At 36.0% G+C, this 115,343-nt stretch carries 93 protein-coding genes (2 of these 93 running past the window's edge); 55 read left to right on the forward strand and 38 right to left on the reverse strand.

The annotated features are described in order from the left end of the window. Nucleotides 1–1,094: the 5' portion of a DNA topoisomerase IV subunit B gene (locus AC3RVF_RS06155; RefSeq protein ID WP_489692996.1), read on the reverse strand. Its footprint begins 757 nt before the window's first position; 1,094 of the gene's 1,851 nt are visible here — the first part of the coding sequence; the start codon lies at nucleotides 1,092–1,094; its stop codon lies beyond the left edge, outside the window. A 281-nt stretch (nucleotides 1,095–1,375) separates the two neighbouring features. On the opposite strand from AC3RVF_RS06155, the gene AC3RVF_RS06160 reads away from it, so the two are divergent. From AC3RVF_RS06160 to AC3RVF_RS06170, 3 genes are all read left to right on the forward strand, one after another. Then, nucleotides 1,376–2,287, forward strand: a complete 912-nt coding sequence (locus AC3RVF_RS06160) for a DnaJ C-terminal domain-containing protein (RefSeq protein ID WP_489692997.1) — start codon at nucleotides 1,376–1,378, stop codon at nucleotides 2,285–2,287. Then, nucleotides 2,287–2,577 carry a chaperone modulator CbpM gene (locus tag AC3RVF_RS06165; protein ID WP_489689814.1) on the forward strand — a complete coding sequence of 97 codons (291 nt, stop codon included), beginning with the start codon at nucleotides 2,287–2,289 and terminating at the stop codon, nucleotides 2,575–2,577. The genes AC3RVF_RS06160 and AC3RVF_RS06165 overlap by 1 nt, the downstream gene beginning before the upstream one ends. An 87-nt stretch (nucleotides 2,578–2,664) precedes the next feature. Continuing rightward, nucleotides 2,665–3,672, forward strand: coding sequence for a phosphatase PAP2 family protein (locus tag AC3RVF_RS06170; protein ID WP_489692998.1), 1,008 nt, complete (start codon nucleotides 2,665–2,667; stop codon nucleotides 3,670–3,672). Between the two features lie 83 nt (nucleotides 3,673–3,755). On the opposite strand, the gene ychF is transcribed toward AC3RVF_RS06170, so the two are convergent. Continuing rightward, entirely contained in the window at nucleotides 3,756–4,850 is a 1,095-nt protein-coding gene (gene ychF / locus AC3RVF_RS06175) for a redox-regulated ATPase YchF (protein ID WP_489692999.1), read from the reverse strand. Between the two features lie 202 nt (nucleotides 4,851–5,052). Here ychF and AC3RVF_RS06180 point away from each other — a divergent pair, with 202 nt between their 5' ends. Next, nucleotides 5,053–5,526: a hypothetical protein gene (locus tag AC3RVF_RS06180; protein WP_489689811.1), complete on the forward strand. Its 474-nt coding sequence runs from the start codon at nucleotides 5,053–5,055 to the stop codon at nucleotides 5,524–5,526. A 239-nt stretch (nucleotides 5,527–5,765) separates the two neighbouring features. Continuing rightward, nucleotides 5,766–8,486 carry a TonB-dependent receptor gene (locus AC3RVF_RS06185; protein ID WP_489693000.1) on the forward strand — a complete coding sequence of 907 codons (2,721 nt, stop codon included), beginning with the start codon at nucleotides 5,766–5,768 and terminating at the stop codon, nucleotides 8,484–8,486. 92 nt (nucleotides 8,487–8,578) lie between these two features. Here AC3RVF_RS06185 and AC3RVF_RS06190 read toward each other — a convergent pair whose 3' ends face one another. Then, the gene (locus tag AC3RVF_RS06190; RefSeq protein ID WP_489689809.1) at nucleotides 8,579–8,929 is read right to left on the reverse strand and encodes a 4Fe-4S binding protein; all 351 of its coding nucleotides are present in this window, start codon (nucleotides 8,927–8,929) and stop codon (nucleotides 8,579–8,581) included. Nucleotides 8,930–8,992: 63 nt separating this feature from the next. On the opposite strand from AC3RVF_RS06190, the gene AC3RVF_RS06195 reads away from it, so the two are divergent. From AC3RVF_RS06195 to AC3RVF_RS06230, 8 genes are all read left to right on the forward strand, one after another. Then, on the forward strand, nucleotides 8,993–10,063 hold the full coding sequence (locus AC3RVF_RS06195; protein WP_489693001.1) for an acyl-CoA reductase: 1,071 nt from the start codon (nucleotides 8,993–8,995) through the stop codon (nucleotides 10,061–10,063). A 232-nt stretch (nucleotides 10,064–10,295) separates the two neighbouring features. Continuing rightward, nucleotides 10,296–11,363 (forward strand): 3-phosphoserine/phosphohydroxythreonine transaminase, encoded by a 1,068-nt coding sequence (gene serC, locus AC3RVF_RS06200; RefSeq protein ID WP_489693002.1) that lies wholly within the window; start codon nucleotides 10,296–10,298, stop codon nucleotides 11,361–11,363. Nucleotides 11,364–11,417: 54 nt separating this feature from the next. Beyond that, nucleotides 11,418–12,374, forward strand: a complete 957-nt coding sequence (locus AC3RVF_RS06205; RefSeq protein ID WP_489693003.1) for a D-2-hydroxyacid dehydrogenase — start codon at nucleotides 11,418–11,420, stop codon at nucleotides 12,372–12,374. 44 nt (nucleotides 12,375–12,418) lie between these two features. Then, nucleotides 12,419–13,054 carry a DUF937 domain-containing protein gene (locus AC3RVF_RS06210; protein WP_489693004.1) on the forward strand — a complete coding sequence of 212 codons (636 nt, stop codon included), beginning with the start codon at nucleotides 12,419–12,421 and terminating at the stop codon, nucleotides 13,052–13,054. A gap of 172 nt (nucleotides 13,055–13,226) precedes the next feature. Beyond that, complete coding sequence (locus tag AC3RVF_RS06215; RefSeq protein ID WP_489689804.1) at nucleotides 13,227–13,649, forward strand: DUF6146 family protein; 423 nt, start codon at nucleotides 13,227–13,229, stop codon at nucleotides 13,647–13,649. After that, the gene (locus tag AC3RVF_RS06220) at nucleotides 13,646–13,948 is read left to right on the forward strand and encodes a DUF6787 family protein (RefSeq protein ID WP_489693005.1); all 303 of its coding nucleotides are present in this window, start codon (nucleotides 13,646–13,648) and stop codon (nucleotides 13,946–13,948) included. Before AC3RVF_RS06215 ends, AC3RVF_RS06220 begins: the two co-directional genes overlap by 4 nt. Then, a complete protein-coding gene (locus tag AC3RVF_RS06225) occupies nucleotides 13,945–14,274 on the forward strand; it encodes a hypothetical protein (protein ID WP_489689802.1) in 330 nt (109 codons plus the stop codon). The genes AC3RVF_RS06220 and AC3RVF_RS06225 overlap by 4 nt, the downstream gene beginning before the upstream one ends. 48 nt (nucleotides 14,275–14,322) lie before the next feature. Beyond that, a complete protein-coding gene (locus AC3RVF_RS06230; protein WP_489693006.1) occupies nucleotides 14,323–16,536 on the forward strand; it encodes a TonB-dependent receptor in 2,214 nt (737 codons plus the stop codon). A gap of 25 nt (nucleotides 16,537–16,561) precedes the next feature. Here AC3RVF_RS06230 and AC3RVF_RS06235 read toward each other — a convergent pair whose 3' ends face one another. Further along, a complete protein-coding gene (locus AC3RVF_RS06235) occupies nucleotides 16,562–16,864 on the reverse strand; it encodes a hypothetical protein (RefSeq protein ID WP_489689800.1) in 303 nt (100 codons plus the stop codon). A 50-nt stretch (nucleotides 16,865–16,914) separates the two neighbouring features. Continuing rightward, a complete protein-coding gene (gene folE / locus AC3RVF_RS06240; RefSeq protein WP_489693007.1) occupies nucleotides 16,915–17,514 on the reverse strand; it encodes a GTP cyclohydrolase I FolE in 600 nt (199 codons plus the stop codon). Nucleotides 17,515–17,636: 122 nt separating this feature from the next. Between folE and AC3RVF_RS06245 the strand changes: the two genes are divergently transcribed. From AC3RVF_RS06245 to AC3RVF_RS06285, 9 genes are all read left to right on the forward strand, one after another. Then, a complete protein-coding gene (locus AC3RVF_RS06245) occupies nucleotides 17,637–18,299 on the forward strand; it encodes an ABC transporter ATP-binding protein (protein WP_489689798.1) in 663 nt (220 codons plus the stop codon). A 40-nt stretch (nucleotides 18,300–18,339) separates the two neighbouring features. Next, a complete protein-coding gene (locus AC3RVF_RS06250; protein ID WP_489689797.1) occupies nucleotides 18,340–19,104 on the forward strand; it encodes a TIGR02757 family protein in 765 nt (254 codons plus the stop codon). Between the two features lie 134 nt (nucleotides 19,105–19,238). Then, entirely contained in the window at nucleotides 19,239–20,444 is a 1,206-nt protein-coding gene (locus AC3RVF_RS06255; RefSeq protein WP_489689796.1) for a sensor histidine kinase, read from the forward strand. A gap of 93 nt (nucleotides 20,445–20,537) precedes the next feature. Further along, nucleotides 20,538–21,734: a sensor histidine kinase gene (locus AC3RVF_RS06260; RefSeq protein WP_489689795.1), complete on the forward strand. Its 1,197-nt coding sequence runs from the start codon at nucleotides 20,538–20,540 to the stop codon at nucleotides 21,732–21,734. Between the two features lie 45 nt (nucleotides 21,735–21,779). Next, entirely contained in the window at nucleotides 21,780–23,717 is a 1,938-nt protein-coding gene (locus AC3RVF_RS06265) for a BatA domain-containing protein (RefSeq protein ID WP_489689794.1), read from the forward strand. Continuing rightward, nucleotides 23,714–24,970, forward strand: a complete 1,257-nt coding sequence (locus AC3RVF_RS06270) for a dihydroorotase (protein ID WP_489689793.1) — start codon at nucleotides 23,714–23,716, stop codon at nucleotides 24,968–24,970. Before AC3RVF_RS06265 ends, AC3RVF_RS06270 begins: the two co-directional genes overlap by 4 nt. Then, the gene (locus tag AC3RVF_RS06275; RefSeq protein WP_489689792.1) at nucleotides 24,970–25,290 is read left to right on the forward strand and encodes a hypothetical protein; all 321 of its coding nucleotides are present in this window, start codon (nucleotides 24,970–24,972) and stop codon (nucleotides 25,288–25,290) included. The genes AC3RVF_RS06270 and AC3RVF_RS06275 overlap by 1 nt, the downstream gene beginning before the upstream one ends. A gap of 49 nt (nucleotides 25,291–25,339) precedes the next feature. After that, nucleotides 25,340–25,663, forward strand: coding sequence for a DUF4870 domain-containing protein (locus tag AC3RVF_RS06280; RefSeq protein WP_489689791.1), 324 nt, complete (start codon nucleotides 25,340–25,342; stop codon nucleotides 25,661–25,663). Nucleotides 25,664–25,739: 76 nt separating this feature from the next. Next, nucleotides 25,740–26,396 (forward strand): alpha/beta hydrolase, encoded by a 657-nt coding sequence (locus AC3RVF_RS06285; protein ID WP_489689790.1) that lies wholly within the window; start codon nucleotides 25,740–25,742, stop codon nucleotides 26,394–26,396. 15 nt (nucleotides 26,397–26,411) lie between these two features. On the opposite strand, the gene AC3RVF_RS06290 is transcribed toward AC3RVF_RS06285, so the two are convergent. Then, nucleotides 26,412–26,906 (reverse strand): hypothetical protein, encoded by a 495-nt coding sequence (locus AC3RVF_RS06290; RefSeq protein ID WP_489689789.1) that lies wholly within the window; start codon nucleotides 26,904–26,906, stop codon nucleotides 26,412–26,414. A gap of 2 nt (nucleotides 26,907–26,908) precedes the next feature. Then, entirely contained in the window at nucleotides 26,909–27,685 is a 777-nt protein-coding gene (locus AC3RVF_RS06295; protein ID WP_489689788.1) for an MBL fold metallo-hydrolase, read from the reverse strand. Between the two features lie 168 nt (nucleotides 27,686–27,853). Here AC3RVF_RS06295 and AC3RVF_RS06300 point away from each other — a divergent pair, with 168 nt between their 5' ends. Then, the gene (locus AC3RVF_RS06300) at nucleotides 27,854–29,308 is read left to right on the forward strand and encodes a nucleotidyl transferase family protein (protein WP_489689787.1); all 1,455 of its coding nucleotides are present in this window, start codon (nucleotides 27,854–27,856) and stop codon (nucleotides 29,306–29,308) included. Here AC3RVF_RS06300 and bcp read toward each other — a convergent pair. After that, nucleotides 29,305–29,757 (reverse strand): thioredoxin-dependent thiol peroxidase, encoded by a 453-nt coding sequence (gene bcp / locus AC3RVF_RS06305; RefSeq protein WP_489689786.1) that lies wholly within the window; start codon nucleotides 29,755–29,757, stop codon nucleotides 29,305–29,307. The genes AC3RVF_RS06300 and bcp overlap by 4 nt on opposite strands. Before the next feature lie 30 nt (nucleotides 29,758–29,787). Between bcp and AC3RVF_RS06310 the strand changes: the two genes are divergently transcribed. Further along, nucleotides 29,788–30,444 carry an endonuclease III domain-containing protein gene (locus AC3RVF_RS06310; RefSeq protein ID WP_489689785.1) on the forward strand — a complete coding sequence of 219 codons (657 nt, stop codon included), beginning with the start codon at nucleotides 29,788–29,790 and terminating at the stop codon, nucleotides 30,442–30,444. A 99-nt stretch (nucleotides 30,445–30,543) separates the two neighbouring features. On the opposite strand, the gene AC3RVF_RS06315 is transcribed toward AC3RVF_RS06310, so the two are convergent. Continuing rightward, on the reverse strand, nucleotides 30,544–30,696 hold the full coding sequence (locus AC3RVF_RS06315) for a hypothetical protein (protein WP_181566797.1): 153 nt from the start codon (nucleotides 30,694–30,696) through the stop codon (nucleotides 30,544–30,546). 57 nt (nucleotides 30,697–30,753) lie between these two features. Further along, complete coding sequence (locus AC3RVF_RS06320) at nucleotides 30,754–31,338, reverse strand: RNA polymerase sigma factor (protein ID WP_489689784.1); 585 nt, start codon at nucleotides 31,336–31,338, stop codon at nucleotides 30,754–30,756. Nucleotides 31,339–31,595: 257 nt separating this feature from the next. Here AC3RVF_RS06320 and uvrA point away from each other — a divergent pair, with 257 nt between their 5' ends. Together uvrA and AC3RVF_RS06330 are read left to right on the forward strand one after the other, a co-directional pair. Beyond that, a complete protein-coding gene (gene uvrA, locus AC3RVF_RS06325) occupies nucleotides 31,596–34,373 on the forward strand; it encodes an excinuclease ABC subunit UvrA (RefSeq protein WP_489689783.1) in 2,778 nt (925 codons plus the stop codon). A gap of 279 nt (nucleotides 34,374–34,652) precedes the next feature. Continuing rightward, complete coding sequence (locus AC3RVF_RS06330; protein WP_489693008.1) at nucleotides 34,653–35,936, forward strand: hypothetical protein; 1,284 nt, start codon at nucleotides 34,653–34,655, stop codon at nucleotides 35,934–35,936. Nucleotides 35,937–36,010: 74 nt separating this feature from the next. Here the strand turns inward: AC3RVF_RS06330 and AC3RVF_RS06335 are convergent, their stop codons facing one another. The 3 genes from AC3RVF_RS06335 to AC3RVF_RS06345 form a co-directional block, all read right to left on the reverse strand. After that, entirely contained in the window at nucleotides 36,011–37,291 is a 1,281-nt protein-coding gene (locus AC3RVF_RS06335) for a glycosyltransferase family 4 protein (protein WP_489689781.1), read from the reverse strand. A gap of 128 nt (nucleotides 37,292–37,419) precedes the next feature. Then, a complete protein-coding gene (locus tag AC3RVF_RS06340) occupies nucleotides 37,420–39,861 on the reverse strand; it encodes a YfhO family protein (RefSeq protein ID WP_489693009.1) in 2,442 nt (813 codons plus the stop codon). 153 nt (nucleotides 39,862–40,014) lie between these two features. Further along, nucleotides 40,015–40,278, reverse strand: coding sequence for a DUF4834 family protein (locus AC3RVF_RS06345; RefSeq protein ID WP_489689779.1), 264 nt, complete (start codon nucleotides 40,276–40,278; stop codon nucleotides 40,015–40,017). Between the two features lie 107 nt (nucleotides 40,279–40,385). Between AC3RVF_RS06345 and AC3RVF_RS06350 the strand changes: the two genes are divergently transcribed. Next, entirely contained in the window at nucleotides 40,386–41,366 is a 981-nt protein-coding gene (locus tag AC3RVF_RS06350) for a transporter (protein ID WP_489693010.1), read from the forward strand. Between the two features lie 8 nt (nucleotides 41,367–41,374). Beyond that, on the forward strand, nucleotides 41,375–42,493 hold the full coding sequence (locus AC3RVF_RS06355; protein WP_489693011.1) for a GTP cyclohydrolase: 1,119 nt from the start codon (nucleotides 41,375–41,377) through the stop codon (nucleotides 42,491–42,493). Between the two features lie 66 nt (nucleotides 42,494–42,559). On the opposite strand, the gene capB is transcribed toward AC3RVF_RS06355, so the two are convergent. From capB to AC3RVF_RS06370, 3 genes are all read right to left on the reverse strand, one after another. Further along, nucleotides 42,560–43,819, reverse strand: coding sequence for a cysteate-C-fatty acyltransferase (gene capB / locus AC3RVF_RS06360; RefSeq protein ID WP_489689776.1), 1,260 nt, complete (start codon nucleotides 43,817–43,819; stop codon nucleotides 42,560–42,562). A gap of 155 nt (nucleotides 43,820–43,974) precedes the next feature. Beyond that, entirely contained in the window at nucleotides 43,975–45,012 is a 1,038-nt protein-coding gene (gene capA, locus AC3RVF_RS06365) for a cysteate synthase (RefSeq protein WP_489689775.1), read from the reverse strand. Between the two features lie 78 nt (nucleotides 45,013–45,090). Further along, entirely contained in the window at nucleotides 45,091–47,226 is a 2,136-nt protein-coding gene (locus tag AC3RVF_RS06370) for a S9 family peptidase (RefSeq protein ID WP_489693012.1), read from the reverse strand. Nucleotides 47,227–47,375: 149 nt separating this feature from the next. Here AC3RVF_RS06370 and AC3RVF_RS06375 point away from each other — a divergent pair, with 149 nt between their 5' ends. Both AC3RVF_RS06375 and AC3RVF_RS06380 read left to right on the forward strand, forming a co-directional pair. Then, complete coding sequence (locus AC3RVF_RS06375; RefSeq protein ID WP_489689773.1) at nucleotides 47,376–47,699, forward strand: YbaB/EbfC family nucleoid-associated protein; 324 nt, start codon at nucleotides 47,376–47,378, stop codon at nucleotides 47,697–47,699. A gap of 100 nt (nucleotides 47,700–47,799) precedes the next feature. Then, the gene (locus AC3RVF_RS06380) at nucleotides 47,800–48,117 is read left to right on the forward strand and encodes a YegP family protein (RefSeq protein ID WP_489689772.1); all 318 of its coding nucleotides are present in this window, start codon (nucleotides 47,800–47,802) and stop codon (nucleotides 48,115–48,117) included. Nucleotides 48,118–48,231: 114 nt separating this feature from the next. Here the strand turns inward: AC3RVF_RS06380 and pncA are convergent, their stop codons facing one another. From pncA to AC3RVF_RS06400, 4 genes are read right to left on the reverse strand one after another with little or no spacing between them, the layout of a single operon-like run. Then, the gene (pncA, locus tag AC3RVF_RS06385) at nucleotides 48,232–48,837 is read right to left on the reverse strand and encodes a bifunctional nicotinamidase/pyrazinamidase (protein ID WP_489693013.1); all 606 of its coding nucleotides are present in this window, start codon (nucleotides 48,835–48,837) and stop codon (nucleotides 48,232–48,234) included. Nucleotides 48,838–48,840: 3 nt separating this feature from the next. After that, nucleotides 48,841–50,241 (reverse strand): nicotinate phosphoribosyltransferase, encoded by a 1,401-nt coding sequence (locus AC3RVF_RS06390; protein WP_489693014.1) that lies wholly within the window; start codon nucleotides 50,239–50,241, stop codon nucleotides 48,841–48,843. A gap of 10 nt (nucleotides 50,242–50,251) precedes the next feature. Then, on the reverse strand, nucleotides 50,252–51,277 hold the full coding sequence (locus AC3RVF_RS06395; RefSeq protein WP_489693015.1) for a threonine aldolase family protein: 1,026 nt from the start codon (nucleotides 51,275–51,277) through the stop codon (nucleotides 50,252–50,254). A 4-nt stretch (nucleotides 51,278–51,281) separates the two neighbouring features. Beyond that, the gene (locus tag AC3RVF_RS06400; RefSeq protein ID WP_489689768.1) at nucleotides 51,282–51,911 is read right to left on the reverse strand and encodes a hypothetical protein; all 630 of its coding nucleotides are present in this window, start codon (nucleotides 51,909–51,911) and stop codon (nucleotides 51,282–51,284) included. A gap of 190 nt (nucleotides 51,912–52,101) precedes the next feature. Here AC3RVF_RS06400 and prfB point away from each other — a divergent pair. Continuing rightward, nucleotides 52,102–53,209, forward strand: a protein-coding gene (prfB, locus tag AC3RVF_RS06405; protein ID WP_489689767.1) for a peptide chain release factor 2 whose coding sequence is annotated in 2 segments (ribosomal slippage) — nucleotides 52,102–52,164 and nucleotides 52,166–53,209 — 1,107 coding nt in all. Because the reading frame shifts where the segments join, the coding sequence is not laid out codon by codon here. Between the two features lie 78 nt (nucleotides 53,210–53,287). Further along, on the forward strand, nucleotides 53,288–54,484 hold the full coding sequence (locus AC3RVF_RS06410; protein WP_489693016.1) for a fibronectin type III domain-containing protein: 1,197 nt from the start codon (nucleotides 53,288–53,290) through the stop codon (nucleotides 54,482–54,484). Nucleotides 54,485–54,651: 167 nt separating this feature from the next. Here the strand turns inward: AC3RVF_RS06410 and AC3RVF_RS06415 are convergent, their stop codons facing one another. From AC3RVF_RS06415 to AC3RVF_RS06435, 5 genes are all read right to left on the reverse strand, one after another. Next, entirely contained in the window at nucleotides 54,652–54,849 is a 198-nt protein-coding gene (locus AC3RVF_RS06415; protein ID WP_489689765.1) for a DUF1328 domain-containing protein, read from the reverse strand. A gap of 100 nt (nucleotides 54,850–54,949) precedes the next feature. Continuing rightward, complete coding sequence (locus tag AC3RVF_RS06420) at nucleotides 54,950–56,683, reverse strand: hypothetical protein (protein ID WP_489693017.1); 1,734 nt, start codon at nucleotides 56,681–56,683, stop codon at nucleotides 54,950–54,952. Nucleotides 56,684–56,685: 2 nt separating this feature from the next. After that, nucleotides 56,686–57,894, reverse strand: a complete 1,209-nt coding sequence (locus AC3RVF_RS06425) for a DUF4249 domain-containing protein (RefSeq protein WP_489689763.1) — start codon at nucleotides 57,892–57,894, stop codon at nucleotides 56,686–56,688. Between the two features lie 5 nt (nucleotides 57,895–57,899). Next, nucleotides 57,900–60,662 (reverse strand): TonB-dependent receptor, encoded by a 2,763-nt coding sequence (locus AC3RVF_RS06430; protein WP_489689762.1) that lies wholly within the window; start codon nucleotides 60,660–60,662, stop codon nucleotides 57,900–57,902. Between the two features lie 19 nt (nucleotides 60,663–60,681). Further along, nucleotides 60,682–61,416 (reverse strand): hypothetical protein, encoded by a 735-nt coding sequence (locus AC3RVF_RS06435; RefSeq protein ID WP_489693018.1) that lies wholly within the window; start codon nucleotides 61,414–61,416, stop codon nucleotides 60,682–60,684. A gap of 149 nt (nucleotides 61,417–61,565) precedes the next feature. Between AC3RVF_RS06435 and AC3RVF_RS06440 the strand changes: the two genes are divergently transcribed. The 3 genes from AC3RVF_RS06440 (at nucleotide 61,566) to AC3RVF_RS06450 (ending at nucleotide 65,024) form a co-directional block, all read left to right on the forward strand. After that, the gene (locus AC3RVF_RS06440; RefSeq protein ID WP_489689760.1) at nucleotides 61,566–62,045 is read left to right on the forward strand and encodes a hypothetical protein; all 480 of its coding nucleotides are present in this window, start codon (nucleotides 61,566–61,568) and stop codon (nucleotides 62,043–62,045) included. 60 nt (nucleotides 62,046–62,105) lie between these two features. Continuing rightward, nucleotides 62,106–62,447, forward strand: coding sequence for an arsenate reductase (glutaredoxin) (gene arsC, locus AC3RVF_RS06445; RefSeq protein WP_489689759.1), 342 nt, complete (start codon nucleotides 62,106–62,108; stop codon nucleotides 62,445–62,447). Nucleotides 62,448–62,531: 84 nt separating this feature from the next. After that, complete coding sequence (locus tag AC3RVF_RS06450) at nucleotides 62,532–65,024, forward strand: TonB-dependent receptor (protein ID WP_489693019.1); 2,493 nt, start codon at nucleotides 62,532–62,534, stop codon at nucleotides 65,022–65,024. Between the two features lie 71 nt (nucleotides 65,025–65,095). On the opposite strand, the gene AC3RVF_RS06455 is transcribed toward AC3RVF_RS06450, so the two are convergent. Then, entirely contained in the window at nucleotides 65,096–65,266 is a 171-nt protein-coding gene (locus AC3RVF_RS06455; RefSeq protein ID WP_489689757.1) for a hypothetical protein, read from the reverse strand. Between the two features lie 227 nt (nucleotides 65,267–65,493). Between AC3RVF_RS06455 and fumC the strand changes: the two genes are divergently transcribed. Continuing rightward, nucleotides 65,494–66,879 (forward strand): class II fumarate hydratase, encoded by a 1,386-nt coding sequence (fumC, locus tag AC3RVF_RS06460; RefSeq protein WP_489689756.1) that lies wholly within the window; start codon nucleotides 65,494–65,496, stop codon nucleotides 66,877–66,879. Between the two features lie 90 nt (nucleotides 66,880–66,969). On the opposite strand, the gene AC3RVF_RS06465 is transcribed toward fumC, so the two are convergent. The 3 genes from AC3RVF_RS06465 to AC3RVF_RS06475 all read right to left on the reverse strand — a co-directional run bounded on the left by AC3RVF_RS06465 (nucleotide 66,970) and on the right by AC3RVF_RS06475 (nucleotide 70,912). After that, nucleotides 66,970–70,152 carry a cytochrome c biogenesis protein gene (locus AC3RVF_RS06465; protein ID WP_489689755.1) on the reverse strand — a complete coding sequence of 1,061 codons (3,183 nt, stop codon included), beginning with the start codon at nucleotides 70,150–70,152 and terminating at the stop codon, nucleotides 66,970–66,972. Nucleotides 70,153–70,226: 74 nt separating this feature from the next. Continuing rightward, nucleotides 70,227–70,622, reverse strand: a complete 396-nt coding sequence (locus AC3RVF_RS06470; protein WP_489689754.1) for a group III truncated hemoglobin — start codon at nucleotides 70,620–70,622, stop codon at nucleotides 70,227–70,229. 2 nt (nucleotides 70,623–70,624) lie between these two features. Then, complete coding sequence (locus AC3RVF_RS06475) at nucleotides 70,625–70,912, reverse strand: hypothetical protein (RefSeq protein ID WP_489689753.1); 288 nt, start codon at nucleotides 70,910–70,912, stop codon at nucleotides 70,625–70,627. An 82-nt stretch (nucleotides 70,913–70,994) separates the two neighbouring features. Here AC3RVF_RS06475 and AC3RVF_RS06480 point away from each other — a divergent pair, with 82 nt between their 5' ends. The 16 genes from AC3RVF_RS06480 to AC3RVF_RS06555 all read left to right on the forward strand — a co-directional run bounded on the left by AC3RVF_RS06480 (nucleotide 70,995) and on the right by AC3RVF_RS06555 (nucleotide 90,453). Then, entirely contained in the window at nucleotides 70,995–71,582 is a 588-nt protein-coding gene (locus AC3RVF_RS06480) for a Crp/Fnr family transcriptional regulator (protein WP_489689752.1), read from the forward strand. Nucleotides 71,583–71,701: 119 nt separating this feature from the next. After that, nucleotides 71,702–72,451 (forward strand): Rossmann-like and DUF2520 domain-containing protein, encoded by a 750-nt coding sequence (locus AC3RVF_RS06485; protein ID WP_489693020.1) that lies wholly within the window; start codon nucleotides 71,702–71,704, stop codon nucleotides 72,449–72,451. A gap of 10 nt (nucleotides 72,452–72,461) precedes the next feature. Next, the gene (locus tag AC3RVF_RS06490) at nucleotides 72,462–72,989 is read left to right on the forward strand and encodes a KdsC family phosphatase (protein WP_489689750.1); all 528 of its coding nucleotides are present in this window, start codon (nucleotides 72,462–72,464) and stop codon (nucleotides 72,987–72,989) included. A 66-nt stretch (nucleotides 72,990–73,055) separates the two neighbouring features. Next, nucleotides 73,056–73,970: a geranylgeranylglycerol-phosphate geranylgeranyltransferase gene (locus AC3RVF_RS06495; protein WP_489689749.1), complete on the forward strand. Its 915-nt coding sequence runs from the start codon at nucleotides 73,056–73,058 to the stop codon at nucleotides 73,968–73,970. A gap of 122 nt (nucleotides 73,971–74,092) precedes the next feature. Next, nucleotides 74,093–74,680, forward strand: coding sequence for a Maf-like protein (locus AC3RVF_RS06500; RefSeq protein ID WP_489689748.1), 588 nt, complete (start codon nucleotides 74,093–74,095; stop codon nucleotides 74,678–74,680). A gap of 32 nt (nucleotides 74,681–74,712) precedes the next feature. Next, nucleotides 74,713–75,648: a septum formation inhibitor Maf gene (locus AC3RVF_RS06505; protein WP_489693021.1), complete on the forward strand. Its 936-nt coding sequence runs from the start codon at nucleotides 74,713–74,715 to the stop codon at nucleotides 75,646–75,648. Nucleotides 75,649–75,650: 2 nt separating this feature from the next. Then, nucleotides 75,651–76,217, forward strand: coding sequence for a mechanosensitive ion channel domain-containing protein (locus tag AC3RVF_RS06510; RefSeq protein WP_489693022.1), 567 nt, complete (start codon nucleotides 75,651–75,653; stop codon nucleotides 76,215–76,217). Nucleotides 76,218–76,271: 54 nt separating this feature from the next. Then, nucleotides 76,272–78,764, forward strand: a complete 2,493-nt coding sequence (locus tag AC3RVF_RS06515; RefSeq protein ID WP_489693023.1) for a PIG-L family deacetylase — start codon at nucleotides 76,272–76,274, stop codon at nucleotides 78,762–78,764. Nucleotides 78,765–78,886: 122 nt separating this feature from the next. Then, a complete protein-coding gene (locus AC3RVF_RS06520) occupies nucleotides 78,887–80,593 on the forward strand; it encodes a sodium:solute symporter family protein (protein WP_489689744.1) in 1,707 nt (568 codons plus the stop codon). Nucleotides 80,594–80,854: 261 nt separating this feature from the next. Beyond that, nucleotides 80,855–82,366: a sodium/pantothenate symporter gene (locus AC3RVF_RS06525; protein ID WP_489693024.1), complete on the forward strand. Its 1,512-nt coding sequence runs from the start codon at nucleotides 80,855–80,857 to the stop codon at nucleotides 82,364–82,366. Beyond that, complete coding sequence (locus AC3RVF_RS06530) at nucleotides 82,341–83,843, forward strand: class I adenylate-forming enzyme family protein (protein ID WP_489689742.1); 1,503 nt, start codon at nucleotides 82,341–82,343, stop codon at nucleotides 83,841–83,843. Before AC3RVF_RS06525 ends, AC3RVF_RS06530 begins: the two co-directional genes overlap by 26 nt. Further along, nucleotides 83,843–84,787 carry an alpha/beta fold hydrolase gene (locus tag AC3RVF_RS06535; protein ID WP_489689741.1) on the forward strand — a complete coding sequence of 315 codons (945 nt, stop codon included), beginning with the start codon at nucleotides 83,843–83,845 and terminating at the stop codon, nucleotides 84,785–84,787. The genes AC3RVF_RS06530 and AC3RVF_RS06535 overlap by 1 nt, the downstream gene beginning before the upstream one ends. Before the next feature lie 44 nt (nucleotides 84,788–84,831). Continuing rightward, nucleotides 84,832–86,247, forward strand: a complete 1,416-nt coding sequence (locus AC3RVF_RS06540) for a hypothetical protein (RefSeq protein WP_489689740.1) — start codon at nucleotides 84,832–84,834, stop codon at nucleotides 86,245–86,247. Nucleotides 86,248–86,406: 159 nt separating this feature from the next. Then, a complete protein-coding gene (locus AC3RVF_RS06545; protein WP_489689739.1) occupies nucleotides 86,407–88,896 on the forward strand; it encodes a TonB-dependent receptor in 2,490 nt (829 codons plus the stop codon). An 11-nt stretch (nucleotides 88,897–88,907) separates the two neighbouring features. Next, nucleotides 88,908–89,690, forward strand: a complete 783-nt coding sequence (locus AC3RVF_RS06550; protein ID WP_489693025.1) for an alpha/beta fold hydrolase — start codon at nucleotides 88,908–88,910, stop codon at nucleotides 89,688–89,690. After that, nucleotides 89,683–90,453 carry a 3-hydroxybutyrate dehydrogenase gene (locus AC3RVF_RS06555; protein WP_489693026.1) on the forward strand — a complete coding sequence of 257 codons (771 nt, stop codon included), beginning with the start codon at nucleotides 89,683–89,685 and terminating at the stop codon, nucleotides 90,451–90,453. Before AC3RVF_RS06550 ends, AC3RVF_RS06555 begins: the two co-directional genes overlap by 8 nt. Nucleotides 90,454–90,602: 149 nt before the next feature. Here AC3RVF_RS06555 and AC3RVF_RS06560 read toward each other — a convergent pair whose 3' ends face one another. The 3 genes from AC3RVF_RS06560 to AC3RVF_RS06570 all read right to left on the reverse strand — a co-directional run bounded on the left by AC3RVF_RS06560 (nucleotide 90,603) and on the right by AC3RVF_RS06570 (nucleotide 95,589). Then, the gene (locus AC3RVF_RS06560; RefSeq protein WP_489689736.1) at nucleotides 90,603–91,229 is read right to left on the reverse strand and encodes a hypothetical protein; all 627 of its coding nucleotides are present in this window, start codon (nucleotides 91,227–91,229) and stop codon (nucleotides 90,603–90,605) included. A 320-nt stretch (nucleotides 91,230–91,549) separates the two neighbouring features. After that, nucleotides 91,550–94,039: a GEVED domain-containing protein gene (locus tag AC3RVF_RS06565; RefSeq protein WP_489689735.1), complete on the reverse strand. Its 2,490-nt coding sequence runs from the start codon at nucleotides 94,037–94,039 to the stop codon at nucleotides 91,550–91,552. Nucleotides 94,040–94,545: 506 nt separating this feature from the next. Further along, complete coding sequence (locus AC3RVF_RS06570) at nucleotides 94,546–95,589, reverse strand: WD40/YVTN/BNR-like repeat-containing protein (RefSeq protein ID WP_489689734.1); 1,044 nt, start codon at nucleotides 95,587–95,589, stop codon at nucleotides 94,546–94,548. Between the two features lie 161 nt (nucleotides 95,590–95,750). Here AC3RVF_RS06570 and AC3RVF_RS06575 point away from each other — a divergent pair, with 161 nt between their 5' ends. Beyond that, on the forward strand, nucleotides 95,751–96,962 hold the full coding sequence (locus AC3RVF_RS06575; RefSeq protein WP_489689733.1) for an RsmB/NOP family class I SAM-dependent RNA methyltransferase: 1,212 nt from the start codon (nucleotides 95,751–95,753) through the stop codon (nucleotides 96,960–96,962). Nucleotides 96,963–97,042: 80 nt separating this feature from the next. Here AC3RVF_RS06575 and AC3RVF_RS06580 read toward each other — a convergent pair whose 3' ends face one another. Beyond that, nucleotides 97,043–99,961, reverse strand: coding sequence for a GEVED domain-containing protein (locus AC3RVF_RS06580; RefSeq protein WP_489693027.1), 2,919 nt, complete (start codon nucleotides 99,959–99,961; stop codon nucleotides 97,043–97,045). Between the two features lie 175 nt (nucleotides 99,962–100,136). Between AC3RVF_RS06580 and purL the strand changes: the two genes are divergently transcribed. Further along, nucleotides 100,137–103,859 (forward strand): phosphoribosylformylglycinamidine synthase, encoded by a 3,723-nt coding sequence (gene purL / locus AC3RVF_RS06585; RefSeq protein ID WP_489693028.1) that lies wholly within the window; start codon nucleotides 100,137–100,139, stop codon nucleotides 103,857–103,859. A 99-nt stretch (nucleotides 103,860–103,958) separates the two neighbouring features. Here the strand turns inward: purL and AC3RVF_RS06590 are convergent, their stop codons facing one another. Together AC3RVF_RS06590 and AC3RVF_RS06595 are read right to left on the reverse strand one after the other, a co-directional pair. Beyond that, nucleotides 103,959–104,651 (reverse strand): hypothetical protein, encoded by a 693-nt coding sequence (locus AC3RVF_RS06590; protein WP_489693029.1) that lies wholly within the window; start codon nucleotides 104,649–104,651, stop codon nucleotides 103,959–103,961. Between the two features lie 160 nt (nucleotides 104,652–104,811). Next, nucleotides 104,812–105,525 carry a hypothetical protein gene (locus tag AC3RVF_RS06595; RefSeq protein ID WP_489693030.1) on the reverse strand — a complete coding sequence of 238 codons (714 nt, stop codon included), beginning with the start codon at nucleotides 105,523–105,525 and terminating at the stop codon, nucleotides 104,812–104,814. Nucleotides 105,526–105,943: 418 nt separating this feature from the next. Here AC3RVF_RS06595 and AC3RVF_RS06600 point away from each other — a divergent pair, with 418 nt between their 5' ends. Next, nucleotides 105,944–112,453, forward strand: a complete 6,510-nt coding sequence (locus tag AC3RVF_RS06600; protein ID WP_489693031.1) for an alpha-2-macroglobulin family protein — start codon at nucleotides 105,944–105,946, stop codon at nucleotides 112,451–112,453. A gap of 51 nt (nucleotides 112,454–112,504) precedes the next feature. On the opposite strand, the gene argH is transcribed toward AC3RVF_RS06600, so the two are convergent. The 3 genes in view from argH to argB are tightly spaced (at most 12 nt apart) and all read right to left on the reverse strand, a layout consistent with a single transcriptional unit that may run on beyond the window. After that, nucleotides 112,505–113,776: an argininosuccinate lyase gene (gene argH, locus AC3RVF_RS06605; RefSeq protein ID WP_489693032.1), complete on the reverse strand. Its 1,272-nt coding sequence runs from the start codon at nucleotides 113,774–113,776 to the stop codon at nucleotides 112,505–112,507. A 12-nt stretch (nucleotides 113,777–113,788) separates the two neighbouring features. Next, nucleotides 113,789–114,856, reverse strand: a complete 1,068-nt coding sequence (locus tag AC3RVF_RS06610; protein ID WP_489693033.1) for a M20 family metallo-hydrolase — start codon at nucleotides 114,854–114,856, stop codon at nucleotides 113,789–113,791. Then, nucleotides 114,856–115,343: the 3' portion of an acetylglutamate kinase gene (gene argB, locus AC3RVF_RS06615; protein ID WP_489693034.1), read on the reverse strand. Its footprint extends 289 nt past the window's final position; the window shows 488 of its 777 coding nt (coding positions 290–777); its start codon lies beyond the right edge, outside the window; its stop codon occupies nucleotides 114,856–114,858. The genes AC3RVF_RS06610 and argB overlap by 1 nt, the downstream gene beginning before the upstream one ends.

A 115,343-nucleotide genomic window follows, 5' to 3' on the forward strand; every position in this document is an offset into this window, starting at 1 on the left:
CGCTCACGTTCGGCTTGTACTATTTTACGCTGAATTCCATCAGCCGCCTCTGGGTTTTTATGAAGATAATTATCGAGCTGTGTTTTGAGGAAATCATTTATAAACGTACGAACCGTTGGCAGTCCGCCACCCATATCTGTTGAGCCAAGCTTCGTTTTTGTCTGACTTTCAAAAACGGGTTCTGTAACTTTAATGCTAACTGCTGAAACTATACTTTTTCGCACATCGCTGGCATCATAATTCTTGTTGTAAAATTCACGAATGGTTTTTACTAATGCTTCGCGAAAAGCAGCTAAATGCGTACCACCTTGGGTTGTATTCTGTCCGTTTACAAAACTGTGATATTCCTCGCTATATTGCGTTTTACTATGCGTTATCGCCACTTCGATATCTTCCCCGCGAAGGTGAATAATCGGGTAAGCCATATCTTCATCGCTAATAGTTTCCTGCAAAAGATCTTTCAATCCATTTTCAGAATAAAACTTTTCGCCATTAAAATCTATCGTCAGTCCCGGATTGAGATAGACGTAGTTTTTCAGCATTTTTCGCACATATTCTGTGCGGTATTTGAAGTTTTTAAAAATACTTTCGTCCGGAATAAAAACTACTTTTGTCCCTTTTCGCTTTGTCGATTCTTCAATTGCGAGGTCGTTTGTAAGTTCACCCAAAGAAAACTCTGCAACTTTCATTTGATTGTCGCGAATAGATTCTACTTGGAAAAAGGATGAAAGTGCATTTACCGCTTTGGTACCAACCCCATTCAAACCGACAGATTTCTTAAAAGCACGGCTGTCGTACTTCCCTCCCGTGTTCATTTTCGAAACTACGTCGATCACTTTACCGAGAGGAATTCCACGACCGTAATCGCGAACTTTCACTTCTTTATCTTTAATGCGCACTTCGATGGTTTTTCCAGCGCCCATTACAAATTCATCAATACAGTTATCTATAACTTCTTTTAGAAGAATATAGATACCGTCATCGGGCGAAGAGCCGTCTCCGAGCTTCCCGATATACATCCCTGGGCGCATCCGGATATGCTCTTTCCAGTCGAGCGAGCGTATGTTGTCTTCGGTATATTGTGTATCGGACATAAGATTGGGTGTAGGGTGGCTAATATAAATATACGCGAGCACTTGTGAAACCAATACTTGGGAAAGTAATTAACAATAAAATGAAAATGATTGTTAGTAAAATGTTTCCATAACTCCAAAGAGTGTAAGGTCCCCTCCAACCTTCTCAAAGTGTAGGAATTTAGGCAATAGTTCCCCTTTCGGGGTTAGGGAGACTGCTAAATTTTTGTGAATTAATGATCCTTCTCATAGAATTGCTCCAATTCTTTTTATAATTTCAACACTTAAACAAAAAACCTTAAATGGAATTTATAGACTACTACAAAGTTCTTGGGCTGGACAAAAGTGCGACAGCAGCCGATATTAAAAAAGCCTATCGCAAACTTGCCAGAAAACTACACCCAGATTTAAATCCGAATGATAAAACTGCACAAGAAAAATTTCAGAAGATAAACGAAGCGAACGAAGTTTTAAGTGATGCTGAAAAACGTAAAAAGTACGACCAATACGGTAAAGACTGGCAGCACGCCGATACTTTTAAAAAAAATAGACAGCAGCAAGGTTCGCAAGGCTTTGGCGGACAACGATCTTATTCAGGCGGAGGACAAGGTTTTGATGAAAGTCAGTTTTCAGACTTTTTTGAATCGATGTTTGGCGGCGGTGGCGGTTTTAGCGGAGGTGGTGGCAGAAGGCAAACTTCGCAATTTAAAGGTCAGGATATGAACGCTACCCTTCGTTTAAACTTAACCGATATTTTAGAAAGCCAAAAACAGACTATTAGTATTGGCGATAAAAAAATAAGACTTACAATCCCAGCTGGCGTTGAAGATGGGCAGACCATTAAAATAAAAGGCTACGGTGGCGAAGGATTGAATGGAGGCCCAAAAGGCGATTTATTAATTACTTTCGAAATTTTCAACAATACAGCTTTTAAAAGAATGGGCAGCGATATTTACAAAACTGAAAACATAAGTCTTTACAACGCATTATTGGGTGGAGAAATAACTGTTGAAACCTTAAACGGTGCGGTAAAATTAAAAGTGAAACCAGAAACCCAAAGCGACACTAAAGTTAAACTGAAAGGTAAAGGATTGCCAAAATATAAAAAGGAAGATCAACACGGCGATCTTTATATTACTTACAAAATTGAACTTCCGAAAAACCTTTCAGATAAAGAAAAAGAACTGTTTTATGAACTTTCAAAACTGAGATAATGGCTAGAGAAAAATATATTTTAGTAAGTCACTACTGCAAACACACGCAAATTGAAGATGCTTTTATAGAAAGGCTTCACGAGTTTGGACTCATTACTTTTGAAGAGAAGCAAAACGATGCTTTTATTGACGAAAAGGACATTTCGGAAATTGAGCGTATGTTTCGACTACATAACGATTTAGGTATTAATTTCGAAGGATTGGACGCCATTAAACAAATGCTGAAGCGCATAAATAGAATGGAAAAGGAAATGAATTTACTTCAAAAAAAATTGCGGTTGTACGAATAACCAATTGCAAATACTACGGTAAATTCTTCTTATGGAAATGTTAAATTGAATTTTTTCGATTTCACAAACTCATACCTTTATCCGTATATGAAAAAAACCATCCTACTATTCGCAATATTTGCTACAGCAAATTTTTATGCGCAGCAATCTGTGCCAACCACCACTGACACATTAAACAATACTACAACTAATTCTCAACGAATTGGACGTTCAGTTTCTGATTCAGTTATAGTTAGCAGTCAAAATTATCAGCAAATTTCTACCCAAAATAGTTTTCAGCCAAAAGTGGAAACAGGTTTACAAACACAAAAAAGCGACTCTCCCTACGAATGGAAATGGGTCCGCGATGGAATTTGGACAGGAACAGCTCTTGGCGCCAGTGCTTACGGACTCATACTTATCCAAGATAAAAAGGATTTACCAATTGCCGATCGCGCACAATTTTTAGATGAAGTTAGCCTTCAAAAAAAGATTGATAAATTGAATTTTTTAGATCAATGGGCTGCTGGAAAACATAACGAAAATGCTAGTGCAATGAGCGATATTCCTTTTGCCCTGTCATTTGTAGCGCCTTTCGCACTTCTTTTTGACGATGAAATTAACGATCATACGGGGCAGTATATTGGGTTATATATTGAAAGTTTGGCAACAACTGCTGCACTTTACACCATTACCGCTGGATTAGTAGATAGAAGTCGTCCTTATGTTTATGATAACAGTGGCGATACTAGTGAAGATAGACGTTTTAAAAACAATGGGCAGCGATCCTTTTATTCTGGACATGTAGCTGCAACTGCAACAGCAACCTTTTTTGCGGCAAAAGCTTACAGCGATTTTAACCCAGATGCAAGTGGAAAAGTATTTGTTTGGGCAGGTGCCGCTACACTTCCCGCAGCAGTAGGTCTTTTAAGAATTGAAGCCGGGCAACATTTTTTAACTGATGTTTTAGTAGGATATGTATTAGGTGCCGGTACAGGAATATTAATTCCAGAGCTACATAAAAAGAAAATGGAAAATGTAGATATTTATCCAAGCTCCGGAACTAGTTTCAACGGAGACAGCTATAACGGAATGGCTTTTAGATATACTTTTTAGAGGTGAAATTTGAGACGTGAGATAAAAAGTAAATTTTTAATTTTCTTAAATCTCACGTCTCAAATCTAATATCTAGTCTCTCTTTAAACGTTGAAACGGAAATGCATTACATCGCCATCTTTTACGATGTATTCCTTCCCTTCTACGCCCATTTTTCCAGCTTCTTTTACTTTGGCCTCGCTTCCAAAAGTTACGAAATCGTCATATTTAATAACTTCAGCACGAATAAAGCCTTTTTCAAAATCTGTATGGATTACCCCAGCGGCTTGTGGCGCAGTAGAACCAACGGGAATTGTCCAAGCGCGAACTTCTTTCACTCCTGCGGTAAAATAGGTTTGAAGATTTAATAATTTATAAGCGCTACGAATCAATTTTGCAGAACCAGCTTCGTCAAGTCCTAAATCTTCTAAAAACATTTGGCGCTCATCGAAGGTTTCCAATTCGGTAATATCTGCTTCTGTACCAACTGCCAAAACTAAAACTTCAGCATTTTCTCCGGCAACGGCTTCTCTCACTTTTTCAACGTAGGCATTTCCAGTTGCTGCAGAATTTTCATCTACATTACAAACATACATTACTGGTTTGTCTGTAATAAATTGCGCGTTTACAATATATTCTTCGCGTTCTTCATCGGTTAATGCTATTGCACGAACAGAAATACCAGCTTCTAATCCAGACTTCACTTTTAAAAGTGCCGTTTCTTCTTTTTGAGCTTCTTTATTTCCGGTACGAGCGGCACGTTTAACCTTTTCAAGCTTTTTGTCGACAGTCTCCAAATCTTTCAATTGAAGCTCAATATCGATAGTTTCTTTATCGCGAATTGGGTTTACATTACCATCAACGTGAATAATATTATCGTCATCAAAACAACGCAAAACGTGTAGAATTGCATCTGTTTCGCGAATGTTGCTCAAAAATTGGTTACCAAGGCCCTCACCTTTACTTGCTCCTTTTACAAGACCTGCAATGTCAACTATTTCAACTGTTGCAGGAAGAACACGTTCGGGTTTTACTAATTCTTCAAGTTTTAATAAACGGCCGTCTGGCACATTTACAACACCTATGTTTGGTTCAATAGTACAGAATGGAAAATTTGCACTCTGCGCTTTTGCATTCGACAAACAATTAAAAAGAGTGGATTTTCCAACGTTTGGCAATCCTACGATACCTGCTTTCATCTAATATATTTTTTTAAGGGCAAACCGCACATAAAATTGCTTCGGTTTACGAGGGTGCAAATATACATCTTCAAAGCAGACTATCAATGTTTGATTTAAATGCTTTCAAGAAAAAGTTTAGGTTTTATTTCACTATTAATTCACAGGAGTTTAACGATAATAGGGTTATTTTTACTCGGTAAACCGTAAATAACCAATAATTATGAAAAAAGTAATTTTAAGTTTTGCCTTAGCTTTTATAAGTATAACGGCAATTAACGCCCAAGTAAACAAGGATGTTCAATCTACTACCACTGTAAAAAAAGTAACCCAAAAGGGAACTGATGTGAAGGTAAAGGTAATGGAGCAGACTGAAATAGATAGTGAAACGATTCAAGTTGAAGGTACAGATAAGCAAGATCAATCGTCTGAAGTTGTAAAGAAAAAAGATATTGCTACACAAATGGTAAAGGACGATGTATCTTATGATCTTGCAAACCAAAACCAGCAAATAGCGATTAAGCAACAACAGGAAGCAGAACTTGCTAAAAATATTGCAGAACTAAAAGAAAAATCTGCTAAAGAAGCCGAAAAATTGCGTCAAGAAAAATTAATGGCGCAACAAAAGGAACTTGAAGCAAGAAGAGCTGAGTTAACAAAAAGACCTGATGGAATGGCAAAATTGAAAACAGATTAAATAACTTTGATTATTGCATAAGTAAAATCCGCCCCTTAATTGGGGCGGATTTTTTTTTGAATTTTTTTAAACCTTTCCCCATTAAATATACTGTGTGGTTGTTATGTTAGATAATTCGTTAGCGCTATGTCCTTCAAATTTATGTGCAAAACCTTGTTTATAAATTGAATCTAAAACAGCCCAAACAATAAATTATTTAGCTAACTTTAACAATTAACTAACATTAAAAACAACAACCAATGAAAAAAATTACACTTTTATTATTTTTTATTTGCGGTTTTGCATTCTCGCAAGTAAACGTTTCCGGTACGGTAACCGATGACTCTGGAATCCCGCTTTCCTTTGTGAATGTGGTTGAAAAAGGAACTTTAAATGGAACTACAACATCTATAGACGGTGTTTTTAAAATTGAGGTAAAAGAAAATGCCACGTTAACCTTTAGCTACGTTGGTTTTAATACCCAAGAAATTGAAGTAGACGGGCAAACTAATATTCAAGTTACACTTACTGAAGGAGAATCCTTAGCAGATGTTATGCTCGTGGGTTCACGTAGCCCAAAAAGAACAGTAGTAAATTCTGCGGTTCCAATAGACGTAATAGACGTAGAAAACACAACCTTACAAGTAGGTAAAGTAGAAATAAACGAACTTTTACAATACGCAGCGCCATCTTTTAACGCTAGCAAACAATCAGGTTCAGACGGTGCAGACCATATTGACCCCGCTTCTCTTCGAGGTTTAGGACCAGACCAAACTTTGGTTCTAATAAATGGTAAAAGAAGACACCAATCTTCGTTAATAAATGTTTTTGGAACACGAGGTCGTGGTAACACGGGTACAGATTTAAACGCAATCCCAGCGAGCTCCATTAAAAGAATAGAGGTTTTACGCGATGGAGCCGCAGCACAATACGGTAGTGATGCTATTGCAGGTGTTATAAACATAGTTCTTAAAGACAATGTAGATGAATTAACCGGAAGTGTTTCCTATGGAGCTTACAGCAATAATGCAGATGTAGACACAAGCGCTTTTACCGATGGCGATTACGGTTTATGGAATACAGATGGTTTTCGTCTTGATACAGATAAAGACGGAAATGCAATTGGAAAAGATAAAAGTTTTGATGGAGGTTCAGTAAAATTTGGTGCTAACTATGGCTTTGCTATTGGCGAAAAAGGTGGTTTTGCGAATTTTACAACTGAATATATTAATAAAAATAAAACATTACGACCTACTTTCGATTTCAGAAAAGGGTTTGGTGAAGCAGCCATCGAAGGTTTCAATTTAATGGGAAATGTTGGAATTCCCGTTGGAGAAAAAACTGAAATTTATGCATTCGGAGGTAGAAATTATAGAGATACCGATGCATACGCATTCACCAGAAATGATGGTAATCGGGTTGTTGAATCAATTTACCCAAATGGTTACACGCCGCGAATTACTTCAATAATCACAGACAATTCAGTAGTTGCAGGTGTTAAAACCGAAACAGATACTGGTTGGAAAATAGATATTAGCAACGCTTACGGAATTAACAATTTTCACTACTATATAAAAGGGACGCTAAATGCTTCTTTGGTAGATCGGTCTCCCAATGAGTTCGATGCTGGTGGACATACATTGTCGCAGAATACAGTGAATTTAGACTTTTCAAAATATTACGATGACGTTTTAAGCGGAATGAACCTAGCCTTTGGGGCAGAATATAGAACGGAAAATTTTAAAATTTTCGCAGGTGAAGAAGGCTCATATGCAACGTACGATGTTAACGGAGTTGCTGTAAATGCTAATACACCCGAAGCCGACATAGTAATTTATAGAGACAACGATGGCAACCCTATTTTAGATGATGATGGTAACCAAATATTAAGACCAGGTGGTTCTCAAGGTTTTCCGGGATATGGCCCAGCGAATGAGGTGGACAGAAGCCGTTCTAACGTTTCAATATATGCTGATGGGGAATTCGATTTAAGCGAAGCCTTTTTAATAAGTGCTGCCGGACGTTTTGAAAATTACAGCGATTTTGGAAGCACTATTAACGGAAAACTTGCAATGCGTTATAAAGCTACCGAAAATATAAACGCTAGAGGTTCCATTAGTACTGGCTTTAGAGCTCCTTCATTAGCACAGAAGTATTACAACCTGAGGTTTACCAATTTTATTGGTGGCGTTGCAAGCGATCAATTATTATCTCCAAACAATAGCCCAGTTACGGCTTCTTTTGGTATTGGACAGTTGAAAGAAGAAACATCCACCAACGCCAGCTTGGGTTTCACAGCTAACTTTTCAAAATTCACAGCTACTGCCGATCTTTATTATATAGACGTTAGAGATCGAATTGTTTTAACAGGAAATTTCCCTGCTCCACAAATTGATAATGTAGATTCTGCACAATTTTTCGTGAATGGTGTAGATACAGAAACCACAGGACTTGATGTGGTTTTGACGTATAAAGACAATTTTGATGATAACACTATGGGCGTATCTGTTCTGGCGAATTTCAACAATATGGCTATTACACATGTTAATAATGGTATTTTGGCCGAGCAAACATTTTTCGGGGAAAGAGATAAAGCATTTTTATTAGCTTCAGCTCCAGAAAGTAAACTGGTTGGAATCTTAACTTATGAAAGAAAGTGGTTTAATGCTGCTTTAACCGCAACACGTTTTAGTGAAGTTAAACTTTTAGATTTCCAAATGTTTGAATCTGCTGGCGATTATGGCGGTTTTGAAAATCAAATTATAGCTGCCACAGATACGTATTCATCAAAATTTGTGACAGATCTTAATTTAGGTTTTGAGATTTCAGATAATATAAAATTGAATGTTGGATCAAACAACCTTTTCAATGTTTATCCAGACCAGCAAGATGACTGGACAGAAGGCGGTGGATATTGGGATTCTGTGCAAATGGGATTTGGCGGTGCTTTCTATTATGCTCGTGTTAATTACAATTTTTAATATTTCACATTTATAATTACTCACAATGAAAATCGCCCTTCAAACTTACGTTTGAGGGGCGATTTTATATTAGAATGTTTTTAATAAATCAATTAACCTTTGTGCATAAATGCTTGCTTCGCTAATAATACTTCTTCAGACTCTACGTGTTCATCATCTGGTACGCAGCAATCTACTGGACATACGGCCGCACATTGCGGTTCATCGTGAAAACCTTTACATTCGGTACATTTATCTGCTACGATAAAATAAATTTCATCGCTCACCGGCTCCTGTGCCTCATTGGCATCCACTTGTTTTCCGTTTGGCAGTACAACTTTGCCTTCTAAATCTGTGCCATCAGCGTAACGCCAATCATCTGCACCTTCATAGATAGCTGTATTAGGGCATTCAGGCTCGCAAGCACCGCAGTTTATACATTCGTCCGTTATAATAATTGCCATGGTATTTACTTTTTCTAACTTTGTGCAAATTTAATGCCTATAAAGGGTAACACCAAAAGAAGTATGCAATTAAAAGACAAAATTAACGCTTTTATCAATTTAGGAAAATTTCTCCTTGAAATTGCCAACAATCCTGAACCTTTGGGAGAAGACAAAATAGAAATTTATAACATTCTGAAAAAGGCTGAAGCAGAAAATGGTTGGTTCAATCAAGAAAATATAAATTTTGCATTAAGAAGTTGGGGACAAGCGCTTTCGGAAGAAAACTTGACGCAATGGATTTCAAAATATAACTTTGAAGAAACCGATTCGGCATCGTCAAAAGCCACAGCGAATGGTGAAAAAACCGTTGCAATTATTATGGCCGGAAACGTTCCTTTGGTAGGTTTCCACGATTTTCTATCTGTGCTAATTACTGGGAATAAAGTTTTGGCAAAACTTTCATCTAACGATAAAGCGCTATTGCCATTTCTTGCAAACCATTTAATTTCTATTGAACCAGAATTTAAAAATTACATTGAATTTACAGAAGGAAGACTTCAAAACTTTGATGCTGTAATCGCCACGGGAAGCAATAACACGGCGCGCTACTTTGATTATTATTTTGGGAAATACCCGAATATTATTCGAAAAAACCGAAATTCAGTCGCGGTCTTAACAGGCAATGAAACTGAAGAAGAATTAATAGTACTAGCAGACGATATTTTCCGCTATTTTGGACTTGGCTGTCGCAATGTTTCAAAAATATACATTCCCGAAAACTACGATTTCGAACCGTTTTTTAAAGCAATGTACAGTTGGAAAGAAATAATTCACAATCACAAATACATCAACAATTACGATTATAACAAGGCAGTTTATTTAATGGATAGCTTTCCATTATTAGACAATGAATTTATGCTACTGAAGGAAGACACTGGCTTCTCCTCACCTATCTCGATAGTATTTTATGAAAAATATACCTCTTTGGAAAGTTTAAAAAAAGAATTGAAAAAGAACGAATTAAACATTCAATGTATCGTTTCGAAAGCAGAAATTCCAAATGAAATTCCTTTTGGAAAAGCCCAAAACCCAGAATTATGGGATTATGCCGATGGTGTAGATACTGTAGATTTTCTGTTGAAACTTGATTGATAAATAAATCATAATTACCACATTTTTAGCCTCATAATTCACATCTTTGTACTATGTTTTTTTCGAAAAAAAAATTGCTTCGAATTATAAATTCGAAACTTTTAAAAAGAAAAGCATCTATTAATAGTCAGTGAATTACTGTGCTATTTACAGTTTATGCGTCATAATTCATCAATTAGTAATATAAGATTGCGTTTTAAATGCACCTAGTTTTAACACTCAAATAACACCAATGAAAAAACATAATTTTAGTGCAGGACCCTGCATTTTGCCACAAACGGTATTACAAAAATCTGCTGATGCAATTTTAAACTTCAATAATTTAGATCTTTCTTTGATTGAAATCTCGCACCGCAGCAAAGATTTTGTTGAGGTTATGGATACCGCACGAAGTTTAGCCTTGGAGCACTTAGGACTTCAAAATAAAGGGTATCAAGCTTTGTTTTTACAAGGTGGCGCAAGTCTTCAGTTTTTGATGGCGGCATACAATTTATTAGAAAATAAAGCAGCTTATTTAAATACAGGAACTTGGAGCGACAAAGCAATTAAAGAAGCTAAAATGATGGGTGAAGTAGTTGAAGTTGCTACTTCAAAAAGTGAGAACTTCAACTTTATTCCTAAAAATTATAGCATTCCAAAAGATGCTGATTATTTTCATTGCACGAGCAATAATACAATCTTCGGTACGCAAATGCAGGAGTTTCCAGAAACTGAAATTCCGTTGATTTGCGATATGAGTAGCGATATTTTTTCGCGTCAGCTAGACTTTTCAAAATTCAGTTTAATTTATGCTGGGGCACAGAAAAACATGGGCCCAGCAGGAACAACACTTGTGGTTATAAAAGAAGATATTCTTGGTAAAGTTACGCGCGCTATTCCTTCTATGCTGAAATATCAAGTGCATATTGATAAAGAAAGTATGTATAATACGCCTCCTGTTTTTCCTGTTTATGTTTCTATGCTTACTATGCAATGGTTAAAAGATTTGGGTGGAATTTCAGCAATTGAAAAAATTAACAATCAAAAAGCAGCACTACTTTATGGCGAGATTGACAAGAATCCGCTTTTTCAAGGTTATGTAGCGAACAACGAAGACCGCTCTAAAATGAATGCCACCTTCAACTTAAAAAATGATGAGTTAAAAGCAACATTTGATGATCTTCTTAAACAAGCCGGAATAAACGGTTTGAATGGCCATCGCAGTGTTGGTGGTTACCGCGCATCTATGTATAATGCACTTCCGTTAGAAAGTGTGCAAGTTTTGGTAGATGTAATGCAAGCAGTTGAAAAGGGGGCGTAAAAGTCAATTTATAAAATACAACTCAAGAAAAAATAATAATAGGTTATAAAAGATATGAAAGTATTAGCAAACGATGGAATTTCAAAAAGTGGAATCGATGCTTTGGAAAAAGCAGATTTTGAAGTGTTAACGGTTCACGTAGCACAGGAGCAACTTCAGAATTACATCAATGAACACAAAGTTGAAGTGCTTTTAGTACGTAGCGCAACAAAAGTTAGAAAAGATATAATTGACAACTGTCCGACATTAAAAATTATTGGCCGCGGCGGGGTTGGAATGGATAATATAGATGTAGAATATGCAGTAAAGAAAGGCCTAGAAGTAATTAATACACCTGCAGCTTCTTCTGGTTCTGTTGCAGAATTGGTGTTTGCACACTTGTTTAGCGGTGTTCGTTTTCTTCACGATTCTAACAGGAATATGCCTTTAGATGGTGATACAAAATTTAATCAATTAAAGAAAAATTACGGCGGTGGTCGTGAACTTCGCGGTAAAACGCTTGGTATTATTGGATTTGGAAGAATCGGTCGCGAAGTGGCTAAAATAGCTTTGGGTTGCGGAATGAAAGTAATTGCAAGTGACCAAAAAGTTGGCGAAGCAGATATTACATTATCTTTTTATGACGGACAAGAAGTAACGTTAAAAGTAAAAACCGCTCCTATCGATAAACTTATAAAACACAGCGATTTTATAAGTCTTCATGTTCCTTCTCAATCTGGATATTTAATAGGAAAAGAAGAAATAAGTAAAATGAAGGATGGCGTAGGAATCGTTAATACAGCCCGCGGTGGAATATTAAATGAAAAAGCACTTTTACAAGCTATTGAAGAAGGTAAAGTTTCTTTTGCGGCACTCGATGTTTTTGAAAACGAACCAACCCCGTCTATTAAAGTGCTTATGAATGATGCTATTTCACTTACACCACATATTGGTGCAGCAACAGACGAAGCTCAAGACAGAATAGGAATAGAACTTGCAGAACAAATTATAAGTTTAATGGCCAAAGCATAATTATTTTTTTTATATTGGATCTCAATTAACTTAAATTCAACAGTATGTCTTCTATTTTAGATCTTCTTAGCAGCGATATGGGCAAGCAGCTTATTGGTGCTGCAAGTGCCAAAACAGGCCAATCTACAGAAAAAACTGCTAGCGTTTTAAGTATGGCGTTACCAGTTATTCTGGGAGCAATGCAAAAAAATGCTGCAACACCGCAAGGTGCTCAAAATTTAAATAATGCTTTAGAAGACAGTCGCCACGACGGCTCTATTTTAACTCAGTTGAGCGATTTATTAGAAAATAAAAGCGCTGACGGAAATCTAATGAAAGATGGGGCCGGCATTTTAAATCATGTGCTTGGTGGAAATCAGCAAAAAGTGCAACAAGGCATTAGTAAAGTTAGCGGTGTAGATGCGAGTTCGGTAGCAAAGATAATTCAGATGGCAGCTCCTATTGTAATGGGTGTTTTGGGTAGTCAAAAGAGAAAAGATAATGTAGATGAAAATGGAATCGGAGATTTATTAGGCTCCGTTTTAGGTAAAAATACGGATCACGACAGATCGCTTATTGAAACATTATTAGATGCTGATGGCGATGGAAGTGTAATAGATGATATTGCTGGAATGGTTCTGGGAGGAAATAAGAAGAAAGGCGGAATTGCTGGAATGCTAGGCGGTCTTTTCGGGAAATAAAATTCGAATAGAATAGTATATATAAATCGCCATCTCTTTTAAAATTGAGATGGCTTTTTTTTAATAGAAGCTTAAATACAACGGGCTTAATTTAACATTTCTTAACTTTGCAAAAATTCATTTTGATGAGGAAGGCAGCCGATGTATTTCTGAATCTTAAAATTTTAAACAGATGAAAAACCTCTTAATATTATTAGCGCTTTCAATCACAATATACAGCTGTGGTACCGGAAACAAAACAATTAATAGCAACACTACTTCAGAAGTTGCTGCTAACGACACCATTCGCATTGCAAATGATAGCCTTGAATACGAAATTTTAATTATAGAACCAGGTTTTGATTCTTGGCTTATTTCACAGCCACCACGCGGTTTTTACGGACAGTCGAAATTGGAATCTAAAAACACACAATTTGTTTCAGAATATAATTCGCGCGTTTTAAATCCAAATCAAAATTCGCGTAATTTATATACCGAGCGAATAAATTACGATATGGGCGTGGATTATGGATACGAAGTAAATTACCTTTTGTATAACTACTTTGTGTATTTTCAGGAAAAATACAATCAAAAATTTATAGGAGGAAGAAATTGAAAAAACTTAAACAACGTTGGAATATCGAAACCAACGGACAACTTTTTATAGTATTTCTGGTTTTTGCTATTACCGGAAGCTCCGCAGCTAAATTAGGATCACCAATCACAGGTGTTTTAGATATAACAAGAGAAATGGGATGGTTTATTTATTGGCCATTCAGAATTTTAATTATATTTCCAATTTATCAAGTGCTTCTCGTTTTTTTCGGATGGGTATTTGGACAATATCATTTTTTTTGGAACTTTGAAAAAAAGATGCTCCGCAGTATGGGATTAGGATTTTTATTTAAAAAATGAACGTTTTAAAAAAAAATATAATACAAATTTTTGCAGCCACGATCTTTTCGTTGGCACTGCTGTTTCCCTCGGCGATGCAAATTGTACATACCTTTGAAGACCACGAACACAAGGCTTGTACAGAGATTTCAACACACCTTCACGAAAAGCAACTAGATTGTTCTATTTGTGATTTTCACTTTTCAATATTTAATTTTACGCCAACAGAACTTCCTGCTTTTGTGGTGTTCCACAGTTATAATATAATTGAAACTGAATACTTAATTCCAGAATTAAGTTTAAATTCTATCCACTATTTCCTTCGAGGTCCCCCTTCTCTTTCTTGATTTTTAGACTTTTATTTAAATCATTATTATTTATTAAATCAAGAAAGCATGAAAAACTTACTCTGCTTGCTTGCGGTATTATTTGTATATACGGCGGCGAGCTCACAAAATTCCTTGACAGGAACTTTAACTTCAAAAATCACAAACGAACCATTACCCGCAACTGTTTATATTCCCCAACTTGAAAAAGGCACGGTTGCAGATTTTGATGGCAACTATATTCTGAACAATATACCCGACGGAAATTATAACGTAATTTTTTCTGCAATGGGTTTTGCTACGGTTTCAAAAAGGATGAATTTTTCCAACAATGAAAATGTATCGGAAAACCTTCAATTACAAGAAAGCGCCGTGGAAATGGAAGAGGTAATAATCTCAACACCTTTCCATAAATTACAAAGCGATAATGTAATGAAAGTGGAACGCGTTTCTATGGAAAATTTAAACGCTTCGGGCGCGGTTACGCTTGCAGATGGAATAAAAAACATTGCGGGTGTAAATATAATAAGCACTGGTACGGGGATCGGAAAACCAGTTATTCGTGGCTTGAGTTCCAATCGCGTATTAGTTTATGCGCAGGGTGTGCGTTTGGAAAACCAACAATTTGGAGACGAACACGGGCTTGGCATTAACGAAGCGGGAGTAGAAAGTGTTGAGGTTATTAAAGGCCCTGCATCACTTTTATACGGAAGCGATGCGCTGGGGGGAGTGTTATATTTAAATCCTGAAAAATTCGCCAATTCTGGAGAAACCCACGGCGATTTAAGCAGCACCTATTTTTCAAACACGCTTGGAACTTCATCAAATATTGGTGTTAAAACCTCAGGTGAAAAACTGAAGTTTTTAGCCCGTGGCTCCTACTCTACTTTTAGCGACTACAACACAGGTGCAGATTACCGCGTTACTAATTCACGTTTTAATGAAAAGGATTTTAAAACCGGACTGCAGTATTCTGGTACTAAATATAAGTCGACATTTCGCTATAACTACAATCGTTCCAACATAGGTATTCCCGAGGAAGTTGGCGAGCAAACGCGTTCAAAGGATTTAGAGCTTCCTTTTCAGGAAATTGACAATCACATTTTAAGTTTTGACAATACGCTATTTTTCAACAATTCTAGCTTGGATGTGAAAGCAGGATACTTGTTTAACGATCGTCGCGAATTTGAAGATGCGCTGGACGTGGCGGCACTTCGGCTTAAATTAAGCACGCTAAACTACGATGTTAAATATAACCTACCACAATTGGGCAATTTTGAAACTATTGTTGGTTTACAGGGAATGTTTCAAAGTAATATAAACGAAGGCGAAGAAATTTTAATTCCAGATGCAAATACAACAGATATTGGGGTTTTGGCAACTTCGCATTATCATCTGGAAAAAGTGGATTTGCAGGCTGGAATACGTTTTGACTCGCGAAAAATTGAAAGCGATGCCGCACGCAATGGAGCCGATGCAGATTTCATTCCAGCACTTAACAAAAACTTTACAAATTTTACGGCGGCTTTAGGTGCAAAATTAGATGTGATTGAAAACTTTTCAGCACGCGTTAATCTTGCCAGTGGTTTCCGAGCACCAAACTTGGCAGAGCTAACGTCCAATGGAGTTCACGAAGGCACAAATAGATATGAACGCGGAAATGTAGATTTGACTAATGAACAGAATTTTCAAGTTGATGTTGCTTTAGAATATAGAAACGAACATATTGAGTTTTTCGCGAATGGTTTTTACAATGCGGTGAATGATTATATTTTCCTATCGCCAACTAATGAAACTATTGACGACTCGCAGGTTTTCGATTATTTACAAGACAATGCTGCGCTTTATGGCGGAGAATTAGGTTTTCACCTTCACCCCCATCCGCTGGATTGGTTGCATTTAGAAAGCAGTTTTGAAACCGTAACCGGCAAATTAAGCAACGATGATTATTTACCGTTAATTCCTGCAAATTCGGTTAGAAATACATTTCGTGTAGAATTGAAAGATGGTGTTAGCAGAAAATCAAGTTCTGTATTTATTACACTTGAAAACACTTTCGACCAAAAAAATGTCAGCAATTTTGAAACTAGAACGGGCGGTTATTCGCTATTAAGTGCTGGCGTTGAAAGCAGTTTTCAACTTCAAAAGGTTTTGTTCAAAATAGGTTTGAACGGTACTAATTTAACAGACAAACAATATGTCTCGCATTTATCGCGCTTTAAACCAGATGGAATTTTTAATATTGGAAGAAGTATAAATGTAAACTTAAAAGTAGAAATTTAAAAAAAGCCCCAATTGGGGCTTTTTTTTATTCGTTTACTCGTATTTTGATAGTTCGTCGTGTGGGTTGTTTTTTCCAAACAAATGTATAGATCCACATAAGTGTAAAAGTTGGTACCACGTCTGTAAATGGTAGTATTTCTTCGAGAAATACAATTGCAGAAGCAACTTTTCCTTCGACGCCTTTATACATTTCAGACATTTTTTGGGCCGCAAATGGTGCCCATATTAAATCTAAAAATGGGCCTATTACAGGAATTACCATTGTGGCCATCCCAACTACGTCGTAAATAATGCCTTGACGGAGTAACTTATATTTTTCGTAATTCATTTTATGCGGTGTTTAATCAACTACTAAAGTGCAAAAAACATTCCATAAATTTAAGACAAATCGTTACTAATTAACTTTAAAAATTCACTTCGTGTTTCACTAGCTTCAAATTGTCCTCGAAATCCAGATGTAGTTGTTACGCTATTTTGTTTTTGAACTCCGCGCATCATCATACACATATGCGAAGCCTCTATAACTACCGCTACTCCCTTCGGTTTTAAAGTGTTATTGATGCATTCTAAGATATCGTGGGTTAGCCGCTCCTGAACTTGTAATCTACGTGCAAAAACATCGACCACTCGAGGTATTTTACTGAGCCCAACAATATAACCATCGGGAATATATGCTATATGCGCTTTTCCGAAAAAAGGTAAAATATGATGCTCACACAGCGAATAAAGCTCAATATCTTTAATAATTACCATATCGTGGTAAGATTCAGCAAACATTGCACTTTTCAGTATTTCTGCGGGATCTTGACAATTGCCCGAAGTTAAAAATTGCATTGCTTTTGCTGCGCGTTCGGGAGTTTTTACAATTCCTTCGCGATTTATATCTTCACCAATAGTAGATAAAATATTACTGTAGCTTTCAACTAAACTATCGGTTACCGGTTGTTCGTATTCTTCGAAATATTTATAAGAAGCCATTTATTGTTCTATTTAATAATATGTTTTCAAAAGTAGACAGTTAACTTGAAATAGAAACAATATAATCGATTGGATTGTATTATAGCACTATAAATGGTACTTTCACGCTTTAAATTTTTGCAATGATAGAAGCCCAAAATATTCATAAATACTACGACAATCTTCACGTTTTGAAGGGCGTTGATCTTCATATTAAAAAAAGTGAAATCGTTTCAATTGTGGGTGCTTCGGGTGCAGGAAAAACTACTTTGTTACAAATTTTGGGAACGTTGGATGCTTTTGACAAATCTAAAAGCAAACTAACCATAAACAATGTAAATATCGGCTCCCTTTCGGGGAAAAAACTAGCGCAATTTAGAAATGAAAATTTAGGTTTTATTTTTCAGTTTCATCAGCTGCTTCCAGAATTTACGGCTCTTGAAAATGTATGCATTCCTGCATTTATTAAAAATACACCCAAAGACGAAGCAATCAAAAAAGCGAAAGAATTACTTTCTTTTTTAGGGCTTTCACATCGCGAAGACCATAAACCCAACGAACTTTCGGGTGGCGAACAACAGCGCGTGGCAGTGGCGCGAGCACTAATAAATAATCCGGCAATAATTCTTGCCGACGAGCCCAGCGGAAATCTCGATACCGAAAGTGCCGAAAACTTGCACAACTTGTTTTTTAAATTGCGAGATGAGTTTGGGCAAACCTTCGTAATTGTTACACACAATGAAGAGCTTGCGAATATGGCCGATAGAAAATTGGTTATGCAGGATGGGAAAATAGTGAAACAGTAGTCAAGAATCAGTAATCCATTTTTGGCTGAGAATTTATAAAATGAATAAAATCCAACTAAAAGAATTTCTCGACGAAAAGGTAATTGTCTACAATAACCCAGATTTCATTGAAACGGATCCTATTCAAATTCCACATCTTTTCAGCTTAAAAGAAGATATAGAAATAGCAGGTTTTTTAGTGGCTACCATAGCTTGGGGAAACCGAAAAAGCATTATAAATAACGGGCATCGGTTGGTTGAAATGATGGGCAATTCGCCCTATGATTTTGTGATGAACTTTTCGGAGGAGCAATCAGATTCGCTTTCAAATTTTGTTCACAGAACTTTTAATAGTGGAGACCTTGTTTATTTTTTGCAAGCACTTCAAAATATCTATAAAAATCACGGTGGGCTGGAAAGTGTTTTTGCTAAAAATGCTGAAGAAAAGTCGATGCAACCTGCAATTCATAATTTCAAAAAAACTTTTTTTGAATTGCCACATGCGGCGAGAACACAGAAGCACGTGAGCGATCCTCTGAAAAATTCAGCAGCAAAACGTATAAACATGTTTTTGCGTTGGATGGTCCGTAATGACCAAGCTGGTGTCGATTTCGGAATTTGGAAAAGTATTTCTCCTTCCCAACTATCGTGTCCATTAGATGTTCACAGCGGCAACGTAGCAAGAAAACTAAAACTTTTGAATCGCAAACAAAATGATGCAAAAGCGTTGTTGGAATTAGATACTTCATTGCGAAAAATGGATGCTTCAGATCCAGTTAAATATGATTTTGCGCTATTTGGTTTAGGTGTTTTCGAAAGTTTTTGAACGTTTTTGAGTAAAACTTTAATCCATTTCACATAAATAATTTTTGTTTAACCATTCTTTATAAAAAGTTGTACATTTACAGTTAATCCTTAAGTGGCAAGCCTTTTGATGGTCTTAAAAAAATAAACACAACCTTGATTGAACCAAAATTCCCCGTTGATGAGCAGCAACGTTTAGCTGCTGTTCGTTCTTATCAATTACTGGATACTTTACCAGAAAAAGATTTTGACAACATTACCGCTTTAACGGCGAACATTTGTAACGTGCCTATTTCACTGGTAACGCTACTTGATGCAGATCGAAATTTTTTAAAATCGCACTACGGAATACCTTATAATGAATCAGCAAGAGATACTTCCTTTTGTGGTCATGCCATTTTAGATGAAAGCAATATTTTTATTGTAGAAGACGCAAGATTAGACCCCCGTTTTAAGGACAATCCTTTGGTTAAAGAGATGAACGCTATTTTTTATGCCGGGGTTCGTTTGGTAAATCCTGATGGTTATCCGTTGGGCACACTTTGCGTGTTTGATACTGTACCTAGAACGCTTAGCAAATCGCAGATAGACGCGCTAACTGCTATGGCGTATCAAGTTGTAAATTTGTTTGAAGCAAGAAAGCGTAACAGAACGCTATTAGCAGTACAGCTAGAATTGAGGGAGCGCAATGAGGAATTGAAGAATTTTGCCGGCGTAGTTTCGCACGATATGAAAATGCCACTAGCAAATATGATTATTACCTCAGACATGCTTCGCACTAAATATGGCCAGCTTTTAGACGATCAAGGTAAGGAATATTTGGAGTATATAAAACAATCTTCATTTACATTAAGCGAATACATTACTAATCTTTTAGAACATTATGAAAGCGATAAAACAGCTTCTTTGCGAAGTGAGCAATTCGATAGTCAAGATCTTTTAGAAGAAATAATAGAGTTATTAAATATAAACATAGACTGCGAAATAAACCTTCCCGAGGAGAATATTGAAATGCAGGCCAATAAAGTTGCACTTGAGCAAATTATACTTAATCTTATAGTTAACAGCCTCAAATACAACGATAAAGAAAAAATAAAGATAGATATAAATTGCACCGAAAAAGAAGGAATGTATTACTTCGAAATTGCTGATAATGGCATGGGTATTCCCAATAGTCAACTCGAAACGATTTTCGAATTATTCGTTACCAGCGGTGCTTTAGACAGAAATGGGAAAAAAGGAAATGGTATTGGACTTTCCACTGTAAAAAAATTAGTAACTAGACTCGATGGCGAAATAGAAGTTTCTTCTACTTTAGGATTGGGCACAACATTTAAATTTAGTGTCAAGAAATTATTGTGATAGTCCGCTTCAATATGCTATGTTAAAGAAGTACCACCTCTAACACATTTCAGATTATATTTACCTTCCATAAATAACAACGTTTTACTTTTTATGATTTCTCCTCAACTCCCCCAAAATGAAGATCAACGGATTGCCGAATTAAACCGGTATCATCTGCTCGACACACTTTCGGAGAACGATTATGACAATATTACTGAACTTATAGCAGCAATATGTGAGGTACCAATTTCATTAATTACTCTTTTAGATAAAGAACGAAACTTTTTTAAATCGCACACGGGTCTCGATTTTAATCAATCGCCGCGCAATATTTCCTTTTGTAGCCATGCCATATTATATTCTGATGAAATTTTCATCGTTGAAGACGCCACAAAAGATGAGCGTTTTAAAGACAACCCATTAGTTACTGAGTCTAAAGCTATATTCTACGCTGGGGTGCCTCTAATAACTTACAACGGCTATAAATTAGGTACACTGTGTATTTTCGACCATAAACCTCGGCAATTAACCGAGATACAGATTACCTCTTTAAAATCTTTGGCAAAACAAGTAATAAATCTTTTTGAGCTTCGACGGAATAACAGACAATTGATTGAATATCAAAAAGAATTGCAATCTAGAAATGAAAGACTCACCAATTTTGCGCACCTAATATCTCATGATTTAAAATCGCCTTTGGCAAACATTACTTCGCTTACACGAATGCTTCGCGAAGAAAATACCGAGGACCAATCTGAAGATTCAAAAATGTACCTAAATTATATTGAAGAATCCTCATTGACCCTCAAAAATTACATTAATGGTATTTTGAATTTTTACAAATCTGATGAATTATTAGAAGCCCAAAAGCAGGATATAGAGCTTAGTAAGCTCTTTGAAGAATTACAAGAAATTTTAATTACTGATGATACAGTTTTTGAATATCCCAAAGAAGGTATTTTAAAACATGTGAACAAAGCGGCACTTACCCAGATTTTTCTAAACCTGATTGACAATAGTTTAAAATACAACTTAAACGATAGACGACTAGTATCTATAAAATATTTTGATGAACCTAATTTTCATAAATTCACAATAAAAGACAACGGCATGGGCATCGATTTTGGTGTTCAAGAAGAAATTTTCAACCTTTTTAAAACCACAGGCATTAAAGATAGACACGGAAATGAAGGAACGGGCATTGGACTAGCTACGGTAAAAAGCTTGGTTTCTAAGCTTGAAGGAACTATTTCGTTAGAATCTGAACTTGGAAAAGGAAGTACCTTCACCTTTACTGTGCAGAAATAGCTATTATTACATTCCATTTTTTATCTTTGAGCAATATTTATAGGAATGCAGTTTAAACACCCCGAAATTCTTTACGCCCTTTTCCTGCTGCTCATCCCTATATTTATTCATCTTTTCCAACTTCGGCGTTTTCAAAAAGTAGATTTTACCAATGTTGCTTTCCTTAAAAAAGTAACCATACAAACACGTAAAAGTTCGCAGCTTAAAAAATGGCTTATTTTACTAATGCGTTTGTTAGCGATGGCAGCTATTATTATAGCTTTTGCGCAACCTTTTACCGCTTCAAAATCTGCGTTAAATACTAATAAAGAAACCGTCGTTTATATAGACAATTCGTTTAGTATGCAAGCCAAAGGCGCCAAAGGCCCTATACTGGAGCGTGCATTGCAAGATTTATTTGAAAAAATTAATGGCACTGAAAAAATAAGTTGGTTTACAAATAATGCCGACAGAAAGAATGTTTCTGCACAAGATTTTAAAAGCGAGGTTCTATCAGTTGAATATTCGCAAAATCAATTGTCTCCGAACCAAGTAATTTTGAAAGCCAATCAGCTTTTTTCGAATGAAAAAGGAGTTTCAAAAAGATTGGTTTACTTATCAGATTTTCAGCAAAAAGAAGCCTTTCCACCCATACCCGAAGATTTAATTGTAGACGCAGTACAGTTAAAACCAGTGAAGATTTTCAACATTGCAATTGACAGTGTTTTTATCGCTTCAAAAAATACTTCTACCACACAACTAAAAGTGAAGGTTTCAAAAATAGGGCAAACTCAAGGAAGAAGCGAAATTACCGAAACTCCTATTTCACTTTTCAACAATGGAAAACTCATCGCAAAAACGGCTATAAATTTTTCAGAGAATTTAAGCGGCACTGTTACTTTTGATATTGATAATTCTGAAGAATTTATTGGTAAACTAGAGCTTAACGATCCTAATCTTACTTTTGACAATAGCTTATTTTTTAGCATCAACAAACCTGGCAAAATAAAGGTTATGGCTATTAATGAAGCAAATGGCAACTTTTTGCAACGCCTTTTTGAAAAAGAAGAATTCGAATTTACACAGCAAACTTTTAAAACGATAAACTACAACGAGATTCCCGATCAGAATTTTGTTGTACTCAACGAGCTAAAGGAAATTCCCGCGTCCTTAACAACGGCGCTTAAGTCGTTTAGCGACAACGGCGGCAGTATTTTGGTTATTCCTTCAGCACAAGTAGATTTAGGCAGTTATAACAACTTCCTGTTAACAATGGCTTTGGGATCGCTTTCGGAAGAAAAAATTCAGGAAAAAAAGATTACCAAAATTGTGTTTTCACACCCATTGTTTAAAGATGTTTTTGAAAAAGAAGTAGCAAATTTTCAATATCCAAAAGTAAATTCGTTTTTCGATATTTCAACAAATGCCACGCCTGCAATAAGTTTTGAGGACAATCAGCCGTTTTTAATTCAAAATAACAAAACATATTTATTTACTGCGGCAATCAACAAGGAGAACTCAAATTTTCAAAATTCGCCATTAGTCGTTCCTACAATTTACAATATGGCTTCGCAGAGTTTATCTTTGCCACGATTATATTACACTATTGGGAAACAGAACTCAATGGCAATTCCAGTAAAATTAGGGCCCGACGAAATTCTAACGATTAAAGACAGTACCGCACAATTTATACCCTTGCAGCAAACAAAAGCTAATTACGTGCTTTTAACCACCACCGAAGATCCTAATAAAGCTGGCAATTTTGAAATTACGAAGGATGCCGAGTTTTTGGAAAATATAAGCTATAATTACAATCGCAGCGAAAGCCAACTTCAGTACCTAAATCCCGAAGACTGGGACGGAGCGAAAGTTTATAGTTCTGTGGAGGAACTTTTTAATTCTTTTGCTGATGCAAATTCAATTAACAGTTTTTGGAAATGGTTTGCTATTTTTGCATTGCTCTTTTTAGTTTTTGAAATGCTTATTCTAAAATTCTACAAATGAAGATATTACTGAAATCCGCCACCATTGTTGATGCTTCCAGCAAGCATCATTTAAAGAAACGGGATGTTTTGATAGAAAATGGTAAAATTTCAAAAATTGCAGCAACGATAGCTTCTTCAGATAAAGTAAAAGAAATTACACTCAAAAATCTTCATATTTCACAAGGATGGTTTGACAGTAGTGTTTCCTTTGGCGAACCAGGTTTTGAGGAGCGTGAAAACATTGAAAATGGTTTAAAAACAGCTGCTCACAGTGGTTTTACGAGTGTGGCGGTAAATGCAAACAGCTTTCCCGTAACCGATAGTAAAGGCTATATTAAGTTTCTAAAATCTAAAGCTGAAAATAACGCGGTAAGCCTCTACCCTATTGGCGCGTTAACCGTTGGCAGTAAAGGAATTGATCTGGCCGAATTATACGATATGCAAAACGAGGGTGCAGTTTCATTTTACGACTATAAACACCCAATCGCCAATGCAAATCTTTTAAAAATAGCATTACAATACACCCAGAATTTTGACGGATTGGTGCAATCGTTCCCATTTGATAAATCTGTTGCACGCAACGGAATGGTAAATGAAGAAGTGAACAGTACCCGCCTGGGTTTAAAAGGAATTCCAGCACTTTCGGAAGAGCTTCAAATTATTCGTGATTTGTATATTTTAGAATACAGTGGCGGCAAACTTCACATCCCGACTATTTCAACTAAAAAATCGGTTGAATTAATTAAAGATGCCAAGAAAAAAGGATTGAACGTGAGTTGTAGCGTTTCAATTTTTAACCTTGTACTTACCGACGATGTTTTGGAGGAGTTTGATACTAATTATAAACTTCTTCCGCCTTTGCGCACAAAAGCAGACAACAAAGCATTGCTAAAAGGATTAAAAGACGGCACCATAGACGGTGTTACCAGCGACCACAACCCAATTGATGTGGAGCATAAAAAAACAGAATTTGAACATGCTTTCTTTGGAAGCATCGGTTTGGAAGGTTGTTTCGGCGCATTGAATTTACATTTAGAAACGGAAGCTGCTGTTAAAGCACTAACGGGTTTAAAAAAGGTTTTTCATATTTCTTCGGAAGAAATTGAAGAAGGAAACCGTGCAGAACTAACACTTTTTAATCCCGAAGAAAGTTGGAAGTTTTCTGAAAAAGATATTATTTCAACTTCAAAAAACGCTGCACTTTTAGGAACATTGCTAAAAGGCAAAGCGTACGGAATAATTGCAAACAATCAATTGGTACTTAATTCATAATGAAAACTTCTCCCGCAGGTAAATCTCTCGCTCTTGTAGCCTACGCACCTTTTGTTGGTTTCATGATCGCATATTTCATTAATAGAGATGAAAAACACGATTTTGCTACTTGGCATGTAAAAAACATGTTTGGTTTAACGCTATTATTCATCGTTTCACTCATTGTTCAGTCACAAATAGACGTAACTGCAGGCGATATTGCTTGGCTCATCTGCCTTGCGCTGTGGTTATTATCTTGGGCAATGGCTTTTTTCAATCTTAGGAAAGGCATTCCGTTTTTAAGCGAAAAATTTCAGGAATGGTTTACTTTTTTAGATTAAAGTATTGGTTACCTTTATCTTAAATAATAACTAACCTAATTTTAAAGATATGGAAACAAGTATAGACAACGGTAAAACCGTGGCTATCATCGCTTATATAACACTTATAGGCTGGATAATCGCTCTTGTAATGAACAATGGAAATAAAACTGCGTTAGGCACCTTCCACGTGCGCCAATCGCTAGGAATTTTATGTGTGGGTACTATTTTAATAATTGTTTCAGGATTTTTAAGTATTTGGATTCTTTCAACAATTGTAAATGTAGCAATTTTAGTGTTTTGGCTTCTTGGACTGATAAGTGCCGCACAAGGCGAAATGAAACCAGTACCGGTTTTAGGCGAACAATTTCAAGAATGGTTTAAAGGAATATAATTTTAACCAACTTTTAACGAGACCTTTTCTACTGAAAAATCTTCAGTTTAAAAGGTCTTGTTTATTTTTGCAGGCTATGGAAAAACAAACATTACTTTTAGAACACAATTACAGACCCGCCAAAAACCCTTCGGAAAATCCGCCAGTTATTATTATGCTTCACGGTTTTGGGAGCGACGAAAACGACTTGTTTTCATTTGCAAGCGAGTTACCGGAAAAATACGCAGTCATCTCTCTAAAGGCGCCAATAAGATTGGAACCATACGGAAATGCTTGGTATAACATCTTCTTTGACGATACGCAAGGAAAATTTAGTGACGATGAACAAGCAATCGCTTCGCGCGAATTAGTTTCGAAATGTATTGATGAAGTTGTAGCGAAGTATAAAGTAAACGGTAACGATGTTACGCTACTAGGTTTCAGCCAAGGTACTATCTTAGGTTTTGCGGTTGCATTAAGTTACCCTGAAAAAGTAAAAAATGTAATTGGACTAAGTGGGTATATTAACGAGGAAATATTAAAAGAAGGTTATGCCGAAAATGATTTCAGCAAGCTTAATATTTATTCTTCGCACGGAAATGTAGATCAAGTTATCCCAGTGCAATGGGCTCGAAAAACCAAGCCATTTCTTGAAAATTTGAACATTGATTGTGCTTATTCAGAATTTCCTGTTGGCCATGGCGTTGCGCCACAGAATTTCTACGAATTAAAGAGTTGGTTGGAAAAGCAATAATCAATGAAACGTAACTCAATTTATATATAGAAAGGAACCAATTGGAGTTAATTCAAGATCTTTCTTTTCATTAAAGCGATATTCCAAAATCATTTCGCCCCAGTATGTGCCATCGGTAAAATCTGCAAGGATCCATTTATGGTTTAAGAATTTCAACTTATTGATTTTCATAACGCCCTCCATTCCGTCAAATGGCACTAAAGGATTGTTTCCCTTTTGTAAATTGAAATCGTAAATTTGGTCAGAAACGTTAGCCGCTACATCGGCTGCTTCGTACCCCATTTTTTCAAAATACGTCATTGCGTTGTCGTTACCGAGTAGGGTGAAATAGTTTAAATCTGCAACGTCATTCTGAAGTGTCTTGATAGAATCGTTTGCTATCGTGAGATTTTCCTCCAAAAGTGCAATTCGATTATCTTGTGATTCAAAAATGCTCTTTTCATTCATATATTGATAAATAATGAAAAGCACAGAAAACAGAAACAGGTACAAAAATATTTTATTTCTCATAATCAAATAGGTATCGTAAGTGTGTCATAAGCCAAGTGTACGTCCTTCGGAAGTTTCTTTTCTACTTCTTCGTGAAAGCCCATTAAATGGCTAATATGTGTAAAATATGTTTTTTCTGGTTTAACTTTTTCAACAAAATCGAGCGCTTCCGAAAGATTGAAATGTGAATAATGTGGCTCTTCGCGAAGGGCATTTACAACTAGAACTTTGGTTCCTTTTATTTTTTCAATTTCTTCATCAGAAATAGTTTTTACATCTGTTAAATACGTAAAACCCTCAATTCGAAATCCTAAAACCGGAAGTTTGTCGTGAAATGCTTCAATAGTAACTACCTTTTTCCCTCCTAAAATTAAAGATGAATCTTTGTCGATTTCAATTTCTTCAACACTGGGTGCACCGGGATATTTATCTACAGTTTCAAAAATATAAGCAAACCGTTCGTGCAATGATTTAAAAACACGTTTATGCGTATAAAATGGCAAATTGCCTTGCATAAAATTGAACGGACGAATATCATCGAGGCCGGCGGTATGGTCGCTGTGTTCGTGCGTTAGTAAAATACCGTCCACTCTCGAAACATTTGCGCGCAACATTTGCTCTCTAAAATCTGGACCACAATCTATTACATACGTAAAATCATCCCAACGCAATAAAACCGATACCCTTAAGCGTTTATCCCTAGGATTATTGCTTTTACAAACTGGGTGATTACTGCCTATTACGGGTATGCCTTGTGAAGTTCCGGTACCGAGAAATGTTACTTTAAATTCTGATTTCATCTGTCTAAAATATTAATTTTTTATTGGACAGAGGCAACATAATCAATCTGCATTTAGAAGTATTTTTTATGTACAAGAATCTATGCGTCATCGGCGCAAAAATACTGGTATTTTTTTTGTTTACCTATTGTATTTGCTACCTTTGTTAATTAAAGATATAACGCTGCTATGCCAGAAACCATAATAGGAGATAAGGAATTTGAAAACATTCCCTCTATAAAAAGTAAGGCTTTACGAATCAACCTGAACGAAAATATTTATGGCACTTTTGCCGAAATTGGCGCAGGACAGGAAACAGTGCGTAATTTTTTTAGAGCTGGCGGCGCATCCGGAACAATTGCTAAAACCATGTCTGCTTATGATAAGGATTTTAGCGATGCCATTTATGGAATTGAAGAGGACGGAAGATATGTAACCGAATCTCGTTTACAGAAAATGCTCTCTCACGAGTTTCAACTTATTGAAGAGCGTATAAACCGCGACAAACACCCAAATAGATTATTCTTTTCATTCGCAAATACGGTAGCTACCATAGATTTTGCAAAGAAATATAAAGGTCATGGATGGGTTGGTGTTCGCTATCAAATTGATCCAAAAGAACCGTATAACGAAATTACTTTGCACATTCGTTTTCACGAAAACGATGCGCAATTACAGCAAATAACGCTAGGAACTTTAGGTGTAAATCTTATTTATGGCGCATACTATAAATACGATCAGCCTAACAAATTGCTTCGTTATCTCTATGACCATATTGACAAAGACAAGATTGAAATAGATACAATCAATTTTTCGGGACCACGTTTTGAAAATGTTGATAATAGATTAATGAGTCTTCAACTTATTAAAAATGGCATGACCGATGCCGTTATGTTTGATCCGGACGGGCATAATATTCTTCCGGCTAGAATTCTTTATAAGAAAAATATCTTGGCACTTCGCGGTAGTTTTAGACCTGTTACGAAAGTAAACATAGATATGTTTGAGCGTTCGTACGAAATGTTTTTAGCTGAAAACAGAGTAGAAAAAGATAGAACAGAAGTTATTTTTGAAATTACACTTTCAAATCTTCGAGCCGAAGGTGAAATTGATGAAGAAGACTTTATGGATCGCGCAAAATTACTTTGCTCCCTCGGCCATACGGTTATGATTTCGAATTTTCAGGAATATTATAAATTGGTTGAATATTTCTCAAGATATACTAAGATGCGCATGGGGCTTGCCATGGGCGTAAATAACTTGGTAGATATCTTTGACGAAAAATACTATCGTCATTTAAGTGGAGGCATATTAGAAGCTTTTGGAAAGTTATTCTTTAAAGATTTGAAAGTGTACCTCTACCCTATGAAAGATGCGGAAACTGGTGAATATACAGATAGCGAAAATCTAAAAGTACACCCACGTATGAAGGAATTGTACAAATTCTTTAAATACAACGGAAAAGTGGTTGATATTACTGATTACAATCCTGAAATCATGGAAATATTTTCGCGCGAAGTATTATCAAAGATTGAAAAACACGAAGAAGGATGGGAAGAAATGCTACCTCCTGGTGTTGCTGAAATTATTAAGGAAAAGAAACTTTTCAATTGCAAAGTGGAATCAGCAAAAATAAGTAACTAATCCAGTATTTGGGCGGCGTGGTCTTTGGTTTTTACCTTGTCTATAACGCGTGTTATAATTCTGTTTTCATCCATCACAAACGTTTTTCTGTGAATACCGTCATACGTTTTTCCCATGAATTTTTTCGGTCCCCAAACACCAAACCCATTAATTACTTCTTTATTTTCATCAGCCAATAACAGAAAAGGAAACTCGTATTTCTCTTTAAAGTTTTTCTGGCGCTTTTCACTATCGGCACTTACGCCAAGCAGCTCATATCCTTCTTTTTGAAGTTCTTTGTAATTATCGCGAAGATTGCAGGCTTCAGTTGTACAACCTGGTGTACTGGCTTTTGGATAGAAAAAAACTACCCATTTTTTTCCTTTATAATCTGTTGAAGATATACTATTTCCGTCTTGATCGTTTACTTTAAAATCTGGAGCCTTATCCCCTACCATTAATGTTGTCATAATCCCTATTTTTGTATAAAAGTACTTAAAATGACCAAACAAGAGAAGGTTACGTTTGTAATTAATACGTTAAAGAACATTTATCCTCAAATCCCTATTCCTTTAGACCATAAAGACCCGTATACATTATTGATTGCCGTATTGCTCTCTGCACAAAGTACCGATGTTCGGGTGAATAAAATTACACCACTTTTATTCGAAATAGCCGATAACCCGTACGATATGGTGAAGCTTACTGTGGAAGAAATACGCGAAATTATAAAACCTGTTGGTCTTTCGCCTATGAAAGCGAAAGGCATTCACGGGCTTTCAGAAATGTTGATTGAAACATACAACGGAATTGTTCCAGCAGATTTTGAAGCTTTGGAATCTTTTCCGGCTGTTGGGCACAAAACCGCTAGTGTAGTGATGAGCCAAGCCTTTAATATACCTGCATTTCCGGTAGATACACACATACACCGATTAATGTATCGTTGGGGGTTTACAAATGGCAAAAATGTAGTGCAGACCGAAAAAGATGCAAAAAGATTATTCCCAATAGATTTATGGAATTCGCTTCATTTACAGATAATTTGGTACGGAAGACAATACTCTCCAGCGCGCGGCTGGGATTTAGAAAAGGATATAATCACTAAAACCATTGGCAGAAAAACAGTCATTGAAGATTATTGGAAAAAGAAAAAGTGATAAATGAATAAGTGGCGAATGAAGAGTTTAATATAGCTGAATTATTCATTTTTGAACGTAAAAAACCCCGAAAAGCTAATTCCGGGGTTTCTCCAAAGTTTAGTTTAGAAGCGCTTCAAACTTCATTTTATGGTAATCTATAACACTTAAAGCCATCGAATAATCCAGAAGAAATTTTATAGTTTCTTCTTTTGGAACAAGATTTTTATTCACGTCGTCCACCCGTGAGGTTTTAGAGTAAAATTTTTGCATAGAATATTATTTAGAGGTTTTATTTCCAAATAACGAAACAAAATTTACTTTATTGTATTAATTAGTTAATATAATATTGTGTTTATCAATCACTTTGCGCAAATTAATGAGCGCATAGCGCATACGTCCTAGCGCAGTATTAATACTTACGCCAGTTTGTTCGCTTATTTCTTTAAAGCTCATATCCTTATAAATTCGCATTATAAGCACTTCTTTTTGGTCATCTGGCAATTCCTGAATTAGTCTGCGCACATCATCTTCCACCTGCCCTTTAATGATTTGCTTTTCAATATTGAGGGCATTGTCGCTTAGCACCGAAAATATATTGAAATCAGTATTGTTTTCAAATTTCGGCATGCGATTGTTTTTCCTGAAATGATCTATCACCAAATTATGGGCAATACGCATAACCCACGGAAGAAACTTTCCTTCTTCGTTATAAGCTCCCCTTTTTAAAGTTTTAATAACCTTAATAAAAGTATCTTGGAAAATGTCTTCAGAGACATCTCTATCAAAAACTTTAGAATAAATAAAACTGTAGATTCGTTGTTTGTGACGCTTAATTAGCTCACAAAGTGCAGATTCATTACCGTTCATATAAGCGTTTACGAGAAACGCATCAGAGTTTATGCTTTGCTTCATATCAATACTTTTTTTTAAAAAATAAACAACTATGGATTTGGTTGCTTAGTTTAAATGTTTATTTGTTAAAAGTAAAGATCAGCTATAGGCAATATTTTTTTTATATGACGTTAAGAGCCGTAAATATAACAACAAAGAAATTACAAATGCAAAGAAAAAGTTAAATTTCTCAAGAAAAATATTTAATATCTCCAAATGTGCATTGCTGAAACCGATATACTATCTTTGCACACAGCTATAAAAAAGGAAAAAATAAATTGAATACCGAAACATTAGATACAAAGAAATACATTCTTATTCAGGGTGCAAAACTTCACAACCTAAAAAATATTTCTGTTGCTATTCCTCGGAATAAATTGGTGGTAATAACAGGTCTTTCCGGTAGCGGAAAATCAAGTTTGGCGTTTGACACACTTTACGCAGAAGGCCAGCGACGCTACGTTGAAAGCCTTTCCAGTTATGCACGCCAATTTTTGGGAAGGTTAGATAAACCGAAAGTAGATTCCATAAAAGGTATTTCGCCAGCGATTGCAATTGAGCAAAAAGTAAATTCAACGAACCCACGATCCACCGTAGGCACCTCGACAGAAATTTATGATTATTTAAAATTACTTTTTACTCGAATTGGAAAAACAATTTCCCCAATTTCTGGAAGAGAAGTTAAAAAAGATACAACTACAGATGTTATAAGTTTTATTAAAAAATTCGCCGAAGGGGAGAAATTATTGCTCCTTGCCCCTATTCATTTAGAAGAAGGCCGAACAATGGAAAACAAAATTCAGTCTTTGGCGCAACAAGGCTATTCCCGAATTAAAGTTAAAGGCGAAGTTGTTAGAATAGATGAATTAAGTGGGAAATCGTTCCCTAAAAAAATAGATTTAGTTGTTGACCGTATTATTACGAAGGACGATGAAGATTTCTACAACCGACTTGCAGACGCTATTGAAATTGCTTTTTTTGAAGGAAAAGGTGAATTATATATCGAAACACTTTCTTCAAACAAAATAACCGAATTCAACAATCGTTTTGAAGCAGACGGAATGGTTTTCTTAGAACCGAACGTGCATCTTTTCAGTTTTAATAATCCGTACGGTGCTTGCCCCGTTTGTGAAGGTTACGGCGATGTTATTGGTATTGACGAAGATTTGGTAATTCCGAACACCTCTCTTTCAATTTATGAAAATGCAATATTCCCTTGGCGCGGAGAAAGTATGAGTTGGTATCGAGACCAATTGGTAAATAGTGCGTATAAATTCGACTTTCCAATCCACAAACCTTGGTTTGAATTATCTCCCGAACAAAAGCAGCTGGTTTGGGACGGCAACAAATCTTTTGAAGGCCTCAATTCTTTCTTTTCCTTTTTAGAATCGAAAAGCTATAAAATTCAAAACAGAGTAATGCTTTCGCGTTACCGTGGAAAAACAAAATGCGCAACCTGCAAAGGCAAACGATTACGTCCCGAAGCTAATTACGTTAAAATAAATGGCACTGCAATTCAAGAGTTGGTAGAGTTGCCTTTAGATAAAACAGCAGACTTTTTTAAAAATTTGAAACTTTCAGAATTTGATGAAAAAGTTGCGAAACGTTTGCTGCTTGAAATAAACAATCGCCTCAACTTTTTACAAGATGTTGGCTTGGGTTATTTAATGCTGAACCGCAAATCGAATACGCTCTCGGGTGGAGAATCGCAGCGCATCAACCTCGCTACCTCTTTAGGGAGCAGTCTCGTGGGTTCTATGTACATTTTAGACGAACCCAGCATCGGACTTCATCCAAAAGACACTGAAAGGCTTATTGTGGTTTTAAAAGCCCTTCGCGATTTGGGCAACACCGTAATTGTGGTAGAACACGATGAAGACATAATGAAAGCTGCAGACGAAATAATAGATATTGGTCCCGAAGCTGGAACCTTTGGCGGCGAAGTTGTAGCACAAGGTAATTACGCTGAAATTCTAAAATCTGAATCGCTAACTGCGAAATACTTAAATGGCGAAATGGAAATTGAAGTCCCGAAAAAACGGCGTACTTCAAATAATAAAGTTTCTATAACTGGTGCGCGCCAGAATAATTTAAAAAATATTGATGTTACTTTTCCTCTGAATATATTTACTGCTGTAACAGGTGTTTCTGGTAGCGGAAAAAGTACTTTGGTGAAGAAAATCCTCTATCCTGCCCTAATGCGGCAAATTGGTGGTTATGGTGAAAAACCCGGTCAGTTTTCAGAAATAAAGGGAGATTTTAGCACCATAAAAAGCATTGAATTTATTGACCAAAACCCAATTGGTCGTTCCAGCCGAAGTAACCCAGTAACCTATATTAAGGCTTACGACGACATTCGGAATTTGTACGCTTCTCAAAAACTTTCAGACATTCGTGGTTACAAAGCGAAACATTTCAGCTTTAACGTAGATGGCGGACGTTGCGAAACTTGCAAAGGAGAAGGCGAAGTTACTATCGAAATGCAATTTATGGCCGATGTGCATTTAATCTGTGATGTCTGCAACGGAAAACGTTTCAAAAAAGAAGTTTTAGAAGTAGCTTTTCAGGGCAAAAACATAGACAATATACTTACAATGACCGTGGATGATGCTGTTGCATTTTTCGGCGAGCATAAGCAGGCTAAAATTGCGGCAAAATTACAGCCACTGCAAGATGTGGGGCTTGGCTACGTGCAGCTTGGGCAAAGCTCCTCTACGCTTTCTGGTGGTGAGGCGCAACGTATTAAATTAGCATCGTTTTTGGTGAAAGGAACTTCAAAAGAAAAAACTGTTTTCATTTTTGATGAACCTACAACCGGTCTTCATTTTCACGACATAAAAAAACTACTTGCTTCCTTTTATGCTTTATTGGATAAAGGTCATACGGTTATAGTTGTAGAACACAATCTCGATTTAATTAAATGCGCAGATTACGTTATAGATCTTGGTCCCGAAGGTGGTGAAAACGGCGGAAGAGTTGTAGCCGTTGGAACTCCGGAAGAAGTTGCGAAAAACAAAGAATCATTTACAGCAAGCTATTTAAAGGAGAAACTTTAGAGTTGATAAAATCTTTTTGGCACACTAATTGAAACGTAATAAATAGAGATTAAGTTTTTGGTTGGTTAGTTTTTAAAAATCCGTTAAAGTGGTAAAATACTTTAGCGGATTTTTTAATTCAACAATTTTCAATTTTATACTTTTTTCGGTTTGCAACATCCCAAAACCCTCACTGATAATCAGTTTTTTAAAATTTTGGCACGGTCGTTGGTTATTCATAATCGTACTCAGCGAACCAAAAAACATAAAGCAAGTACGAACCTTTTAAATTTTAGAATTATGAAAAACCTAGCCCTTATATTCAGTATCCTTTTAGTGGGAATTTCTGCAAATGCAACTTCCCCCGAAAGTGAAAATGAACTCAGAAGAGATTATGATGGTAACGCTTACATCTTCGTTGAAGGCGATGTAGAATTCTCAGTATTTCCTGATGGTCAATTCGACTTTGTATATGTTGGTCCACAAAATGGATCGCAAGTAACTATTAGCACCCCAAATGTGAATGTTAGTTACAACTCCGGTTATGACTACGAAGCATACGTACAATTTGATGATTACGGCGCGGTGATTCAAGTAGAGAGTGTTCCCATTTACTATGATGAATACGGTAGAATCATTCAAGCAGGAAATGTAGACATTCGCTACAATAAAAGACGCCTTGTACAAGTAGGTGGATTAAATGTTCATTATAATAACTATGGTTATTATTCACATTACACCGGGTTTATAAACGTATATAATCCATACTATGTATATCGTCCTTGGCACGTATATTACGCACCACCAATTTATTCGCACTGCGTAGTTTATGATATGCCTTACAGAAGATATTATTCGCCAGTTAGATACGGTTATCACGATCACGTAGTATATTACAAAAAGAAACATAAAGTAGCATACCACAATGGTCGCAGAGATTTCTATCGCCCAGGCAGTCGTGTTTACGATAAGAAAGGGAGAGCATCTGTAAATAGAGATTATAATCCCAACAGAAAAAATACAATGATTGCTACAAGTAATACACGTTCAAATAACACGGTAAGAAATAATAGTAATAGTACAGTTAGAAACAACAACACACGTAATAATAGTGCAGTTCGAAGCAATAACACCAGAAACAGCAGTGCCGTTCGAAATAATAACACAAGAAGTGAAACTGTAACTAGAAGTAGTAGCACCAACAGTAAAGGCGCTGCAACGGTTGACCGTAACAAGCAAAGCGATAGAAACTATTCTAGCAATGCTTCTACCAGAAACACGACTACTACTAGAGATAATAACAACACCCGAGTTAATAATAACACACGAAAGGAAAGTACAGTTCGCTCAAACAATCCTAGAACAGTTTCTAATAATAAAACAGTTCAAAGACAAACGCAAACTGCTCCTTCAAATAACAGAAGTAGTACGGTAACAAGAAATACAACGAAGGCTCCCAAAAGAGAAACTGCGAGCCGCAGCACAGTAATTAAATCCAGCGCTCCATCACGAAGCAATTCAAGTGCAAAAACCTCCAGAAGTAGTTCCAAAAATGAAACTAGCTCACGAGGAGGACGCGGATAAAAGGTAGTTTTTTGGTTGGTTGAAAACCTTCGTGATTCGCCATTGGCGGAGATCGAAGGTTTTTTTATTCAGAATTATTCTTTTAAAATTAGGGAAGCCATGTTCCGTGTCAATTCTTTCCTGCTGTATTTTTCAATTCCTTCGGAAGCAATTTTTAAGTCGCCACTTTTAAAGTTTTCGTATAACTGGAGCATTTCAATCTTCAAATCATCATCGTCCCAATAGCTGAAAAATTTACCAGATTTAGTTTCGGTAATGATTTCTTCAATATCACTTTCCTTTGGTCCGAATGCAATAATTGGCCGTCTGGCGGCTAAATACTCAAAAAGTTTTCCGGGAATAATAGCACGGGTTTCGGCGCTATTTATTTCAACTAACAATAGTACTTGACTTTGATGTTGCAGTTTTATAGCTTCTTGATGAGAAACGTAACCCAAAAATTCACAATTTGCAAGTAGCTTAAAATTTTCAAGACTTTTCTTTACTTCATCGCTTACAGCTCCGGCAAATTTAAGAATCAAATCCTTTTTGAAAGCAGCGTTTTCTTTGCAAATTTCGGAAAGCACTTTCCATATAACTTCCGGATTTCTTTCGCTTAATAAAGAACCAATATGCGATATCGAAAAAGATGAATCCATCTTAAAATCCACTTCGTCCGTAATATCATAGCCATTTGTAATAACCTCGATTGGAGTTTCGGTTATCATTTCAAACTCCTTTTTTGTAGTCGGGCTCGTAACGGTAATTAAATCTGCAGTTTTTAAAACCGAAGCTTCCAATGCTTTGTGTTTTCGTTCTGAAGTTTTATTTAATCGAAGTGATTTATGGTAGTGAATTGTGGTCCAAGGATCACGAAAATCTGCAATCCATTTTATATTAAATTCCTTTTGAAGTTGCATTCCAATAAGATGTAAACTATGCGGCGGACCAGTTGTTATTACAACATCCACAGCGTTTTCTGTTATATATTTCGACAGAAATTCAACCGAAGGATTCACCCAACCTACACGCGCATCGGGAATAAAAAAGTTGCCGCGTACATAGAGCATCAACTTCTCCATTGCCGAAATTTCCTTTTTTGAAATAATCCCGCTACTCATTTTGTTAGTTTTCTTCTTTGAAAAAACCCTTGCAAAGCGGTATGGTTCGTTTATTGGTTGCTTAATTATTTCAATATCCGAAGGAATTTCTGAAGTAAAATTTTCATCAATTAGAGGATAACTCGGGTTTTCGGGCGCGTAAACAATTGGTTCTACACCAAACTCTCGAAAGTATTTTACAAAATTTAACCAGCGCTGTACGCCCGGACCACCTGCTGGAGGCCAATAATATGTAATGATTAGGGCGTGTTTCATTTTAGGTTATTCAGTTTTTTGGTACTAGTTAGTGAGTTATATATTAAATAACTTTATAACTAAATAACTCAGTAACATTCGTAATTTTCGATGCTTTTTAGGCCGCAAAGAACTTCAAAACTTTATTGTTAATTTGATTTATTTACTTCTTTTTTCCGATAGGCCAAATACAAGCCGCCTAATAAAATAAGCAGAAAAATGATACTGCTCACTAACGAAATAGTGCTTCCGGTTTGGATTACTTTTGGTTCAAATTTAAATTCTATTTTATTGTTTCCCGGAGGAATTACCATTGCCCGCAGCAAATAATTCGCGCGGAAATATTCTGCAGGTTTACCATTTACGTAGGCATTCCAACCTTTTGGGTAATAAACTTCAGAAAAAATTACAAGTTGGTCAGTATCTGTAGAAGCTTCATAAACTATATGGTTAGGTTTATAACTAAATAGTTCAATTGTAGAAACCGTGTCTCTTTTAATTTGTTGCGTAGGTATTTTTGAAAGAAATTCTTTATTTATAACAGCGGTTTTTTTAGTATCCAAACTGTCTAAAAGTTGTATTTCTTCATTGGCGTTTTCAGCGGGAAGTACATTTTCAACAAACCAAGCATCACCATTTGCGTAGGGATTACGTTGCGCTACTGGCCCACCATTTTTGCTTTCCACAATTATATAGCGGACGTTCATCATATTCAGAATCCCAATATTTCCTTTTGAAATATAAAATTCAAATAAATCCTGCATTCTACCAGGCTTTGCCGCATGATACCCGCCTAAAGCATTGTGATAATAACTAGCGCGCCCACTGTTGAAAGCATTTATTGAGGCATCATAAACACGGTAATGGCCATCATCTTCCAAAATCTGCATGTCTGCTCCATTCTTCTGGAACGGTTCATCAACTACTCTTGCTTGCACGAAGTCGTCTTCGTTTACATATCTTCTGTCAACGCCCACTAAATCGACCAAAACCAAGACGCAAAGTGCGCCGATTGCAAATCCTTTTTTCAATGTTCCTTTTATGAAAAACCAAAGAACAGCTGCCGTTAAAAGCACAAATATCAATGAACGAAATGCATCGGAAGTGAAAAGCGACATTCTATCTTCGCGAATAGCTTCCAAGAATGGAAGCCCCATTTCATCTCTAAAATAGCTATCGTATGGGCTCGCAAAATCGAAAAGTGTAGATTTAAAAATTATGAAAATTAAAGTAAGTCCGCCAACGATTCCTGTTGAATAAAGCAGCGCTTTTTTCTTTTCATCTTCACGTTCAAATTTACTGAAAAACTGATGCAACCCAACAATAGCTAGGATTGGCAGAATCAATTCTATAATAACTTGTATTGAAGAAACCGCGCGGAATTTATTGTAAAGCGGCACATAATCAATAAAAAATTCTGTGAGTCCGCTGAAGTTTTTACCCCAAGAAAGTAGCAGGGTTAATACAAAACCAGTAACAATCCACCACTTCAATCTTCCACGAACTAAAAACAACGCCAAAACTGCGAGAAAAATAATAATTGCGCCAATATAAGCTGGTGCTCCTACAAATGATTGGTCTCCCCAATACATCGGAATTTGACTTAATACCTGATTTGCTTCTTGAGAAGAAGCGCCCATTCGCATTAAACTTTCAATAGTTTTTGAATCTTTTGGAAATGCTTCCGTAGAACTTCCTCCCATAAAACGGGGAATAAACAGGTTTAAACTTTCTAGTTTTCCGTAGCTATATTCAGTAATATAATCGAAATCGAGACCCGTTTTGTTGTCCTTCGGTGTATTATCGGCGTTTATCGTTAACTCCGTTTTGCCACGTGTGGAAGTGTCTGCGTATTCCTTTGTAGCCAAAATATTTGTGGCATTTAAACCTATAGAAATTATAACGGCAATTGCCATTATTCCCACTGCCTTAAAAAAATGTGGCAACATTTTCTTTTTGAAAGCATCAATTGCATAAACAATTCCGATGATTACTACCAAAAGCAACAAATAATACGTCATTTGGAAGTGGTTTGCTACGAGTTCCAATGCCAATGAAACGGTAAGTAATAAAAACCCCCAGAGATATTTTCCTCTAAATGTTAGTAAAATTCCACTTAAAACAAAGGGCATATAGGCTATTGCATGGGCTTTTGCGTTGTGGCCAATACCTAAAATAATAATTAAATACGTTGAAAAACCAAATGCTAAAGCGCCGAGAAAAGCTAATTTATAATCAACTTTAAGCACTAAAAAGAGAATATACATTCCTATAAAATAAAGGAACAAATAATCTGCCGGACGAGGCAGAAAACGAATGGCGAGATCTAAATCTTTTATGTAATTATTTGGATATTTTGCACCAAGTTGATACGTAGGCATTCCGCCGAAAGCTGCGTCAGTCCAATAGGTTTCTTCGCCTGTTGCCGCACGATAATCGTTTTGCTGTTTAGCCATTCCTGTGTATTGAACAATATCACTTTGGAATATTTTTTTGCCCTGTAAAACGGGGTTGAAATAGGCTAAAGATGCAATGATGAATAAAATGAAAACAACTAAATGAGGAAGAAACTTTTTATAGTTGGCGAGCATAATTTGGCTTATAAATTTGAAGTGGGGAAATTAGGGTTTTTTTTTGAAAGCAGAAACCAGTATTGAAGGTAAACACGAACCATGACGTTTAGATGCACAACAGATAGTGATTCAGAAAAGTCCTGTTTCACAAACGTGATTCAAACCGTCATTTTATTCTACCTCTTCATATTCCACATATTCTCCAACTTTTTTGCTGGTTCTGGAATTACCTGTAGGATTTTTATCGATTGTAATACTTCCCTCCTGTTCGCGTTTCGAATTCACGTTTGAATTGTTTCCGAAGAATTGCTCAAACTGCTGCCCAGCCTTTTTCGAAATATAGCGCATTAAGTAAGGGGTAGCCAGCCTAATAAGAAATTTAAGCGCAAAGTATACCAGAAGAACGATCAGTATCGTTTTTAGGAATGTCATCATATCTGTCAAAATTGTTTCCAAAAATAAGGATTGATGTATAAAAAGACGAATATTGACTATTAAATTAATGGTAAAATCTTATATCTTTGAACTAAACCCAACAATCCATGAACATCAAACTCCCCATATTAATTCTGCTCAGTTTTTTTGCCTTTTCAGAAGTTTCTGCACAGTATACCGAAATGATAAATCCGAACAGACCTGGTGGATCGCAAGGAGCATTTTCGGTAGGTACAAATATACTTCAGCTTGAATCTGGTTTCAGCTACGGAAAAGAAAAACACTCGCTCTTAAAAACTGAAACAGATGGTTGGAATATAGATTATTCCATTCGTTACGGTTTTTGGAAAGAACGTTTAGAGGTGAGCCTTATGGGTGAATTTCAATCAAACACAGTTACCGATAGTCGCTCTGCTGCAGTTTTGGAATACGATCTTTCTAATTTTACAAGCAACACTATTGGCGCCAAATATTTAATTTACGATCCATACAGAAAACGCGATTTAAAAGGCCCAAACTTATATAGTTGGAAAAAAAATAACAAAATTCAATTAGAAGATTTAATACCCGCAATTTCAATTTATGCGGGAGCTAATTTCGATTTTGCAGATAATCCATTTACGCCCGAACCAGAAAGTGTGCTAAGTCCAAAAGTTGTAATTTCTACCCAAAACAATTTTATTGGAGGGTGGGTTTTAGTAACCAATATATTCGCAGACCGCGTTACAACAGAGTTTCCAACCTACGGGTACATCGTAACCATAACGCACGCAACTAACCGCTATTTTTCAATATTTATTGAAAACCAAGGTTTTAAAAGCGATTTTTATGCAGATCAATTACTTCGTGGTGGCGCTGCAGCTTTGATTAACAATGATTTTCAAGTTGATCTTTCACTTACATATAGTTTAAAAGATACCCCGTCAAAGTTTTATGGTCGTCTTGGGCTGGCGTATCGATTTGATATGCACAGCAAAGATGAATATTTGGAAGACGATGCAAATAAAAAAGCTGACGAAAAGAAAGAGAAAAATAAAAAACAAGATCGCCAAGAAGAATTAGATTTAGACGATAACGGCAAACAATAACATTTTATATGATTACTGTAAAACAAACCTCCTCTAAAAGTGATCTCAAAAAATTTGTCACTTTTCCTTTTAAACTCTACAAAGACAGTAAGTATTGGGTTCCACCTTTAATTAAGGACGAAATGGAAACCTTAGATACTAACAAAAACCCTGTTTTTAAAAACGCCGAAGCTTGGTATTATTTGGCTTATAAAAATGATGAAATAGTTGGACGTATCGCCGTTATTATAAACCATTTAGAAGTAAACGATCAAGGAAAGAAAAAAATTCGTTTTGGCTGGCTGGATATGGTAGACGATATTGAAGTTACCAAAGCACTTCTGGAAAAAGCCTACGAAAAAGGTCGTGAACACAACTTACAGTACGCCGAAGGGCCAGTAGGTTTTAGTAATATGGAAAAAGCCGGTATTCTCACTATGGGTTTTGAAGAATTAAATACCATGATTACTTGGTACCACTTTCCGTATTACGCCGAGCATTTGGAAAAACTCGGTTACGAAAAACAAGCTACTTGGGTTGAATATACTTTGCAAATTCCGGATACCATTTTTGAAAAAGTATCTAAATTTTCAAGAATTATTCGTGAGCGCTACAAACTTTCAGTAATTCGTTTTAAGGATAAAAAGGAAATTTTGCCTTATGTGGATGATATGTTCGGGCTGCTAAACAAAACTTACAACACCCTACAAACATTCGTTCCTATTCAGCAATATCAAATTGATTATTATAAAGAGAAGTATTTCGGCTTTATTCACCCCGATTATATTTGTTGCATAAAAGATGAAACCGGAAAACTGATTGCTTTTTCCATTGTGATGCCATCGTTTTCAAAAGCACTGAAAAAAGCGAATGGTAAACTCTTTCCTTTAGGGTGGAGTCATATTTTAAGAGCACAGAAAAAGAACGATACCGCAGCCTTTTATTTAATAGGAATTGATCCTGAGTACCAAGGAAAAGGCGTAACCGCAATTATTTTTGAAGAAATGCAATATCTCTTCAATTCAAAAGGAATACACACCGTTGAAACTAATCCTGAATTAAAAGAAAACACTGCCGTGCAGTTGCTTTGGAAGGATTACAATCCAGTGCAGCATAAAGAGCGGAGTACGTTTAGGAAAGATATTTAATAAAAAAATCCACCTTAAAAAAGTGGATTTTTTTATATCGAGATTCCTGTCTTCACAGGAATTTTTTTATTCTCCCATCGCCTCTGCAACTGCAGCAGAAAGACGTTTGTATGTTCCATTCTCCAAACGTTCGCGGATAGATGAAAAAGCTTCTAAAGTCTCTTCAATGTCCTGCAAAGTGTGTGATGCCGTAGGAATCATTCTTAATAGAATTAATCCTTTCGGAATTACCGGATAAACAACAATTGAGCAGAAAATTCCGTGGTTTTCACGAAGATCTTTTACCAACGCCATTGCTTCTGGAATACTTCCTTTTAAATAAACTGGAGTAACACAGCTCTGCGTTGTTCCAAGATCAAAACCTTTTTTACGAAGTCCGCCTTGTAAAGCGTCTACATTTTCCCAAAGTTTAGCCTTAAGTTCTGGCATTGTACGAAGCATATCTAAACGCTTCAATGCTCCTTCAACTAAAACCATCTGCAACGATTTCGCAAACATTTGCGAACGCAGATTGTATTTAAGGTAATTCATAATTTCTTCGTCACCAGCAATAAAAGCGCCGGTGCTTGCCATCGATTTTGCAAAAGTTGCAAAATAAACGTCAATACCATCTTGCACTCCTTGTTCCTCGCCTGCTCCGGCTCCTGTTTTACCAAGAGTTCCAAAACCATGAGCATCATCTACGAAAAAGCGAAATTTATATTTTTCTTTAAGTGCGATAATTTCTTTCAATTTTCCTTGTTCACCGCGCATTCCGAAAACGCCTTCAGAAATAAGTAGAATTCCACCGCCAGTTTTTTCAGCAACCTTAGTAGCTCGCTGTAGGTTTTTTTCGATACTTTCCATATCGTTGTGTCTGTAAGTGAAGCGTTGCCCTAGGTGAAGACGAACCCCGTCAATAATACAGGCGTGTGCATCAACATCATAAACAATTACGTCATCTTTTGAAACCAACGCGTCTATTGTAGAAACCATTCCTTGGTATCCAAAATTTAAAAGATACGCCGCTTCTTTGCTCACAAAGGCAGCAAGTTCGCGCTGCAATTGTTCGTGTAGATCTGTGTGGCCACTCATCATTCGAGCACCCATTGGGTAAGCAGATCCCCACTTTGCAGCTGCTTCGGCATCTGCTTTTCTAACTTCGGGATGGTTGGCAAGCCCTAAATAATCATTGATACTCCAAGTGATTACTTCCTTTCCCTTAAATTTCATTTTATTAGAGATTGGACCTTCCAGTTTTGGGAAAACAAAATAGCCTTCCGCTTGTTCAGCCCATTTCCCTAACGGACCTTTATCTTTGTAGATTTTATCGAATAAATCTTTCATTAAGTTTTTTGTTAAAATAGAGGACAAAATTAATTAAATTATCATTAGATTCTAGATTTTGGGCATGAGATTTTAAGTTATCGTATTTAATCACAATAAAAAATCCCGAAAACACAGTGCTTTCGGGATTTACAATAATATTATCAATTAATATCTCATTTTATATACTCGATCTTATGAATTTCAGCAGTTTCAGAATCAAAGAAACCTTGCTGGTTCATCCAGTCGTCATTGTAAATTTTACTCATATATCTTGAGCCGTGATCAGGAAAAATAACTACAATATTACTGTCTTCATTAAATTCTCCTTCTTCTTCAAGTTGTTTTAAACCTTGCATTGCAGCACCACTGGTATAACCCACAAATAGACCTTCAGTTTTAGCAAGCTCGCGCGCAGTGTGTGCGCTGCTTTCATCTGTTACTTTTTCAAACTTGTCAATTATATTAAAATCTGTTGCCGTTGGAATCAAATTTTTACCCAAACCTTCAATTCTGTATGGATAGATTTCATTGGAATCAAATTCTTTTGTTTGGTGGTATTTTTGAAGCACAGAGCCATAAGCGTCAATTCCTATAACTTTTATGTTTGGATTTTGTTCTTTTAGGAAACGTGCAGTTCCAGAAATAGTTCCTCCCGTTCCACTGCAAGCTACCAAATGCGTGATTTGTCCCGCAGTCTGCTCCCAAATTTCGGGACCAGTAGATAGGTAATGTGCATCAATGTTCAATTCGTTAAAATATTGATTGATGTAAACCGAACCTTTTATTTCGCTGTGAAGTTTTTTTGCAACTTCGTAATACGAGCGCGGATCGTCTGCACTAACATTTGCTGGACAAACATAAACCTTAGCGCCCATGGTTTTCAGCATATCAATTTTATCTGCCGAAGACTTTGAACTTACAGCCAAAATACATTCGTAACCTTTAATAATGCTGACCATAGCAATACTGAAACCTGTGTTACCACTGGTGGTTTCTATAATGGTGTCGCCTGGTTTTAAGATTCCTTTTCTTTCAGCTTCTTCAATAATATAAAGAGCTATTCTGTCTTTTGTAGAATGCCCCGGGTTGAACGCTTCAACTTTTGCAAAGTAATTACCCTTCATCTTGTGGGTAATTTTAGCAAGCTTAATCAACGGTGTGTTGCCTATAAGTGCCAACACATTATTGTGGGCTTTTATTTCTTCTTTCATAAAGAGGTAGTTCGTTATAAAAAATACTCAGTTTTCAACCGAATTTTTCAACCGGACAAAGATAATGAAATATTTTTATTAGTCCTTGATTCCTTCCAAATCCAATATAAACGCATAATCCATCGCAACTTCCTTCAACGCTTCAAAACGTCCAGAAGCCCCGCCATGACCAGCATCCATATTAGTTTGGAGTAATAATATATTTTTGTCTTTTTTCAATTCACGCATCTTTGCAACCCATTTTGCAGGTTCCCAATATTGCACTTGACTGTCGTGTAGGCCTGTGGTAACAAGCATATTTGGGTAAGATTTCGCTTCCACATTATCGTATGGTGAATAACTTTTTATATAATTGTAGTATTCCACCATATTTGGGTTACCCCATTCGTCATATTCACCAGTTGTAAGCGGAATTGAATCGTCTAACATGGTAGTAACAACATCTACAAACGGAACAGAAGCTATAACTCCGTTATACAATTCGGGAGCCATATTTACGATTGCACCCATCAAAAGACCACCAGCAGATCCGCCTGAAGCGTATAAATGTTTTGGCGATGTGTAACCTTGGTCGATTAAATATTTTGAAGCATCTATAAAATCAGTAAAGGTATTTTTCTTTTTCAGCAGTTTTCCATCTTCGTACCATTGTCTTCCCATATACTCGCCTCCGCGAACGTGAGCAATTGCGAAAATAAATCCACGATCTAAAAGACTTAAACGCACCGTTGAAAAGTAAGGATCGATTGTGGCGCCGTACGAACCATATCCATAAATAAGCAACGGATTAGTACCATCTTTTTTAATGCCTTTTCTATAAATTACAGACATTGGTATTTTTGTTCCATCGGCGGCTGTTGCCCATAAACGTTCAGTTTCGTAATTGTTCTTATCGAATTTTCCACCCAAAACTTCAGTTTCTTTTAAAACTGTTTTCTCTTTGGTGTCCATATTGAAATCAATTACAGAAGCCGGCGTGTTTAATGAATTGTATCCGTAACGAAGAATTTTGGTGTCAAATTCTGGGTTTTGCGTTGGGAAAGCGGTGTAAGTTTCATTATCAAATGGAAGGTAATAATCTTCACTTCCCTCCCACTTCTTAATCCGAATTTTTGTTAGTCCGTTATTTCGCTCACTAACAACTAAGTAATCTTTAAAAATGTCAATATCTTCCAAAAGCACGTCACTTCTGTGCGCAATCATATCTACCCAATTTTCTTTGGAAGTATTGGCTTCCGAAGTTGTCATCAATTTAAAATTGAGCGCTTTGTCTTTGTTGGTCAGTACGTACCAGCTATTTCCGAAATGCGAAATATTATATTCTAAACCTCTTTCGCGCTGCTGAAAAATTTTAAATTCGCCTGTTGGATTATTAGCATCCAGAACCCGATATTCTGAAGTAAGTGTGCTATACGAACCAATTACAATATATTTTTTAGATTTTGTTTTGTAAACATACGTTCCAAAAGTATCGTCAGTTTCAGTGTAAACCAGTTCGTCTGTAATTGGATCTGTGCCTAAAGTATGACGAAAAATTCTGTCTGCGCGCAGGGTTTTATCGTCCTTTCGAGTGTAAAAAAGCGTTTTATTGTCGCTGCCCCAAGTTGCACTCCCCGTGGTAAGCGGAATACGTTCTGTGTAGATTTCGCCAGTCTCAAGGTTTTTAATGTAAATATCATATTTTCTTCGGCTCAAAGTATCTACACCGTAAGAAATAAGTTTGTTGTCTTCAGAAACATTTAAGCCCGCAAGATTATAATAAGAGTAATCTTTCGCCATTTCGTTAACGTCAAAAAGAACTTCTTCTTTTGCATCCAACGAACCTTTTTTACGAGTATAAATTGGGTAGTCTTTACCAGTTTCGTAACGGGTTATGTAGTAATAACCGTTCAATTTGTAAGGAACAGACTGATCATCTTCTTTTATGCGCGCTTTCATTTCATCAAAAAGATCATCCTTAAACTTTTTGGTGTGCGCAGTCATCGTTTCGTAATAGGTATTCTCTTCATTTAAATAATCTATTACTTTTTTATTTTCAGGATCGTTAAGCCAGTAATAATCATCTATTCTAACATCGCCGTGTTTTTCAAGACTCTTTGATATTTTTTCGGCTTTCGGGGGAGTAATTTTCATATTTTTTGTTGAAGTTTCTTGCGCGTGTATTGAAGTCGCAAAAATAAGGGAAGCAATTGAAAGGAAGGCTAATTTTTTCATCTGTAAATAATATTTGTTAAACAAGAGGTTAAAGGCCTTTCTCACAATGAATGAATTGATTGAAAATTTTGAATAGGCATTTCATCATTGTAAGCTTGTTGAATAGTGTTACAAATTAGTAAATTTGCAGCAAACTAAAACTAAAAAATATGTTTGGAGATTTAATGGGAATGATGGGCAAATTAAAAGAAACCCAGAAAAAAGTAGAAGAAACCAAAAAACGATTAGACACAGTGCTTATTGACGAAGAAAGTAGCGACGGACTTCTAAAAGTAACACTCACTGCGAACCGAAAAATAAAAACCATCGAAATAGCAGACAGCTTGCTGGAGGATAAAGAACAGCTGGAAGATTATTTAATTTTAACGCTGAATAAGGCCATAGACAAAGCCACAAATGTAAATGAAGCCGAAATCGCAGCGGTTGCAAAAGATGGAATGCCGAACATTCCTGGAATGGATATGTTAAAGTAAATCACTTTAAATTTATTATAAATTGTAAATGTGATTTTTGAAACCCCTACTTTTTCACGATATTTAGGTCAGAATTATAAAATAATCTAAAACCTTATTTATGTTTGAATTAAAAAAGAGCGGTGATAAATTTCACTTTGTGTTAAAAGCCTCTAACGGACAAGTAATTTTAACCAGCCAGATGTACGCTACAAAAGCTTCTGCAATGAACGGTATTGAGTCTGTTCAGAAAAATTGTGGGAAAGATGATAGCTTTGAAATGAAAACCGCTAAAAACGGAAAAATCCATTTCAACGTTAAAGCGAGCAACGGTCAAATTATTGGAAGTAGCCAAATGTATGCTGCCGAAAGTGGTGCCAAAAACGGAATTGAATCTGTGCGCAAAAATGCTCCAGGGGCATCTGTAAAAGAGGTTTAATACAAACCTCTCAAATACTTTAACTGCAAATTCACGAATTATCTTTTCAAATTAATTCGTGAATTTGCAGTTTTTTTTATTTCAAAAACATTACAGAATTGATTAAAGTTTACATCAAATTTCCTTAGACGAAATAATCTGAATTCCGTTGTAAACCATTTTCTCTTTCAATTTTTTGAAACCTTCAATATCCAATGCTTTTGAAGCATCTTCAATAAAAAAGCAGGCAAAACCTTCCTTAAAGGCATCTAAAATGGAATAGTAAACACAGATATCTGCAGCCAGTCCGCAAAAATAAAGTTGCGAGGTGCCCTTCTCTTTTAAGTAGCCAGCAAGCCCTGTAGATTTTAAATGTCCATTGTCATAAAAAGCGCTGTAACTGTCCATACTTGGGTCTGTACCTTTACGGAATATTGCCTCCCAACAAGCAGTCTCAAGTTTCGGGTGAAAAAGCGTTCCATCAGTATTTTGAACGCAGTGGTCGGGCCATAAAGTCTGCGATTTCCCCTCAATTTCAATAGTGTCGAAAACCGATTTCCCTGGATGGTTTGAAGCAAAGCTGATATGATTTTGCGGATGCCAATCTTGAGAAGCTACAACCAAATCGAATTTAGACTGCATAGAATTAATTACTGAAACTATTTCCTCGCCATTGGGCACGGGAAGCGAGCCGCCGGGCATAAAATCGTTTTGTGCATCTACAACTATCAGTGTCTTCATTAATTAAAATTTATGTTCCGAAACTAAACGATCTCGAACGTTTTTCAGGTTTGGGCTCAAACCAATTTTATAAATATGAGGGTTTTGAAAACGTTTATATTCGTCCGGCAAAAGCGCCAAACGAGCTTTGGTATATTTCGCAATTTCAGCAACCGTTTTCTTTTCAATAGTGCTTTTTCCATTGCGCATCACTTCATTTAAAAGTGCTTCACGGTCAAAGTTCTGAAGTTCCATACTTTTATTAGAATCAAAAGGATGGAGCATCTTTGCTATTTTTTCTTCCGAAGAAAGGCCAATTACATCTGCACCGTAAAACATTCCATTCTGGTCAATCATTCTATAAACCTGCTTTTTGGAAGGAAGCGATACTTTAATAATGTTCTCTGAAAGTTTAATGCGGGGATCGCCGTTGTATTCCGACAGTTTATACACGCCGTCTAAGGCGGCATCGGGTTTGCCGGTTACTAGGTTGGTGCCAACACCAAAAATATCTATAGGTGCTTTTTGCTCGTTCAAACTCTTTATTACATATTCATCCAACTGATTTGAAGCTACAATCCTAACATATTCCAAACCTGCATCGTCAAGTAAGTTGCGGGTTTTCTTCGCCAAATAGGATAAATCGCCACTGTCTAATCGCACACCGTACAATTTTTCGCCTCTCTTTTCCATTTCTTTGGCTACCGTAATAGCGTTCGGGATTCCACTTTTTAAAGTGTTGTAAGTGTCAACTAAAAGCACACAATTTTTTGAACGTATTTGTGCAAAATCGCGGAATGCTTCCAATTCATCGCCATAACTTTGAATAAATGAATGCGCCATCGTTCCCGAAGCCGAAATATTGAAATCTTCAGCCGCTTTAACATTGCTTGTACTATCAATTCCGCCAATTGCAGCGGCTCGTGAAGCAAAATAACCGCCAGTTGCGTGCGCTCGCCGTAACCCCATATCGAGCAAGATTTTATTTCCAGCACTATGCCGAATACGACTCGCTTTTGTTGCAATAAGCGTTTGAAAGTTTAGCATATTTAGCAAAACGGTTTCCACAATTTGCACTTCCATAATATTTCCTTCTACTTGAAGGATGGGCATATTCGGAAAAACAACATCACCTTCGGCATTAGAAAGGATAGTTCCACGAAAACGGAAATCTTGTAGGTATTCTAAAAAATCTGCTTCAAAATCGTGACGCTTTAAGTAAGCAATATCTTCTTTTTTGAAGCGCAAATTTTCTAGAATCTCGAGAATATTTCCCAAACCGGCAAAAATGGTGTAACCACCGCCAAATGGATTATTTCTGAAATAATAGTCGAAAACGGCTGTACTATTAGGCTTCGTTTTAAAGTAAACCTGAGCCATCGTTAATTGATACAAATCTGTATATGATGCTGAAATATCGAGCATAAAGAAAATTCTATTGTGAATAATTATTCAGCACTTGTAAAAAGGTTTTGTGCATTTGGTCTGTATAATCTAAATGGGTTACAACCCGCAATTTTCCCTGCCCCATCGAACTTATCTTAATGTTTTTCTGAAGTAAATCCTTCATAAATTTTTCTTCGGAAATATCTTCTGAAAGATAAAATATTACAATATTAGTTTCTGTTGGTTCAACCTTTTTTATGTAAGATAGTTTTGAAATATTTTCAGAAATTTCAGCAGCTTTTTTATGATCTTCAGCCAAGCGATCTAAATGATTATCTAAAGCATAAATACCTGCTGCCGCCATAAAACCTATCTGCCGCATCCCGCCGCCCAATACTTTGCGAACGCGCATGGCTTTTTTCATTATATCTTTTTTCCCAAGTAAAACGCTTCCCATTGGCGTACCCAAACCTTTGCTCAGGCAGACCGAAATGGTATCAAAAACTTTTCCGTATTGTTTTGGGTCTTCGTTTTTTGCAATTAGCGCATTCCAAATTCGCGCGCCATCAAGATGAAGTCCTAAGCCGTGTGTGTCGCATACTTTTCTAATCTTTTCAATTTCAGAAAAATCATAACAAGCACCGCCGCCTTTGTTGGTGGTATTTTCTAAACAAACCAGAGTAGTAAGCGGACTGTGGTAAAAGTCTGGTGGGTTTATATTTTCCTCCACTGCTTGTGCCGTTATCATTCCTCGGTCGCCGTCTAAAAGTTTACACGAAACACCGCTGTTAAATGAAACTCCACCACCTTCGTAGTTGTAAACATGGGCCCATTTATCGGCAATTAATTGTTCGCCCGGTTGGGTATGCATTTTTATAGAGGCTTGGTTTGCCATGCTTCCCGTTGGGAAAAACAGTGCGGCATCCATGCCAAACATTTCTGCAAGTTTTTGTTCTAATTTATTTACTGTTGGGTCTTCTTTATATACGTCATCGCCAACTTCAGCAGTCATAATAGCCTGCATCATTTTTGGAGTAGGTTTGGTTACCGTGTCGCTTCTTAAATCTATAATCATTCTTTTAATTTTCTCTATAAAATTTACCGTTCTCGTCAAAACTTTTAATCATTTCTGAAATTAGATTATCAAGTTTTATTAATTCTAACGAGTTGTTATGGTCGGCATTAACATTTTTAAATTTTGATTCGTTTGTTAAATCAAATTCCTTAAACTTTTTTTCGAATACTTTTCCTTCCAAAACAAATTTGTATTCCTTGTGGCAGGATTTTACAGACATATTCCCAAATGCATCATCATCTACTTGTGCACTTTTAAATGGTTTTACTTCTTCTCTTTTTAAAGCTTCTTTTTCATTAAGCACCTTCACAATTGTTTTGTGTCTAACTATACTCATAGGTCTAAAACTTCCGCAGTTATCAAATTTTTGAATTTTTAAAACGGTATCACTTTCTTTCCAAATAACATAAGTAGAATAATACGTACTGCTCGATGTACACATTTTTCCATCGGGCATAGTAAAAATCATGACATTACCATCGCAATAATCTTTTCTGGAAAAATATTCAGGGTTTTGCTGTAATTCGAGCTCTGCGAATTTTTGAGCTACTAAGGAGTTTACATAGGCTTCGTCGTTTTGGGCGACAGCCATAGTGGAAATTATTAATGCGAAAAAAAACAATATATTTTTCATGACAATAGAGTTTAAATGGGTTAGCGACTATTTAGAATACAAATTCTAAGAAAGTATAAAATTAGCCGAAAAAATTATTCTTCTCACTAAGTTAATTCTATTTTTGTGATCGAAACATTTTGGAAACCTATTTTCAAGCTATTTATATTGAAAATACATCGAAAAATACCCGATTTCTCGGAACAAAAATATGACCACAACAGACCAAATTAAAGACCTTAAGGTGCGGCTAGATGCCTTGAGGCGCTATCTTTGACATTGCTGGCAAAAGCATAGAGATTACTAACGACGAAGAAAAAACTTTCGATCCTAATTTTTGGAATAACCCACGAGAAGCCGAAGCCTTTATGAAGGTTTTACGAACTAAAAAGAAATGGGTTACCGACTACGAAGCTGCAAAAACGCTTACCGAAGAAACTGAAATTTTTCTGGAATTTTATAAAGAAGGCGAAGGAAAAGCTGAAAATGTAGACGCTACTTTTGAAAAAGCAGAAGCCGCAATTGAGTCTATTGAATTTCGGAATATGCTTGGCCAAGAAGGCGATGATATGAGCGCCGTGCTTCAAATTACAGCGGGTGCCGGCGGAACGGAAAGTTGCGATTGGGCAGAAATGCTAATGCGCATGTACCTAATGTGGGCGCAGAAAAATAATTACAAAGTAAAGGAACTCAACTTTCAGGCTGGCGATGTTGCAGGAGTTAAAACTGTAACTATAGAAATTGAGGGTGAATTCGCTTTTGGGTGGCTAAAAAGTGAAAATGGCGTACACCGCTTGGTGCGTATTTCGCCATTTGATAGCAATGCGAAACGACATACAAGTTTTGCGAGTGTTTATGTATATCCGTTAGTTGATGATACCATCGAAATTGATATTAACCCAGCTGATATTTCTTGGGAATTTGCCCGAAGTAGCGGCGCTGGGGGACAAAACGTAAACAAGGTAGAAACAAAAGCTATCCTTACCCACCACCCATCCGGAATTATTATTCATAATAGTGAAACACGGAGCCAATTAGACAATCGCGAAAAAGCAATGCAAATGTTGAAATCGCAATTGTATGAAATTGAACTTCGCAAACAATTAGCCCAACGTGCCGAAATTGAAGATAGCAAAATGGCTATTGAGTGGGGTTCGCAAATTCGTAATTACGTTTTGCACCCTTATAAACTAGTGAAAGACGTGCGTACCGGCCACGAAACCGGAAATACAGACGCAATGCTCGATGGCGAAATTGATGGGTTTTTGAAAGCTTATTTAATGATGAGTGGGCAGAAAGAGAAATCGGATGAGCTTTAAGAAAAAGTGTGTAGTCTTCAGCTGCAGTGAACAGTTCAGTAATTTAAGAATAGATTATTTTTTTAAACCTAAAAATTTATGAAAACAAAAATACTTTCAGTTTTATTCATTGCCCTCAACTGTTTAAGCTGTAGCAAAGACAGTAGCGATGAGGAAAATATATCTTTTATATTTCAAGTAGAAGTTCAAAATGTTACAGATAGGTCTGCAACAATAACATGGACCGCACCTGAAGGCTCAAATATATCTTACAAAATATATCTTAATAATGAATTGACTGAGGACAACTTTGCGCAAACAGCATATACATATACCGGACTTGTAGCTGATACTTCTTACAATGGTAAAATTACTGCCACAAATGGTAGCCAAACGGCAACAGTAAATTTTTCATTTAATACAAATGTTTATACCGCAAATGTTTATGAAAACAGTATTTTTTTAAATACCCAGGAAGCTGTAAATGAATTTGGTTCTCATCACTATAATGAAATTCGTTACAATTTAACGCTTCACGGATTTGAGATTTACGATTTAACTCCGCTGAATGACTTAAAAAAGGTTTATGGTGAAGTTAAAATTGGTCATACAACGGCCCAAACTCTTGAGGGATTAGAGAATTTGGAATTTATTGGGCAATCTTTGGAAATATATTACAATCACGAACTACTAAATCTAAATCCATTGGAGGGACTTACCCATATTGGAGGTGATTTAATATTTTATTCAAATTCTATTTTGGAAGATATAGATGGACTTCACAATGTATCAAACTTTACGGGTGGACTACAAATTGAGGGTTCAAAAATTGTAGAATTAAATATTCTAAATGATGCCACAAGGCTTAAAAATCTATATTTTGGTTTTAACACTGAGTTAAGATCAATAAATGGTTTACAGAACGTTACAACAATTGATGAATTTCTGGATATTGATTATAATGAAAATATAGAAAGTCTAGAAGTTTTGAGTTCGCTAACAACTGTAGGAACTTATGCACTAATTAGCTCTTCAAAAATTTCCAGAATGGGACTAACAAGCTTAATTTCTGTAGGTGAAGACCTTAGAATATACGTAAACCCAAATCTTATTAACCTTAATGATTTGGCTAATTTAACAAGTTTTGGAGGTTTAAACATTGGAGGCAATAATTCATTGGCTGATTTTTGTGGAATTTCTGCGGCAGTTATCAATATGAATATTTCGGGAGATATTTTTAATAATCAATATAACCCAACACTTGATGATTTCTTAAACGGAGAATGCAGCCTTTAAAAAAACAAAGGGAACAAGATTTAAATCTAAGTTCCCTTTGCAAATCATATTCCTTCAACTGGCATTATCCTATTGGAAGTTTTACGGGTTTATTCTCAGCTGTTTAAACTTAAGCACCCCGATATGATAGTTTTATAAATGTACATAAACTTGTTTTTGGAACCAATTCATTTCCAAAACTTTAACATTGATGTTTTATTTTTTTTTCTCCCCCTAAAATCAACTGCCCAAAAAACTAAAAATAAAAAGAGAAACATACCTGCAATATATTTGGCAGGCTCAAGCCCACCTTCGCCTATACCAATGAAGCCTATGACCCCAAAGACGATGGCTAAAATGAAGTATATTGCTTTCCAATGAAGCATGATAAGAATGATTTTATTAGCGAATCGATAAGAACCATTAAAGTTAATAGATTATATTAACATATTTTAACATAATCGCATAAATTTTTAACGTTTTATGTTAATTTTCCAAAACCCTAATGTAGTGTTTGTCAGAGAGATACACTCCCTGACTGGAAAAACCTTCTATCAAAATTTCAAAAGTTCCCGAAACATCTGAAGTATAAAATGATGTTGAAAAACCTTTTTCAGAAAGATTTATTTCAGGTTGCCAAAGTAGCTGTACTCTGTAATCTGGTATTCTCGAGAGTTGAGCATTACCGCTATAATCTGGACTGTAATATTCCTTTTGCTTAACCAAAGCAGGTAGATTCATTTCTTCAGAATATTCATTGTATAAACTTGTATTGAAATCTCCTTTTTTAGTTTCCACAGCAATAATTCCGCTATAGATTTTAGAACCATAACGATATGGCTGAATAATAACGCGGATATTATCAATATCACGCGCGTTGTAATTTATCAATTCAGAATTATCCTGAATCAACATTCCATCCATTAAAACTAGTGGATCTATGCTATTAAATTTTGCTATATTATTTGGATCGTACGCATTATTTACTAAAAACCGAATATTCATTTCTGAACCTCTTATTGCCGCGAGTGTTACCACTTCAATAAAAGTTTCTCTAACCGTTGGGAATCGCGTATAGTCGTCTAAAAAATAAACCGTTCCCAAGTGATTATAAAACGAAGGATTAATTTTATTCTTTAAGATACTATCCTTTTTTGTATCGTAATATGCGTTTTCAACTTGCATTTGCACACTGCGTTCTTCCAGCCACTCCTTCAATTGTGGCTCCAATTTTAGGTAGTATTGCGCGCCCTCCGTAATTTTTAAATCCTTATCGTCCAATACAACTTTGTGCGAATTTCTTGCTGCTTCGTCTCCATATAACTGCACAATACTTTTCTCGGCATCATAGGATTCATTTACAGAAAAGAAAAAGCGGCCTTGTGCATTTGTTTTAGCTGTTTTGAAAATAAAATCCTTTCCGGGGATGGTTAATGCCACTTCTTTATTGGCAGCAGGAACATTATCAGTTTTTGATACAACGACTCCGGAAATCAGTTGGCCACGGAGTTCGGGAACATAAAATACTTCAGAAGAAATAGCTTTATTAGCTTTTGAAACTTCATTTGAAATCTTAAGCGGATTTACCTTTCTTACTGAAATAATATAATATCCGTTCGCACTAATATCAGTACTTTCCAGATTTAAAGTCACTTTTTCGCGCAAGCCAAAAGATTGTTTAGTCAAATTAACTTTAAGTGTTTTTGAATCAACTTCATTTTCTGAAATATTGAAATCCTTTTCAACAGAAGCTTTTATAAAAATGGTATCCTTTGTAGCGTTAGCCACTTCGCTTTTCACGAAAGTATTTATAACATAAATATCCTTTTGCGCAAAAGCGTTCTGAGCGTTATTTTTTGAAAAATTAGTGTAACCAATCAGCTTGTAAATTCCTGTTTTTAGATTGGAAGGAATAAAGAAATCACCGTTCGCCGCTCCGTTTTCTATCTTCAATTTATGGCTAAAAACTACCGAATCGTTGGCGCTACGCAGTGAAACGTAGAGTAACTTACTGAGTTCGCTTTTTTTGTTTGCGGAATTTAAACTGTACGCTTTATACTGAAGTAATTCGCCAGCGAGCAATGTACTCGAGTTAATGGACAGTTGAACAATTTCCTGAGGAAAGACACTAGTATCAACTAAATTATCTTTCTTCAGAATTTGCGCATCTCCGGCTATTCCGAAAAAAATAAATACTATAAAAACTAAATTCTTTATCATAATTAATCTTCCCAAAAATCGGGTCTTATGTTTGATGAAAATGAGGTGCAAACACTGCATTCTGGCTGAACAACTCTATAGATGCGACGCGTATTTGCAGCGAGTACTTGGTAATCACTATATTTTATAAGTTGATAGAAAGCTTCGCGCTCGTTAGGATCATCATCCATTACGGTGGCATCATTATAGTCTAAAGTTAGCACTTCGCAATCCACAAAATAGGGTGGTTTCTCTAGCCCAACATCTTCGTAATTAAAATATATGCGTTTTGAAGTCATTGAAGAAGCCTCAAAGAATCCCAATACCTTTTGGCTTGCATCTTCTTCTGAAACCATATTGCCGGCTACATAGCCTGGCTGACCTTGCGACAGTAAACTTTCAACGCTACCAAGTTCCTTTATAATTTTATAAAACGTAAAAGCTTCAACACTCTGAACATATTGCTTTACCAAAATGCTATATCGTGTTTGAAATCTAGCATCAAGTTTTGAGAGATATCTAACAGGGAAACGAAACACTCTGTTTTCATTAAGCTCTGTTGTAGTTGTTTGGGTAATTCCTGTAGAAATTTCAGTAGTATAACAAATTTCTTCAGGTTCTCTTGGTGTTAATACAACATCGTAAGTGCCAACAGTATAATCGTAATTTATAATTTCAACAAAAAATGGCGACGGATACGGGGCAACAATTTTGTAAGTTTCTTCATATTCATATCTAAAATACTTAGCGTTGCCAGAAGGATCCTCGGTGTTTACTAAAACCTGCACACCGTCCTTGTCATCATCCGGATTGTTTATTCGCTCTGCATAAACATCATTCATTTCTATTGAAGGAGGCAAACTTACTTCAGTAGAAGTATAGCGCTTTCCGTCTCGCGTAATTATGCTTAAATGATAAGTTACATTTGGTTCTGCACGAAAAGAATTGTTTGAAATATAATAACCTTTTTCGCTATTCCAAGAAAAAGTGAAGTTATCGCCACTGCTAGTATTTACAACAACCGAAGCATTACTTTCAACAAGTATTTCAGGATTTTCTAAAGTTGACGTTTTGCTCAGTTTAACAATTTGTGGTTTCATTTCGTCGGTTATGGTGCTTTCTACAACCAAAACACTTTCAAAATCTACAGTCTCAATTACATAGGCTTCGGTACAACCTATTTGAGTAAGAAGTAGTACGAAAAGAACGGTAAATAAAATTTTTGTTTTCATCTTTTCTAAAACTTGAAGTTATATGTTATAGTAGGAACAGGAATTGAAAAAATTGAGGTTTTATAGGCCTTTATCTCTCCAGCATCATTCACGAAAAATACGGAATATGGATTGTTTCTTCCCAAAACGTTATACACAGATATATTAACAAAACTGTGTGCTAGCTTATTCAATTTGTGGTTTCCTTCAATGTTTACCCCTAAATCTAGACGGTAATAATCTGGAATTCTGAATTGATTCCGGTCGCTATAAAGCACTTGTTCCTCCCCCGCAAAAACATAACGCCCTATTGGATATGTAATAGGTCGCCCTGTTTGATAGGTAAAATTTCCTGAAAAGCTAAAACGCTTCGTAAGCTTGTAATTTGCAACTACTGAAAAATCGTGTGGCTTATCGTAGTTCGCGGGGAAAAATTCGCCATTATTTACGCGTTCCTGCATAATTTGGCTATCCAGTTTTACTTGCGATCGCGAATAACTGTAGCCTACATAACCATTAAATCTACCAGCATTTTTCTTAACCAAAAGTTCTAAACCGTAGGCTTTTCCTTCGCCTTGCAGTAGTTCAGTTTCAAGGTCGTCGTTCAAAATTAATTGCGCTCCAATTTTATAATCCAGCAAATCGGCCATTGTTTTGTAATAGCCTTCTAAGCTAAATTCCACATCCTTTCCTGGAAGATTTTTGAAGAATCCTAAGCTGTATTGATTCGCTCGTTGTGGCGCAATATTTAGGTCGGAAAGTTTCCAAATATCTGTTGGCGATTGCGTAGTATTTGTTGAAAGAAGATGCAAATATTGAATTGTTCTGTTAAACCCAGCTTTCACGGAAAAATCACTTCCCAACAAATAACGTGCTGCAAGCCTATATTCTGGGCCGCCGTAGGTTTCAATAACTTCGTTTTTGTCGTAATTTCTAACTTCTATTACCGAACTTTCATTTTTTGGAACACCTTCTTCGTAAACATTTTGAGTAGCTTCACCCAAGGCTGCATATAATGAATAGCGCAAACCAAAATCTAATAACAGTTTTTCACTTACTTCAAATAAATCGGCAAGATATACAGCAGATTCCAAACCTTTTTCACGATCCAGCGTTTTTGCTTCTACATCAGAATTTGTTCCGATAGGTACAATATCTCCAGGATTTATAGAATACAGCTTACTACTTACACCGTAACTTAACTTGTGTTTATTGCTAATTTTATAGTTTAAATTAAGCTTTGCTTGGTATTCGTTTAGTTCATAACCAAAATCAAAATCTTCGTTTGCATCTGCTTCATAATTGATTCCGTATTTGTATTGACTATTCACCAAAATAACTTCTGCCCTACTCTTTTCGCTGAAATTGTGTCCGTATTTCAATGAAATTAGGCGGTTGTTATAATCAAAAATAGAATCGGAAGTTATACTAAAACGGTCTTTACTATAATATACTGTTCCCTGAATGGTGTTATCGTTGTCTATATTGTGTTTGTATTTTACAATGCCGTCGTAAAAAGAAGCTTCACTGTTTTTTAGTTCTTCTTCGTCCAAACTTCTTAAAATATAATCTGAATATGTAGCTCTAAAACCAGCAATTAACGAGGCTTTTCCCTTTACAACGGGAACTTCTACAGCGAGATTTGCGGTTATTGGCCCAACAGAACCTTCACCTTTAAATTTTTCCATATCGCCAGATTTGGTTTCAATATCAAACACAGATGATAATCTACCTCCATATTCCGCAGGAATGCTGGCTTTATAAATTTCTAAACTGCCAGTGGTAAAAGGATTAACTGCTGAAAAGAAACCCAAAAAGTGCGACGGATTGTAAAGTACGGCATCGTCCAGTAAAATCAGGTTTTGATCTGCTCGTCCACCACGCACATTGAAACCACTCGAGCCTTCGCCGGTAGTTTTAATCCCAGGCATTGTGGTTGCAACTTTTAAAATATCGCGCTCGCCCAAAACCAGCGGAATGGTTTTAATAGCTTCAATATTAATATTGGTAACGCCAACAACTGCATCGCGCACATTGGCGTCTTTATTAGATTTTACAATCACTTCTTCGAGCGACTCGGTGTTTTCTCTCAGTTCTAAATTGAGCGTGCCATCGCCATATACAATTACGTCTTGGCGAATTCTTTCAAAACCCAAAAGATTCGTTTCCAGTTTATTTAAACCATACGGCAAACGAATGCTGAAACGCCCTTCGGAATCGGTTACTGAATATTTACTTCTATCTGTAGTTGAAATAGATAGATTTTGAAGCGGTTCGCCAGTTTTAGAATTTTTAAAAACACCCGAAAGTGTGTATGTTTTGTTAGCAGCATTTGGAGTTTGCTTGCCTATTGTCACCAATTTTCTAGTCTGCACGGTTCCCTGCCCAGCATATTCTTCTTGAAATATTGGCGCATTATTATTGTCTTCAATTACCTTTTCATCAGGTTTAGATTCGTTGAAAAAATCTGTTGGCAATTCAGTGTAAACGTAGGTGTTGTTTAAGAGAATTACATTTCCATCGTTTAAAACATAGTTGATATTTGTATTGCTGAAAAGACCATCCAATACTGTACGAAGCGACTCATTTTCGAAAGTGACTGTTACAAAATGTCCTTTTAGCCAAGATTCTTCAAAATAGAAAGTTTTATTTGTGAGTGTTTCTACTTTTAAAACGGCTTCTTTTAAAGGTGTATTTTTAAATGTTGCCGAAATATTTTCACCGTTCTGTGCGAAGGATACGGTAGTAGTCAATAAAAATATAACAATGGCAAAAATTCTATTTTGCATGGAGAAATTCGACATCAAATTATAACTGATTAGTTTCCTTTTTTGGCCCATCAAGATATTTCACAAGATTTGCCATAAAAACGTTGGGGTTAGCTTTGTAGAGCGTTTTGTAACTTTTATAAAACGTTCTTATTTCTTCTTCTTTCTGCGGAAGTATTTTCCGCATATCTCTTGGAGAGTTTATTATCGTGTACTTGTCGTTACTTTTCAGCACGTAGAAATTGTCTTCAGAAAACCTATATTGAATACCTGTATTTAACGCTTTGTCTTTCTTCCGTTTTGCGTGTTTTATATACAATTCAAGATCATTGCCAAGGAACGCTGCTTCAAAAAAACCATTTCCGGAAAGATTCAAGTTTGTGTCTGTAAGCCTAACAAAGTTGCGATTGTATATTGAAAAGGATTCAACAAATTCTGGAATTAAATTCACATTAAAAACGCTCAAATTATCGTTAGAGCTTGTTAAAAGTCTGTCTTCTAAAAGGTCGTATTTCAATAAAACATTTACATAATATTGTCCATTGTAGGTTACAGCTCCTTTGGTGTAATCAAAACCATTGAAATATCTAAAGGTTCCATCTGTGTTTAAAAACAGGTCTGTAAATTCTGTCCCATTATAAAGACCAGTATTATTTAGACCGACAATTTTATCGTAGGTTTCGTAAATTTTGCTTTCTGAAGTCGTTTGAGAAAACGCCTCCAAATTTGGTAATAAACAAATTATTAAGGCAATGCAGGTTTTTGTAAAATACATTTTTATTTTTTGCGAAGTTAAATGTAAGCAAAATTGATTCCTGCCAAAATAAATATGCTGTTAAAACAACTTCATTCCATCAATTTTTCTTTTTAAGGATATATCTTCGTTTAATACAATTTAAAATAATTTCACTTTTAATAAACCGAATGAAGGCTGCATCCTTAAAAGAAATTAAAACCGAGCTAACTCACCGTTCTACGCAGGAATTGCTGGAGCTTTGTCTTCGACTTTCAAAATTTAAGAAGGAAAATAAGGAATTACTCACCTATTTATTATTTGAATCTGCAGATGAAGAAGCATTTATTCAGAGTATAAAAGAGAAAGTAGATACAGATTTTGAAACCATAAATACCAAGACTTTTTTCTACATAAAAAAAAGTGTTCGGAAGATTTTACGGGAGCTTAAAAAATTTATTCGTTATTCGCAAAACAAAGAAACCGAAGTAGAACTTTTGCTCTATTTTTGTGAAAAGCTAAAAGATTTTAAACCATCCATAAAACGAAACGCGACGCTCACCAATTTATACAATAGACAAATTGATTATATTTCGAAAAAAGTGGAAACACTGCACGAAGATTTGCAATACGACTACAAATTAGAATTGGAAGAGTTATCGCAAAAATAATATGATGTTTGAGAGTAAAGCAAACCTTGAATCTTAAACTTTGAATATTGAATTAAATATATGACCACATTATACCACAACCCTCGTTGCAGCAAATCGCGCCAAGCGCTTCATCTTTTGGAGGAGAAAGGCGAAACTATTGAAATTATAAAATATCTTGAAAACCCACCTTCGCACCAAGAATTAAAGCAGGTTATAGAACTACTAGGTATAAAACCAATTGAGCTCGTTAGAACCAACGAAGCTGAATGGAAGGAAAACTACAATGGCAAAAATCTTACCGATGACGAGCTAATTGATGCAATGATTAAATACCCGAAACTTATAGAGCGCCCAATCGCAATAAATGGCACTCATGCCGTAGTTGGAAGACCGCCCGAAAAGGTGTTGAATATTTTATAATTTCAAGTTTTTTATTTAACAGAATTTTAGCAATTCTCAATTAAACCACCTCTATTTTCGCTGGTCAAAATTGCTAAAGATTACATGAAAATTAAACTGACCCTTCTGCTCGTGTTTGCCACCACTATCTTGATGGCGCAAAACCCTGAAAAAAAACAAGTTAACATTAAAGGATTAATTCTCGAAGATGGTACAAACTATCCTTTGGAGTACTCCACAGTTTCTTTCATTAATAAAGGAGGAAAGACTGTTACAGGCGGTATTACTAATGAGGAGGGAATGTACAGTATTGATGTGCCCGAAGGTGTTTACACTGTAAAATATGAATTTATTTCATATAAATCTAAAGAAGTTCCAAATCAGAATTTTACAAAAAACACCACATTACCTACTATAAAACTGGCCTTAGACGCTGCAAGTTTGGACGAAGTTGTAGTTCGTGCTGAAACTACCGAAGTGCAAGTTAGGCTAGACAAAAAAATATATAATATTGGTAAAGATCTTACTGCAGGAGGAGCCACGGTTAGTGATGCTCTTAACAACGTTCCATCTGTAACCGTTGATATTGATGGCGCCATTGCCCTGCGTGGAAATGAAAACGTTAAAATACTCATCAACGGAAAACCTTCCGCAATAGCCGGGTTTGGCTCTACCGATGCTCTTCGCCAACTTCCTGCCGAAGCCATTGAAAGAGTTGAAGTTATTACCTCTCCTTCCGCAAGATACGATGCCGAAGGAACTGCTGGAATTCTGAACATTATACTTAAAAAAGAAAAAACGTTAGGACTTAACGGCTCTATCAGTACCAGTATTGGCGTACCGTTAAATAGTAATGCATCTGGAAACATAAACTTGCGTACAGACAAATTCAACATTTTTAATACAACAAGTGTTTACTACCGTAATGGTCCAGGAAAGGCACTTTTCGATAATAATTATTTCTCTCGTACTTTCATAGATGACAATGGAGACTCAGTAACGGTAGATCCGCAATTCGATCAAGTTATTGAACGTAGAGATTATAGCAGACAAGGCGATGGATTCAATACAAATTTGGGGATTGAATATTTTTTAAACGATAAATCATCGATAACGGCAAGCGGTTTTTACCGTAAAGGTGGCGGCCATGACGTAACTACAAATAACACTTCTAATTACAATGATAATATTGTAGAAGAAAGAATTCTAAGAGTAGAGAATGAAGATGAAGAAGATTCTAACTATCAATTTTCATTAAACTACGTAAACAACTTTAATGATAAAGGCCATAAATTAACTGCCGATTTGCAATACGATCGCGGGAAAGATGACGAGACCGCATTGATTACAGAGCAAAGAACTTTCCCTGATGTTTTAGTGCTTTCTGCTGAAGAAATTATTGAAAAGCAAAACCAAACAGAATATTTAGCACAAGCAGATTATGTGCTTCCTATTGGTGAAAATGCTCAGTTTGAAGCCGGTTACCGCGGTAAATTTGAAGAATCTGAAACAGATTATAACTTATTTGAAGAAACTGGAACATCTGGAAATTTTGTAAGAAACGACAGCCTTTCAAATGTATTCACCTATAATGAAAACGTACACGCTTTTTATTCGCAGTACGGAAATAAATTTGGAAAATTTTCATTCCTGCTCGGTCTTCGCCTTGAAAACACGCAATTAAAAGGTAAAGTAGATGCCGAAAATGTTTCGGAAGACACTCCTTTAAATTTAAATTTCGATAAAAACTACACTGGCTTATTTCCAACGGTGAATCTTACTTTTGAATTACAAGAAAGCGAAAACATAACTTTAGGTTACAACAGACGAATCAACAGACCGCGTCACTGGTTTATAAACCCTTTCCCGTCACGTTCAAGTGAGGCAAACGTATTTCAGGGTAACCCAGGTTTGGATCCAGCATACGCAAGCGCTTTTGACTTGGGTTATTTAAAACGTTGGAAAAAACTCACCTTGACAACTTCTATTTACTACCAGCACGAAACCGATGCTTTTGAAAGAGTACAGGAAGAAACTGGCGATGTAACCAGCAACGGAATACCGATAATTCGTACACTACCTATCAACCTTTCTACAAACAAACGTTACGGTTTTGAATTAGGATTGCTTTACAACCCTACAAAATGGCTTAACTTAAACGGTAGTTTCAACTATTTCCAGTTTGAAACAGAAGGTTTTTACAATGGTGTAGACTATGGTGCCGAAAACACAAGCTATTTTGGGCGTTTCAGCAGCAAAGTGAAACTTCCTTGGAAAGTTGAATGGCAATCCAATGCTTTTTACAGAGGGCCTTCAAACAACTCCCAAACCGAAAGCGATCCTATCTTATCTGTAGATATGGCGATGAGTAAAGACATTATTAACGACAATGCTACCTTGGCTTTGAACGTAAGCGATTTGTTCAATACCAGAAAAAGAAACAGTCTTACCACTGCAAGTACGTTTACTAGTGAAAGCGAATTTCAATGGAGACAACGCCAAGTAACGCTAACATTTTCTTATAGATTCAATCAGAAAAAACAACGTCAACGTCCCGAAAGAGGCGGTAATATTGACGATGGTGGATTTGAGGGTTAGATTACCATTAATTGCAAATAAAAAAGGGAACCATATTGGTTCCCTTTTTTTGTAAAATATGTTTTGAAGAATTATTTCAATTCTTTATTTTTCTTTTCTTCACGTTTCACTTTCCAGTTTTCATAAAGCGATCCACCTATCCAATATGGTAAGATGCCCACCAAAAATATCATTAACCAAAAACCCATGGTAAGGATTGTAAGGAAAGCAAGAAAACCTAAGTATTGTTCAAATGTAAACATGATGTAGTTATTTTATATTGATGGCTCAAAGATAAAAGGATTTTTTGAGAAACGACAACAAAACTTTTCGATTTATTCACAACAAATAAACAGTCGTGCGGGTTGAACAACTTTTGGCTTTTCGCTACATTTGCATGCTACACCCAAGCTTTAGCGAAGGTGTATATTTCTAACTCAAAAACCTTTTGGCGAAGGAGTTCAATTAATTCATAATTAATACTTTCACAATGAAATTTAGAATAGAAAAAGACACTATGGGCGAGGTAAAAGTACCTGCCGATAAACTGTGGGGCGCACAAACGGAGCGTTCTTTTGAAAATTTTAAAATCGGTCCACGCGCTTCTATGCCTATGGAAATTATTTACGGCTTTGCATATTTAAAGAAAGCCGCAGCCTATACTAACTGTGAACTTGGCGTTCTTCCGGAAGAAAAGAGAGATTTAATTGCAAAGGTTTGCGATGAAATTTTAGAAGGAAAACACGACGATCAATTTCCGTTAGTAATTTGGCAGACTGGTAGTGGTACCCAAAGCAATATGAATGTAAATGAAGTTATTGCCAACCGTGCCCACCAAATTGCTGGAAAAACTATTGGCGAAGGCGATAAAACGCTACAACCAAATGATGATGTAAATAAATCGCAGTCTTCAAACGATACTTTCCCAACGGGAATGCATATTGCGGCTTATAAAAAATTAATTGAAACTACGCTTCCTGGTGTTCAACAACTTCAAAAAACACTTTCACAAAAAGCAGAAGATTTCAAAAGTGTCGTAAAAATTGGCCGCACCCATTTTATGGACGCCACTCCCCTAACCCTTGGTCAAGAATTTGGTGGATACGCCGCACAACTTGAGCACGGTATAAAAGCTGTAAAAAACACGCTTCCACATTTGGCTGAACTCGCTTTAGGCGGAACAGCTGTTGGAACTGGTTTAAACACTCCAAAAGGCTACGATGTATTGGTTGCTAAATACATTTCTCAATTTACTGATTTGCCTTTTGTAACTGCAAAAAATAAATTTGAAGCACTTGCAGCACACGATGCATTTGTAGAAAGTCACGGTGCTTTAAAGCAGTTGGCAGTCTCACTAAACAAAATTGCAAACGACGTGCGTATGCTTGCCAGCGGACCACGAAGTGGAATTGGCGAAATAAACATTCCCGCAAACGAACCTGGCTCTTCAATTATGCCTGGAAAAGTAAACCCTACACAATGTGAAGCATTAACTATGGTTTGTGCACAAGTTATCGGGAACGATATGGCAATTGCTGTGGGTGGAATGCAAGGGCAGTTTGAATTGAATGTTTTTAAACCAGTAATGGCTGCAAACTTTCTACAATCTGCGCAATTGATTGGTGATGCTTGTGTTTCATTTGATGTTCACTGTGCACAAGGTATCGAACCAAATCTTGAAGTAATTAAAAAACAATTAAATAACAGCTTAATGTTAGTAACTGCATTAAACCCAAAAATAGGTTATTACAAAGCTGCTGAAATTGCAAATACAGCGCACAAAAATGGAACTACGTTAAAAGAAGAAGCAGTAAATCTAGGCTATTTAACTGCCGAAGAATTTGACGAATGGGTTAAGCCAGAAGATATGGTTTAACAGTCGGTAGACGGTAGATTTTAAAAGCCCCGAAGTACGAATTATCAATCGTATTTCGGGGCTTTACTTTTATAAGCACTTTATAACTTTCTAGGCTTTCAACTTTTTCTTTTTCCCATAAAACTTCTTATACCTGAAATAGGACACAACACTCAAAATCACTCCAAATAGTGTAATCCACCAAACAAATGTTGGTGTTGCAGGTGCATCGCCACTTGCATAACTATGTAGACCGCTTAGGTAGAAATTCACTCCAAAGTATGTCATCATAATTGAAGCATAAGCAAACATCGCCAAAACGTTGAATATCCAACGTCCGCGAAGTCCAGGTACCAATCTGGCGTGGATTACAAAGGCGTAAATCATAATACTAATTAATGCCCAAGTTTCTTTTGGATCCCAACCCCAATAGCGTCCCCAACTCTCGTTAGCCCATTGTCCACCCAAAAAGTTTCCGATGGTAAGCAATACCAAACCAACTGTCAGCGCCATTTCTGTAATAACGGTAAGCTCGCTAATATTGATTTCCATCTTTTTATAATTTCCTTTTGTGGTGAAAATCATCAGAAATAGTGAAACTGCAGCCAAAATTAATCCCAAGGTAAAGGGGCCGTAACTCATTACAATCACTGCGACGTGTATCATTAACCAATAACTATCTAATACGGGTTGTAATGTTGCAATAGATGGATCTAACCAGTTTTCGTGCGCAACCCATAAAATTATTGCGCCGGCAAATGCGGTAGCTGCCACGGTTAAATCACTTTTTCTTCCAAAAGACAATCCAAAGAATATGGTTGCCCAAGCTACATAAATTACAGATTCATAAGCATCACTCCATGGTGCGTGACCACTAACGTACCAGCGTAGCGCCAATCCAAGAGTCATTGCCGTAAAGAAAATCCACATTAAAATTTTGGAACCTTTAATAAGTGTACGAAGTATTTTTCGATCCTCAAAAAGTTGAGCAACGATAAACGCCAACATCAATATTCCGAATACTGCATAATATTTATAAAGTCTATTAAAGATGTCTGCTTGGTTGTAAATGGTTTCCGCACGAAGCTTGTTTTCTGAAGGCATAACTTCAGCACCGTATTTTTTCTGAAAATTAGTAATGCTTTCTAAAAATTCATCAGACTGCGTATAATCGCCCGTTTCTCTTGCTTTTTTCAAACTGTCGAAATATAACGGAAGAATATTTTTAGCGTATAATGAATCCATTCCTTTCAGGTTGGCATCACCTAATTCTGGATACGAAACCCACTTGTTGCCTTCATCTTCTGGAATCGGGAAAATCTTCAAAATACTTCCGCTTAAAGCCGCATTTAGCAATGAAAAATTTTCGTGAGCTCTTATAAAATCCTTTTGAAATTGATTGGGCGTGGTTGTGCGTGTTGCAGCCGCCAAATAGGGTTCTAATTTATAATTTCCTTTTTCATCGAAAAGATCCAGCAGCGCAATATCTTGTTGACCGTCGGGTACTCCAGCAACCTGACGAATACTGTCATTGCCTCGTTTAAGAGCAATTAGCGGTACTTCAACCCAAAGTCGTGGAAACTCAGTCATCGAAATAAATACTTGGTTTGCATCCAAACCTTGGTACGTTTGGCTTCTACTAATTTTACGTAAAAGTTCGCTGGCAAATGTATTTACAGGCTTCATCCGCCCGTTATCTTGTATAATTAAATGCCCAAATTTGGCTGCGTGCTCTTTACTAACCGCATTTGTTTTTATTAAAGAATCAATTTGTTGCTTTGGAACAACTGTGTGGGTTGAAGGCGCGTGCTGTTGTGCAATTCCTGAAAGCGAAAAGAGCATTACCAAAATGGTTATCATACTTTTCTTTTTTCGCTTTATTTTTTCCAATATTTCTTCTAATTTTCCAAATCGGCTATGTTTGCTAAAGAGAATAGCCATCAAACCAAAATACAGTAAGAAATAACCGATATACGTAATCCAAGTACCCCACCAATCGTGATTTACAGACAGAATTGTTCCACCTTCGTCAGGATCAAAACCCGACTGAAAAAAGCGGTAACCTTGGTGATCAAGCACATTGTTCATGAATATATCGGTATCGAAATGCGTTTTATCATCATTGATGACCGTAACCTTACTTTTGAAAGAAGAATATCCTTTTTCAGTTCCCGGATATTTGTCGGCAATAAAATCGTTCAAAGTAATACTAAATGGAAGTTCCATACTTTCTGAGCCATAGCTAGTATAAACTTTTAAGCCTGCAATTTCAGTTTCAACAGGATTTGGTGCGGTTCCTCTTCCGCCGAGCATAGAAATAGTTTTTGTTTCATTGCCTACAGTCACTTCAACAATAAGAGCATCTTGATTACTGGGTTGATCTGCTGTAGCTTTTACAATTCCAAACTCACCTTTAGTAATTGGGTCTGGAGCAACAAATGAAATTCCAGCCATTCTATATAGCGATCGTAAGTTGAAGGGTTGCACGCTATCTGCGACAACTCCGCCCTGCATTTGGTCTGCCATTCGCATATAATCTCCTTCAAAAGGACTGGAAATAGTATAATTGCCTTCTTCCGAATAATTAATATTTATCGCACCTTCAGTAGGCTTATTAATAGCGAATAAAATATTGTGAATACTTGAAACCTCCCCTACTTTCAACCAATGATCGTGACGTTCACCTTCGCCAGATTCTACAATTTTAAGATATTCCTCGCCGGTTTCATTTGGTGTTAAACCTTCAGTAGCACCGTTTATAAATTCTTTGTATTTAATAATTACAGGCTTATCATTATAATCTGTTTCTAAGGTGAAACTGTTATCCAACTTTTCAGAAAGTCTAAGTTTTTTAGGCTTTACTTTTCTTCGTTGGGCAACGCCGTCAATCATGTAATCGCCATCAATAAAAACATCTAGATATGTTTGATCGGAAAGGATTGTATTTTCCGTTTGGCCTTCCCGAATATGCATAACGCCCTCAAAACCAATATAACGGGTTACGAAAGCTCCAAAAATTACTAAGATGAAGGCTAAATGCAGCGTTAAAGAAGCCCACATTTTACGTTTGTGAAGATTGTATCTAAAAACGTTACCAGCAAAGTTAATTACGAACATCGCCATTATGGCCTCAAACCACCAAGCATTGTAAATTAGCTCTCTAGTATAAGCGGTTGGCGGACTCTGCGCATCGGCATCCATAAAGGTTCCGGCAGCCATTGCAGCAGCGTAAATAAGGAATAAAACAGCAGTGAGTCTAGTGGAGAAAAGAACGGAGGCAATCTTTTTTTGCATTACAAGGTATTTTGGCGCAAAAATAATCAATTACGCCCATTTAGACTACTGAAATCTGTTAACTATTATCGCTTTTATGCCTCTTGATTTCTGGCGTTGAAAATGTTCAAATGAATAAAGGTTCCCATGCTGCGAGCGCGATTTATTGCAATCTGCGCCGTTTCGCCTTCAAAAAGTTCGTTTATAGTTTCTATCCACAGGTTTATCCACGTTCCAAAGTGAAGTTCGTTGATTGTATGGTCCATTTTTTTGTCTACTTCAACGTGAGTATGCATTGGGTTTCCGAAATATTTTCGTTTAAAGAATAGATTGGTTTCCCAAAAATCTGTGAGTAGTTCTAGATGGGTTTCCCAATCGGTAATAATTTTGTTAAAAATAGGCCCGAGAAGTTCGTCTTTCCTAACTTTTTGATAGAACGTATTAACTAGCAAAGACACATCTTCTCGAGATTCAATTTTCTTTTTAATCATAGTTATAGCAAGGTTATTAATATCAATAACAAGTTAGCCACTAAACTAACGACTAACAACCTAAAAGTGAATTTTATATTTATTCCTGCCAGCAATGCCGCATTGTAGACCATACATAAAGCTACACAAATGGTAAGCTCTATGCCAGAAATTAGACTTGTTCCCTGTGCTAAAACAGTCATAGCGGCAATAGAACCAATACAACTGTTTAAAATAATAGTTAATGGAATGTACATATAATAATCGCGCTCAAATTCGTTCTGCAAAGTTTTTATAGAAAGTGTTCTCATAATATATATAGCGTTTAATTTTTTTAAAATGTAAATTTACGGTACTAAACAGGCCTTATTTTATGAGGCAAATCATAACGCCATGATTCCCGAAAATTTATTGTTGAATTACAACGCAGCACTTATAAACATTAATGTTTCCGAAATTATTCTGCATGAAAATAAACGGGCAGATTTTTATTATCAAATAAAAACTGGAGAGGTAAAAATGTTCAACATTAGTGAACAGGGAAAAGAATTTATTCAAGGATTTTTTTACGATGGAGAGAGCTTTGGCGAGCCACCTTTGTTTGGCGATTTTAAATATCCCGCTTCTGCAGCCGCTGTAAAGCCCACAGAACTTTATAAACTGAGCAAAACCAAGTTATTCGAACTGCTTACTAAAAATCCCGAAGTGAGTTTAAAATTCACAAAATCCATGGCAAAACGGCTTTATTACAAAGCCACTATTTTAAAGGAAATCTCCGTTCATCCACCAGAACATCGCATCTTGGCCTTGATAGATTTTTTAAAAAGAAAGTATGGTTCCGAAGAACTTTTTCAAGTAGAATTAACGCGTCAGCAAATTGCAGATTTAACGGGACTACGCGTAGAAACTGTAATCCGCGCTATAAAACAACTAGAGCAAGACGGCGAAATAAAACTTATAAAACACAAAGTATTCCGTTGAAAAATCATAAAAAATTTTAGAGAATAGACTAAATATTAAAGACGAAAATTTTTGTAAAATTAGATTTGTCTTTTCTCCATTATCATTATTCTTTATTCTAAAATGGCTAACTTCGTGCTATGATAAAAGTGGTTTTTTTAGGCTTCGGAAATGTAAATAGTCATTTGCTAAATGCATTGCAGAAAAGCGCCGATGTTTATGTAAAACAGGTTTTTAATCGGAATTATATTAAAATGATTTCGCCTTTTGAAAGTATTCCATTCACAGATAGTATTTCTAAAATTGTGGATGCCGACCTATATATTATAGGAATTCCCGACGATGCAATTGGCCCTTTTTCAGATACCCTGCCATTTCAAAATAAATTAGTCGTGCACACTTCTGGTGGTGCGGCAATGGAGGTGCTTTCCGCGAAAAACCGCCGTGGAATTTTTTATCCGTTGCAGACATTTTCAAAACAGCGCGAAGTAGATTTTGCAAATATTCCTATTTGTATAGAAGCAGAAAATCCAAACGATTTAGAATTATTGCGCCGTTTAGGTGAAACTATTTCGAAAAATGTAGTTGAAATACCTTCGGAAAAAAGAACGAAGCTCCATCTGGCAGCGGTTTTCGTAAATAATTTTACGAATTATTTATACCAAGCTGGAAGCGAAATTTTAAAAGAAGACGATTTGCCTTTCGATTTGCTAAAACCACTTATTTTAGAAACCGCTTCAAAAATTGAAACCCTTTCACCCGAAGAAGCGCAAACGGGCCCCGCAAAAAGAAACGATAAAAAAACCATTGAAAAACATTTAAATTTGTTGGAGAATAGTGACTTTAAAGAGTTCTATGAATTATTTACAAAGGCATTGAAAAAAGCATAAAAACGCAAGCATGAGTTATAAAGAATATTTAAAACACATTACAACCTTCATTTTTGACATAGACGGCGTATTAACCGACGGCTCTATACAGGTAAATACCCAAGGTGAAATGTTCCGAACAATGAATATAAAAGATGGCTACGGACTTAAAACCGCTGTGGAACAGGGTTATCACGTTTGTGTTATTTCTGGCGGAACAAATGAAGGAGTGCGCGTTCGACTTCAAAATTTAGGCATTAAAGACATATTTTTAGGAGCGCATCATAAAACTAAGATTTTAGAAGATTATTTAAAAACCCATAGTATAAAGCGCGAAAACACACTGTACATGGGCGATGACTTGCCCGATTTTGAAATTATGCAGGAAGTTGGCCTTCCTACTTGTCCGCAGGATGCAGTGCAAGAAATTAAGGCAATTTCTAAATACGTTTCGCACAAAAAAGGCGGAAAAGGTTGCGTTCGCGATGTGATTGAACAAGTTTTAAAAGTTCAGGGAAAGTGGATGGTTAGCGATGGTGTTAGTGCAAAATATGATTAACCGAGAAAACCAAATCGAAATCGAAACTCAAATCGAAATTTGAATATTTAATTGTGAATTAAAACCTTGAATTACCTAAACCTCATTCGCTATCAAAATCTGCTATTTATAGCTTTGGTGCAGATTTTCATAAAATATAGTCTCTTCCAACCTTTTGGTATTGATACTGTTTTAAGCTCTTTCAACTTTGCATTACTTGTTATTGCAACGGTTTGTATAGCTGCGGCGGGGAATATTATCAACGATATTTACGATGTGGAAATTGATAGAATTAACAAGCCGGATAAAGTATTAATTGGTAAAAAGATTTCTGAAAAAAACGCCAATCGGCTTTTTATAATCTTAAATATTATTGGAGTTGCAATAGGTTTTTACCTTGCAAATAGTATTCAAAAACCTGGCTTTGCAGCGTTATTTGTTGCAATTTCTGCGATGCTTTATTTATACGCTTCCTACTTAAAAGCTATGCTGATTGTAGGCAATTTGTTGGTTTCAATTTTGGTGGCGATGAGCTTAATAATAGTTGCACTTTTCGATTTGCTTCCCGCAATTACTGCTCAAAATCTGGATGCACAATCGGCAGTTTTCAAAATTGTTTTGCATTATGCATTATTCGCCTTTTGTATTAATTTAATTCGTGAAATAGTAAAAGACCTGCAAGATATTAACGGCGATAAAAAAGGCGGAATGAACACCTTGGCTATCGCTTTAGGACGAAAAAGAACGATTACAATTGTGTTTGTTTTGGGGGTTTTTATGGTGTTAGGAGTAGTGTATTATATGTATGAGCATTTATACAACGTACAATTTATTCTACTCTATTTTCTTTTTGCTTTGGTTGCTCCACTACTCTATTTTTGCGTAAAAGCTTGGGATGCCGAAACGCCAAAACAATATGCTTTCCTTTCTAAACTTTTAAAAATTATTATGTTTTTAGGAATATGCTCCATTCCGTTATTTCAATTTGTAAATTTGAATTAAAAGGAATTAAATTAACCGTGAGAATTAGTTCACGGAAAATTATTTCACAAAGCTTCACAAAGAACCACAGAGATTCACAAAGAATTATGTGGAACACTGAATATTAAACCTTGAATTAATATATGCTCGGAAAAAAATTAAAAAACTACAATATTATCCTTGCTTCGGGTTCCCCGAGAAGACAAGCATTTTTCAAAGAATTAGATTTGGATTACACTATTCAGGTAAAAGAAGTTGAAGAAAAGTATCCGTTAGATTTAAAACGTTCAGAAATTACAGATTTTCTTTCGAAACTTAAAGCCTCTGTTTTTGTTGATTTAAAAGAAAACGATGTGCTAATTACAAGCGATACAATTGTTTGGAAAGACGATTTACCTCTCGAAAAACCACAAAACGCTGAAGAAGCTAAACAAATGCTTCAAAGTTTAAGCGGACAAATGCACGAGGTTATAACATCGGTATGTTTTACTTCAAAAAAGTTTCAAAAAACCGTGCATGATATTACAACCGTGTGGTTTAAAACGCTTACTGATGAAGAAATTGATTACTACGTAAAAACTTACAAACCTTTTGATAAAGCTGGTGGTTACGGTATTCAGGAATGGATTGGCTACATTAGTATCGAAAAAATTGAGGGCTGTTATTTTAATGTTATGGGTTTACCAACGCGACTTGTTTACAAAACGTTAACCGAGATAGCTAATGGTTGAAATTATGTTATTTTTGAAATAAATTCTCCGAAATGAAATTTTTCAAACTTTATTTTCTACCCGTTTTTTTAATCGTATTAATTGGATGTAATTCTTCCGAAGAAAAGAGGGCGAATGGGCAGATTCCGCCTAAAAAAGAGAAATCTAAAATTGCATCTCCGAGAGAAGTTTCAAAAGAATTTAAAGATTATTGGTACAGCGGCACTGCCGAAATAACTTCGTATAGTTTAATGCAGGAACGCTACGGCGAAATTCGCGAAGGAACTGCTGTTAACATCTTTGTAGCTGAAGATTTTCTGCCTGATGCTCAGGTAAAAGCGAATAATGTTTCGGAACAAAATATCTCCGTTTTGAAACTGAACCAAATGAAAAATTTTAATACTGGCATTTATCCGTATTCAATAATGACCAGCACTTTCAGCCCAATTTCTGAAAAGGAGCATCCGCTAAAAGTTACCAATAGCGTGCAAGAATGGTGCGGACAAGTATATATGCAGCTTAATAATCGAGCGGATTTTGAAATAGAAAGTCACTCCTACTTTCAAGGTGAAGCAGATCAAAAACTATCATTGCCCAAAACATTTTTGGAAAATGAGCTTTGGAATCTTATTCGCATTAATCCCGAAGAGTTACCCACTGGCGATATTATGATTATCCCATCTTTTGAATATTTACGTTCTCGGCACAAAGAAGTACGACAACACAACGCTTTTGCAAGTTTAAAACAAGGCGATTCCATTACTATCTATACTTTAAACTATCCCGATTTGCAACGGCAGTTAATGCTGTTTTTCAATAGTTCATTTCCGTATGAAATTGAAAAGTGGGAAGAAGTAAACGCCGCCAATCAAAACGATACGCTGCGTTTGAAAACAACTGCAACAAAATTGAAAAGAATGAAAACCGATTATTGGACCAAAAACCGTAATGAGCACCTTGGGTTACGCGATTCGCTTAAATTGAAATAAATATGAAAATACAAGATTATACGCTACAACTTATAGAATCTGCTGTACTGGTTTTGGCATTACTTCTTTTACGCATTATTCTTAAAAAAACAGTGCGCAATTATGCAAAAAAAATAGAACGGCTTGAGCACCGTACTGGATTAATAATGAAGCATTTAGACTTTGCAATTTTCTTCCTAATTATTCTAGGCTTAGTATTAATTTGGGGAGTAGATTTTAGAAATTTAGGACTCGTTATGTCTTCTGTTTTTGCGGTAATTGGCATCGCTTTTTTTGCCCAATGGTCTATCCTTAGTAATATTACGAGCGGTGTAATTATGTTTTTCACCTTTCCCTACAAAATAGGCGATTATATAAGAATTCACGATAAAGAAATGCCTTGTGAAGGAATAATTGAAGACATTAAAACTTTTCATATTATACTACATACAACTACCAATGAAATTGTTACTTACCCCAACAGCATGATGTTACAAAAAGGAGTTAGTATTATAAGAGTTGAGGAATTTTATGAGCTTCAACACCAACAAGAACTCGATAAAAATAAGGAAAAACTTCCGCACGATTAGATTTCACAAATAAGTATCTTTGAGGAATTTCGAATAATTTAGTACATCAGCTTTATGCAAAAACATTTTTTCTTTCGCCTTCTATTTTTATTTTTCACAATAATTACTGCCGCACAAGCACCCAAAAAACCCACTGCTTCCGAAATATATCACGACCTTCAAAAACTAAATTTTGTGGGTTCTGCACTATTTATCGCCGCGCACCCAGATGATGAAAACACAAGGCTAATCTCGTATTTGGTAAACGATGTGCACGCAAATACCGCTTACCTTTCTATAACCCGTGGCGACGGTGGTCAAAATTTAATTGGCCCTGAACTCCGCGAACTTTTGGGCGTTATTCGCACCGAGGAGCTTTTGGCAGCACGGAGAACCGATGGTGGGCAACAGTTTTTTACACGCGCCAACGATTTTGGTTACAGCAAGAATCCAGACGAAACTTTTGAATTCTGGACCAAAGATGATGTGCTGAGCGATGTGGTTATGACAATCAGAAAATTTAAACCAGACATTATTGTAAATCGATTTGACCATCGTAGTCCCGGTAGTACTCACGGTCATCACACGGCTTCGGCTATGTTGAGTGTAGAAGCTTTTGACGCTGTTACTAATGCTTCAAAATTTCCAAAATCGGCTCAAGAATATGGTGTTTGGAAACCGCAACGTTTGTTTTTTAATACTTCGTGGTGGTTTTATGGTAGCCAAGAAAAATTTGATAATGCAGATAAAACCAATCTTGTTTCCGTAGAAACCGGAAGCTACTTTCCTGCTCTCGGACTTTCAAATGGCGAAATAGCTTCACTTAGCAGAAGTATGCACAAATCGCAAGGTTTTGGAAGCACAGGTTCTCGTGGAACTGAAACCGAATATTTAGAATTGTTGAAAGGAAGTAAACCATCAGAAAACAATCTTTTTGATGGTATAAATACTAAATGGTCCCGACTTGATGGCGGAAAAGAAATAGGAGCGATTTTGAATCCGTTGGAAGATACTTTCAGCTTTAAAAATCCTTCAGAATTATTGCCGAAGCTTTTAAAAGCGTATCCGCTCATTTCAAATTTGAAAGATTCGCATTGGCGAAATATTAAGCTTAAACAATTAAAGCAACTCATTTTAGATTGTGGCGGTATCTTTATTGAAGCGGCTTCCGAAGAAAATTCGATAAATCCGAATGAAAACTTCAAAGTAAATATTGAAGCTATTAATCGGGGCACGGCAGCTGTTACATTAAAAGCAGTGAAGAGTAACGATGGCAAAATGTTATGGAATGAATCGGAAATACTTTCGTATAACGCTAAGAAAAATATTGCAATCACCGTAAATTCCGTAGAGCAAAACCCGCCCTATTCTTCGCCTTTTTATTTGAATGAAAAAGGCACCGTTGGAATGTATGCCGCGCCCGAAGCATTAATTGGGCTTCCTGCTACTCCGCCTTTAGAACTGTTAGTTTTTGAGCTGCAATTTGGAAGTACTTCAATTCCTTTCACAAAAAATATCATTTATAAATTTAACGATCCCGTAAAAGGTGAAGTTTACCGCCCGTTAGAAGTATTGCCAGAAGTAACCGCTTCCATTCCTGAAAAAGTTTTAATTTTTGCTAGTGATGACGCCGAAAATGTTTCGGTAATTGTGCGTGCAGGAAAAGACAATATTTCTGGAAATGTAAGTATTAAGCATCCCGACGGCTGGAAAGTGGAACCCGCTCAGCAAGCGTTTCAACTTAAAAGAAATGGCGAAACCAAAACCTTCATTTTTAGTGTAACGCCTCCAAAGGATCAAAGCGAAGGCTATTTAAAAACTTTGGTTAGCGCCGAAGGAAAATCTTTTGATAGAGAATTGGTTACTATCGATTACGAACATATTCCGTATCAGAGTGTTTTGTTGCCTTCAGAAGCTAAGGTTGCGAAAATATCTATTCAGAAAAAAGGGCAGCATATTGGTTATATAAATGGTGCCGGAGATGCAATTCCCGAAAGTTTAAAGCAAATTGGGTATTCAGTTTCAACCATTGATCCAGCAACTATTTCAGAAGAAAATTTAAAGAATTACGATGCGATTGTAGTTGGAATTAGAGCTTACAATACTGTTGACGAACTCGCATTTGTACAGCCAATTTTAAATAAATACGTTGAAAAAGGTGGAACCATGATTGTGCAATACAATACCAGCCGGGGTTTGATTACCGAAAATATTGCGCCTTACAATTTAAAACTTTCGCGTGATCGTGTAACAGACGAATTTTCGGAAGTAAAAATCCTTGCACCAGAAAATCCATTACTAAATACACCAAATAAAATTACCCAAAAAGACTTTGAGGGCTGGGTACAGGAACGCGGTTTGTATTTTCCTGATGAATGGGCTAATGAGTTCACTCCTATTTTAGGAATGCACGATAAAGGCGAAACTGAAACAAAAGGCTCATTACTTGTGGCCAAATACGGAAAAGGGCACTATATTTATACAGGATTGAGCTTTTTCCGCGAACTTCCTGCCGGTGTTCCCGGCGCTTATAGGTTGTTTGCGAATATGCTTTCAATTGGAAAATAATTCTCGAAATCGTGACTGAAGAAAAACAAAAATTCGTTTGGAAATGGAGCTATACTTTTGTGCTCCTGTTCAATGCTTTCTATATCTATCTGTTTTATTTATTAATGCAAAACTACGCCTAAATGCAGCAGATTGATTGGATTGTTTTAATTGGAACGCTACTTTTTATTGTGCTTTATGGCACTTGGAAATCGCGTCAACAAAAAGATGTTGGTGATTATTTAAAAGGTGGGAACACTGCCCACTGGTGGACAATTGGAGTTAGCGTTATGGCAACCCAAGCCAGTGCAATTACGTTTTTATCAACCCCAGGACAGGCTTTTCACGACGGGATGGGCTTTGTGCAATTTTACTTTGGATTGCCAATTGCAATGGTAATAATCTGTTTAGTTTTTATTCCTATCTATCACAAACTAAATGTTTATACCGCCTACGAATATCTTGAAAGTCGTTTCGATAAAAAAACGCGAACATTAACTGCAATCTTGTTTTTAATACAGCGTGGATTAGCCTGTGGTATTACCATCTTCGCCCCTTCTATTATTCTTTCTGCAGTATTGGGATGGAATTTAATTTATTTGAATATTATCATCGGGGTACTAGTAATTATTTACACCGTAAGTGGCGGTACAAAAGCTGTAAGCGTTACCCAAAAGCAACAAATGGCGGTTATTTTCTTCGGAATGTTGGTTGCCTTTCTTTTAATTCTGAACTATTTACCACTCGATATTACTTTCACCAAAGCGCTCGAAATTGCTGGCGCTAACGGCAAAATGGATATACTCGATTTTTCATTCGATTTTGATAACCGTTACACTTTTTGGAGCGGAATAATCGGTGGAACTTTTTTAGCACTCTCCTACTTCGGAACAGATCAAAGTCAGGTGCAACGTTATCTTTCTGGAAGAACTGTGAAACAGAGCCAAATGGGTTTAATTATGAACGGGTTGCTAAAAGTACCAATGCAGTTTTTTATATTGTTGGTGGGTATTATGGTTTTTGTTTTTTACCAATTCAATAGCTCACCTTTGCATTTTAACCCTGCTGCCGTAAAAGATGTTAAGAAATCTGAATACGCTGGCGAATACAAAGCCTTGGAAGTGAAAAAAGAGGCTATAGACCAACAATTGGCCGCATCTCAAATAAGCTATTCAAAAGCACAAACTGCGTTAGAAAAACAAAACTACGCTAAAGAAATAAAGTCTCTCAACAATGAAGAAAATAAGCTGAGAGAACAATCTGTAAAAGTTATAAAAAAGGCAAATCCAAACGCAGAAACCAACGATAAGGATTACGTTTTTATTCATTTTATACTTACCAATTTACCACGTGGTTTAATAGGATTATTGTTGGCTGTAATTTTAAGTGCTGCAATGTCCTCGACTGCTTCAGAGCTGAATGCTTTGGGAAGCACGACTACTATTGACCTTTACAAAAGGAACGTGCCAGGAAAGAGAGAAAAACATTACGTTGCAGCTTCCCGTGGATTTACGCTATTATGGGGGATTATTGCAATTGTTGTGGCGTGTTCGGCACATTTGTTCGATAATCTTATTCAGTTAGTGAACATTATCGGGTCCATATTCTACGGAAATGTTTTGGGTATTTTTCTGCTTGCATTTTTTATAAAATATGTGCGTAGTAAAGCTGTATTTATTGCGGCTTTAATAACACAATTTATAATAATTTATGTCTGGTATATAGACCTAATGCCTTATTTGTGGCTAAATGTAGTGGGCTGTGCATTGGTAATGGGAATTGCCGTAATACTTCAAATTACGTTGCCGAGGAATAATAATCCCGAAATAAAAATAGCAGAAGAAGCTTAACATTTTTTGCTACCATAAGCTTAGATTCATCATAAAACACAATTTCGTTAGAATTCAAGTTTGAGCATTACGTAAGTAATCGCCTTTCACCTAAAATATATTTGAATTAAAATAAAAGTCACACCCCTGTTTTTTGCTGATATAACTAGCTAAAATTAATTTTACCGCAATATTATATAAAAGTCACACCTTTAGAAACACAAATAATAGAACCAGAAAATAATTAAAGTTTGTTATTTGTTTTCAAAGACAAAAATTGAAATGATAGCATCAGACAAGTTGGTTACCTATATGTGGATTTTATTAGCAGTTTATGCTGCAGTGATTCTATTTTTCGTTGTACGCGGCGCTCGAAAAAATACGAGCATAAAAGATTATGCAGTTGGTAATATTGGCTTCCCTTCTTGGGTTGTTGGCTTGTCTTTGGCAGCTTCAATGACGAGTGCTGCTACCTTTATTATTAATCCGGGATTTATTGCACTCTACGGAATTTCTGGTGTTATTTCATTTGCGGTTGTACTACCTATTGCTGCATTTATTTCGTTAATTGTTTTTACAAAAGGCTTTGTTAAACAGGGTAATGCGGTTAAAGCAACCACAATGGCCCAATGGATTGGCACGCGCTACCACAGTAAAAGTTATGCGTTCTTTTTTGCGATTATTGCACTTTTGCTCATTACTTTCATAGTATTAATTAATGTTGGGCTTACACAAGTTATTTCTAAATCGCTTAACGCAGATCCCTTTTATGTACTTATGGGAATTACTGTTTTTGTATTTGGGTATATGATGTTTGGAGGCGCGAATTCAATGGTTTATACCAATACTATACAAGCTATAATCATGTTTATTGTTGCTATTATTTTAATTGGCTCTGGGTATGAATATTTTGCGGATGGTATTACTGGTTTTTTGGATAAGCTAACTGCAATTGACCCAAATTTGACTAAACCCACAAATCCATCCAGTTTTTTGTTTCGAGATTACTTCGAAATAATAGCTACACAAATCGTTATTGGAGTTGCAATTGTTTGCCAGCCACATATTATTACAAAATCACTTTTATTGAAAGATTCGAGTAAAATAAACACTTACCTATTTAGTGGTATTTCTTTTATGGTTGTTTTCTTTTTAGTGGTAATTGTTGGTTTGTATGCACGAATAAGTTTTCCAGATTTTATGGTTAATGGAGAAAAATTAAGAATGGATGAAATTATACCAACATACGTGGTTACTAAGTTTTCTGTGGGCGTTGGTTTAGTTATAGTTGTTGGTTTAATATCCGCAGGACTTTCAACGTTAGAAAGTCTAATTCAATCTTTATCTATTACTATTACTTCAGATATAATAAACCCATTATTTAAAGATAAATTTACTGAAAACACTATATCTATTAATAAAGTGGTTATCATTGTTCTTGGAATTGTAAGCTTTTTATTGAGTTGGGAACAAATTCAAAATCCAGATATTAGCGTAGCAATTTTCGCTCAGAATGGTGTCTATGCCTACTTTGCAGCCGCATTTGTTCCTGTACTTTTCGGGACATTTTTAAAGAATGTTTCTACAAGATCAGTGTTTATTGCTAGTATTACCGCAATTGTAGTACATTTTGGTATTTACTATGGAAGACTAACTCCTTATATGCAAGAACCTGTAAATAACCCTGGAGTTTCAGCAGCAATCGGTATTGTAACATCTGTTCTCGTTGGTTATATATTATATAAAATAGATTCAAAAAAAGTAGCACTTGGACACACTAGATTGGACAGCTAAATGGGCAGATTATACGCCCGATAAAATTGCAATAACATCGTATGACGCTAATGAAAGTTACACCTATAGCGACTTAAACACCTATGCCAATCGATTGGCACAAAAGTTTCAAGAACTTCAACTAGAAGAAGGAGATAGAATTGCAGTTTTAGCAGAGCACAGTTTAGAGTTTATCGTAATTTTTGTGGCTTGCCAACGCATGGGAATTATTATTGTTCCCTTAAATTACCGATTGTCTGTAAATGAAATTTCTAAACTCATTTTAGATTGCACGCCAAGTTTACTTGTTTACAGTAAAAATAATCAGGAAAAAGTGGGGCAATTGCAAACTAAAAATTTGACCCCAATTGCATTTAGTGCACTAAAACACCATTATAAAAATAGCAATGAGATTGCTATAAAAGAACACCAAATTAAGGCGGAAAACCCTTTATTTATTTTCTACACATCCGGAACAACCGGTAATCCTAAAGGTGTTATTTATACAAATAAAATGTTGTTTTGGAACAGCTTGAATACTTCCATGCAATTAGGAATTACTTTCAGAGATTCAACTATAAATACGCTCCCGCCCTATCATACTTCTGGTTGGAATGTTTTTGTTACACCGCTACTGCATAAAGGCGCTCAAATTGGTTTGTTAGAAAAATTTGATGCTGAAAAAATACTCTGTTTATTAGATCTAAACAGAACCACATTATTTATGGCGCTACCAACAATGTTGTTAATGATGCAGAAAACACCTGTTTTTAAAGATGTAAACTTAAAGAAGTTACGTTACATTATCTCGGGAGGTGAAAAAGTACCGTCAGAACTCGTTAGTTATTGGAAAAAGAAAAAAAACATTAATATAAGGCCAGGTTATGGTTTAACCGAAGCTGGGCCAAGCATAACATCGTTACATCATAAAATGGCACAACTGAAGCCAAATTCAATTGGGAAACCCAATTTTTATTTGGAAGCTAAAATTGTCAACGAAAATGGAGACATTGTTAAGCCAAATGAAGTTGGCGAGTTATGCATAAAAGGAAACATTGTTACTCCAGGTTATTGGAACAATTCAGTTAAAACAAATAACAAAATTAAAAAAGATTGGTTGTTTACTGGCGATTTAATGTACAGCGATGAAGATGGGTTTTTGTATGTAAAAGGACGGAAAAATGATATGTATATTTCTGGAGGCGAAAACATTTATCCGCAAGAGGTAGAGACACAATTGGAGGCTATAAAAAACATTAAAAAAGCTGTTGTTTTAAGTGTAAAAGATGAAAAATGGGGCGAGTGCGGTATTGCATTTGTAACTACAAATAACGAAGATCTTACCGTTGTAAAAATCCGTGAGTTGCTAAAAACTAATCTTGTGGCATTTAAGCATCCAAAGTATATTTTTATTTTGGACGAAATACCATTAACAACCTTAGGAAAAGTATCTAGAAAAAAGCTATATAATTATTTTAACACCATTAAACTTCAATAATGCAACGACTTATATTTATTTTCTTTTTCACATTAATTAATACAACGCTGTTTTCGCAAAACCCTGAAAAGCTTATGAAAGACATACTTTCTCAATATAATTTTGAAACCCTTTCAACAATTATAGATAGCACAGAAATAAGTTATATTAAAGAAGGAACCGGTGAAAAAACAATTCTATTTGTTCACGGTTTAAGTAGTAACTCTGATGCTTGGTCTAAAAACATTGCAGCTTTAAAAAACGAGTATACTTGCATTGCTTTAGATTTGCCCGGTTATGGCAAATCTTCTAAACCCGATGCAGCATATACCCCTACTTATTTCGCCGCTATTTTGCATAATTTCATAACAAAATTAGCATTGAAAAACGTTGTGCTTGTAGGGCATTCCATGGGCGGTCAAGCAACTATTAAATTGGCAACAACTTATAAAGATGATATTGATAAACTAATATTAATTGCTCCGGCAGGTTTAGAACAATTTTCTGAAACCAATTCAAAAAAATTGAAGAACTTTTTAACTGTTGAAATAGTAAAAAACACCTCAGACGAGCAAATTGAAAAAAATTATGCTTTAAATTTTTATAAGCTACCCGAAGAGACTTCAAAAATGATTAACGATAGAAAGCAAATTAAGCAAGCTATAGATTTTGAAGCACATTGTGAAGCCATTGTAAATAGTATTTCGGGAATGCTAAACGATCCTGTTTATGATAATTTAGAAGCTATAACTCAAAATACACTTGTTATTTTTGGCGATAACGATATGCTTATTCCTAATCGTTATCTCAACCCAAATTTAACCACAGAAGATGTTGGTAAGATAGCTTCAGAAAAGATAAAGACAGTAAAAGTGGAGTTTGTAAAAGATGCCGGTCATTTTGTGCAATTTGAAAAATACAATGAAGTGAACACGCTCATTCAACAATTTGTTGAGGGTAATTAAATTGTATTTTAAAATTTTAATCCTAAAAAATTTCATTTGGTATAATGAAAACAAAACTTAAAAAATTTACTGAATTTAGTAAAACCATATTACCAAATGAAGCCAAATATCTTCAAACCAGATACCAATTCACCGATTCTGAAAAGTTTCAAATTATAGAATTGTTAATCGCAAATGCGTTATCTAAGAATGACTTTATAGCTTTTAATCCAGCCATAGACAAACGGAAATACAGCTATATTAAAGACTGGATTGAGAAGAAAATAGCCAAAATAGATGTGGATGCTACCATCCGTTGGTTAATATCGCTTAAGCAAAAAATACTCACAGATGCTATAGCTTCAAGCGAAGAAAAAGAGTTTCTTCATTATATTTCAGCATATAAAAGGATCGATTTCAATTTTCAGAATTTATACGACCTTACCAAAGAGTACAAATCTTATTTGCTGGTTCGAATGCGTTATAAAGATCATCAAATAGTAGCAGATTTTATTGAAACGTATAAAACACATTATAAAGAAGCCAATACTATAAAGGAGAAATTATACACTGCTACAACCGAAATTACAAACCAATACACGCTTAACAATAACGAAACAAAGCATTTAGAAACTTGGCTTTTACAGGTTTTTAACAACAAAAATATTGATGGTAAAAATAGATATCAGGCCTTTGTTTTACTTGCGTTTATGTACACTAATTACAATGAGAATGATAAGTTAAAAGTAATATTTAATCAAATTGACCAATACTTTAGTCAAGGTCAAATGTATTCCAGACGATTATTATCTAATTATTATGCCAGCCGTGTGTTGTTACATTCTAAACAAGATGAATTTAAGGAAGCGGAGTTTTATGGCTATCTATCTATACGGCAAAATAATAATGATACTTTAATGTATTTGAATAATTTAGTTGCCATTTTATTGCGTAACAACAACCCGAGACAAGCATTTTCATTAATGGAAAAGCACAAAGACCTCTACAAAGAAACACACAATTACCATCAGAAAATTGGGTATTGTTCGTATCAAATCCGCGTGTTAACTGAACTTCAAAAAAATAATTTAGCTGAATCTACCGCCAAACTTTTTCTGAAAAAATATAAAAACGAAGTATTAAACCATCGTTGGCACCATTTTTTTACCTCGTATCTCAACACATTAATTGCTCAGGAAAAATATGAAGAAGTGCTTAAGCTTTCCACTAAATATAATCTGATAGAAAAGGAAATAGAAAGGCAGAAACAAAACAACTATGTGCCTAACATATCGTGGAGTATTTCACTGTCTCGGTATATGGAAGGCAAAATAAATTCTGTGCGTTTATTAGAAGAAATTAAAGCCCCAATCATAGATATACAGCCCACTACAAACCAAAAACAACTCATGATTAAAGTTATTGATAGACTCTCCAACAGTCTGCCTGAAGCATTTTTAGAACTAAAGTCACACATCTAAAAAATTAGTATAACTAACTAGTATAGTTACTTTTAACAAACCATTGGTTTATAAATTATTTTAATAGTCACACTTAAAACCTTTTGTTTTTGTTCCGCTAAGTTTGCTTTTTCATAATAGATTGCCTCCCTAAACCAACTTAATCAACACTCACATATTATGAAAAAACTATTTTTAATTTTTGCGCTCATTAGTTCCTTGGTGGTTTGCGCTCAAGAAACTGGAACCATTAAAGGATTAATTACAGATGCTAACGGCGTGCCTTTATCTGGAGCAACTGTATCAATAAAAAGTTTAAATAAAGGCACAATGACCGATTTTGATGGAAAATTCAACATCGACAACGTTGAAGTAGGCACGTATAATGTGGCTATTACATATATTGGCTATTCATCTTCTAGCCAGAGCATTTCGGTATCTTCAGGAAAGGTAACCCAATTAAATACCTCTTTAAGTGAATCAGACACGGTTTTAGATGAAGTTATTTTAACCGCAAACAAACAACCCCAAAAAATTACAGATGTACCAGCAACGGTAAATGTAATTACCTCCCAAGATATTCAGGAATTTTCAAGTTTCAATATTGGCGAACTTGCAGCAAGACAAAAAGGTGTTGATTTTGTAAGAAGTGGTGTTTTAGGTACTGGTATTAATATTCGAGGATTTAATTCAGCCTTCAATTCTAAAAACCTTCAATTAACAGATGATAGATTATCCACATTGATCGCAACAGGTTTGCCAATGGGTTCTTTTACCACTGTTACTAAAGATGATATTGATCGTGTTGAAATTTTATTGGGACCAAACGGAACGCTTTATGGCCCTAATGCGCACAATGGTCTTGTGAGCACCATCACAAAAAATCCAAGAACTTCTGAAGGAACAACTTTTGCTTTAGGAGCTGGAAATCAAAACGTGCTAACTGCAAGGTTGAGACATGCGCAAGTAATTAATGACAAATTTGCCTACAAGGTGCATTTTGAAAGATCTCAAGGTACAGAATACGATTATGTAGATAGTGTATATGTTGGAACGAAGGCATACACAGAACTAGATTTAGATCGCGACTTTGATACTCAAAAATATGGCGCTTCCTTATTTTATAAGCCAACCTCAAGTTCAGAAATTAATGGATATTATGGACATAGCAATAACAACAACATTGGTATTACAAATGCTGGACGTAACCAAATTAAAGACTGGACTATAGATGTCGCACAATTAAAATATGTTTCTAAAAACTTTTTTGCTAATACCTACTACACTTGGAGTAAAACAGATGAAACCTATGCAATAAACCAGAGAACACAGAATTATGTGTCTTTTATTGAAAATGGTTTTTCTGAAGAAGAAGCACGCGAACGATCGCTTGCAGAACAATGGTTCCCAACTGGTCCTGACACAGGAATTTCACTAAAACGGGGCGCTCTTTTTAGAGATGATTCACAACGTTTTAACGCAGAAGGACAGTACAATAATAACTGGAGCAATTTCTATTTAACATTGGGTGCACAGTATCAACTGGACATGGCAGATTCTAAAGGCACTTACCTTTTAGATGAAGACGGAATAGATTTAGGTCAGACAGGTATTTACACACAATTAGAATATAAACTCCCACAGACTGGATGGGGATTTTTAGCTGGAGGACGAGTTGATAACCACGATTTATATGGTACCAACTTTATACCAAAATTAGCCGTTACTAAAAAAGTAAATAGCGGCACCTTCAGAGTAACTTACGGTAAAGGGATTGCAGTACCATCTATTTTAAATCTTAAAGGAAACCTATTTGGTGGATTAGTACTAGGTAATGGAGAAGGATTTACACTAACGGATGGTACTAAAATCTCAAAATTAGACGTAGAAACCATTGACTCATACGAAATTGGTTACAAAGGAAAACTATCAGATAAATTATTTATCGATGCGAATGCCTACTACAATCAATCTAACAATTTTATTAGCCCATTGCGTAACATTGCAGATGCTGCCAACGGAAATTTTGTAACTCACATAGGCGATCAACCTATTGGTGACGTTGTTGAAGGTTCCGATGGTTCTTTTATATTAACCTATTTAAACTTTGGCCACGTAGATACTTATGGAGTTGATGTTGGGTTAAATTATTATTTCAACGACGATTTTAGAGCCGTATTTAACTATTCATATTTTGGTCGCAATCTTGATAAAAATGATCTTGGTAACGATGGTAATTTAGATGGTAAAGTATTAGAAAGTGAATTACCAATCAATACGCCAAATAACAAATTTAGTTTAGGATTTCACTACAATAAAGGCAAATTTTATGGCGCTATGTATGGAAGATATGTAGAGAACTATGATTTCTTCTCAGGAATAAATGTTGCTGCAAAAACGCAAGATTTAGATGGAGACGGCGTTAATGAAATTGTTGAAAATGCTCAAAATGGAAGAACTTGGAACTACGGCCAATTAGGTGGATTTACAGTTGATGCAAATGCAGGATATAATTTTAATGATAACCTTTCATTAGGTCTTAGTGTTACAAACCTATTTAATGCTAAAATCAGAGAATTTGTTGCTTCGCCAATAATTGAAACACTAGTTTCCTTTGAGTTGAAATATCACATGAATTTCTTCAAAAAGAATTCAACAAGTATTAATTAAGCTTCCAAACCATGTCAATAATACAAGTTAATGAAATTGAACTTGACTATGAAGATTATGGAAAAGGAAACATTCTTCTATTTCTTCATGGATTAGGATCCACAAAAAAGGATTGGGACTCACAAGTCCCTTTCTTTTCTAAAAAATATCGTGTTATCACATTAGATTTAAGAGGTCATGGAATTTCTACAAAACCATTAAATGAGTTTGGCGTAGCATTAATGACGGAAGATGTAAAGCAGTTTTTAGATCAATTAAATATTAAAAAAGCAACAATCGTTGGCTTTTCTATGGGAGGTGCAGTAGCCTTTCAAATGGCGGCAAGTTATCCGGCGTATTTAGATAATTTAGTAATTGTGAATAGCGGCCCAGACTTTAACGATATGGGTGAAATTGGGGAAGAGCTTTTACATAACAGAACCCAATTCTTAGAAACAAAAGGCTTAGAACCATTAGCCAAAGAAATTGCATTTAATCTGTTTCCCGAAGATCATCAAATAGCCCTCAGAAATGATTTTGAAACCAGATGCAAAAATAATGACTACAATGCGTATTACAAATCATTCGTAACCTTGATGGCTTGGGGTTTAGGAGACAAACTAAAAGATATTACCGCAAGAACACTGGTAATAGCATCAGATATGGATTATACGCCTATTTCGTTCAAGGAAGACTATGTGAAAAATATGCAAAACGCAACTTTAGCTGTAATTGAAAATTCTAGGCATTGCGTTGTAATGGATCAACCGGAAAAATTCAACATAGAACTCGAAAAATTTTTAACACATGAATAAAACAGTACTTATTACAGGTAGCACCAGTGGTATTGGTTTAGGCCTTGCAAACCAGTTTGCCAAAGAAGGTTATAATATTATGTTTCATGGTTTAGAATCTAATGGCGCAGAAATAGCAAAAAATATTGGCGAAAAATACAATGTAAAAGTTGCGTTTTCTAATGCCAATTTATTAAAATCTGAAGCTATAGAGGGTTTGGTTGCAGAAACCATAAAAACCTTTGGAGCGCTACACGTTTTAGTAAATAACGCAGGTATTCAATTTGTTTCGCCCATTGAAGAATTTCCAAATAGTAAATACGAAAATATTATAGCAATAAATATGAACGCCGTTTTCTATGCCTCAAAGGCCGTTTGGAAACAAATGAAAAAACAACAATTTGGAAGAATTATTAATGTTTCATCGGTTCATGGATTAAGAGCATCAGAGTTTAAATCTGCATATGTAACAGCTAAACACGGGGTAATTGGTTTAACAAAAGTGTTAGCCTTAGAAGGAGCACCATTTAATATTACGTGTAATGCTATCTGTCCCGGTTATGTAAAAACCCCTTTAGTTGAAGGCCAGATAAAAGATCAAGCAATAGCACATAATATGACAGAAGACAAAGTTATAGAAAAAGTAATGCTGAAAAAGCAAGCTGTAAAACAATTTGTACCTATTCAAGCAATTGCAGACATGGCACTATTACTCGCCAAAGAAAGCTCAACAACCATTACAGGATCTTCCTTTGTATTAGATGGAGGTTGGAGCGCTCAATAAATTAATTGAAATAGCGGTTTAATTAAAATTAGGCATCAGAGAATTTTTAAGTGTTAATTGAAAATTCTGATGCCTTTTTCACTTAAATTAAAAGGCATTATGCGGTCTTTCCCACCTCGCTAAAGTGGAGTTTACTACAATTTCATTCGCTATTCCACTTTCAGCTTTAAAGCATCTGGTGAGTTAGTTTTTATACCTATCAATCCGTATTTGGTTTCTCCAGCTTTTATCAAAGTGCCGTTAATATTATATACCAACAAATCTGATTTAAAATTCTTATTCGCTGAACTTGCGACAATCATATTTGTACCTGCTATTCCCGGACCTAAAATTAAACCAATGGGAATATTGGTTTCGTCTTGGGTTATGTATCCACCACTGCTAGTAGTTTTAGCCGTAGTCAACATTATTGGTGATAGTAAGAGGTAGAGTAAATACGAAGCTGGACTTTGTTTTAGCGTTTTATAAACCCTATCGTTTTCCATAACTGGGACTTCCGTACTATTTTCGTAGGTTAATTTAATATCCCTCCCAAACATTACATCTTGATCGGAATCGTTAGTTATTTTAACTGCAACCACTTTTACGCCCTTCTTTGCTTCTTTCTTTTCGTACTTCTTGTAAAGTACATCGTATTTATATTCCAGTTTTATTCCTTTATCTGAATTATTAGAAAGAAAATTGATTGTTTTAGGTTGAATAGCTTGATAACTGGAAGCACAGCTTGTTAAAGAAATAATGGCAAGTAAGAGCAAAGTAATTTTGAAAAATTTCATAGGTTAGGTCTTAATATTTTGTTAATATAAAAAACGCTAAAATAGAATAATTTTCAAAAAATCAAAGACAAAATTACTTTTTGAAAATTAATTTTGAAATTCGGTTATTGCCCGAGGCAAAAGCTACACTCTCATTAATAAATTCCAAAGCGAAAAAGCCCTTATTTGAATGTTCTTTTCAGTTTTCTCCCCCGTCGCTACAGTAGGAAATTAATTAGTTCATTCCGACCTACCACTCTTATTGTATCTCAGTTTTTATTAAAAAAAAAGCTGCCCTCAAATGAGGGCAGCTTTAAATTTTAAAAGGTAATATATACTAATTACTTCTTTAAAACTTTGAAGTTTTCAACTTGTCCGCCTTCAAAAGTAACACGGAATAAGTAAGTGCCTGTTGGTAAAGCAGAAACATTTACGCTTCCATTGTCAAAACGATTTTCACCCATTACTTCTTGTCCAAGTAGGTTATAAGCCGAAACCGTCTTAATAACTTGAGTAGCAGAAATGTTTAATACATTTTCCACTGGATTTGGGTAAAAAGTTAAGTTAGATGCTACATAATCATTAACACCAGCTACACCGTCAACGGTAAGAGTGTAATCCTCAGTTTCACCAAACCCTTGTGTTTCATCACAAGACATATCCCAAGTAGCTGTAGTTTCATCTACTGCCGCTACACGAACTCTCATTCTATAATCTCCGTCTACAACAGAGGAAGGAATAGAAATATCTCCAGTTAAAGCTTCGTCGCTTCCCGTTCCAATAAAGTAGAATTCACTTTCTTCAAAAGTTTCACTTCCGTCAAAATCAATCCAAACAGAAACAGACTCGAATGCCCATCCATCACCAACGGATACAGAAATTGGGAACGTCCCACCTGACTGAACAGTAGCTATCATAGATGTATTATCTTCGTATCCATTAGGACTACAAGTAGTAGTATTATCTATTTCTTGGAAAGTAACGTTTGTAATCATATCGTTATCTGTACAATCTAATACAGGTTCACAGTATCCACCAACAACAACTTCTTCAACTTCCACTGTAAAGTCTAATGCTTGTCCAAAGCTTGGAAAAACACCTTGACCGAATGGATTAAACTGAATTCCACAAGGATTAATTTCCACAGGCGAATCAGCATCAAAGTATGTTTTTGTAATTCTAGCACGAGTTTGTCCTAAAACTGCATCTACTGGAACTGTTATATCCATGCTCACAGAAACTCCATCAGCACCTGTACTATTTTCTAAAGTACCAAGCTCGTAAATTTCGCCTGCATCGTCTAAAATTTCATTTTGATTCCAGTCGATAAAAGCAACGATATTGTTTGTAAAATCGCCATTAGTATTACCCTCAACTACTAACGTATAAACTCCAGCAGCGTTAACTGTTACAATTATATCAGTTTTGTTAACCAATACAGAAGTTACATCATCGTTAGTTATAGTTGTTGCAGCAAATTCTACAGAAGTAATTTCCTCAACAGTAACATCATCAGCATCTTCTATTTCACAATAAGGACTTGGGAAACCAACTCCAGCTACTACGTTTACAGTATAGTCTTCAACTTGACCATAGGTATTTGATCCACAAGGGTTGGTTGATGCAGCATTAAAGTTTTTTCTAACACGCATACGTGTTTCTCCTAAAACGGCATCACTTGGTATTACAATATCCAATGTTGCTTGTTGTCCATCTGTTCCGTCAGAACTATTAATAGAACCAATTTCATAATATTCAGTCGCTTCAAATTCACCGTTGTTATTCCAATCTATCCAAGTAGAAAAGAAGTTCGTGAAATTTCCATTAGTATCACCTTCAGCAGTAAAGCTGTACGTGCCATCAACTTCAACTTCTGCAATAATTGCAGTGAAATCTTCATATGCGTCTGTGCTTGCTACTGGAGAAGCATTATCAATTCCAGCAAAAACAATTCTAGTAATAGCTTCAATTGTATCGCTATCAGCATCACAATAGGAAATTACTGTAGTAAATGTTGCCACATCTGAAAATGATGTTTCACTAGAAGCAGTACAAGTTAAAGCTAATCTCCATTCTACTTCAACTCCAAGGTTCATAGGTGCTGTTGCAGCGAATGAGGAATAAGTAGCTGTTGCAGTACCTTCATCTACCCAACCTGCGCCATCAGTATTTGATTGCCATTGAAAAGACATTGCAGTTGCAACAGTATACCCTTGAGCGCTTACGTTATACATTGCACCTGGATTACCAGACGCTGGATTAACTAAAGCAATTCCTGCATCTGGAGTACCAGTACAATCTAATGGGTAAATTACTTCGAATTTATAATCTTCAAATTCACCATAAGTGAAGCCAGTTTCACAAGGATCAATATCTCCTGAATTACTTAACCAGTGGCTCACAATTCTCATTCTAGTTTCTCCTTCCAGAGCATCTGCAGGAACTTCAAAAGAACCAGTGTGTGCAGCACTATATGCAGATGAGCTATAAGCAACCTCAGTAGTTGCGTCAAAAATATCATCTTGATTCCAGTCAATCCATATTCTAAACCCCGCTGTTCCTCCTACAATATCAACTGAAAAATCAATTGACTGTACTAGACTTTGGGAAGCAGTCTGGGTATCATAAAAATCACCATATCCAGCTACAGAAAAACCACTAGCAAGGTTTGCAATATTTGTAGCGCCCGCAGTAGTAGTAAAGTTATTAATATAACGAGCCTGATTTGTAGCCTCAGGTACGCAATATTGTGCATTCATAGTTTGAGTAAAAGCTAAACACATTGTTAATGCTACTAGCAAAGACCCTTTTTTAAGTAATCTGTTGTTCATAATTTATTAGTTTTTGTTAAGATTTCGCCAAACATACCTAAAATAAAATCTAACTACAAACCTCCGAAGTCTAGGTTTTGCAATAGATGACGCCAATATGCGACCAATAAAATTATTTAAAAATACAAGATATCACAGACAACATTCTTTGCCTCAAATTCTTATGGCTCCCTTTTTTAAGAACAACTGTTTTATTAAATGCTGAGTTTTTAAACTCAAAATATTTTTAAAAAAACTTATCTAAGAAATTACTGGATTAGATTAGTTCTTTACAGAAAAATAGATCCAAAACAAAAACCCGACTACAAAAAGAAGGTCGGGTTTTAGTGTATTTTATTGAAGAATTTCAAATATTAAAATTGAGTCTAATTGAAATTAATAAAAACTATGAATTTTTAAATATTCTATTGGGCTAACTTAAAGGCATTTGGTCCCTCCCAACATCAAAAGTCTGTGCGCAGTGAAACCACCTACTAGAAAATATTCGTGTATTCGTAGTGAAATAATTACTTCTTAAAAGTTAATTTTGAAATCCGGTTATTCCCTGAGGCAAAAGCTACACTGTCGTTCACAAATTCAATTGCGAAAAAGCCCTCTTTTGAAAGCTCTTTCCAGTTTTTTCCGCCGTCGCCGCTAAAGGAAATTCCCGGTGAACCAATCGCTACAATCCCCTGCCCTTCTGTGCCCGGAATATATTTAACTGAAGAACGATACCCAGGTTCTTCACCATTTGCAATAAGCTTCCAAGATTTTCCACCGTTTTTTGTTATCGCTTTATTGCCTTCGTTATATGCTTTGTCTTCCCAGTTTCCACCGAAAATAATACCGTTTTTATCATCCAAAAAATCGATGCTATAAATACCCGTCATTGCTTTTCCTTGCACGATTGGTGTATCAAAAATCTCCCATGTTTTTCCTTTATCGGCAGTATGCATTACTCGCGATTTCTTTCCTCCCGTTGCTACCCAAGCATTATCGCCAAATACGGCAATATTACTGTTGCTTGCTGCAAAAGCCGCTTCGCCCTTTTCAACTTTTGGAAGATTATCACACGGCAATTTTGCCCAAGTATTTCCACCGTCGCGGGTAATGATAACAGACATGCAGTTCGCCACTGGATCGCCAATAGCAATGCCTTCGTTTTCATTCCAAAATTTCATAGAATCGTAAAATACATTCTCGCCTTTTTCAGTATAAACCTCTTCAATATTAGTTGCTTCTGTACCGTTGAAACCTATTTTATAAAGAACCGCCGGATTTGAAATACTCAATACAAACACAGCTTCTTTGGTAGTTGCGATAGAACGAAAATGAAGCAGCGAATCGCCGTATTTTATAATTGCAAGTTTTGGAGTGTTGCCATCAACTAGCCCTACTTTACCTTTGTCTGCCGCAAACCAAACTCGGTTTTCGTCCAAAGGCTGTATAGCACGAATGCTTAAACTATCAATAAATACAGGAGTAATTTCTACGGAACTAAATTCCACTTCTGCTTTATTTTCGCAGGATAGAAGGACTAAAACGGCGGCAATGGCAATTATAAAACGCATAGATTCAATTTTTGCCAAAAGTAACAATAACTTTAATTGTGAGAGATGATAATTCGGAAATGAATGATTTTCAATTTTCGTATTTCCTGCTTCGTATTTAGTATTTTGTATTCAAAATTCTAATTTTAAAAAGATACCTTTGCAACCGCAAAATGCAGACAATGAAACTACACAGAAATTTGGTATTCGCCACCATAGATTCCCTTCACTTGATTTTTAATGAAAACAAGCAGGCAGACAAAGTACTTAAAAATACTTTGAAGCGCGATAAACGTTGGGGAGCTCGCGATAGAGGCTTTATTGCTGAAACCACCTATGATATTGTACGATGGAAACGCTTGTATTCTGAAATTGCTGAAGTGCGCGAACCGTTTGACCGTCCTAATCTTTTTAGATTATTTACTGTTTGGGCAACTTTAAACGGAATTGCAATCCCAGAATGGAAACAGTTTGAAGACACGCCAACCCGCCGTATTAAAGGTAGGTTCGACGAACTTTCTAAAATAAGAAAAATGCGCGAATCTATTCCAGATTGGTTGGATGATTTAGGACATAAAGAACTCGGCAAAAAATGGGACAAGGAAATTGCGGCCTTAAATAAGCAAGCCGATGTAGTTTTGCGCGTAAATACTTTAAAAACTACTGTTGAAAATCTGAAGAATGAATTAGCAGATTTAGAAATTGAAACCGAAATCATTAAAGGTTATCCAACCGCATTAAAGTTGAAAGAGCGTTCAAATGTTTTTACTACTGATGCTTTTAAAAATGGATTTTTTGAAGTGCAGGATGCTTCTTCGCAAAAAGTAGCAGAAATACTTAACGCTAAACCGGGTGAACGCATCATTGATGCTTGCGCTGGAGCTGGCGGAAAAAGCCTTCATATTGCAACAATGATGGACAATAAAGGTCAGTTGATTGCAATGGATATATACGAAAACAAGCTAAACGAATTAAAACGTCGTGCACGCCGAAACGATATTTTCAATATTGAAACTCGCGTAATTGATACCACGAAAGTGATAAAAAAATTAATCGAGAAAGCAGATAAAGTTTTAATCGATGCTCCTTGTTCGGGCCTAGGTGTTTTAAGAAGAAACCCAGATGCCAAGTGGAAATTACAACCTGAATTTTTAGATAGAATTCGCGCCACTCAAAAAGAATTGCTAGATAGCTACTCGCGTATGGTTAGACCAGGTGGGCAGTTAGTTTATGCTACTTGTTCTATACTTCCTTCGGAAAACGAAACACAAGTAAAAGAATTTCTTAAACGAGAAGAAGGAAAAGATTTCACACTTGTAAATGAAGAAAAAATAATGCCAAGTAAAAGCGGTTTTGACGGCTTTTACATCTCTCTTATGCAGAAAAAAGAGTAATGTAATTATAAGTTTATATCAATAAAAAAGAGCGGGCAAATGCCCGCTCTTTTTATTTTTAAAATGTTTATAACCTAGAATTATTTTACAATAATTCGTCCGGTTTGGTAAGATTTAGCGTCTTTTCCACCAATTCTAACAAGATAAACGCCGCTTGAAACTTCGCTCATATCAAGTCTTGCTTTAAACGAATCGCCCATTTTGTCCAGCAATTTTATTTTAAGTTGTTGACCCAACATATTGTAAACTGCCAAGTAAGCTATGCCTTCATATTTTGTAATAAAGTTTACATCAAACTCTTTGTTGTTTTCTGAAGTAATAATCAAGTCGCCTTTTCTAATTGAAAAATCATTAACACCAAGTGTACCGATGTTCGCTGTATAATCTTCAGTTTCACCGAAACTTGTTTCTTCGCAAGCATCTGCAGGCACAGGACCATTCCAATTTGACTTAGCTCTCATTCTGTGAGCTCCATTAGCAACGCCAGCAGGAATAACTAAATCCATTGTTTCAGTAAATACACCCGCACCTTGTCCCGGAGCAATTTGAAAATTATTTACTACAAGCTCGTTAGCCGAAAAAGTAGAATCATCATTATAATCAATCCACACTTTTATATATTGACTTCCGTAATTAGTTGTAATAGTCAATGCGTTTGTACTGTTAGGTGCTAAATTTGCTACCATATTTGTAAAATCACCATAACCCTCACATCCAGATGGATTGTTTATTTCGGCTATAGATAATAATCTGAAACCATCACCAAGAGTACAATTAAGATTCGGTTGACATAATAGATTTTCTATAACTGTTGAAACAGCATCATTAGCAGCATTTCCGTCGCCCACCAATGAAGTAGATACAGTAACATTGTAAGTACCCAATGCACTAAAATCTGCAGTTTGCGTAAAACTGTAGTTTATCTCCTGTTCTGAAGCAATTGGTCCAGCAAATGTTTCAACCACTGCAGTACCACCATTAACCACATACTGCACATTAAAATTTGATTGGGTAGTAGCACCAAAGTTTTTAATCGTAGCAACAATAGTTTCATTTCCTAATCCAGACCCTGAAACTGGCGCAGTAATTTCTGTAGCTCCTACATCATTTGCCAACAGGTTCGTAATATTCTTTGTATAGGCATCATTCGCTGGAAATTCATCTCCAGCCAAGTTGGTTTTTATTTGAAGAGAATATGTTTGTCCAGGATTGGAAAGATCTACGGTTTGTGCAAATGTGTATGTTGCCGTGGAATTCGCAGCTACACTTCCTGCATAAGTTTCTGAAGCCACTAAATTGCCATCAACTCTTAGTTCTAATGGAATATTTGCTTGTGCTGCAGATCCAAAATTTCGGATACTTACTTCTACTGTTTCAGCATTGGTTAAAATTCCGTTTACAGGTTGAATTAATGCATTCACACCCACATCCTTCGCAAAACCGCTAGATAATGTAAAGGCTGCTATTTGTGTTCTCCAGTTATCATTTGAAGAAAAGTATTCTGCAGTATGCCAAAAAGTGAAATTATCTGGATCCATTGTTAAATGTGAATAATCTCCAAATCTATTAGTAAATGTCTGCACACCCACACCTTGAATTATTTCAGTTTCAGCGACTGTCATTTGCCCAATCGGATCACCGTCATACCTTCCAGTATAGCGTATTGCAGCTTTAAGTGTTCCGCTGGCAACATTAAATGCCAAACCTATATTACCGGCTGCATCCATTCCGGCACTTCCCATAAAACGGCTATGGCCATCTGCTGGTGCATAAGTACCTTCTTGAAAAATAGACCACGGATTAGCTGCATCATTCCTCAGTTCAATCCACCTAATTCCAGAAGTATCGTTATTATCAATATCTGTATTAAATGTAATTACCCAACTGTTATGACCTCCAAAACTTCTATAATTAGGGGCGTATGAAATTATACCACCAATCATATCTATTTTTTGATTCGTTCCGGGTTGAGCAACGTCACCACTTCCAAAAGGAGCAAATACTGAATTAAAGGGAGCTGTAGGTATTTCTAATGGCGCCGATATTGTAGAATTATTTGTAGTAACCCAATCTAATTCTATTTCCCAAACTTTTAAATGATCGAAAGTAACTCCAGCCCAGCCATCATCTTGTAAATAGGTAACGTAACCCGGAACGTTTGCAGGAAAAGTAGTTCCTAAAAGGTTTGCTGGTTCTGGACTTAAAACGGTATTATTATTTTGAACCATTCCTGGAAGTGGAAATCCAATTATTTTCGGACTTGCGCCTCCTGCAAGCATTACATCTCTTTCAACGGCATAAGCCTTATTTGTAGTTCCGATGTTTGCAGTAAGATAATACGCATCGTGCCATACACTATAATGAGGATAATCAGGAAAACTTCCGAAGGTGTATTGATACACATTGAAAGCACCCGTAGGATCATTTGTCTCAGAGACTCCTATGGCTAATGAATTATTAGAAGACCCAAACTGGCTTACAAACCAACGGTCTGCCAGCTGATCGTACATTATAATTGGATCTCCAGAATTGGTCCCTATGCCTAAAAACGCTCCCAAAGAAACCGGACCAACTAATAAAGTTCCCGTTTTATCGAATATTTTAACAAGTGAATTTACAGCGTGTACGTAGTGATTAGGTCCAGCCGCTCCTGTAGGATCTGGTGGAACAAATCCTGATTCTGAAGAGGACGAACCAATAAAATTTTGCTCAATGGCGCGGGTCTGAACTACACCAAATTCGTTTTGAACGGTTTGGTCTAAACCATTTGGCAATGCAGAAAAGTTTACTTGCTCCTGAACACGCGAGCGGTTTTGCACAACTTTAATTTCTTTTACACTTTGATTTTGGTCATCTTCTGAAGTAACAAAATCGCGTAATGGGATTGTTTTACCCATAAAAGTTCCAACAATAACTTCATCTGGCGGAAAAGTTTCTTGTGCATACACGCCCAAACCAAAGAGCGATATTGTGGCGAATAGTAATGTTCTAATTTTCATGTTTTAATTTTTAAATTTCGAAATGGAAAGGTAATTTATTAAGATTAAATTTTACCCGCACAGAACCAGAAGTTTACAATGATGCAATAAATTGGATTGCCTCTAATTTTTATGATTTAAATTCCTTCAAATTTGCTTACTTTTGCACCTTCAAAAAACACCTAATATTCAAAAGATGATTCACTTTTTTGGGAACATTGAAAACACAGTTTTCGCAGTCCAGACCCACGGAAATATTTCAGAAGAAAACAGTAAAAAGTTAGAGTGGCTATTCGGCGACCAACCTAAAATAACGCAATCCGTCCTGTCTACAAACGCGACGGATTTTTTTATTGGTCCGCGCGCCGCAATGGTTACTCCTTGGAGCACAAATGCTGTTGAAATCACCCAAAACATGGGTATTCCTGAAATTATTCGAATTGAAGAATTTCATAATAGCACAGTTGAAAAAGGAACTTTTGATCCTATGCTTTCGCAGAAATTTCTAGAATTAAATCAGGATATTTTTGATATTCATGTACAGCCGGAAGCTATTTTGAAAATTGATAATATTTCAGAATTCAACCAAAAGGAAGGCTTAGCTTTAAATGCGGAAGAAGTTGAATATCTGGAAAACCTTTCAAAAAAACTTGGAAGAAAACTAACAGATAGTGAAGTTTTCGGGTTTAGCCAAGTAAATAGCGAGCACTGTCGCCACAAGATTTTTAACGGGGTTTTTGAAATTGACGGCAAAGAAATGCCCTCTTCCCTATTCAAATTAATTAAAAAGACTTCTGCCGAAAACCCAAACGATATTGTTTCGGCATATAAAGACAACGTAGCTTTTGTAAAAGGGCCGACTGTAAAACAATGGGCACCAAAAAGTGGCGACAAGCCAGATTGGTACGAAGAAAAAGATTTTGACAGCGTAATTTCCATAAAAGCTGAAACACACAATTTCCCAACAACAGTTGAGCCTTTCAACGGTGCTGCAACTGGAAGTGGTGGCGAAATTCGCGATAGATTGGCTGGCGGAAAAGGTTCATTGCCTTTGGCTGGAACTGCGGTTTATATGACTTCCTATTCACGATTGAACGAGGAACCCTTCGACTCCGCTCAGGGCAAGTCTTGGGAAAAAGGAATGAAAGAGCGCGATTGGTTATACCAAACACCGCTCGATATTTTAATAAAAGCAAGTAACGGCGCTTCCGATTTTGGAAATAAATTTGGGCAACCTTTAATCGCTGGTTCAGTTTTAACTTTTGAACACGAAGAAGACGCGCGCAGATTAGGATACGACAAAGTAATAATGCTAGCTGGTGGAATTGGCTACGGAAAAGCAAGCCAAGCCATAAAAGGCAAACCACAGGAAGGCGATAAAATTGTTGTTTTAGGTGGTGATAATTACCGAATTGGAATGGGCGGTGCCGCAGTTTCTTCTGCAGATACTGGTGAATTCAACAGCGGAATTGAGTTGAACGCAATTCAGCGTAGTAATCCTGAAATGCAAAAACGTGCCGCAAACGCTATTCGCGCAATGGTGGAAAGTGATGAGAATCCAATAGTTTCTATTCACGATCACGGAGCTGGTGGGCATCTAAATTGCTTAAGCGAATTAGTTGAAGATACCGGTGGACGCATAGAATTAGATAAACTTCCCGTGGGCGACCCTACCCTTTCCGCAAAGGAAATTATGGGTAATGAGAGCCAAGAACGAATGGGCTTAATTATCAATGAGAAAAACATCGATAAGCTGAAAAAAGTTGCAGATCGCGAACGTTCCCCAATGTATGAAGTTGGACAAGTTACAGGCGATCAACGTTTCTGTTTTGAAAATAAGAAAGGCGAAAAACCAATGGATTTCGCTTTGGAAGATATGTTTGGCAGCTCGCCAAAAACCATAATGAAAGACAAAACCATAAACAGGAATTACAAAAATCCTGATTATGAGGTTTCAAAAATAAAAGATTACGTAACACAAGTACTTCAATTGGAAGCCGTGGCTTGTAAAGACTGGCTTACAAACAAAGTAGACCGCTGCGTAACAGGTCGCGTTGCGAAGCAACAAACTGCTGGACCGTTACAATTGCCATTGAACAACTGCGGTGTAATGGCGCTAGATTACCACGGTAAGGAAGGCGTTGCAACTTCAATTGGGCATTCGCCATTAACGGCTTTAATTGACCCTGCTGCAGGTTCGCGCAATGCAATTACTGAGTCTTTGACCAACATTGTTTGGGCACCGTTAAAAGACGGGCTAAAAAGTATTTCACTTTCTGCAAATTGGATGTGGCCTTGTAATAACGAAGGCGAAGACGCTAGACTTTACGAAGCTGTAAAAGCAGTTTCTGAATTTTCAATCGATTTGGGAATCAATGTTCCTACCGGGAAAGATTCGCTTTCTATGAAGCAGAAATACAAAGATGGAGAAGTAATTTCTCCGGGTACTGTAATTATTTCGGCAGCTGGAAATTGTAACGATATTAAAAAGGTTGTTGAACCAGTTCTTCAGAAAACCCAACTCGTTGGGAGTGGCAGTATTTATTACATCAACATTTCGCAAGACGCGTTTAAATTAGGTGGATCTTCTTTCGGCCAAATTTTAAATACTATTGGTAACGAAGCACCGGACGTAAAAAGTGCGGCTTACGTAAAAACGGTTTTCAACACTTTACAGGAATTGATTAAAGACGATAAAATCCTTGCTGGGCACGATGTTGCTTCGGGTGGATTGATTACCACTTTACTTGAAATGTGTTTCGCAGACGTAAATTTAGGAGCCAATTTAGATCTTTCAGGTTTAGGCGAAAGTGATTTGGTGAAATTACTATTTGCTGAAAATGCTGGGGTTGTAATTCAAGCTTCGGAAGATGCTTCGGTTGAAAAATTACTTGCTTCAAACAATATCGATTTTAAAAAGATTGGAACAGTTTCAGAGAATGAAACGCTTTTAATAAAGAATTATTCCGAAGAACTAAGTTTTAGCATTTCTGAAATGCGCGATGCTTGGTATAAAACTTCGTATTTATTAGATAGAAATCAGAGTGGTGAAAAAGCTGCGAAAGAACGTTTTGACAATTATAAAAATCAGCCGTTAAAGTTTGAGTTTCCGAAAAATTTCACTGGAAAACTTCCTGTAAGTTCGAGCGCAGTCGAGAACGGTTCGTCTCGACCGAAAGCCGCGGTTATTCGTGAAAAAGGAAGCAATAGTGAGCGCGAAATGGCGTATATGATGCACCTCGCAGGTTTTGATGTAAAAGATGTGCATATGACCGATCTTATTGAAGGTCGCGAAAATTTGGAAGACATTAAATTGCTTGTAGCCGTTGGTGGTTTCAGTAATAGTGATGTTTTGGGAAGTGCGAAAGGTTGGGCTGGCGCCTTTTTATACAACGAAAAAGCCAACACTGCTTTAAAGAATTTCTTCGCAAAAGACGATACGCTTTCACTGGGTGTATGTAACGGATGCCAACTATTCGTGGAACTTGGATTGCTAAATCCTGAAGATGAACAAAAGCCAAAAATGCTACATAACGATACTAACAAGTTTGAATGTGTGTTTACTTCAGTGAAAATACAAGAGAATAATTCTGTGATGCTGTCTTCAATGGCTGGAAGTACTTTGGGAATTTGGTCTGCTCACGGGGAAGGAAAATTCAGTTTTCCGAATGCCGAAAACCATTACAATATTGTTGCAAAATACGGTTACGATTCTTTGCCAGCAAACCCGAATGGCAGCGATTTTAACACTGCAATGATGACCGATAAAACGGGTCGCCACTTAGTGATGATGCCGCACTTAGAGCGTTCTACTTTCCCTTGGAATTGGGGAACCTACCCAAAAGACAGAATGAACGACGAGGTTACTCCTTGGGTGCAAGCTTTGGTGAATGCTAGAGAGTGGATTGAAAAGAAGTAAAAAATAGATTTATAATTTATAAAAAAAACCGTCCGCAATTTTTCTGGACGGTTTTTTGGGTTTTTTGGCGCAGACTGAATTCATGGGATTCTGGCACCTTTAAATTTCATTAAGTTCTTTTCTCATTAATTTAATAATGGTCTCATTGATGCCTTGAATTACCTTGCCTTTTAACTCAAGTTCTTCCTGTTGTAACTTAATCTTTGCTTGGTTTCCAGTCAACATTAACATTGGTAAATCAGACATCATTTTATCCGATTGCTCCATTATCTTGTCATAAGATAATTCCAAAAGGTTCAATTTTTCTAAAATTTCATCACTCGCAATTAATCTGATTGTATTAGTTTCTTGTTTTAATTTTGTCAATTCTGCATAGGAATCGAAAGTCAATTTTTGAATTTTCTTAGACATTACAGTTATCGCAATTGATTCCTTCTTTTTATTCCCTTGTGATGCCGCATTGAGATAGTTCTTATTGAATTCTTCCAAAATAGGAATTAATTCTGACTGGTTTTTTATAGTGGCTTCGTTTGTGAACTTGTCTAATAGTTTAAAAAAGCCGAGATATTGCTCTTTTTTACTTTCATACTGATATCGCCTTTTGCTAATATCTAATTGATGTTCTTTCTTAATTGATTCAGTCTCTTCAACGAGTTCCTTATTTTTCCTCCTTAAAGCATTAATTTTTGCGCTTTCCTGAACAAAAAATCTAATGTATAAAATAAATAAAACTATGAATCCAAAGAATAGGTACAGTACGTATGGAGTTAATAATTCAATAATGTCACTCATATGATATATTTTCAGAATTGTCAAAACCGTAACGCTTAATAGTCAAATATGGATTGAACTGCATTGATTTTCGATTAAGCACGGAAGTTAGCAATTACGCGTGGATTCGGACGAAGTCGCATCCTCCGTAATTGCGGTTATACTTTGTTAGCTGTGATTTTTATTTCATAATATATTCCACAAATCTTTTTCCTAATTTTGTCATATTCACAGATGGTTCCTCATATGTATGGTCGTACAAAATTGAGTCTTCTACTCCGAAATCTCTTAAACCACCATTTGTCGTAATTAAACCTTTGTTTTCCAAGTCGAGACAATAAAATTTAAATTCAGATTCGTCAATTATTATTTTTTTATCGTACTCATTATATTTCGCGAAGAAATTGTCATAAGTTTCAATTTTTTCTAATAAAGTCTCATTGGTATTGATGTAAGAGATAAGTATAATTTGGATTGGCGATAAATTGACTAAAAAGTTCAGAAATAATCTATTCACGCTTAATTCATAATTTTCTTGAGTCAGGATAGAATCCATAAAAACGTTTGCTAATGTATTTCTTATTTTTTCATCTCTAACTTTCATTGAAGATTTCCAGAAATTTATATTAAAATCATAAAAATCATCGCTTTGTATATATCTTTCAATTAATTCGTTTTTTTCAATTCGGCTTATTTTTTCTAGTAAAACTAGAACGGTTTCGTTAATTCTTTTTTGTTGAATTCTATTCGGGACTTGAATAAATATTTCATTCATTACTGGACCAAGCCAAGGAATTGTAGATATTGCACCTGACATTATTCCGTCTTGCATTTCATCAATTCCAGTTGCTTTTCTCAAAATTTCTGACGGTAATTTTCTTTCCTCTTTTTTCACTTAATTATTTCTATTATTCAATAAACTAAATGTTTCTGTCAAATTACAGCTAACATAAATATATACGCCATAAGAGCTAATCTATACTTACACCAAGCAGCCAAAGGTTAGTAATTATTTAATTTTTTATAAATAAAACCCACAGCAGCCAACCAGCCATCGGGGTTTAAATTAAGAGGGGAGAATAAAGCGCTGAGCTTCAAGTCCAAATATATCAATTTACTTTAATCATTAAACATATTTCTACTAAAAAAAATCTAACACTATAAATGCTGTCTCGATAAATTAAAAAATGGCTAGATTATCGCAAACTAATTGGAAAGCACAATTCACAGCCAAAATAAGCTAGTTGCCTAATTTGCCAGCTTCGGTATTTTAGGAAAACAGTATCTTCGGCAGACAACCAAATTAAATTCCAATGAAAAATATAATCCTCGCATTTTTCCTGCTTATTGCCTTTCCAATATTCGGACAGAATTTTGAAAAAAACTGGAAAAAAGTAATCCAATTTGAAACAACAGGCAGCATAAAATCTGCCCTGAAAGAAGTAAATAAAATCTACGAAAAGGCGAAACGAAAAGATAACGACCTTGAAGTTATTAAAACATTTTTCTTTAGAGCTAAGTACATGCTTGTACTGGAAGAAGATGCTCAAACAAAAATCATCAATAATCTTAAAGCAGATATAACAACACTTTCTGAGCCAAACAAAAGTGTTTTGGAATACCTCTATATTTCTTGTTTAAATAGTTATTGGAAAGCAAACCAGTATATTTTAAATCGAAGAACGGAAACAGAAAGCGTTTTTGAAGACAACTTTCTTACTTGGACTATTTCAGATTTTGAGCGAGAAATAGATACGTACATCAATAAAACTGTTGCAAATAATTCCAGTTTAAAAAACAAACCATTAAAGAATTACGAACTAATTCTCAATTTTGAAAAACTAGATAATATAGAGAACAAAAGTCTCTATGATTTTCTACTAAACAAATACATCGATATTTATGCGAGCAACTTAAATCGTTGGGATAGTACAAGCTCCTATTTCGCGGAAATTGAAAATAAAATTTTTGGCAGCAGCAATGAATTTCTATCTATAAGTTTTGATTCTGTAGCCGATGGCAATCTTAAAAGCGCGAGTTTGCTCTATCAAGAAATGGAGCGCCAAAATCCAGAAAATGACGAATTAGATTTTGAAAGGATGCTGTTTTTCGAAACCTATGTTTATAAAAACGAAACTGCCTATCTAAAATTTCTTAATAGTTTTCAAAGTAAAATAAAAGACACGGTTCTATTTCAACAGGTGCAGCTGCAACGGGCTAATTTGTACGCAAAAATGGCTTCTAAAAATAATCATCCAGATTATAACGAAAAAGCCATCAACATTCTGGACAGTATTTTAAATGTAGAATCCCGCTCTAATAACTATAAAATAGCCTTTGTAAAAAAACAAAGTATGCTCGCAAAATCTGTGGATATTAAATTGCAGAAATATGTTTACGAAGGCGAAAACACAAGAGCGTATGTTAACTTTAAAAATACGGATAGTCTAATTCTAAAAATCTTTAAGGTACCAACCCATTTTCAGTTTAATAACAATGCCTTCGATAGAGACAGCGTTATTAATAGTTTGCTTAAAAATGCCAAGTTCGAAAAAACTGCTGCATATAAACTGCCAAACCAAAACGATCTTTTTAGTTACAGCACAGAAGTGTTAATGCCGACGCTAAAAAAAGGGAAATATTTAATTCTGTTTGCCGTAGATGAAAAGCGTTTTTCTGAAAAGAAACCTCATAATTTTACATTTTTGAACGTCACAGATATGTCTATTCTGCATTTAGAAAGTGGGAATACCGATTCTTTTCAGGTAGTAAATAGAAAATCTGGAAAACCTATTGAAAACGCCACTATTCAACTTGACAGCACTTTTGTAAAGACTGATGAAAGCGGTAGCGCATCAATACTTAGAACGAAATCTAAAAAGAATAACAACAGCTATGCTTCTCTAAAAATTTCGAAAGAAATTGATTCCTTAAACATAAATTTCTACAAAAGATACTATAATGAATATAGTGATGATGAAGAAGACGAACTCACGGGAGATGTAAAGTTTTATATGGATCGTGCCATTTATAGGCCGGGGCAAAAAGCCTATGTAAAAGCCATTGCCCTTCAAAGTAGAAACGGGGCGAAAAGCGTAGTTCCAAATCTTACGGTTTATGTAGAAGTAAATGACGCCAATTACAACACAGTGTTGGAGCGGGAATTCAAAACCAATGAATTTGGATCCTTCACTTTCGATTTTATTATTCCGAAAAATGGTGTTACGGGTGAATATTCTATAGAGGCAGATGAACCCGATACTTTAGAAAATGATGAATTGTACTACGATGAAGAGGAAGATGAACATCGTTTTTGGGATTATGTAGATTTTAATTATTCCGAAACTGAATTCAGTGTTGAGGAATACAAACGTCCTACTTTTAAAATAGAGTTTAACCCAGTTACAGAAACCTTTGCGGTTAACGACACCGTTCGCGTTTCTGGGAAAGCGATTTCATTTTCTGGTGTAAATCTTAACGATTCCAAAGTTACCTATAGCGTGGAGCGAAATTCGTACCCCAACTATCGCCACGGTTATTATTCCGAAGAAAGTTTAACGATTACCCAAGGCGAAACTACGACAGATGCCGAAGGAAATTTTAAGATTGATTTTACAGCCCTGCCCTATTTAGATTTTAAAAAAGAAGACCTTCCGGTTTTTCATTATACAATTGATGCAACTGTAACCGATAGTCGCGGAGAAACACAAAGCACTGAAACCACAGTAAAAGTTGGGTATCATTCGCTTGATTTGAATGTTGTTCTTCCATCAATCATAAACACTAAAAACGAAAACACAGTACAATTAAACAGTACCAACCTGAACGGAAGTTTTTTAGCAACCAAAGGCGTTTTAAAAATTTATTACAATTCTCCTTTAGAGACAAAGTTCAAACCCCGAGTGTTTAGTGAGCCTGAGATTGCGGGTTTTACTAAAGAAGAATTTGAACAACTTTTTCCGTATGAAAAAACCAGCGATGCTGAAAAAAATGATGCTTTGGGAACCCTGATTTTTTCGAAAGAAGTAAACACAGAATTTGATAAAGAATTATCACTCGATTTTCTAAAAACGAACGAGATTGGAAATTATAAGTTGGTCTTTTCGGCTAAGGACGCTCACGATAATACTATTGAAACTTCGTCTAACTTCACCTTATTGCACGAAAACACGAACCAATCCAACAAACTATTCACTCTAAAACAAATAAATTCGCATCCGTTTAAAGACGGCTTTTTAGAAGTTGAAATACGCTCCGAAATTAAAACACTTTACATAAACGTTTCTAATCAAGCAGGAATATCAAAAATGATAAAAGCGGTTCAGCTAAAAGATGGTATTTCAAAAATAAAAGTACCAATCAATACTGGAAGCTCAGCCGATGTATTTATACATTTTGAAACCTATTTTGAAAACGAATTCTTTACGGAGACATTCACAGTTGAAAAAGAAGACATCGGGGAAATTGATATAACGATAAACAGCTTCAGAAATAAAATAGAACCGGGAAGCGAGCAAAACTGGAGTTTTACTATCACCAATAAAAACACAGCTATAGAGGCAGAAGTACTCGCATCTATGTACGACAGTTCGTTGGATCAGTTTAAAACTATCAATTGGGATGGTTTTAAAATTAGGGATTATTCCAGAAATTACAATTATTCCATAACTCACAACCTCAGCGAAGGTATGGAATACACTTATCTCAGTGCGCTAAATGATCCGTTGCCATTATTTCATTTTTCTGATAAAAGCGTAGATATATTTTGGTTTGGCTTCGATTTTACTAATCCAAAAGGAATTGCAAACTATACAAACAAGAAAAAGATAATTTCAAAAATACCTCCTAGCGCCACGATGGTTTACGGTGTGGTTACCGATGATACTGGTTTGCCTTTACCAGGAGCAAATGTAATTGTACGTGGCACTAGCCGGGGCACACAAACAGATTTTGATGGTTACTATTCCATAGAAGTAGCTCCCGGGGAAGTGTTAGATATTAATTATGTGGGTTTTGATTCTAACAGTTTTATTGTGAGTTCTGGTGAATATAATGTGTCTTTAGAGGCTGGCGCTATGTTAGATGAAGTTGTTGTTACTGCTTACGGTGTAAGTAGAGAAAAGCAAAGTCTGGGTTATTCTGTAGTTACTATAGATCAAATGCTTCAAGGCAGCATTCCGGGTGTGCAAATATCTTCTGCCATTGGAAAGCCTGGCCAAGGTTCGTTTGTTCGTATAAGAGGCACAGGGTCGCTATCTAGTGACGATTATAATATGCTTATTATAATTGATGGCGTTCCCGTAAATTTCGGAGATAAAATTTCTGGTAATAGCGTTGATAAAAACAATATCATCACTCTTGCAAACCTAAACCCCGACAATATTGCCGACATAAATATTTTAAAAGGAGAAGGTGCCACAGCCTTATACGGATCGAGAGGTGCAAATGGAGTACTAATTATTACAACCAAAACAGCCTTAGACGAATTAAAAAAAGTGCCAACGCGTAAAAATTTCAACGAAACGGCTTTCTTCTATCCACAACTTAAAACCGATAAAGACGGACAGATAAGCTTCAACTTTACCAGTCCAGAATCTTTAACTCAGTGGAAACTACGGCTATTTGCACACAACAAAACAGCACTTTCAGGGTATTTAGAAAATATGGTTATTACTCAAAAAGAGTTGATGATAGCGCCTAACATGCCACGTTTTTTCAGAGAAAAGGATACTATTCAAATCACGGCTCGCATTTCAAATCTTACTTCAGAAAACAAATTGGGCACAGCAATTTTACAGTTTTTTGACCCTATAACTATGGAGCCAATAGATGCTGAAATGGGCAATGAAATTAACTTTCAAAACTTTCAGATTTCCGCTAAAGGAAATACCACAGTAAGTTGGAAAATTTATATTCCCGAAGGCCTGCAAGGTGTTCAATATAAAGTTGTCGCCAAGGCAGGAGATTTTTCTGATGGTGAAGAAAATATAATTCCCGTTTTAACCAATAACATATTAGTAACCGAAAGTATTCCGCTGTGGGTGAAAGGAAATACAAAACGCGAATACACTTTTGAAAACTGGAAAAACAATACTTCCACTACCCTAAAGAATCATCAATTAACTCTGGAGTATACTTCAAATCCTACGTGGTTGGCACTACAAGCACTCCCCTATTTGATGGAATACGAGCACGAGTGTGCTGAGCAAACTTTTGCGCGCTATTATGCAAATTCGATAGCAACAAATATTATAAACAGCAACCCAAAAATTGCTGAGTATTTTGAAAAATTAAGGACAGAAGGCATTTCTTCTAAACTTGAAAAAAATGAAGCGTTAAAATCTATTATTCTCGCGGAAACTCCGTGGTTTAACGACGCACAAACCAAAGCTGAAAAACTGGCTCGCACAGCGCTATTATTCGATTTGGAAAAGATGAAAAACGCCGAACAAACTGCTTTTGAAAAGTTGAGCACTCAACAAATGCCTAGCGGTGCTTTTCCTTGGTTTCAAGGCGGTGGTGAAAACGAATTTATTACAAGACACATTCTTGCTGGCCTCGGAAAATTGATGGAAAGAAAGGACAGCCTTCCTTCAAATTTTAGTTTTGTGACAAGAAGCGGGATTGCTTATTTGGATAAAAAGTTTGAAGAAAAGCAGAAACAGAATCGCGGAAAAACGCAAACTAGTTCTATTCCGAAACATTCTGAAATTCATTACTTATACACCCGTAGCTTTTATTTAAAAACGCTTCCACTTTCAGATACTTTAAAACTTAAAATTAATGAAGACTTGAAACTTCTTAAAGAGAATTGGTTAAACGCTTCTTTATACGAAAAAGGAATGGCAGCCCTCATTTTTCAACGTTTTGAAGATTCAAATACCGCGAAAAAAATCATCCACAATTTAAAAGAAACTGCCTCTAACAATGAAGATTGGGGTATGTATTGGATTGAAAATAAGCAGAGCTGGTATTGGTACAACGCACCAATTGAAACCCAAGCGTTACTAATAAAAGCTTTCGCGGAAGTAGCCGACGATAAAAAATCTGTGGAGGCAATGAAAGTTTGGCTCTTGAAAAACAAGCAGGTAAAACATTGGTCCACTACTAAATCTAATACCGAAGCGATTGATGCCCTCTTAACTTTTGGCAGCGATTGGACAACCATAAAAGAAAAAACTAAATTTGAGTTGGGCAATTCAAAAGCATTACCTAAAAAGTTAGCAGAAGCTGAAGAAGAAATTGAAACAGGTTATTTCAAAATAGATTTTAAAGGCTCAGAAATGACGCAAGACATGGCAACATTAACAGTCAACAATAAATCTGAAGTACCAGGTTTCGGAGGTTTTTATTGGCAGTATTTTGAAGATTTGGACAAAATTAAAACTAACGCCAATCAACCTTTGAAAATTTCAAAAGAACTCTACCTAAAAAAGAATACTGATGATGGGCAGCAGTTGCAACAAATTACTAACAAAAACCCACTGAAAATTGGGTGTCTGATTACAGTTCGGCTTATAGTTTCCACTAGAGAGGATATGGAATACGTTCACTTAAAAGACATGCGCTCCTCAGCTTTAGAACCGGTAGATGTAATTTCTAAGTATAACTATAAAGATGGATTAGGTTATTACATGAGCACCCGCGATGCCGCGACGCATTTCTTCTTTGATAGTATTAAAAAAGGAACTTACGTATTGGAATATGATGTTCGCGTTAATAATATAGGTGAGTTTTCAAATGGTATAACCACTATTCAGAGTATGTACGCTCCAGAATTTAGCAGCCACTCGAAAGGAATTAGAATTAAAATTGAGGAGTAAATTTATTAAATCAGCTATTAGAATGTATTTTACTGAGTTTTTGATTATAATTTAGCACCATTTATCTCTTATATCTTGCAAACACAAATTACCTATACTACCAATGTGGGTATGTTGGTTACTAACGGGTGGTTTGTAGGTTCCTGCTTGCACCTGTGCTCCTATTTGTTGGTAGGCTTCTCTAAATGATAATCCATCAACCACTAAGTTATTTATACTATCTACGGTAAAGAGGTATTGGTATTTTTCGTCGGTTAAATCTATGTCTGTTATTTGAATTTGTTTGATAGCGTATTCGAATATGAATAAAATGTCTTTTAACTCTTCAAAAGCGAGTATCATATTTTCCTTCAATAATTGGAAATCTCTATGATATCCGCTTGGTAGGTTGTTGGTTATTAAAGTCATTTCTGTTTGCAACGCTTGAATTTTGTTGCATTTACCTCTAATTAATTCAAATACATCCGGATTCTTTTTGTGAGGCATAATACTGCTGCCTGTGGTAAGTTCATCTGGAAAAGATATAAACCCAAAATTCTGACTCATATACAGGCAAATATCCATTGCAAACCTTGATAAAGTATTGCATAAACCTCCCAGTGAAGCCGAAATGGTACGCTCGTTTTTACCTCTGCTTAATTGCGCTGCTACCACATTGTATTTTAAAGTAGCAAAGCCCAGTTCTTTTGTTGTAATAGCTCTATCTATAGGGAATGAACTTCCGTAACCAGCAGCAGACCCCAAAGGGTTTTGATCTACCGTTTTTAAGGCGGCATTGAGCATGTAAACATCATCTACCAACAGTTCTGCATAGGCAGAAAACCACAATCCAAAAGAAGATGGCATGGCTACTTGTAAGTGCGTATAACCTGGTAATAATTTGTCTTTGTTTGTTTCCGCCAGATTTAAAAGGGTATCAAAAAATGTTTTTGTGCTTTCCTTTATTTCAATCAGATTGTCTTTATAATATAGGTGCAGCGCTGTTAAAACTTGATCGTTTCTAGATCTGGCGGTGTGTATTTTTTTACCGACATCGCCGTACTTCTTAGTTAATTCGAATTCTATTTTTGAATGTACATCTTCAAACTGAGCATCTATTACAAATGTTTTGTCTTCTATTTGAAGTCTTAATTCTTCTAATCCTTCTTCTAGTTGAAGTAGTTCTTCTTCAGAAATGATCTCTATGGCTTTCAGCATTTTGGCATGTGCCAAGGAAGCTTGTATATCGTATTTTGCGATATATAAATCTATTTCTCGATCGTTTCCAACGGTAAACTGTTCAATTTTTTTATCTATTGTAAATCCTTTATCCCAAAGTTTCATCTTGATGTATTTTTAAAGTGTTTTTTCTAATAATTGTATATAAATGGCAATCCCTTCTTCAATTTCGGCTAGGTAAATAAACTCATCGGCAGTGTGGGAACGAGTGCTATCGCCTGGTCCTAACTTTAAGGATGGACAACTTAAACAAGCCTGATCTGAAAGGGTTGGCGAGCCGTAGGTTTTTCTTCCCAAAGCGATTCCGGCTTTTACCAATTCATGGGTTGCAGGTATTGAAGACGAATTTAACCGTAAGCTTCTAGGTTCAATACTTGAACAGGGCGCTTCCTTTTTTAAAATTTCAACGATTTCTGCGTTTGTATATTTATCATTCACCCGTACATCGATCACCAAATCTACTTCGGCTGGAACGGCATTGTGTTGTTTTCCCGCATTAATTTGAGTGACAGTCATTTTTACGGGACCTAAAACATCTGATTGTTTTTCAAATTCATAATTCTGAAACCATTGCAAAACGACTATAGTATTATAAATAGCATTATCAGCATTTGGATGCGCCGCATGGCTTGCGGTGCCATTTACCTTTGCATCGCAGACTACCAATCCTTTTTCTGCAACAGCCAGCTGCATTAAAGTAGGCTCTCCAACAATAGCAACATCTATCTTGGGAATTATCTCCAGCATACTGTTTAATCCGTTTGGACCGCTGCTTTCCTCTTCAGCCGAAGCCACGATAACCAAATTGTAGCTCAGGTCTTTTTTATCGTAAAAATGAATAAAAGTAGCTAGTAAGGAAACCAAACACCCACCCGCATCATTACTCCCCAAACCGTATAATTTACCATCTTCCACAATGGCTTTAAATGGGTCTTTGGTATAAGCGCTATTCGGCTTTACTGTATCGTGATGTGAGTTTAACAGCAGCGTAGGTTTGTCTTCTGAAAAATGCTTGTTAACAGCCCAAACATTGTTATTTGTTCTCGTATAGGGAACAGCAAACTCTTGAAACCAGTTTTCAATTAAAGTGGCTGTCTTATCTTCTTCCGAAGAAAACGAAGGCGTTTCAATTAAGTTTTTGAGTAAGACTATTGCCTTTTCTGCTAATTCTTTTTGCTGTATCATTATTCTTGAATTGTTGTGAATTTTGAATTTGAATTATATAGCATTTCTGCCTTTCCAATACATACTTTACGAACTTGATGCTTAAGCGCGTAAAAACAATTATTTAGCTTAGGAAGCATACCGTCTGCAATTACCCCTTCCGCTAATAAGGAATTATACATTTTAGTATCGACGTTTAATAACAATGAATCAGGATCTTCTACATCTTTTAGCAAACCGTTTTTTTCAAAACAGTAATACAGTTCAAGTCTATATGCTTTTGCAAAAGCAATTGCCAATTCAGCTGCGATGGTATCTGCATTTGTATTTAGCAATTGACCGTTTCCATCATGAGTTAAGGCACAAAAAACTGGCGTTATGTTATTGGTTAACAATAACTGCAATACGTCTGTATTCACCTTTACCACATCGCCTGCAAAACCGTAATCTATGTTATTTACAGGTCTTTTTTCGGCTATAATGGTATTTCCGTCTGCACCCGTAAATC

The sequence above is a fragment of the Aequorivita sp. IT1183 genome (assembly GCF_058068265.1).

Coding starts and splice junctions, on each gene's coding strand:
- AC3RVF_RS06310 (WP_489689785.1), top strand. CDS start 29,788: ATGACCAAACAAGAGAAGGTTACGTTTGTAATTAATACGTTAAAGAAC.
- AC3RVF_RS06355 (WP_489693011.1), top strand. CDS start 41,375: ATGATTACTGTAAAACAAACCTCCTCTAAAAGTGATCTCAAAAAATTT.
- argH (WP_489693032.1), bottom strand. CDS start 113,776: ATGAAACTTTGGGATAAAGGATTTACAATAGATAAAAAAATTGAACAG.
- purL (WP_489693028.1), top strand. CDS start 100,137: ATGATTCACTTTTTTGGGAACATTGAAAACACAGTTTTCGCAGTCCAG.
- fumC (WP_489689756.1), top strand. CDS start 65,494: ATGAAATTTAGAATAGAAAAAGACACTATGGGCGAGGTAAAAGTACCT.
- AC3RVF_RS06190 (WP_489689809.1), bottom strand. CDS start 8,929: ATGGCAATTATTATAACGGACGAATGTATAAACTGCGGTGCTTGCGAG.
- AC3RVF_RS06610 (WP_489693033.1), bottom strand. CDS start 114,856: ATGATACAGCAAAAAGAATTAGCAGAAAAGGCAATAGTCTTACTCAAA.
- AC3RVF_RS06550 (WP_489693025.1), top strand. CDS start 88,908: ATGTCAATAATACAAGTTAATGAAATTGAACTTGACTATGAAGATTAT.
- AC3RVF_RS06425 (WP_489689763.1), bottom strand. CDS start 57,894: ATGAAAACAAAAATTTTATTTACCGTTCTTTTCGTACTACTTCTTACT.
- AC3RVF_RS06210 (WP_489693004.1), top strand. CDS start 12,419: ATGTCTTCTATTTTAGATCTTCTTAGCAGCGATATGGGCAAGCAGCTT.
- serC (WP_489693002.1), top strand. CDS start 10,296: ATGAAAAAACATAATTTTAGTGCAGGACCCTGCATTTTGCCACAAACG.
- AC3RVF_RS06280 (WP_489689791.1), top strand. CDS start 25,340: ATGGAAACAAGTATAGACAACGGTAAAACCGTGGCTATCATCGCTTAT.
- AC3RVF_RS06515 (WP_489693023.1), top strand. CDS start 76,272: ATGCAAAAACATTTTTTCTTTCGCCTTCTATTTTTATTTTTCACAATA.
- AC3RVF_RS06260 (WP_489689795.1), top strand. CDS start 20,538: ATGATTTCTCCTCAACTCCCCCAAAATGAAGATCAACGGATTGCCGAA.
- AC3RVF_RS06250 (WP_489689797.1), top strand. CDS start 18,340: ATGAATAAAATCCAACTAAAAGAATTTCTCGACGAAAAGGTAATTGTC.
- AC3RVF_RS06420 (WP_489693017.1), bottom strand. CDS start 56,683: ATGATAAAGAATTTAGTTTTTATAGTATTTATTTTTTTCGGAATAGCC.
- AC3RVF_RS06505 (WP_489693021.1), top strand. CDS start 74,713: ATGAAATTTTTCAAACTTTATTTTCTACCCGTTTTTTTAATCGTATTA.
- AC3RVF_RS06415 (WP_489689765.1), bottom strand. CDS start 54,849: ATGCTTCATTGGAAAGCAATATACTTCATTTTAGCCATCGTCTTTGGG.
- AC3RVF_RS06380 (WP_489689772.1), top strand. CDS start 47,800: ATGTTTGAATTAAAAAAGAGCGGTGATAAATTTCACTTTGTGTTAAAA.
- AC3RVF_RS06475 (WP_489689753.1), bottom strand. CDS start 70,912: ATGAGAACACTTTCTATAAAAACTTTGCAGAACGAATTTGAGCGCGAT.
- AC3RVF_RS06395 (WP_489693015.1), bottom strand. CDS start 51,277: ATGATTATAGATTTAAGAAGCGACACGGTAACCAAACCTACTCCAAAA.
- AC3RVF_RS06160 (WP_489692997.1), top strand. CDS start 1,376: ATGGAATTTATAGACTACTACAAAGTTCTTGGGCTGGACAAAAGTGCG.
- AC3RVF_RS06235 (WP_489689800.1), bottom strand. CDS start 16,864: ATGAATTACGAAAAATATAAGTTACTCCGTCAAGGCATTATTTACGAC.
- bcp (WP_489689786.1), bottom strand. CDS start 29,757: ATGACAACATTAATGGTAGGGGATAAGGCTCCAGATTTTAAAGTAAAC.
- AC3RVF_RS06285 (WP_489689790.1), top strand. CDS start 25,740: ATGGAAAAACAAACATTACTTTTAGAACACAATTACAGACCCGCCAAA.
- AC3RVF_RS06230 (WP_489693006.1), top strand. CDS start 14,323: ATGAAAAACTTACTCTGCTTGCTTGCGGTATTATTTGTATATACGGCG.
- AC3RVF_RS06165 (WP_489689814.1), top strand. CDS start 2,287: ATGGCTAGAGAAAAATATATTTTAGTAAGTCACTACTGCAAACACACG.
- AC3RVF_RS06215 (WP_489689804.1), top strand. CDS start 13,227: ATGAAAAACCTCTTAATATTATTAGCGCTTTCAATCACAATATACAGC.
- AC3RVF_RS06535 (WP_489689741.1), top strand. CDS start 83,843: ATGCAACGACTTATATTTATTTTCTTTTTCACATTAATTAATACAACG.
- AC3RVF_RS06320 (WP_489689784.1), bottom strand. CDS start 31,338: ATGAAGCAAAGCATAAACTCTGATGCGTTTCTCGTAAACGCTTATATG.
- capB (WP_489689776.1), bottom strand. CDS start 43,819: ATGAAAGATTTATTCGATAAAATCTACAAAGATAAAGGTCCGTTAGGG.
- AC3RVF_RS06435 (WP_489693018.1), bottom strand. CDS start 61,416: ATGTATTTTACAAAAACCTGCATTGCCTTAATAATTTGTTTATTACCA.
- AC3RVF_RS06580 (WP_489693027.1), bottom strand. CDS start 99,961: ATGAAAATTAGAACATTACTATTCGCCACAATATCGCTCTTTGGTTTG.
- AC3RVF_RS06430 (WP_489689762.1), bottom strand. CDS start 60,662: ATGCAAAATAGAATTTTTGCCATTGTTATATTTTTATTGACTACTACC.
- arsC (WP_489689759.1), top strand. CDS start 62,106: ATGACCACATTATACCACAACCCTCGTTGCAGCAAATCGCGCCAAGCG.
- AC3RVF_RS06600 (WP_489693031.1), top strand. CDS start 105,944: ATGAAAAATATAATCCTCGCATTTTTCCTGCTTATTGCCTTTCCAATA.
- AC3RVF_RS06335 (WP_489689781.1), bottom strand. CDS start 37,291: ATGAAACACGCCCTAATCATTACATATTATTGGCCTCCAGCAGGTGGT.
- AC3RVF_RS06270 (WP_489689793.1), top strand. CDS start 23,714: ATGAAGATATTACTGAAATCCGCCACCATTGTTGATGCTTCCAGCAAG.
- AC3RVF_RS06465 (WP_489689755.1), bottom strand. CDS start 70,152: ATGCAAAAAAAGATTGCCTCCGTTCTTTTCTCCACTAGACTCACTGCT.
- AC3RVF_RS06490 (WP_489689750.1), top strand. CDS start 72,462: ATGAGTTATAAAGAATATTTAAAACACATTACAACCTTCATTTTTGAC.
- AC3RVF_RS06540 (WP_489689740.1), top strand. CDS start 84,832: ATGAAAACAAAACTTAAAAAATTTACTGAATTTAGTAAAACCATATTA.
- AC3RVF_RS06195 (WP_489693001.1), top strand. CDS start 8,993: ATGCAATTAAAAGACAAAATTAACGCTTTTATCAATTTAGGAAAATTT.
- AC3RVF_RS06440 (WP_489689760.1), top strand. CDS start 61,566: ATGAAGGCTGCATCCTTAAAAGAAATTAAAACCGAGCTAACTCACCGT.
- AC3RVF_RS06265 (WP_489689794.1), top strand. CDS start 21,780: ATGCAGTTTAAACACCCCGAAATTCTTTACGCCCTTTTCCTGCTGCTC.
- AC3RVF_RS06390 (WP_489693014.1), bottom strand. CDS start 50,241: ATGCTCGATATTTCAGCATCATATACAGATTTGTATCAATTAACGATG.
- AC3RVF_RS06170 (WP_489692998.1), top strand. CDS start 2,665: ATGAAAAAAACCATCCTACTATTCGCAATATTTGCTACAGCAAATTTT.
- AC3RVF_RS06295 (WP_489689788.1), bottom strand. CDS start 27,685: ATGAAATCAGAATTTAAAGTAACATTTCTCGGTACCGGAACTTCACAA.
- AC3RVF_RS06290 (WP_489689789.1), bottom strand. CDS start 26,906: ATGAGAAATAAAATATTTTTGTACCTGTTTCTGTTTTCTGTGCTTTTC.
- AC3RVF_RS06575 (WP_489689733.1), top strand. CDS start 95,751: ATGAAACTACACAGAAATTTGGTATTCGCCACCATAGATTCCCTTCAC.
- AC3RVF_RS06455 (WP_489689757.1), bottom strand. CDS start 65,266: ATGTTTACATTTGAACAATACTTAGGTTTTCTTGCTTTCCTTACAATC.
- AC3RVF_RS06560 (WP_489689736.1), bottom strand. CDS start 91,229: ATGAAATTTTTCAAAATTACTTTGCTCTTACTTGCCATTATTTCTTTA.
- AC3RVF_RS06350 (WP_489693010.1), top strand. CDS start 40,386: ATGAACATCAAACTCCCCATATTAATTCTGCTCAGTTTTTTTGCCTTT.
- AC3RVF_RS06520 (WP_489689744.1), top strand. CDS start 78,887: ATGCAGCAGATTGATTGGATTGTTTTAATTGGAACGCTACTTTTTATT.
- AC3RVF_RS06275 (WP_489689792.1), top strand. CDS start 24,970: ATGAAAACTTCTCCCGCAGGTAAATCTCTCGCTCTTGTAGCCTACGCA.
- AC3RVF_RS06555 (WP_489693026.1), top strand. CDS start 89,683: ATGAATAAAACAGTACTTATTACAGGTAGCACCAGTGGTATTGGTTTA.
- folE (WP_489693007.1), bottom strand. CDS start 17,514: ATGGCTTCTTATAAATATTTCGAAGAATACGAACAACCGGTAACCGAT.
- AC3RVF_RS06225 (WP_489689802.1), top strand. CDS start 13,945: ATGAACGTTTTAAAAAAAAATATAATACAAATTTTTGCAGCCACGATC.
- AC3RVF_RS06590 (WP_489693029.1), bottom strand. CDS start 104,651: ATGAGTGACATTATTGAATTATTAACTCCATACGTACTGTACCTATTC.
- AC3RVF_RS06300 (WP_489689787.1), top strand. CDS start 27,854: ATGCCAGAAACCATAATAGGAGATAAGGAATTTGAAAACATTCCCTCT.
- capA (WP_489689775.1), bottom strand. CDS start 45,012: ATGAAAGAAGAAATAAAAGCCCACAATAATGTGTTGGCACTTATAGGC.
- ychF (WP_489692999.1), bottom strand. CDS start 4,850: ATGAAAGCAGGTATCGTAGGATTGCCAAACGTTGGAAAATCCACTCTT.
- AC3RVF_RS06180 (WP_489689811.1), top strand. CDS start 5,053: ATGAAAAAAGTAATTTTAAGTTTTGCCTTAGCTTTTATAAGTATAACG.
- AC3RVF_RS06330 (WP_489693008.1), top strand. CDS start 34,653: ATGAAAAACCTAGCCCTTATATTCAGTATCCTTTTAGTGGGAATTTCT.
- AC3RVF_RS06205 (WP_489693003.1), top strand. CDS start 11,418: ATGAAAGTATTAGCAAACGATGGAATTTCAAAAAGTGGAATCGATGCT.
- AC3RVF_RS06375 (WP_489689773.1), top strand. CDS start 47,376: ATGTTTGGAGATTTAATGGGAATGATGGGCAAATTAAAAGAAACCCAG.
- AC3RVF_RS06370 (WP_489693012.1), bottom strand. CDS start 47,226: ATGAAAAAATTAGCCTTCCTTTCAATTGCTTCCCTTATTTTTGCGACT.
- AC3RVF_RS06500 (WP_489689748.1), top strand. CDS start 74,093: ATGCTCGGAAAAAAATTAAAAAACTACAATATTATCCTTGCTTCGGGT.
- AC3RVF_RS06450 (WP_489693019.1), top strand. CDS start 62,532: ATGAAAATTAAACTGACCCTTCTGCTCGTGTTTGCCACCACTATCTTG.
- AC3RVF_RS06345 (WP_489689779.1), bottom strand. CDS start 40,278: ATGATGACATTCCTAAAAACGATACTGATCGTTCTTCTGGTATACTTT.
- AC3RVF_RS06545 (WP_489689739.1), top strand. CDS start 86,407: ATGAAAAAACTATTTTTAATTTTTGCGCTCATTAGTTCCTTGGTGGTT.
- AC3RVF_RS06410 (WP_489693016.1), top strand. CDS start 53,288: ATGAAAACAAAAATACTTTCAGTTTTATTCATTGCCCTCAACTGTTTA.
- AC3RVF_RS06400 (WP_489689768.1), bottom strand. CDS start 51,911: ATGAAAAATATATTGTTTTTTTTCGCATTAATAATTTCCACTATGGCT.
- AC3RVF_RS06570 (WP_489689734.1), bottom strand. CDS start 95,589: ATGCGTTTTATAATTGCCATTGCCGCCGTTTTAGTCCTTCTATCCTGC.
- AC3RVF_RS06480 (WP_489689752.1), top strand. CDS start 70,995: ATGATTCCCGAAAATTTATTGTTGAATTACAACGCAGCACTTATAAAC.
- AC3RVF_RS06185 (WP_489693000.1), top strand. CDS start 5,766: ATGAAAAAAATTACACTTTTATTATTTTTTATTTGCGGTTTTGCATTC.
- AC3RVF_RS06565 (WP_489689735.1), bottom strand. CDS start 94,039: ATGAACAACAGATTACTTAAAAAAGGGTCTTTGCTAGTAGCATTAACA.
- AC3RVF_RS06315 (WP_181566797.1), bottom strand. CDS start 30,696: ATGCAAAAATTTTACTCTAAAACCTCACGGGTGGACGACGTGAATAAA.
- AC3RVF_RS06525 (WP_489693024.1), top strand. CDS start 80,855: ATGATAGCATCAGACAAGTTGGTTACCTATATGTGGATTTTATTAGCA.
- AC3RVF_RS06245 (WP_489689798.1), top strand. CDS start 17,637: ATGATAGAAGCCCAAAATATTCATAAATACTACGACAATCTTCACGTT.
- AC3RVF_RS06485 (WP_489693020.1), top strand. CDS start 71,702: ATGATAAAAGTGGTTTTTTTAGGCTTCGGAAATGTAAATAGTCATTTG.
- AC3RVF_RS06510 (WP_489693022.1), top strand. CDS start 75,651: ATGAAAATACAAGATTATACGCTACAACTTATAGAATCTGCTGTACTG.
- AC3RVF_RS06340 (WP_489693009.1), bottom strand. CDS start 39,861: ATGCTCGCCAACTATAAAAAGTTTCTTCCTCATTTAGTTGTTTTCATT.
- AC3RVF_RS06470 (WP_489689754.1), bottom strand. CDS start 70,622: ATGATTAAAAAGAAAATTGAATCTCGAGAAGATGTGTCTTTGCTAGTT.
- pncA (WP_489693013.1), bottom strand. CDS start 48,837: ATGAAGACACTGATAGTTGTAGATGCACAAAACGATTTTATGCCCGGC.